The organism is Corynebacterium sp. HMSC068H04, assembly GCF_001811255.1.
In the GTDB taxonomy this organism is placed as follows: domain Bacteria; phylum Actinomycetota; class Actinomycetes; order Mycobacteriales; family Mycobacteriaceae; genus Corynebacterium; species Corynebacterium hesseae.
Genome location: NZ_KV804021.1, coordinates 56285 through 166062 on the forward strand (window position 1 = coordinate 56285; position 109778 = coordinate 166062).

Annotated in this window: 101 protein-coding genes (1 of these 101 cut by a window edge); 55 read left to right on the forward strand and 46 right to left on the reverse strand. The window is 60.2% G+C overall.

Annotated elements, in window-relative coordinates:
• The 3 genes in view from murJ to HMPREF2792_RS11085 are tightly spaced (at most 8 nt apart) and all read right to left on the reverse strand, a layout consistent with a single transcriptional unit that may run on beyond the window.
• Positions 1-1489: the 5' end (the start) of a murein biosynthesis integral membrane protein MurJ gene (gene murJ, locus HMPREF2792_RS11075; RefSeq protein ID WP_070533611.1), read on the reverse strand. The gene continues 1754 nt to the left of window position 1, outside the view; the window shows 1489 of its 3243 coding nt (coding positions 1-1489); it begins with the start codon at positions 1487-1489; its stop codon lies off the left edge, out of view.
• Between the two features lie 8 nt (positions 1490-1497).
• Positions 1498-3651: a hypothetical protein gene (locus tag HMPREF2792_RS11080; RefSeq protein ID WP_070533613.1), complete on the reverse strand. Its 2154-nt coding sequence runs from the start codon at positions 3649-3651 to the stop codon at positions 1498-1500.
• Positions 3648-4250 carry an NUDIX hydrolase gene (locus HMPREF2792_RS11085; RefSeq protein WP_010188049.1) on the reverse strand — a complete coding sequence of 201 codons (603 nt, stop codon included), beginning with the start codon at positions 4248-4250 and terminating at the stop codon, positions 3648-3650. The genes HMPREF2792_RS11080 and HMPREF2792_RS11085 overlap by 4 nt, the downstream gene beginning before the upstream one ends.
• A 28-nt stretch (positions 4251-4278) precedes the next feature.
• Between HMPREF2792_RS11085 and HMPREF2792_RS11090 the strand changes: the two genes are divergently transcribed.
• The 4 genes from HMPREF2792_RS11090 to HMPREF2792_RS11105 are packed head-to-tail and all read left to right on the forward strand — an operon-like array spanning position 4279 to position 7383.
• On the forward strand, positions 4279-5712 hold the full coding sequence (locus tag HMPREF2792_RS11090) for a CCA tRNA nucleotidyltransferase (RefSeq protein WP_070533615.1): 1434 nt from the start codon (positions 4279-4281) through the stop codon (positions 5710-5712).
• 2 nt (positions 5713-5714) lie between these two features.
• The gene (locus tag HMPREF2792_RS11095; protein ID WP_070533618.1) at positions 5715-6314 is read left to right on the forward strand and encodes a YqgE/AlgH family protein; all 600 of its coding nucleotides are present in this window, start codon (positions 5715-5717) and stop codon (positions 6312-6314) included.
• Positions 6315-6349: 35 nt separating this feature from the next.
• Positions 6350-7051 (forward strand): AzlC family ABC transporter permease, encoded by a 702-nt coding sequence (locus tag HMPREF2792_RS11100; protein ID WP_070533620.1) that lies wholly within the window; start codon positions 6350-6352, stop codon positions 7049-7051.
• Complete coding sequence (locus HMPREF2792_RS11105; RefSeq protein ID WP_070521883.1) at positions 7051-7383, forward strand: branched-chain amino acid transporter permease; 333 nt, start codon at positions 7051-7053, stop codon at positions 7381-7383. The genes HMPREF2792_RS11100 and HMPREF2792_RS11105 overlap by 1 nt, the downstream gene beginning before the upstream one ends.
• On the opposite strand, the gene HMPREF2792_RS11110 is transcribed toward HMPREF2792_RS11105, so the two are convergent.
• The 5 genes from HMPREF2792_RS11110 to HMPREF2792_RS11130 form a co-directional block, all read right to left on the reverse strand.
• Positions 7380-7688, reverse strand: coding sequence for a hypothetical protein (locus HMPREF2792_RS11110; RefSeq protein ID WP_070521880.1), 309 nt, complete (start codon positions 7686-7688; stop codon positions 7380-7382). The genes HMPREF2792_RS11105 and HMPREF2792_RS11110 overlap by 4 nt on opposite strands.
• 6 nt (positions 7689-7694) lie before the next feature.
• Complete coding sequence (locus tag HMPREF2792_RS11115; protein ID WP_070533622.1) at positions 7695-8654, reverse strand: bile acid:sodium symporter family protein; 960 nt, start codon at positions 8652-8654, stop codon at positions 7695-7697.
• Between the two features lie 76 nt (positions 8655-8730).
• Entirely contained in the window at positions 8731-9102 is a 372-nt protein-coding gene (locus tag HMPREF2792_RS11120) for a Rieske (2Fe-2S) protein (RefSeq protein ID WP_070533624.1), read from the reverse strand.
• A 52-nt stretch (positions 9103-9154) separates the two neighbouring features.
• Positions 9155-9379 (reverse strand): hypothetical protein, encoded by a 225-nt coding sequence (locus tag HMPREF2792_RS11125; protein WP_070533626.1) that lies wholly within the window; start codon positions 9377-9379, stop codon positions 9155-9157.
• A 223-nt stretch (positions 9380-9602) separates the two neighbouring features.
• Entirely contained in the window at positions 9603-10067 is a 465-nt protein-coding gene (locus HMPREF2792_RS11130; RefSeq protein WP_070533628.1) for an SdpI family protein, read from the reverse strand.
• A 157-nt stretch (positions 10068-10224) separates the two neighbouring features.
• Between HMPREF2792_RS11130 and HMPREF2792_RS11135 the strand changes: the two genes are divergently transcribed.
• Positions 10225-11460, forward strand: a complete 1236-nt coding sequence (locus HMPREF2792_RS11135; protein ID WP_070533630.1) for a dicarboxylate/amino acid:cation symporter — start codon at positions 10225-10227, stop codon at positions 11458-11460.
• Between the two features lie 450 nt (positions 11461-11910).
• A complete protein-coding gene (locus HMPREF2792_RS11140) occupies positions 11911-13029 on the forward strand; it encodes an HNH endonuclease signature motif containing protein (protein ID WP_232748535.1) in 1119 nt (372 codons plus the stop codon).
• A 225-nt stretch (positions 13030-13254) separates the two neighbouring features.
• Here HMPREF2792_RS11140 and trpA read toward each other — a convergent pair whose 3' ends face one another.
• The 8 genes from trpA to HMPREF2792_RS11180 form a co-directional block, all read right to left on the reverse strand.
• Complete coding sequence (trpA, locus tag HMPREF2792_RS11145; RefSeq protein WP_070533632.1) at positions 13255-14085, reverse strand: tryptophan synthase subunit alpha; 831 nt, start codon at positions 14083-14085, stop codon at positions 13255-13257.
• A complete protein-coding gene (gene trpB / locus HMPREF2792_RS11150; RefSeq protein ID WP_070533634.1) occupies positions 14085-15299 on the reverse strand; it encodes a tryptophan synthase subunit beta in 1215 nt (404 codons plus the stop codon). The genes trpA and trpB overlap by 1 nt, the downstream gene beginning before the upstream one ends.
• Positions 15300-15331: 32 nt before the next feature.
• Positions 15332-16714, reverse strand: coding sequence for a bifunctional indole-3-glycerol-phosphate synthase TrpC/phosphoribosylanthranilate isomerase TrpF (gene trpCF, locus HMPREF2792_RS11155; RefSeq protein ID WP_070533636.1), 1383 nt, complete (start codon positions 16712-16714; stop codon positions 15332-15334).
• Positions 16692-17729: an anthranilate phosphoribosyltransferase gene (gene trpD / locus HMPREF2792_RS11160; RefSeq protein WP_070533638.1), complete on the reverse strand. Its 1038-nt coding sequence runs from the start codon at positions 17727-17729 to the stop codon at positions 16692-16694. Before trpD ends, trpCF begins: the two co-directional genes overlap by 23 nt.
• A complete protein-coding gene (locus HMPREF2792_RS11165; protein ID WP_070533640.1) occupies positions 17729-18373 on the reverse strand; it encodes an anthranilate synthase component II in 645 nt (214 codons plus the stop codon). Before HMPREF2792_RS11165 ends, trpD begins: the two co-directional genes overlap by 1 nt.
• The gene (locus HMPREF2792_RS11170; protein WP_070533642.1) at positions 18370-19869 is read right to left on the reverse strand and encodes an anthranilate synthase component 1; all 1500 of its coding nucleotides are present in this window, start codon (positions 19867-19869) and stop codon (positions 18370-18372) included. Before HMPREF2792_RS11170 ends, HMPREF2792_RS11165 begins: the two co-directional genes overlap by 4 nt.
• Positions 19870-20266: 397 nt before the next feature.
• Entirely contained in the window at positions 20267-22117 is a 1851-nt protein-coding gene (locus HMPREF2792_RS11175) for an FAD-binding monooxygenase (protein WP_070533643.1), read from the reverse strand.
• A gap of 222 nt (positions 22118-22339) precedes the next feature.
• Positions 22340-23704, reverse strand: a complete 1365-nt coding sequence (locus HMPREF2792_RS11180; protein ID WP_070533645.1) for an MFS transporter — start codon at positions 23702-23704, stop codon at positions 22340-22342.
• A gap of 123 nt (positions 23705-23827) precedes the next feature.
• Between HMPREF2792_RS11180 and HMPREF2792_RS11185 the strand changes: the two genes are divergently transcribed.
• The 7 genes from HMPREF2792_RS11185 to HMPREF2792_RS11215 all read left to right on the forward strand — a co-directional run bounded on the left by HMPREF2792_RS11185 (position 23828) and on the right by HMPREF2792_RS11215 (position 31830).
• A complete protein-coding gene (locus HMPREF2792_RS11185; RefSeq protein ID WP_070533647.1) occupies positions 23828-25303 on the forward strand; it encodes a fumarylacetoacetate hydrolase family protein in 1476 nt (491 codons plus the stop codon).
• Positions 25300-25962: a GntR family transcriptional regulator gene (locus HMPREF2792_RS11190; protein ID WP_070533649.1), complete on the forward strand. Its 663-nt coding sequence runs from the start codon at positions 25300-25302 to the stop codon at positions 25960-25962. The genes HMPREF2792_RS11185 and HMPREF2792_RS11190 overlap by 4 nt, the downstream gene beginning before the upstream one ends.
• Positions 25963-25978: 16 nt before the next feature.
• The gene (gene hpaE / locus HMPREF2792_RS11195) at positions 25979-27493 is read left to right on the forward strand and encodes a 5-carboxymethyl-2-hydroxymuconate semialdehyde dehydrogenase (RefSeq protein WP_070533651.1); all 1515 of its coding nucleotides are present in this window, start codon (positions 25979-25981) and stop codon (positions 27491-27493) included.
• Positions 27494-27540: 47 nt separating this feature from the next.
• Positions 27541-28617 carry a 3,4-dihydroxyphenylacetate 2,3-dioxygenase gene (gene hpaD, locus HMPREF2792_RS11200; RefSeq protein ID WP_070521828.1) on the forward strand — a complete coding sequence of 359 codons (1077 nt, stop codon included), beginning with the start codon at positions 27541-27543 and terminating at the stop codon, positions 28615-28617.
• A 160-nt stretch (positions 28618-28777) separates the two neighbouring features.
• Entirely contained in the window at positions 28778-29563 is a 786-nt protein-coding gene (hpaH, locus tag HMPREF2792_RS11205; RefSeq protein WP_070533653.1) for a 2-oxo-hept-4-ene-1,7-dioate hydratase, read from the forward strand.
• Complete coding sequence (locus tag HMPREF2792_RS11210; RefSeq protein ID WP_070533655.1) at positions 29548-30333, forward strand: HpcH/HpaI aldolase family protein; 786 nt, start codon at positions 29548-29550, stop codon at positions 30331-30333. Before hpaH ends, HMPREF2792_RS11210 begins: the two co-directional genes overlap by 16 nt.
• Before the next feature lie 9 nt (positions 30334-30342).
• The gene (locus HMPREF2792_RS11215; protein ID WP_070533657.1) at positions 30343-31830 is read left to right on the forward strand and encodes an NAD-dependent succinate-semialdehyde dehydrogenase; all 1488 of its coding nucleotides are present in this window, start codon (positions 30343-30345) and stop codon (positions 31828-31830) included.
• Positions 31831-31895: 65 nt separating this feature from the next.
• Here HMPREF2792_RS11215 and HMPREF2792_RS11220 read toward each other — a convergent pair whose 3' ends face one another.
• Positions 31896-32816, reverse strand: coding sequence for an AraC-like ligand-binding domain-containing protein (locus tag HMPREF2792_RS11220; RefSeq protein ID WP_070533659.1), 921 nt, complete (start codon positions 32814-32816; stop codon positions 31896-31898).
• Positions 32817-32967: 151 nt separating this feature from the next.
• Between HMPREF2792_RS11220 and HMPREF2792_RS11225 the strand changes: the two genes are divergently transcribed.
• From HMPREF2792_RS11225 to HMPREF2792_RS11235, 3 genes are read left to right on the forward strand one after another with little or no spacing between them, the layout of a single operon-like run.
• Positions 32968-34377 (forward strand): aldehyde dehydrogenase family protein, encoded by a 1410-nt coding sequence (locus HMPREF2792_RS11225; RefSeq protein ID WP_070533661.1) that lies wholly within the window; start codon positions 32968-32970, stop codon positions 34375-34377.
• A gap of 30 nt (positions 34378-34407) precedes the next feature.
• Positions 34408-34671: a hypothetical protein gene (locus tag HMPREF2792_RS11230; protein WP_070533663.1), complete on the forward strand. Its 264-nt coding sequence runs from the start codon at positions 34408-34410 to the stop codon at positions 34669-34671.
• Positions 34668-35450 carry a zeta toxin family protein gene (locus HMPREF2792_RS11235; protein ID WP_232748536.1) on the forward strand — a complete coding sequence of 261 codons (783 nt, stop codon included), beginning with the start codon at positions 34668-34670 and terminating at the stop codon, positions 35448-35450. The genes HMPREF2792_RS11230 and HMPREF2792_RS11235 overlap by 4 nt, the downstream gene beginning before the upstream one ends.
• A 154-nt stretch (positions 35451-35604) precedes the next feature.
• Here HMPREF2792_RS11235 and HMPREF2792_RS11240 read toward each other — a convergent pair whose 3' ends face one another.
• Both HMPREF2792_RS11240 and HMPREF2792_RS11245 read right to left on the reverse strand, forming a co-directional pair.
• Positions 35605-37497: a heavy metal translocating P-type ATPase gene (locus HMPREF2792_RS11240; protein ID WP_070533667.1), complete on the reverse strand. Its 1893-nt coding sequence runs from the start codon at positions 37495-37497 to the stop codon at positions 35605-35607.
• Positions 37494-37853 carry a Cd(II)/Pb(II)-sensing metalloregulatory transcriptional regulator CmtR gene (locus HMPREF2792_RS11245; RefSeq protein WP_070533668.1) on the reverse strand — a complete coding sequence of 120 codons (360 nt, stop codon included), beginning with the start codon at positions 37851-37853 and terminating at the stop codon, positions 37494-37496. Before HMPREF2792_RS11245 ends, HMPREF2792_RS11240 begins: the two co-directional genes overlap by 4 nt.
• 490 nt (positions 37854-38343) lie before the next feature.
• Between HMPREF2792_RS11245 and HMPREF2792_RS11250 the strand changes: the two genes are divergently transcribed.
• Positions 38344-38652, forward strand: coding sequence for a HigA family addiction module antitoxin (locus HMPREF2792_RS11250; protein ID WP_029158886.1), 309 nt, complete (start codon positions 38344-38346; stop codon positions 38650-38652).
• Between the two features lie 54 nt (positions 38653-38706).
• Here HMPREF2792_RS11250 and arfB read toward each other — a convergent pair whose 3' ends face one another.
• The 4 genes from arfB to HMPREF2792_RS13355 form a co-directional block, all read right to left on the reverse strand.
• A complete protein-coding gene (arfB, locus tag HMPREF2792_RS11255) occupies positions 38707-39150 on the reverse strand; it encodes an alternative ribosome rescue aminoacyl-tRNA hydrolase ArfB (RefSeq protein ID WP_070533670.1) in 444 nt (147 codons plus the stop codon).
• A 31-nt stretch (positions 39151-39181) separates the two neighbouring features.
• Positions 39182-39691, reverse strand: coding sequence for a putative glycolipid-binding domain-containing protein (locus HMPREF2792_RS11260; protein ID WP_232748537.1), 510 nt, complete (start codon positions 39689-39691; stop codon positions 39182-39184).
• A gap of 77 nt (positions 39692-39768) precedes the next feature.
• Positions 39769-40155 carry a Fic family protein gene (locus HMPREF2792_RS13350; protein WP_083299186.1) on the reverse strand — a complete coding sequence of 129 codons (387 nt, stop codon included), beginning with the start codon at positions 40153-40155 and terminating at the stop codon, positions 39769-39771.
• A complete protein-coding gene (locus HMPREF2792_RS13355; RefSeq protein WP_005530810.1) occupies positions 40155-40487 on the reverse strand; it encodes a Fic/DOC family N-terminal domain-containing protein in 333 nt (110 codons plus the stop codon). Before HMPREF2792_RS13355 ends, HMPREF2792_RS13350 begins: the two co-directional genes overlap by 1 nt.
• 354 nt (positions 40488-40841) lie before the next feature.
• Here HMPREF2792_RS13355 and HMPREF2792_RS11270 point away from each other — a divergent pair, with 354 nt between their 5' ends.
• A complete protein-coding gene (locus HMPREF2792_RS11270; RefSeq protein ID WP_070533674.1) occupies positions 40842-42401 on the forward strand; it encodes an ATP-binding protein in 1560 nt (519 codons plus the stop codon).
• Here HMPREF2792_RS11270 and HMPREF2792_RS11275 read toward each other — a convergent pair.
• Together HMPREF2792_RS11275 and HMPREF2792_RS11280 are read right to left on the reverse strand one after the other, a co-directional pair.
• A complete protein-coding gene (locus HMPREF2792_RS11275; RefSeq protein WP_070533675.1) occupies positions 42376-43026 on the reverse strand; it encodes an MOSC domain-containing protein in 651 nt (216 codons plus the stop codon). The two genes, HMPREF2792_RS11270 and HMPREF2792_RS11275, sit on opposite strands and share 26 nt — an antisense overlap.
• 29 nt (positions 43027-43055) lie before the next feature.
• Entirely contained in the window at positions 43056-45587 is a 2532-nt protein-coding gene (locus HMPREF2792_RS11280) for a hypothetical protein (protein ID WP_232748538.1), read from the reverse strand.
• 115 nt (positions 45588-45702) lie between these two features.
• Between HMPREF2792_RS11280 and HMPREF2792_RS11285 the strand changes: the two genes are divergently transcribed.
• Together HMPREF2792_RS11285 and HMPREF2792_RS11290 are read left to right on the forward strand one after the other, a co-directional pair.
• A complete protein-coding gene (locus HMPREF2792_RS11285) occupies positions 45703-46419 on the forward strand; it encodes a helix-turn-helix domain-containing protein (protein WP_070533677.1) in 717 nt (238 codons plus the stop codon).
• A 24-nt stretch (positions 46420-46443) separates the two neighbouring features.
• Positions 46444-47157, forward strand: coding sequence for a Fic family protein (locus HMPREF2792_RS11290; protein WP_232748540.1), 714 nt, complete (start codon positions 46444-46446; stop codon positions 47155-47157).
• A gap of 417 nt (positions 47158-47574) precedes the next feature.
• Here the strand turns inward: HMPREF2792_RS11290 and HMPREF2792_RS11295 are convergent, their stop codons facing one another.
• Positions 47575-48183 carry a CueP family metal-binding protein gene (locus HMPREF2792_RS11295; RefSeq protein ID WP_070524155.1) on the reverse strand — a complete coding sequence of 203 codons (609 nt, stop codon included), beginning with the start codon at positions 48181-48183 and terminating at the stop codon, positions 47575-47577.
• Between the two features lie 115 nt (positions 48184-48298).
• Here HMPREF2792_RS11295 and HMPREF2792_RS11300 point away from each other — a divergent pair, with 115 nt between their 5' ends.
• From HMPREF2792_RS11300 to HMPREF2792_RS11315, 4 genes are all read left to right on the forward strand, one after another.
• A complete protein-coding gene (locus HMPREF2792_RS11300) occupies positions 48299-48679 on the forward strand; it encodes a zinc ribbon domain-containing protein YjdM (protein WP_070524158.1) in 381 nt (126 codons plus the stop codon).
• 91 nt (positions 48680-48770) lie between these two features.
• Entirely contained in the window at positions 48771-50345 is a 1575-nt protein-coding gene (locus HMPREF2792_RS11305) for a type I restriction-modification system subunit M (RefSeq protein ID WP_070533678.1), read from the forward strand.
• A gap of 1 nt (position 50346) precedes the next feature.
• Positions 50347-51525, forward strand: coding sequence for a restriction endonuclease subunit S (locus HMPREF2792_RS11310; RefSeq protein WP_083306434.1), 1179 nt, complete (start codon positions 50347-50349; stop codon positions 51523-51525).
• Positions 51525-52466, forward strand: a complete 942-nt coding sequence (locus tag HMPREF2792_RS11315; protein WP_070533681.1) for a restriction endonuclease — start codon at positions 51525-51527, stop codon at positions 52464-52466. The genes HMPREF2792_RS11310 and HMPREF2792_RS11315 overlap by 1 nt, the downstream gene beginning before the upstream one ends.
• Positions 52467-52642: 176 nt before the next feature.
• Here the strand turns inward: HMPREF2792_RS11315 and HMPREF2792_RS11320 are convergent, their stop codons facing one another.
• Positions 52643-53818 (reverse strand): hypothetical protein, encoded by a 1176-nt coding sequence (locus tag HMPREF2792_RS11320; RefSeq protein ID WP_070533683.1) that lies wholly within the window; start codon positions 53816-53818, stop codon positions 52643-52645.
• Between the two features lie 294 nt (positions 53819-54112).
• Here HMPREF2792_RS11320 and HMPREF2792_RS11325 point away from each other — a divergent pair, with 294 nt between their 5' ends.
• Positions 54113-54595, forward strand: coding sequence for an excisionase family DNA-binding protein (locus HMPREF2792_RS11325; protein ID WP_232748541.1), 483 nt, complete (start codon positions 54113-54115; stop codon positions 54593-54595).
• Positions 54596-54646: 51 nt separating this feature from the next.
• Here HMPREF2792_RS11325 and HMPREF2792_RS13490 read toward each other — a convergent pair whose 3' ends face one another.
• Positions 54647-54940 (reverse strand): type II toxin-antitoxin system Phd/YefM family antitoxin, encoded by a 294-nt coding sequence (locus HMPREF2792_RS13490; RefSeq protein ID WP_083306435.1) that lies wholly within the window; start codon positions 54938-54940, stop codon positions 54647-54649.
• A gap of 415 nt (positions 54941-55355) precedes the next feature.
• Between HMPREF2792_RS13490 and HMPREF2792_RS11330 the strand changes: the two genes are divergently transcribed.
• Both HMPREF2792_RS11330 and leuS read left to right on the forward strand, forming a co-directional pair.
• A complete protein-coding gene (locus HMPREF2792_RS11330) occupies positions 55356-58994 on the forward strand; it encodes a type I restriction endonuclease subunit R (protein ID WP_083306437.1) in 3639 nt (1212 codons plus the stop codon).
• An 82-nt stretch (positions 58995-59076) separates the two neighbouring features.
• Positions 59077-61920, forward strand: a complete 2844-nt coding sequence (leuS, locus tag HMPREF2792_RS11335) for a leucine--tRNA ligase (RefSeq protein ID WP_070533689.1) — start codon at positions 59077-59079, stop codon at positions 61918-61920.
• A gap of 42 nt (positions 61921-61962) precedes the next feature.
• Here leuS and HMPREF2792_RS11340 read toward each other — a convergent pair whose 3' ends face one another.
• Both HMPREF2792_RS11340 and HMPREF2792_RS11345 read right to left on the reverse strand, forming a co-directional pair.
• Positions 61963-63246 (reverse strand): hypothetical protein, encoded by a 1284-nt coding sequence (locus HMPREF2792_RS11340; RefSeq protein ID WP_070533691.1) that lies wholly within the window; start codon positions 63244-63246, stop codon positions 61963-61965.
• Between the two features lie 27 nt (positions 63247-63273).
• The gene (locus HMPREF2792_RS11345) at positions 63274-64959 is read right to left on the reverse strand and encodes an FAD-binding dehydrogenase (RefSeq protein ID WP_070533693.1); all 1686 of its coding nucleotides are present in this window, start codon (positions 64957-64959) and stop codon (positions 63274-63276) included.
• Between the two features lie 228 nt (positions 64960-65187).
• Here HMPREF2792_RS11345 and HMPREF2792_RS13075 point away from each other — a divergent pair, with 228 nt between their 5' ends.
• The 9 genes from HMPREF2792_RS13075 (at position 65188) to metS (ending at position 75163) form a co-directional block, all read left to right on the forward strand.
• Complete coding sequence (locus HMPREF2792_RS13075) at positions 65188-65340, forward strand: hypothetical protein (RefSeq protein WP_158011604.1); 153 nt, start codon at positions 65188-65190, stop codon at positions 65338-65340.
• Between the two features lie 3 nt (positions 65341-65343).
• Complete coding sequence (kdpF, locus tag HMPREF2792_RS11350; RefSeq protein ID WP_039672809.1) at positions 65344-65439, forward strand: K(+)-transporting ATPase subunit F; 96 nt, start codon at positions 65344-65346, stop codon at positions 65437-65439.
• Entirely contained in the window at positions 65439-67151 is a 1713-nt protein-coding gene (kdpA, locus tag HMPREF2792_RS11355) for a potassium-transporting ATPase subunit KdpA (RefSeq protein WP_369822001.1), read from the forward strand. The genes kdpF and kdpA overlap by 1 nt, the downstream gene beginning before the upstream one ends.
• Positions 67148-69217, forward strand: a complete 2070-nt coding sequence (kdpB, locus tag HMPREF2792_RS11360; protein WP_070533697.1) for a potassium-transporting ATPase subunit KdpB — start codon at positions 67148-67150, stop codon at positions 69215-69217. Before kdpA ends, kdpB begins: the two co-directional genes overlap by 4 nt.
• A 30-nt stretch (positions 69218-69247) precedes the next feature.
• Positions 69248-69799 (forward strand): potassium-transporting ATPase subunit C, encoded by a 552-nt coding sequence (locus tag HMPREF2792_RS11365; RefSeq protein ID WP_070533699.1) that lies wholly within the window; start codon positions 69248-69250, stop codon positions 69797-69799.
• Positions 69800-69822: 23 nt separating this feature from the next.
• Positions 69823-72420, forward strand: a complete 2598-nt coding sequence (locus HMPREF2792_RS11370) for an ATP-binding protein (protein ID WP_070533701.1) — start codon at positions 69823-69825, stop codon at positions 72418-72420.
• Positions 72417-73130 (forward strand): response regulator, encoded by a 714-nt coding sequence (locus HMPREF2792_RS11375; protein WP_070533703.1) that lies wholly within the window; start codon positions 72417-72419, stop codon positions 73128-73130. The genes HMPREF2792_RS11370 and HMPREF2792_RS11375 overlap by 4 nt, the downstream gene beginning before the upstream one ends.
• A 172-nt stretch (positions 73131-73302) precedes the next feature.
• Complete coding sequence (locus tag HMPREF2792_RS11380; protein ID WP_070533704.1) at positions 73303-74964, forward strand: sodium-dependent transporter; 1662 nt, start codon at positions 73303-73305, stop codon at positions 74962-74964.
• A 25-nt stretch (positions 74965-74989) separates the two neighbouring features.
• Complete coding sequence (gene metS / locus HMPREF2792_RS11385; protein WP_070533705.1) at positions 74990-75163, forward strand: methionine/alanine import NSS transporter subunit MetS; 174 nt, start codon at positions 74990-74992, stop codon at positions 75161-75163.
• On the opposite strand, the gene HMPREF2792_RS11390 is transcribed toward metS, so the two are convergent.
• A complete protein-coding gene (locus tag HMPREF2792_RS11390) occupies positions 75160-76125 on the reverse strand; it encodes an acrylyl-CoA reductase family protein (protein WP_070533707.1) in 966 nt (321 codons plus the stop codon). The genes metS and HMPREF2792_RS11390 overlap by 4 nt on opposite strands.
• 87 nt (positions 76126-76212) lie before the next feature.
• Here HMPREF2792_RS11390 and HMPREF2792_RS11395 point away from each other — a divergent pair, with 87 nt between their 5' ends.
• Positions 76213-76788, forward strand: a complete 576-nt coding sequence (locus HMPREF2792_RS11395) for a VanZ family protein (RefSeq protein WP_070533709.1) — start codon at positions 76213-76215, stop codon at positions 76786-76788.
• A gap of 7 nt (positions 76789-76795) precedes the next feature.
• Here HMPREF2792_RS11395 and HMPREF2792_RS11400 read toward each other — a convergent pair whose 3' ends face one another.
• The 3 genes from HMPREF2792_RS11400 to HMPREF2792_RS11410 are packed head-to-tail and all read right to left on the reverse strand — an operon-like array spanning position 76796 to position 79566.
• Positions 76796-77803, reverse strand: coding sequence for an NAD(P)-binding domain-containing protein (locus HMPREF2792_RS11400; RefSeq protein WP_070533711.1), 1008 nt, complete (start codon positions 77801-77803; stop codon positions 76796-76798).
• A 4-nt stretch (positions 77804-77807) separates the two neighbouring features.
• Entirely contained in the window at positions 77808-78425 is a 618-nt protein-coding gene (locus HMPREF2792_RS11405; RefSeq protein WP_070533713.1) for a response regulator, read from the reverse strand.
• A complete protein-coding gene (locus HMPREF2792_RS11410) occupies positions 78418-79566 on the reverse strand; it encodes a sensor histidine kinase (protein WP_070533714.1) in 1149 nt (382 codons plus the stop codon). Before HMPREF2792_RS11410 ends, HMPREF2792_RS11405 begins: the two co-directional genes overlap by 8 nt.
• 115 nt (positions 79567-79681) lie before the next feature.
• On the opposite strand from HMPREF2792_RS11410, the gene HMPREF2792_RS11415 reads away from it, so the two are divergent.
• From HMPREF2792_RS11415 to HMPREF2792_RS11425, 3 genes are all read left to right on the forward strand, one after another.
• A complete protein-coding gene (locus tag HMPREF2792_RS11415; RefSeq protein WP_070533715.1) occupies positions 79682-80677 on the forward strand; it encodes an ABC transporter permease in 996 nt (331 codons plus the stop codon).
• Complete coding sequence (locus HMPREF2792_RS11420) at positions 80677-81324, forward strand: ABC transporter ATP-binding protein (RefSeq protein WP_070533717.1); 648 nt, start codon at positions 80677-80679, stop codon at positions 81322-81324. Before HMPREF2792_RS11415 ends, HMPREF2792_RS11420 begins: the two co-directional genes overlap by 1 nt.
• Positions 81325-81404: 80 nt before the next feature.
• Positions 81405-82229, forward strand: coding sequence for a YwaF family protein (locus HMPREF2792_RS11425; protein ID WP_070533719.1), 825 nt, complete (start codon positions 81405-81407; stop codon positions 82227-82229).
• A gap of 142 nt (positions 82230-82371) precedes the next feature.
• On the opposite strand, the gene HMPREF2792_RS11430 is transcribed toward HMPREF2792_RS11425, so the two are convergent.
• Both HMPREF2792_RS11430 and HMPREF2792_RS11435 read right to left on the reverse strand, forming a co-directional pair.
• Positions 82372-83961: an NAD(P)H-hydrate epimerase gene (locus tag HMPREF2792_RS11430; protein WP_070533720.1), complete on the reverse strand. Its 1590-nt coding sequence runs from the start codon at positions 83959-83961 to the stop codon at positions 82372-82374.
• 11 nt (positions 83962-83972) lie between these two features.
• Positions 83973-84782 carry an Fpg/Nei family DNA glycosylase gene (locus HMPREF2792_RS11435; protein ID WP_070533721.1) on the reverse strand — a complete coding sequence of 270 codons (810 nt, stop codon included), beginning with the start codon at positions 84780-84782 and terminating at the stop codon, positions 83973-83975.
• A gap of 77 nt (positions 84783-84859) precedes the next feature.
• Between HMPREF2792_RS11435 and HMPREF2792_RS11440 the strand changes: the two genes are divergently transcribed.
• Positions 84860-86356, forward strand: coding sequence for a DUF1846 domain-containing protein (locus HMPREF2792_RS11440; RefSeq protein WP_070524200.1), 1497 nt, complete (start codon positions 84860-84862; stop codon positions 86354-86356).
• A 53-nt stretch (positions 86357-86409) separates the two neighbouring features.
• The gene (locus tag HMPREF2792_RS11445) at positions 86410-87339 is read left to right on the forward strand and encodes an oxygen-dependent tRNA uridine(34) hydroxylase TrhO (protein WP_070533722.1); all 930 of its coding nucleotides are present in this window, start codon (positions 86410-86412) and stop codon (positions 87337-87339) included.
• On the opposite strand, the gene HMPREF2792_RS11450 is transcribed toward HMPREF2792_RS11445, so the two are convergent.
• The 3 genes from HMPREF2792_RS11450 to HMPREF2792_RS11460 form a co-directional block, all read right to left on the reverse strand.
• Positions 87336-87818, reverse strand: coding sequence for a hypothetical protein (locus HMPREF2792_RS11450; protein ID WP_070533724.1), 483 nt, complete (start codon positions 87816-87818; stop codon positions 87336-87338). The genes HMPREF2792_RS11445 and HMPREF2792_RS11450 overlap by 4 nt on opposite strands.
• Positions 87819-87829: 11 nt before the next feature.
• On the reverse strand, positions 87830-88813 hold the full coding sequence (locus tag HMPREF2792_RS11455) for a universal stress protein (protein ID WP_070533726.1): 984 nt from the start codon (positions 88811-88813) through the stop codon (positions 87830-87832).
• An 84-nt stretch (positions 88814-88897) separates the two neighbouring features.
• On the reverse strand, positions 88898-89377 hold the full coding sequence (locus HMPREF2792_RS11460; protein WP_070524207.1) for a MarR family winged helix-turn-helix transcriptional regulator: 480 nt from the start codon (positions 89375-89377) through the stop codon (positions 88898-88900).
• Positions 89378-89547: 170 nt separating this feature from the next.
• On the opposite strand from HMPREF2792_RS11460, the gene HMPREF2792_RS12775 reads away from it, so the two are divergent.
• The 8 genes from HMPREF2792_RS12775 (at position 89548) to dnaB (ending at position 97454) form a co-directional block, all read left to right on the forward strand.
• The gene (locus HMPREF2792_RS12775; protein WP_083303768.1) at positions 89548-89907 is read left to right on the forward strand and encodes a DUF5318 family protein; all 360 of its coding nucleotides are present in this window, start codon (positions 89548-89550) and stop codon (positions 89905-89907) included.
• 76 nt (positions 89908-89983) lie between these two features.
• On the forward strand, positions 89984-92212 hold the full coding sequence (locus tag HMPREF2792_RS11465) for a transglycosylase domain-containing protein (protein ID WP_070533727.1): 2229 nt from the start codon (positions 89984-89986) through the stop codon (positions 92210-92212).
• A 26-nt stretch (positions 92213-92238) separates the two neighbouring features.
• Positions 92239-93630, forward strand: a complete 1392-nt coding sequence (locus HMPREF2792_RS11470) for a glycosyltransferase family 87 protein (RefSeq protein ID WP_070533729.1) — start codon at positions 92239-92241, stop codon at positions 93628-93630.
• A complete protein-coding gene (locus HMPREF2792_RS11475; RefSeq protein WP_070524214.1) occupies positions 93627-93809 on the forward strand; it encodes a hypothetical protein in 183 nt (60 codons plus the stop codon). The genes HMPREF2792_RS11470 and HMPREF2792_RS11475 overlap by 4 nt, the downstream gene beginning before the upstream one ends.
• Positions 93810-93957: 148 nt before the next feature.
• On the forward strand, positions 93958-94248 hold the full coding sequence (rpsF, locus tag HMPREF2792_RS11480) for a 30S ribosomal protein S6 (RefSeq protein WP_180952128.1): 291 nt from the start codon (positions 93958-93960) through the stop codon (positions 94246-94248).
• Between the two features lie 51 nt (positions 94249-94299).
• Entirely contained in the window at positions 94300-94890 is a 591-nt protein-coding gene (locus tag HMPREF2792_RS11485; protein ID WP_010187897.1) for a single-stranded DNA-binding protein, read from the forward strand.
• A gap of 46 nt (positions 94891-94936) precedes the next feature.
• Entirely contained in the window at positions 94937-95389 is a 453-nt protein-coding gene (rplI, locus tag HMPREF2792_RS11490) for a 50S ribosomal protein L9 (RefSeq protein WP_070524218.1), read from the forward strand.
• Positions 95390-96029: 640 nt separating this feature from the next.
• Positions 96030-97454, forward strand: a complete 1425-nt coding sequence (dnaB, locus tag HMPREF2792_RS11495; protein WP_010187892.1) for a replicative DNA helicase — start codon at positions 96030-96032, stop codon at positions 97452-97454.
• 95 nt (positions 97455-97549) lie between these two features.
• On the opposite strand, the gene HMPREF2792_RS11500 is transcribed toward dnaB, so the two are convergent.
• From HMPREF2792_RS11500 to HMPREF2792_RS11525, 6 genes are all read right to left on the reverse strand, one after another.
• A complete protein-coding gene (locus HMPREF2792_RS11500; RefSeq protein ID WP_070533731.1) occupies positions 97550-98401 on the reverse strand; it encodes a DUF3037 domain-containing protein in 852 nt (283 codons plus the stop codon).
• 1 nt (position 98402) lies between these two features.
• Complete coding sequence (locus HMPREF2792_RS11505) at positions 98403-99209, reverse strand: HipA family kinase (RefSeq protein WP_070533733.1); 807 nt, start codon at positions 99207-99209, stop codon at positions 98403-98405.
• Between the two features lie 785 nt (positions 99210-99994).
• Positions 99995-100459 carry a VanZ family protein gene (locus HMPREF2792_RS11510; protein ID WP_070533734.1) on the reverse strand — a complete coding sequence of 155 codons (465 nt, stop codon included), beginning with the start codon at positions 100457-100459 and terminating at the stop codon, positions 99995-99997.
• Between the two features lie 28 nt (positions 100460-100487).
• On the reverse strand, positions 100488-101822 hold the full coding sequence (locus HMPREF2792_RS11515; protein ID WP_070533736.1) for an MFS transporter: 1335 nt from the start codon (positions 101820-101822) through the stop codon (positions 100488-100490).
• 5 nt (positions 101823-101827) lie between these two features.
• The gene (locus HMPREF2792_RS11520) at positions 101828-104005 is read right to left on the reverse strand and encodes a heavy metal translocating P-type ATPase (RefSeq protein ID WP_070533738.1); all 2178 of its coding nucleotides are present in this window, start codon (positions 104003-104005) and stop codon (positions 101828-101830) included.
• Positions 104006-104010: 5 nt separating this feature from the next.
• Complete coding sequence (locus tag HMPREF2792_RS11525) at positions 104011-104211, reverse strand: heavy-metal-associated domain-containing protein (RefSeq protein WP_070533739.1); 201 nt, start codon at positions 104209-104211, stop codon at positions 104011-104013.
• A gap of 147 nt (positions 104212-104358) precedes the next feature.
• Here HMPREF2792_RS11525 and trxA point away from each other — a divergent pair, with 147 nt between their 5' ends.
• Together trxA and HMPREF2792_RS11535 are read left to right on the forward strand one after the other, a co-directional pair.
• Positions 104359-104721, forward strand: coding sequence for a thioredoxin (trxA, locus tag HMPREF2792_RS11530; RefSeq protein WP_070533740.1), 363 nt, complete (start codon positions 104359-104361; stop codon positions 104719-104721).
• 153 nt (positions 104722-104874) lie between these two features.
• Positions 104875-105669, forward strand: a complete 795-nt coding sequence (locus tag HMPREF2792_RS11535; RefSeq protein WP_070533741.1) for a PspA/IM30 family protein — start codon at positions 104875-104877, stop codon at positions 105667-105669.
• A 113-nt stretch (positions 105670-105782) separates the two neighbouring features.
• Here HMPREF2792_RS11535 and HMPREF2792_RS11540 read toward each other — a convergent pair whose 3' ends face one another.
• The gene (locus HMPREF2792_RS11540) at positions 105783-107021 is read right to left on the reverse strand and encodes an NYN domain-containing protein (RefSeq protein WP_070533744.1); all 1239 of its coding nucleotides are present in this window, start codon (positions 107019-107021) and stop codon (positions 105783-105785) included.
• Positions 107022-107246: 225 nt separating this feature from the next.
• Between HMPREF2792_RS11540 and HMPREF2792_RS11545 the strand changes: the two genes are divergently transcribed.
• Genes HMPREF2792_RS11545 through HMPREF2792_RS11555 form a run of 3 tightly spaced genes read left to right on the forward strand, consistent with a single transcriptional unit; the run spans position 107247 to position 109404 of the window.
• Positions 107247-107621 (forward strand): GntR family transcriptional regulator, encoded by a 375-nt coding sequence (locus tag HMPREF2792_RS11545; protein WP_070533746.1) that lies wholly within the window; start codon positions 107247-107249, stop codon positions 107619-107621.
• A complete protein-coding gene (locus HMPREF2792_RS11550) occupies positions 107618-108418 on the forward strand; it encodes an ATP-binding cassette domain-containing protein (RefSeq protein ID WP_070533748.1) in 801 nt (266 codons plus the stop codon). Before HMPREF2792_RS11545 ends, HMPREF2792_RS11550 begins: the two co-directional genes overlap by 4 nt.
• Complete coding sequence (locus HMPREF2792_RS11555) at positions 108418-109404, forward strand: hypothetical protein (RefSeq protein WP_070533750.1); 987 nt, start codon at positions 108418-108420, stop codon at positions 109402-109404. Before HMPREF2792_RS11550 ends, HMPREF2792_RS11555 begins: the two co-directional genes overlap by 1 nt.
• Positions 109405-109778 lie beyond the last annotated feature (374 nt).

Below are 109778 nucleotides of genomic sequence, written 5' to 3' on the forward strand. Positions count from 1 at the left end.
CCGCGCCGGCCACGAAGCCGAAGCCATTGGCAGTGCCCAGAAGGACGACCACGCGGTCGGGGGAATCCGCCACGTGTGGGGCAAGCAGGGAGAGCACCGACTTGGTGAGCGTGATGCCAGCGATGATAAACGTCGGCGTCCACGCTTCTTCGCGGGCGTAGAAGACGCGTAGGTGCAGCAGCACGAGGGCGTATGGGATGAGGGTAAAGGCAGAGAAGCTCAGCGTGAGGCCGAGTACCTCGGCCGCCTTGGCGTTGAAGGCGCCGTATTGGAAAAGGCCGCGGGCGATCGGGATGCCGAATCCCGTCATGAAGATGACGATGGGAATCAGGGCGATAAACGTCAGCTTCGTGCCCAGCGTGAGATCCCGGACCACGGCCTTGACGTCACCGTCCGCGGCGTTGCGGGACAGGCGCGGCATAATTGCGGTGAGCAGCGTGACGCCAATGACGCCATAGGGTACCTGCAGGAGAAGCCATGCCTGCTGGTAGATAAACGGCGCTTCTTTGTCCGCATGGGCCGCCACGCGGGAGGTGATGACGTAACCCAGCTGGGAAACCGCTACGTAGGCCACGATGGCCATGGCCATCCCGCCGAATTGCTTGAGGCGGTCATCCAGGCCCCACAGCGGCTTGAGGTTAATGCCCGCCTTCTTGAGATAAGGGAAAAGGATGAGGCATTGCACCACCACACCGGCCGTGGTACCTAGGGCTAGGAGCAGCACGTGCCGGTCTGTGATCGGCGAAGGCGCATCGGGATGCAAGCTGCCCGGGAGCAGCTGGTAGGCCACGAGCACCGTGATCGAGATGATGTTATTGACCACCGGTGCCCACGCGCCTGGCCCAAAGATGCTCTTGGTGTTGAGCACCGCTTGGAAGAGCGCGAAAAGCCCGTAGAAGAAGATCTGCGGCAGCAGCAAGTAGGCAAAGGAGGTGGCCTGCACGGCATTGACCTCGCCGTCCTCCGGCAACATCATGCGCGTTAACTGCGGGGCAAAGATGCAGGAAAGCACCGTGATCGTGGCCAGCAGGGAGAAGGCCAGCGTGAAGAGGCGCCGGACAAAGTCCTCGCCACGGTCAGCGTCTTCCTTTTCCGCGCGCACCAGCACGGGCACCACGAGCGAGGTCAGCACCGCGCCCAGCACGATCTCCGTGATGAGGTTGGGCAGCTGGTTCGCCGTGGTGAAGGCGGAGGAAATAGCCGGGCCGAGCGACGAGCCGATGAGCACGTTGCGGATGAATCCCGTGATGCGGGAAATCATCGTCGCAATGGCCATGGAGCCGGTTGCGCGAACGACGGCGCCGTCGGAGTTCTTTTCGCCGGAGGGCTCACTCGAGGCAGCGGCTGCCTTGCCCTTCAGTCCCGAGCGGTCCTCGAGTTCGTCGTCGACAGCAACGACGCCACTCGGCGCGCGCTTTTCCGGTACCGGCGCCGGCGGCGAAGGCGTGACAATGCGTCGGCGGGCACCAGACTTAGGTTCATGTGTCATTGAGAAAACTATCCGTGAGACTTCTTTTTCTTCCGCTTACCCAGACGGAACAGGGCAGCTAGGATGAGGGCGAGCGCGGCGATCGCGCCGACTCCATAGACGCTAACGATACCGGCACGCGTCTGCACCGTGATATCGATTGGATCCGATATGAGGTGCTCAGATGGTGTTGCAAGCCATAGGCGCAACGACATCTGGTCAACGTTGCTGGGCAGGTCAGCGGTCATGGACACGGTAATAGATCCCTTGGCCGGGATGTGAATCAAGTCCTGCGTGTTCAACGTGGCGCCGTCGGGGGCGTCGTAGGCTAGGTGGGCGTCGACAGGCAGCGGCAGGCCGTTCTCCGCCACGATGAGCAGCGGTGATGACTCCGAAACGCGGGTAAAGACGTTGCCCGGCGGGATGAGCGCCACGGAAGCGCGAAGCTCGCGGAGCATATCCGCGTTTTTCTCCAGCCGGGCGCGGCTCCGCTCCACCGAGGATGGAAAACCGTGGATGCTGGAGCGTTCGGTAGCGCTGAGCGCCGTGAGGAGATCGCGGCGCAGGGGCGCCGTGAAGTTATAGCGCGTCATGGCGATACCGGGATCATTGACCATGATGGACATCAGCTCATCGGTATAGCGCGCCTGCTGCGTCACCTGAGTGATCTCGGCGTCGTGGAAGGCTGCGGGATCTGGGTAGGGACTTCCAGGGCTGCCGCTGCCGGGCTCGATGGGCAGCGCGGCAACGGGACGGGGCTCGAGGCGCCCGGAATTGAGCAGGCGCTGCGCTGCTTCCATCACCGCGCGCGCGGCGGCAGGGTCCTGGAAGTTCGGCAGCTTGGCCACGGTCTCCTCTTGCGCGGACGCCACGCTTATCGACGCCCCCGCCGTCAACGCCCTCGCCTGCTCCGAATCAATCGAAAAGTCGTAGCGCAGCTCCGGGTTGGAGTACCCAGTGGTCTGCGGCTTGGAACCGGTCTGGGCCAACAGTGCTCCGAGGGAGGCATCAAAGGTGGCGGCCTTGCCGGCCCACTCGGAATTATCCGCCACCAGCAGCGGGACGGGCATCGCGTGCTCGCTTGTCCCTGAGGCCGGTGCGGTCAGTGGCGTGCTGAGCGGGGCGCCGAGGACGCGCTCGATGGTGTCAGCGCCCTGCTCGACGGCCTCGTGGGTGAGCCACTCGTTTCCTACCTGGGCCACGGCATCGGTGTCTGCGTTAGCCCACGGCATGAGCATGCGGCAGTCCACCTTCTTCAGTTTCTCCAGCCACGCGGCGGCGTCTTGGGCGCCCGCGCCCGGCTTGCCGCGATCGGAATCGGCGCTGCTAAACCAGGAATCGCGCAGGCGCGTGGGGTGTTTGGCAGTAGAGGGGCGGGTCTCGTTGACGGTGTAGCCGGCGGACATGCGGTCAGCGGCGTCGACAAGCGCGGGGTCCAGGGCCACGCAGCCTGAACCGTGCAGATCATGCTGCAGGTAGGCGTCGAGCAGCTGATCGAGGCGCCCGCCCGGTGAGAGCTGTTCAGCGAGCTGCTCGCTTTCTAAGATGAGCTCCTCGCCGCCGGTATCTCCCGGCACGACGTCGACCTGGGCGGTCACGGGATAGATCAGTGAGAACTCGTGTTTGCTGTCGTCTTCTGCGTCGGGCGTCGGATCCTGATTTTCGCCCCTGAAATCCAGGATTGTCCGCTCTTCCGCAAAGCTCGTGGCCTGACCGTCGCGGGTGCCGGTGAGCGTAAATAGCAGTGGGTAGGCGCCGGGATCGGTGATGGCCAGCGTGGAGTCATCTCCCAACGCGGTGGGGACCTCCACGGTTACGTCGCGGCTCTCCCCCGGCTCCAGTGCTCCTGCGCCGAGCGAAGTCCCATAATAAGGAAAGGATCCCGCAGCGAGCTCTTGGCGGGCCTCCGTCGTGGAGTTCACAGCATTGCTGCGCCGGGAGGTTATCTGCAAGTCATCAACGGCGCTATCCGTCGGGTTGTGGATGCGCAGCTGGACTTTAAGCGTCTCCCCTACTCGCGCCTCCGTCGCGCTGAGCAAGCTGAGTTCGAGCTCATCGGGGCCGCGGGAGCCGAGCCAATAGTGGGAGTCGTTGCTCTCGGCATCGGGAGTTTGTGCCTGGGCCACGGGGACGGCGCAGCCCACCGCCAGCGCCGTGATGGCAACCGCTGCGCGCCAACTCACCGCGGAGTCGCCTTTCCTGCGGCAGCTTCCTTTCGCGCGAGATCAGGGAGGAGGTCGTGGGCGATGCGGGCCAGCTTGCGCTCGTCCGCATAGGCAAGGTGCTCGATGAGCTCGGAGACCGGGATCCAGGACACCTCGGTGACCTCTGGGTCCTCGTCATTCATGATGCCGTCCACGAAACGCAGCAGGTGGTGGTGCACGGTCTTGTGAATGCGCACGCCATCGGAGACGAACCAATAATCAATCATGCCCAGGTCCGCGAAGACCTTGCCGTGGATTCCGGTTTCCTCCCATACTTCGCGCTCGGCGGTGAGTTCCTTGGCCTCGCCGTTTTCCACATGGCCCTTCGGCATGGACCACAGCAGGCGCCCGCGGCGGTCCAACCTGCCGATGAGTGCCACATAGATCTGGGACAGGTCCACGTTGCCGTCTTCGTCGACGGCCTCCGCCAATCCGGACACGACGAGTCCGCCTGCGGACGTCTCATCCCGCGTGGTCATGCGGTTGGTGGACGTGCGCTGGGGGCGTCCCGTGCGGTGGTTCCGGTGGCCCGCGCCCCGCCGGCGGCGGCGCTTGGACCCTGGCGTGTTCTTAGTCATCCCTGCTAATCGTAGTAGACTTCGATCCGTGAATTTTCAGGACACTCAGCTAATCGGCGTTCTTGCTCGCGCGGACGCCACCGTCGCCCAGCTCAGTGGCCTCCTCAGTGGCCTGGTGGAACGCTTCGCGCTTCACGACGCCCCCCTCTACCTCGTCGGCGGCTCCGTCCGCGATGCCCTGCTCGGCCGCCTGGGCAATGATCTCGACTTCACCACCCCGGCCCGGCCCGACGTGGTGTATTCGATTCTGGAGGAGTGGGCGGAAACCGTGTGGGATACCGGCATCGACTTCGGTACTGTCTCGGCGGCTTATAAGGGCCAGCAGATTGAGATCACCACCTTCCGCTCTGATAGCTACGACGGCGATTCCCGCAACCCCGAGGTGGTCTACGGCGACACGCTCGAGGGCGATCTCGTGCGCCGCGATTTCAAGGTCAACGCCATGGCCATCGAGCTGCGCCCGGACGGTACCCGCGAATTCCACGATCCGATGGGCGGACTCGATGACCTGGCGAATCGCATCCTCGATACCCCGGATGCGCCGGAGATTTCCTTCCACGATGATCCTCTTCGCATGCTCCGCGCTGCGCGATTCGCGGCGCAGTTGGAGTTTGACGTCGCCCAGCGCGTGCGCGATGCCATGAAGGACATGGCCGCTGAAATCCAGCGCATCACCGTGGAGCGCGTGCAGGTGGAGCTCAACAAGCTCATCTGCGGTGTCGCGCCGTGGAAGGGTATTGACCTGCTTGTTGATTCCGGGATTGCTGATTATGTTTTTCCGGAGATCCCGGCTTTGCGCATGGCTCCCGACGAGCACGCGCAGCACAAGGACGTGTACGCGCACTCGCTGACTGTACTTCGGCAGGCCATGGAGCAGGAGGAAGACGGTCCCGATCTCATTCTTCGGTGGGCTGCCCTGCTCCATGACATTGGCAAGCCGGATACCCGCGACACCACCGACGGCAAGGTCAGCTTCCACCACCACGAGGTTGTTGGTGCGAAGCTCACCCGCAAGCGCCTGCGCAAGCTGAAATTCCCCAAGGCCACGACCGAAGATATCGGCCAGCTGGTCTACCTGCACATGCGTTTCCACGGTTTCGGCGATGGCCAGTGGACCGATTCCGCCGTGCGCCGTTATGTCACCGATGCCGGCGATCTTCTCCCGCGCCTGCACAAACTTGTGCGAGCCGATTGCACCACCCGCAATGAGCGCAAGGCCCGCCGTCTCCAGCGCACGTACGATCAGCTGGAGGAACGCATCGCGGATATCGCGGCTAAGGAAGACCTCGCCCGTGTGCGCCCAGACCTCGACGGCAACGAGATCATGGAGATCCTCGGCCTTGAACCCGGCCCGGAGGTCGGCCAGGCCTGGTCTTACCTCAAGGAGCTGCGTCTGGAGGAAGGCCCTCTGGAGCGCGAGGTTGCTATTGCGAAGCTGCGCGAGTGGTGGAATTCTAGATAGGGATGTACGCAGACAGACTTTTCAACGCCCTTGAGCGCAATGATCCCGCCCCTGGCCAGCTCCTCGTGGCGGCTCCCGACGTTCTCGCGCCCCAGTACAATCGCTCCGTCATCCTCATCACCGAGCAACATGCCGGGCGCACGTATGGAGTGGATCTGACTAAGCGCTCCGAGGTCGCGGTCTTCAACGTCATGCCGGAGTGGCTGCCCGTGGTGGCTAAGCCGCAGGCCCTCTACATCGGCGGCCCGCACGACCAGCAGGCGGCCATCGGCGTGGCGCTGACCAAGCAGGGCGTGGACATCGAGAAGCAGCCTTCGCTGAGCCGCCTCGCCCCACGGGTGGCACTCGTCGATCTGCGCGTGGGTCCCGATGCCGTCACCGAACTGGTGGAAGGTATGCGTCTTTTCGCTGGTCATTTCGAGTGGGGACCGGGCGAACTCGATGAGGAAATTGATCGCGGTGAGTGGTACGTGGCCCCTGCCCTGCCCCAGGACGTAGTCTCCTCCGGATCGACAGATACGTGGTCAGACGTCATGCGCCGCCAAGCCATGCCCCTGCCGTTGTTTGCCACCTTCCCGCGCTATATCGATGAAGATAATTAGAGTTCCTCTCCACCCTCTGCGCTAACATCTCTGCCATGCGTGCGGAGATCATCAAGGCAATACGGACCTGCATGCCCATTGCCGTGGGGGTGGTGCCGCTGGGCCTCGCCTTCGGCGTGCTCATGGTCCAGACCGGTTTCGACTGGTGGTGGACCCCCATCTTTTCCATCGTTATTTACGCTGGCTCGATGGAGTTCCTCGCCATTTCCATGGTGACCGGCGGCGTGACGCCCGCCGTTGCCGCGGTGACGGGTTTCATGGTGAACTTCCGCCACATCTTCTACGGGTTAACCTTTCCGCGCGATGAGATTCGGAATCGTTTCGGCCGCGCCTACTCCACGTACGCGCTGACCGACGAATCCTATGCCGTCCTCTCCGCCTTTCCCCGCGGCTCGCGCCCGAGTGGTGCATTTGTCTTCACCGTGCAGCTTTTCTGCCAGGTGCTGTGGGTTGTCTCGGGCATCATTGGTGCGCTGGCAGGCCAGGCCATTCCGCCCTCGGTGAAGGGTCTGGATTTCGCCCTCGTCGCCTTGTTCATCGTCCTGGCGATTGATTCCTTCCAGAACAACAAGGATTACTCGCTTCCGCTGTCTGCTGCGGTCCTGGGTGTCCTCGCGGGCTGTCTGTTTCCAGGGCAGCTACTCATGGTGGCGCTGAGCGCCTATTTTCTGCTCTTGGTGGTGCGCTACCTCTCTCCTCGTGTCGACAGCGCGATGATTCTACGCAGGGAGTCCTAATGCCAGCTGGAGTAACCCTGCTCAGCATCCTCGCCGTGCTTATCCCCGTCGGGGTGGTGACGGTTGTTTTGCGCTGGCTTCCCTTCGTCTTTGTGAAGGCCCTAAAGGATAGCCAATTCATTAGCGTGCTGGGCTTCACTATGCCCGTGGGCGTGATGACGGTCCTGGTGGTTTACACCTTGTTTAGCCAGACCCAAGACACGGGAAGCTTTGTGGCTCCCCTTGTAGGCGCCGCGGCTACTGCCCTGCTGCACCTGTGGCGCCGCAACTCCGGCTTGTCCATCTTCGGAGGCACCGCCGTGTACATGCTGTTGGTGAACGTGGTGCTTTAAAAGTCCCCGTACAGGGCGATGGCCTCTGTCCACAGGGAGTGGAACTGGAAGGCGTCGATAAGCTCGGCGTTGATGTCGGGGAATGCGTCGTAGGTGTCGGGGTGTGGAACCACGCGCTGTGGGACCTCGGCATTGCCCACTGAGGTCTCCGGTGTTGCAGCGCCGACGATGGAGTCATTCGGAGCGAGGGCGATCATGCGCAGCATTGAGCAGGCCTCAGCGTTGATTTCCTCAAGCTCCGCGATGTGTGTGGCGGTGCCGACCTCCGGGATGGTCATGGTGGTGCGAACATAAAGCTTTTTCATGTGCTCTCACTCTACCCGGGCGTAGCCCGCCGCCATAGACGCGCAGATCATCAATTGGACCTGGTGGTAAATCATGAGGGGAAGGATGAGCAGCCCCAATGAGGTGCCGCCGGAGGCAAAAATCACCGAGGCCATGGGTAATCCGGTGGCCAGGGATTTCTTTGACCCGCAGAACTGAATAGCAATGGTGTCTTCTCTGTTGAACCCCAGCTTCTGGCTGACCGCCTTGGTGAGCCAGAGCATGAAGAAGACGAATGCTGTTGAGAAGACAATCTGAAACAGAATCTGCCATACGCTAATCGACGCCCAGATCCCGTCCACCATTCCCTTAGAAAAGGCCGCATAGACGACCATCGCGATGGAGCCTCGGTCCACCACTTTCGTGGCTTTGCTTGCCGCGAGTTTGCCCACCCATTTTCTGGTGAGCTGGCCGAGCACGAAAGGTAGGAGCAAAAGAACAGAAATCTCAAAGAAAACAGAGCTATCGATGTGTATCCCATCGCCGGCCCCCATGAGTGCCATGACGAGCAATGGCGTAAGCAGAACTCCAGCGAGGTTTGAGGCAGACGCAGAGACGATTGCTCCGGGAACATTTCCGCGGGCGATCGAGGTAAAGGCTACCGACGATTGCACTGTTGACGGTACAAGCGTGAGGTAGAGAATTCCCAAGTAAAGATCGTTTGGGATGAACGCGGTGAGCGGGCGCAGCGCGAGGCCGATGATTGGGTAGACCACAAAGGTAAACGCCAGAATAGTGAGATGGAGCTTCCAGTGTTTGATCCCGTTGATGGCTTCGCGCGTTGAGAGTCGGGCGCCGTAGAGGAAGAAGAGAAGGGCGATCGCTATATTCGTGAGGACATCGAAGCTGTCTGCAAAGCTTCCCCGCGCGGGAAAAGCAATAGCGATTGCGACGGCGCACAGGATGAGGACGATGAGGGGGTCGAGTCTTTTTAGGCGCTCAATCATAGAAGAGAGTCTAGACGCCCCTCACGGTTTCACGTGAAACATCTTTTCAAACCCCCTGAGTCGCCAGGGATATCCATTAGGCGGAGACGTTTTTGACTGTTCCCCCGTTGTTTTCCACTCCGTACTCAGTGAGCGGTTTAGGGCTGGGGCCGCCGGTGACTTCGCCGCTGCTGAGGTCAAAGCTTGAGTAGTGACTCGTGCACGTGGTGGTCAAGCCTTCAATCTTCGTGATGAGGGAACCCTGGTGCGGGCAGGTCTGCGAATATGCTTTGAACTCTCCCTCGGTGGGTTGAGCGAAGATCACCTTGTCTACAATGATGGCGGAGCCAACGGGGATTTCCGTCGCTGCGACTTCCGCGGAAGGCTCCTTGCCACAGGCGGCGAGGTAGGCCCCAGCAAAGGTAGTCGCAGTACCGAGCAGGAAAAGGCGGCGTGAACACGTAGTCATGTGGATTACTCTATCTGATTCAGCGGCAGTGTAGGGAGAGGACAATGTGCTGTTAGCTAAGTTTGCCGTCCCACACGGGAAGCTCCTCTTCCCTGCTGCCGCTGAAATCGTAGGCACCGTATGATGTGCCGACATCGCTATAGATCGTCCCAGCTTCGTTGTGTGCTCCGCGACGTTCTCCGGCGAGTGCATACGTGGCCCCCGCGCCGAGGATGCTGAGGCTGAGCGCTGTTGCAGCGACGAGCCGTAGCGCTTTAGTTTTGGTGTTCTTGGTCATGAACACGATCGTGCGCCGCCCGACTCCTGTTGTCACGTCACATTGCCGTGTTCCCACGTAATTGATGTTTAGCTCTCAGTGCCCGCACAGGACAAAGAAAGGTGGCCAGACCAATCATCGGGTCTACCCGGTGTTGAGCTGGCCACCTAAAATATAGTTTGTGATGAAATCATATGGGGACTTCTGTTTGCCCAGAATACGTCACTGTGCTGAAAAAGCCGCTCTAGTCTCGGCCCGCCTTGTCGGCGTGTTGTGCTGCGGCACGGATCGCGGAGACGTCGACAGCCGGCGCCTCTCCCCCGCAGCCGCCGTCGCCACAGTTGCAGGAATCGCCGCAACCATCGTCGTCTTTATGGGCTTGGTCCCACAGGTAGGCCGCGCGGGCACCCATATTGGAGCCGATGGAGAGCGCGAGGACAGCTACGACGGCTGTGAGTGCGGGGATTAGCCACATCCAACCTTCGGCGCGAAGCGCGATAACGCCACCGAAAACGAGAGCGATGCCTCCCAGGAACCAGAACGGGCCCGCAATAGCGTGGGCGTTGTCCCATGCCTCCCGGGTTTTGCGGATCTCCGCGAGACGCAATCCAACAACACTGTTGCCGGGGAGTTTACGGAGTGTGGCAAGGCCGCCGACGATGATGAGGACCGCGGCAAGGATGAGGAAGATGATTCCGACTACGAGCATGCGTCTAAGTCTATCCCGCTTCCTAGCTAGCGAGAAAGCTGGTTCAATTTATTCGTTTCGTGCTGTAATATACATTTCGTGTCGCTTGGTAGATAAATAGGCGTTTATCGCCGGGCGAGAAACTCGTAGTGGTATCAACCATAGAAAAGACTCAATCATGACATTCAAGAGTGTTCTCAACTCTCTGCTGTTCAAGATTATCGTAGCGATAGTCTTGGGCATCATAGTTAGCCAATTCGCCCCCGAGTGGTTCGGCAGGGCCTTCGCAACATACAACGGACTGTTCTCGAATTTTCTTGGCTTCTTCATCCCCATTCTGATTCTTGCTCTCGTGGCACCGGCAATCGCGGGCCTCGGTCGCGGTGCCGGCAAGTGGCTGGGTATTACTGCCGGAATTGCGTATGGTTCCACTATCGTGGCAGGCCTCGTTGCCTACGGTTTGACCCAGGTCCTGTACCCCACGTTGCTTGGTGGGCAGACGCTCAACACTGATGTTGCTGACATCGATGCCGGAGCGCTCGAGCCCTACTTCACCGTTGAGATGCCGGCTCCATTCGAAGTTATGACGGCGCTGCTGTTGTCCTTCTGCGTTGGCGTGGCGATGACCACTGTGAAATCCGACAACCTTTACGCGATTACCAAGGAATTTGAGAACGTCGTCATCAAGGTGATCTGGGGCTTTGTGATTCCCCTCCTGCCGTTCTATATCTTCGGCATGTTCCTCTCCTTGGGTATGAATGGCAATATCGGGACGGTCCTCGTTGCCTTCGCCAAGGTTCTTTTGCTTGCGGTCCTCATGACGCTGGTTTACCTCGTGCTTCAATACATCATCGCCGGCGCAATTGCGGGTAAGAATCCATTCCGAGCATTGAAGAACATGGCACCGGCCTACTTCACTGCGTTGGGTACTTCCTCTTCGGCGGCGACGATTCCGGTGACATTGGACGCCACGTTGAAGAACGGTATTACCAAGCCCGTTGCTGGCTTTGTCATCCCCCTCTGTGCGACCATTCACCTTTCTGGTTCGATGATCAAGCTGACGTTGTACGCCTTCGCGATTGTGTACATGGCTGATGGTATGGAAGCAGATTTGGGTAAGGCCTTGGGCTTCATCCTGCTTCTTGGAATCATGATGATCGCGGCCCCCGGTGTTCCGGGCGGTGCCGTGATGGTTGCGGTTGGTCTGTTGCAATCCAATATGGGCTTTGATGATTCGATGGTGGCACTGATGATTGCCGCTTACATCGCTATCGATTCCGTGGGTACGGCCGCGAACGTTACTGGCGACGGCGCTATCGCCATGATTGTTGACCGTTTCGCTCGTAATAAAATTGATGGGTTGGAGGCCGAGGCCGACGCCTCTGCTGCCGACGAGGAGCTCAGCAAAGCTTAGGTTTCAAGCTTAGGTTTCACGTGAAACCCTGAGAGCTTCCCCCTCCCCTAGCTTGCGTTCCATTTCTGGTCTATACGTCTAGACCAATCAATTGGAAGGTTGGCTGCGGGAGGGGGAATTTTATATGCCTTGTTGCCGACGTCGCGGGCCGCTCGGTCGTGCAAGGTGTTGCCAAATTACTTCCCTAAAACCGAAGTGGCTCTTGTGGGACGAGCTTAGAACATGTATTCTAAAGGTGGGAGTGGGGGAAGCAATTATCCGGCTAGTTTAGGGATGTAGCTCCCCATGGGAATCACAACAAATTCTTCAACCTCGGTACCTACTGCGTATTTTTCTCACTCAAACCCGCATGATCCAGAATGTATGGCGGGGCAACTCATGCGAAGAATAGAGTATGAGTTTTGGTCACGTGTCCAGCCGCCGCTCGACGCAGATTCAGACACTGCATTTATGACCCTAGGCCAAAAGACGGGAAAGTCTCCGGCACATGTGGCGCGGAATGTCATGGGGCTTATTCGTCTCAGTGAATTGCCGAAGGTGAAGGCGATGCAAGACTCTGAATACCTACTCGATATGCAAGCCTTGGTTGCTATTGATCAAGTACTGGCAAAGCTGGGCAACCCTATTTCGTCAGTTATCTCAGAGATCGATAGTCAGTTGGCGGCGTGGCTAACACCGACTAAACCCAACCAGGTCTTTCCCAGCGCAGAAAAGATTCGGCGCAAAGTGCGCGACATCGCTAAGGTCTTGGATGATTCAATCGCGTTCCGGGATAAGCGGAAGAAGAACCGGTATTCACTCCTCACCCGGGGAGAACGTGCCTCGATCGAGTTAGAGGTCGATAGCAACGTCGGCGTCGTAATCCACGAGACAATCAAGCTGGCCGCAAAAGAGCATGACGTCTCGATGGCGGATGCCTTAGTTCTCCTCATTACGGGCAAGATTCAGCCGGAGCCTGGAAAAGTTGTTGTGCATGAATTCAAAGCCACTGACGTGGAGGGAGCGCCGGTCTATGTTCAGGGACACGGCTGGACCGGTGAAGGAGTCCCAGCGTCGAGGACTGTGACGAGAGACTTTAGTGAAGCGCCAGAACCGTGTGAAGGCTACCAGCCCTCAGATTTCACGCGAAAGTATGTCGAGGGGCGCGACGGGACCTGTCGGGCGCCTGGCTGTAATCGACCGGCGTGGACATGCCAATTGGACCACAGGATTAACTACGCCGACGGTGGCCCTACGCACCCATCTAACCTGGTTGCCCTTTGTCAGCACCACCACAACATGAAAACTGACGGACGGGCTTTCTATATCCTGGACCCAGTTACTGGTGATGTTGTCTGGTTGTTTGAGGACGGCACCTGGGCGGTGACTGAAGCAACCGGTCCCCTGGCCCCGGCGTCTAAGGTGTGGGCACGAACCGTCGCGGAAGATGTCATTGCTCACCGGCGGAAGATGCACGAAGAGGCCAAAGCCTTGAAGGTTGAGCTTGATGGCGGAGAGTTGGTCGAAGTCTTCGACAGGACGGACCCGGCGGATCGCTACTCGAACGCATCCGATGATATCCCCTTCTGAGGGCCAAGCGACTATCGCTGTTGGGGATTAGGGAATTAAGGAGGCTTTGGAAGGCACAGAAGGCGGCATTATTAGTGATTGCTGGCTACAACGACGGTAGCCGATGGGCTTGTGCATATGGAACACGCGCTGTTTCACGTGAAACGACCCCTTCCATCGTGACGCGTGGTGGCGCACGACGTGATGGAAGAGGCCGAGGTGGGTCAGGATAGTTCGGGGAAGCGCTTAGCCAACGGCACGCTTGGTAGCAGCCTTCATCTTGGATACGAAGTCGGTGACTGCAGAGGCGAGTCCTTCGGTGGGCTTGTTGTTCTCGTCGAGGTGGGCGTCGACAATCTTCGTTAAAGCAGATCCGGTGATGGCCCCAGCTGCGCCAGCGGAGATGGCATCGGCGACATGCTGAGGGGTTGAGATCCCAAAGCCAAGGAGAATCGGTGCCCCACCAAAGCGTTTCACGTTGTTCACTACATCAACGAGCCCGCGGGTTTCCGATTCCTTTTCGGTGCCGGTGACGCCGTCGCGCGAGATCGCGTAAATGTAGCCCCTCGAGTATTGAGCCACGCCCTGGAGGGTCTGCTCCGAGGCTTGTGCGGGGGCGATGAAGATCGGGTCAATGCCGGCCTTGTCGGCGGCGGCGACGAAAGGTGCGCCTTCGCGGACGGGGACGTCGGGAAGCAAGATGCTATCAGCACCCGCTTCTTGAAACTCGGAGTAGAAGGTCTCCAACCCACGAGTGAAGGGAACATTGCCATAGATGAGCATGCCAATCGGAAGGTCTGGGAATTCGGCTCGAATCTGGCGGATTTGGTCGATAGCGGAATCAACCGTTGCCCCACCTTCGAGGGCGCGGATGTGTGAGGCCTGAATGGTGGGACCGTCGGCAACAGGGTCCGAAAAGGGGACGCCGAGTTCGAGCGCGTCGGCCCCGCCGGCGACGGCCGCGCGAACGATATCGAGGGCAGTGTCCGGGTCGGGATCGCTCAACATGATGAAGGGAACGAAGGCCCCTTCACTGCGGGCGGCAAGGTTGGAGAAGAGTTTCTCGTATCGGCTCATTACTTGTCCTCCGTGATCTGGAATTCGGGGTGCGCGTCGAGGGTGCGGCGGACGTGGTCGATGTCTTTGTCGCCGCGCCCGGAAAGGGAAACGAGAATGGTGATGTCCTCATTTTTACGCTTAAGCGCATAGGCCAGGGCGTGTGAGGATTCAAGGGCGGGAATGATGCCTTCGCGGCGACTGAGGATTTGGAACGCTTCAAGTGCCTCCGCGTCGGTGATGCCGACATAGGTGGCGCGGCCCGTCTGCGCCAGGTGAGCATGCTGTGGACCGACGCCGGGGTAGTCGAGGCCGGCAGAGATGGAATAGGACTCCTCTACTTGACCGTCGGCATTGCGCATGAGGTAGGAGCGGGCACCGTGGAGGATGCCAATGGTGCCATTGTTGATCGTGGCACCGTGGTGTCTGGAATCGAGGCCCTCTCCCCCAGGCTCGGCGCCGACGAGCTCGACCGACTCCTCGTCGATGAAATCCGCGAACATGCCGATGGCATTGGAGCCGCCGCCGACGCAGGCGACGACCACGTCGGGAAGCCCGCCCGTGCGCTCAAGCATTTGGGCCTTGGCTTCCTCGGAAATCACCCTGTGGAACTCGCGGACAATCGTGGGGAAAGGATGGGGGCCGGCAGCGGTGCCGAGCAGGTAGTGGGATTCGTGGAACGTTGCGGTCCAATCGCGCAGCGCCTCATTAACGGCATCTTTGAGGGTGCCAGATCCGGAGTCTACCGGAACGACCTTCGCGCCCATGAGCTCCATGCGGTAGACATTGGGCTGTTGCCTCTCGACGTCTTTAGCGCCCATGTAGATGACGCATTCAAGATCGAGCAGCGCGCAGGCGAGCGCAGTCGCGGTCCCGTGCTGGCCCGCGCCGGTCTCAGCGATAATGCGGGTCTTTCCCATGCGCTTGGCCAAGAGCGCTTGGCCAATCACCTGGTTGGTCTTGTGGGCGCCGCCGTGGACGAGGTCCTCCCTCTTGAGGAAAATACGTGCCTTTCCACCGAGCTTGGTTGCTTCGGTGAGAGGGGTGGGACGGCCAAGGTAGTCACGAAGATAGCCGGACAGTTCTTTGCGGAAGGCGGGATCGTTTTGCGCTTCGACGAAGGCCTTCTCGAGTTGGTCGAGTGCGGGAATGAGAGACTCGGGAACAAATTGTCCGCCGAACTCGCCGAAATACGCGGGAAGGAGGGTTTCCCTGGCGTCCTGTGGGTTAGTCATGGTGTTCCTTTGGGTAGGGTTTGGGCTATGGGCTAATACGTAAAGTGACGAATGGTGTTGAAGGCCGTAGCGATGAGCGCGGTGTCCTTCCTGCCGTCTACCTCCACGCCGGAGTTGATGTCCAGTCCGGCTGTGCCGACGCGAAGCGCATCGCGAAGGTTCTCGGGTTTAAGGCCACCCGCGAGAAGTGCCTTATCTTTGACGTTGTCGGGAATTGTTGACCAATCGAAGGAGCTACCCGTGCCGCCGGCGCCAGCATCGAGGATGAGCATGTCGGAGGCGTCGGCAAGCGCAGAGGCGAGCACCGGACCGTGTGGCGCCGTCATATCGATGGCGCGCCATATCTGCCGGTCCCCCGCTACAGCGCGGACGGACTCAATGAGTTGGAGCTCGGCCTCCGTGCTCCCCTGGTAAGGGGCATGGATCTGTAGGGCGGCAATGCCGTCGAAAGCGAGCTCTTCCCAGCCAGTGGTGCGGCGAGAGACCGCGACGTAGCTGAGATCGGGTTCGTGGGCGATGATGTCGAGCGCGGTTTCACGTGAAACACTGCGCGGCGATGCCTCTTCGAAGATGAGTCCTCCGTAGACTGCGCCGGCGGCGCGGGCGGCCTGAGCTGCAGACCACGCCGTAAGTCCGCAGACCTTATTGTGACCATAGACAAGCTCGCGTGCAGCACGATCGATATCAGGCGTACCCGTGAGTTGGGAGCCAACAAGGAATGCGTTGGCATGAGACCCAAGGCGGCGCACAGTCTGGTTGTTGCGGATGCCGGATTCCGAAACCATAACTTTGCCGGAGGGTACAAAGCGAGACAGGCGCTCGGAGCGGGTGAGATCGATGCTGAGGTCGTGGAGGTTGCGGTTGTTAATGCCAATGACGTCCACGCCAAAGGCGGTGGCGCGGTCGACCTCGTCCTCAGTGATCGCCTCAGTGAGAACGTCGAGCCCAAGGGAATCTGCTAGATGTTTGAGCTCTGCATAAGTCTCATCATCGACGCTGGACATCATGAGCAAAATGGCGTCGGCGCCAAAGTAACGCGCGGCATACACCTGGATCGGATCGATAATGAAGTCTTTGCACAAGACCGGCAGGTGCGTGGACAGCGCCACGGTTTGCAAATGGTCATAGTCACCACCGAAACGGTCCGGTTCACAGAGGACAGAGATGGCCGAGGCGTAGCGCGAATACACGCGGGCGATGGCTCCCGGTTCATAATGCTCACGGATGAGGCCGAGCGACGGGGACGCGGACTTGCATTCCATGATGAAACGGTTGGTCCCGTTGAGCGCGTCGTAGAAGGAACGCTCAGAGCGCGGGAGAGTCGTGAGGTCCACGTGGGCGAGGCGCTCACGGATGGCTGGTAGGTGCGTGCGGCGCTTGGCGACGATCCCCTCAAGCACGGTCGGCAGAGCCATAGTTCGCCTCCTCGTGCTTCTTCAGCCATGCGGCCACGGTGCCGTCCTGGATGAGTTGGTTGGCGTGCGCGACGCCGTCTTGGATGGTGTCGGTTGTGCCGTTGAGATAGAACATGGCGCCGGCGGTGGCGACGATCGCGTCGTGATGGGCCGGCTTGCCCGTACCGGCAAAAACCGCCCGGAGGGCCTTCGCGTTTTCTTCCCCGTTGCCGCCGGCAAGGTCGGTCAACTCGTGGCGGGAAATGCCGAGGTCTTCGGGGGTGAGCTCGTAGTGGCTAATGGTGCCGTCGCGAAGCTCCCAGACCTGGGTGGTGCCGTGAACGGCAATCTCATCGGTGCCAGCACCGTGGACCACGAGCGCGCGGGTGCGGCCGAGGTCCTTGAAGACCTCAGCGATGAGCTGGCCTTGCTCGGGGTTGGCTATGCCCATGATTTGGAACTCCGGGCGGCCGGGGCTCAGGAGCGGGCCCATAGTGTTGAAGAGAGTGGAGACGCCGAGGCCCTTGCGCACCGGTTGCACGTGGGCAACGGCCGGGTTGTAGGCCGGCGCAAAGAGGAAGGTGAAATTGGATGCCTCGAGCTGGTGGACGGCGCGGTCCGGATCGAGATCGAGCGGGATGCCAAGGGCTTCCAGGACGTCGGCTGAGCCAGACTTGGAGGAGACAGAGCGGTTGCCGTGCTTGACCATCTTGACCCCGCCGGCGGAGGCGACCAGCGATGCACCGGTGGTGACGTTGATGGTGTTGGCGCCATCACCTCCGGTTCCCGCAGTGTCCATGAGCCCCTTGCCGGTCACAGGGAATGGCCGGCCGGCCTTGATGAAAGCGCGTGCCGCGCCGGCGACATCAGCGAAGGTCTCTCCGCGGGTGCGGATGTGTGTCAGGAGAGCGGCGATATGGATATCGTCATACTCCCCTACCGTCAGTGGGGTGAAGACCTCGATGGCTTGCTCCAAGGTTGGCTCTTGGATGTCGAGGAAGGCTTGCAATGTCGTCAGTGCCTTATTGTCAGTCATTACTTGGATCCTTCAATGGTGGGGTGAACAGAAAGTTGATTAATGCACCGCTCGATCATGATTGGTCCCGTCGGCGTGAGGAGTGATTCTGGGTGGAACTGGAGGCCGAGAGCCATGCCGTCCAGTGTTTCTGCGGCCATGGTGACGGGACCAATGGCGGTCTCGGTCTCGGCGAGACTGCGCATCTGGGCGGGAACGTTCGCGCAGCCTAAGGAGTGGTAACGCGCAACGGGGACGAGGCGCCCAACATAGTTCGGGTTATCGGGCTCGGAATCGGTGGTGAGACCCTGAAAGAGAGGGTGGCTGGCGCCGGCGTCGGTCAGCGTCATGGGTACGGAGGAGCCGTGGACTGGGCCGCAGGGCTCGACGGTGCCGCCGAAGTGATCAAGGAGCGCCTGGAAGCCCAAGCAGATACCGAGGATGGGGATGCGGCCGAGGGAGGCGTCGATAAGCTGCATCATCGATCCGGCGTCGCGGGGATGACCCGGGCCGGGCGAGAGGATGATGATATCGGGCTGGGCGGCGAGGACCTCTTCCACGGGCACGGTGTTGCGGAAGACGGTGGTGTTATAGCCGGCGAGGGCGTCGACGAGGTTGTAGACGAAGGAATCGTGGTTATCGATGAGGACGACGTGTGGATTCATCGGATGACCTCCAGAGATGCGTTGTGTGCCTGGGCGATGGCGCTGAGCACCGCGTAGGCTTTATGTACCGTTTCATCGGCCTCGGATTGTGGGACGGAATCGCGCACGACGCCCGCGCCCGCCTGGACGACGGCCGTGCCATCCTTGACATAGGCGGAACGGATGACGATGCAGTTGTCCATGGATCCATCGCCGCGCAGGTAGCCGATTGCTCCGCCGAAGGAGCCGCGGCGTGTTCCTTCGGTCTCCCGGATGAGCTCCATGGCGCGCAGCTTCGGCGCGCCGGTGAGCGTGCCCATATTCATGCAGGCGCGGTAGGCGTCGAGGGCGTCGAAATCCTCGTGCAGCGTGGCGACGACCCGGGAAACCAGGTGCATGACGCGCGAGTAGCGGTCCACCTGAAGCAGGTCGGCGACCTTTCGTGTGCCGGGGACGGCGACGCGGGCGAGGTCGTTGCGGGCCAGGTCCACGGGCATGATGTGCTCCGAGACTTCTTTGGAGTCGGTGCGCATCTCCAGTTCATTGCGGATATCCAGCTCGTGAGTGGCACCGCGCGGCCGAGTGCCGGCGACCGGGTAGAGCTGAACCTTCCGGTCAGAGGCCGTGTACTTCAGGTTGGACTCAGGGGACGCACCAAAGAGCTCGTGTTCCTCCCCTCGCAGGTAGAACATGTACGGCGAGGGGTTGGTCTCCCGCAGCGTGCGGTAGGCAGCGAAGGCATCGGGGCAGTCGAGGCTGAAGGCGCGGGAAGGAACGACCTGATAGATATCGCCGGCATGGACGTTGCCTTGGAGGCGCTCGACGTGGCGGCGGAAGGCAGCGTCATCGATGCTGGCGCGTGCGCTGATGGTTTCGCACGGTGCCGGGGATTCTGGGGTGACGGGCTCGGTGGCAGCGGCACGGTCGAGCTCCCCTTCGAGCGCGCGCTTGTCGACGCCCCACCCCTCAATCTTTGCTCTCTTGGTGAGGTGGTCCACCGTGAGGACGTGCTCGGCGACGAGAAACTCATAGTCGGGATATTCGTTTAGGCCCTGCGGCACCGGTGGCAGTTCCTCGAACGTCGCGACGTAGTCGAAGGCGAATCCGCCACCAAGGAATGGGAGTGACTCGCCGGAATAGAGCTGGCTAAACTGCAGCGTGCGCAGAATATCGGCGGTGGAGGTGGCGCGGAGGCGGGCGCGCTCATCGTGCTCGGTGGGGAGATCGAAGCGGAAGGTGACGCTGCCTTCTGAGCTGTGGATGATCCGTGATTGGAAGTCTGCGCGGAGTTCGTCGATAAGAAGGCGACCCGACGGTGTCAACGCGGTGGCGGTGACCTCTTGGCCCCGGCACACCACTTTGAGTGCGGCCTTTGTGATGGCGATGCACGTGAGGTTTTTCTTGGACTCGATGTCCGCGGACTCTAAGAGCAGGGAATTCTGTGGGGTGGCGAGGGCATAAAAGAGTGCGCTGGCGTCGGGTGTGTACCTGACCTCGCGTGTGGCTGTGTACGGCATATTCTGTCTTTCTTTAACGGTTTTGTGTGCTGCCGCGAGCTTCGCAAGAGAGCAAAACGCCGAAAAGCCCGCAGCTGCGGGCCTTAAATATGGGAGAACAACGAGGCCCGCGGGTTACGCGCGCCACCACCAAAGGTTAACTGTGTTCTTCATATCACTGACTCTAACACCGATACCTTCCGCCGTACAGATAATGCACTGGCGGGTACCCCCGTGGTGAGCGAAGGGGCGGGCCGAAGGGGCCGATGCATGAGTGTTTCACGTGAAACCTAGGTGCTGTACTTGACGGCACCGACGCCCCTGTGTCCATGAGGATGGTTTCAACAAGGCGGCAAAAAGGGCCCGGTACGATGCTGGGCCCTAAGGAGTGCAGCGAGATTTGAACGTGAATGGGGCGCTACTTGAGCTTGATGAGCGCGGAGGAGAAGTAGTCCTCGACCGCTGATGGATCATCGAGTGGGAGGACGGCACCGACGTACTGGTCCGGGCGAACGATGACGACGGCTCCGTCACGGGAAATGCCGCGGCCTTCAAAGATGTCCTTGTCCCCGGGGAGTGCGTTGAAGACGTTCTCCCAATTCGGAACGTTGAACTTGCCGTTGCGGGGGCGGAAGAGAAGAGGGGCGTCGAGAATCTCGTAGTCGTGGTGGTTCGTCTGCTGGTAGATGGCCTTCACATCGAAGTAGGTATTCTCGTCAGCCCCTTCGGGGGTGAACTTGGCCAGGATGGGCCCGACCTTCTCGGCCCACTGGCTCAGCGTGGAGTTCTCGCCGGCCTTGGGGGCATCGGCGAAGGCGTAGATGCGGTAGCGGCCATCTGCGGTGTGCTGGTGGCCCAGGTGCTGAGGGTAGGCGTCGCAGCGGCGCAGGACCTCAAAGGACTTGAAGCGCTTGCCCACCGGGAAGCCGGAAGCCAGATCTTGGTGCTGGGTAGTGCCGACGATCAGGTTTTCCTCGTACTGCGTCATCATGCCGGCGGCGAACTCCTCCGCGGCGACGTAGTACTTCTCCACTGCCTCCGGATCATCGAGCTCTTCCGTCGGGGTGGCCATGAGGGTCGACCACTCGCGATCGAAGTTGATGAGGTTCTGGGCGGCCGGCTGGCGCTCACCGTGGTACGTGCTGAGAAGCTCCTTCGGCGCGCGGCCGTCGAGGACGTGGCCGAGCTTCCATCCAATGTTGAAGCCATCCTGCATGGAGACGTTCATGCCCTGTCCCGCCTTTGCCGAGTGGGTATGGCAGGCGTCGCCGGTGAGGAAGACGCGTGGGTCGTCGTCGTTATCGTCGAAGGCGTCGACAAGGCGGTGGCCCACCTCGTAGACGGAATGCCACGCCACCATCTTGACGTCGACGAAATAGGGGGCGTAAATCTCGTTCGCCTTCTCGATGATCTTCTCAATCGGTGTGTTGCGGACCTTGTGGTTGTCATCCTCTGGCACCACGCCGAGATCGACGTACACGCGGCAGAGGTAGCCGCCCTCGCGCGGGATGTGCAGGATCGAACCGGCCTGGGAGTGGATGGCGCACTTGGTGCGCCAGTCCGGGAAATCGGTGTCAACGACAACGTCCATGACACCCCACGCGTGGTTAGCCTGGTCGCCCTTGAGCGAGCGGCCGATGGACTTGCGGACGCGTGACTTAGCGCCATCGCAACCGACGACGTACTTAGCGCGAACGTCGCGCGGGTTGCCGTCGACGTCCTCGAGGTGCACCGTCACCGGGTATTCGCCCTCCCCTACCTCTAGGGAGACAAAATTCCAGCCATAGTCCGGGGTGATGCGGCCGGGCGCGCGGTGTGCATAGCGGGCGAAGTAGTCCAACACACGGGCCTGGTTGACAATGAGGTGCGGGAATTCGGAGATTCCTTGTTCGTCATCAACAGGGCAGGCACCGCGGACAATCTTGGAGCGATCATTCGGATCCGGGTTCCAGAAGGCCATCTCCGTAATTTCATAGGCCTCTTCCGTGATTTCCTTAGCAAAGCCAAAGGCCTGGAAGGTCTCTACAGAGCGGGACTGGATGCCATCAGCTTGTCCGAGCTCAAGGCGATGCGGGCGACGCTCAATGATGCGCGTATTGACGTTGGGAAACATCGCGAGCTGTGCCGCAGCGATCATGCCTGCGGGCCCGGAGCCCACAATGAGAACGTCCATTTCATCTGGAAGTTCAGAAGCGCGATCGACGCCGTACCCGGCGGGCTCGTGTACGCGGGGGTCTTCCGAAACGTAGCCATTGTGGTGGAACTGCACTGTGGACTCCTTAGTCAGCGGTTGTAATGAACGAGAACGAAGGGGTGGTGGGGGTAGCGGCCACTCCCCTACTGCCATGTGATCTTTGCTCTTGTGGGTGGTGACTCAGTTCAAGGCGTCTCTGAGATGTGAGCTGGGTCTTAGAAGGGAATCATATATGATATGCCCGCCTCGCACAATGGCCCTTGCGAAACTGTGAGGGCTCATGTGGAGGGGCGTCGTCTAGCGCGGGCTGAAAATGAAGTGTCCTCGGGATTGCTCGGCCTCGTGTTCCGCGCCGAGCGCGATTCCCTTGCGCTCACGCAGGATGAAGGTGCAGATGAAGCCGACGATCGAAGCAGATACGAGGTAGCCCGACACCGCAAAAGTGGTACCTGTTGCCTCGACGAGCGAAGCGGCAATCATGGGGGCGAAGGCGCCGCCCAGGACCGAGCCGAGGGCATAGGTGATGGACACACCCGTGGCGCGAATCGAGGCGGGGAATAGTTCTGCGTACATCGCGGATTGCGCGCCGTAGGTCAGGCCCAGACCCACGGTGAGGAAGAGGAGTGCGCCGTAGAGGAGGCCTAGGCTTCCGGTATTGACCAGCGGGAAGAGGGCGGCAGCGCCGATGCCCTGCAGGATGAATCCCAGGAGGTAGGTATTTCGGCGGCCGATGTAGTCCGAGATGAAGCCTGCGAACAAGGTGGTCAAGGCCCACGAGAAGGCAGACACGGTCACGGCGTTGAGGACATCACCGCGGCCGAGTGCGACGGGGCCCTCGGGGTCGGTGGCGTAGCGCTGGATGTAGCCGCCCGTAGTCATGTACCCGACGGTGCCGTTACCAGCGAAGACGAGCGCGGCGACCAGGACGAGCGGGGTGAACTTCTTAAACAGCGTGCCAATGGGGTTGGTGGCTTCTTCCTCTTCGCGTTCCGCAATCTCCGCGAACACCGGGGATTCGTCGACGCCCATGCGGATGAGGTAGCCCACCAAGACGAGGACGAAGGAGAGGAGGAAGGGAACGCGCCAGCCCCAGTCCATGAAGGCGTCGCCAGGCGCGATGGTGTTCATGATGGATAGCACGCCAGAGGAGAGCAGCAGGCCGGCGGGTACGCCGATCTGGGGGCCTGCGCCGTAGAGGCCGCGCCTGTCAGTCGGGGCGTGTTCCACCGCCATGAGCACCGCGGAGCCCCATTCGCCACCAGCAGAGATGCCCTGGATGATGCGCAGGGTGATGAGGAGAATCGGCGCCCAGATTCCAGCGGTTTCATAGGTTGGCAGAACACCAATCAGGGTGGTTGCGCCGCCCATGGCGATGAGCGTGACCATGAGGACCACGCGGCGTCCGAAGCGGTCGGCGAAGTGCCCGGCCAGGAAGGCGCCGACTGGGCGGAACAGGAAGGACAAGCCAACGGTCAGGAAGGAGATGATGGTGGCCAGCCCACCTTCGAGCGGGCCGAACATGAGGTGGTTGAACACGAGTCCGGCCACCGCTGCATAGAGGAAGTAGTCGTACCACTCGATGGCGGTACCGATGGTCGTCGCGGCGACGACACGGCGGCGTTCGGCCGTCGAAATTGTCGGCGTGACAGCTGTGTGCGACATGATGTGATTCCTTTCGGCATGGGGTGTGCCATATACGGAAAACGTGTGAGTTGAACCACTTGCGGTGGTGCTAGGGATAATATACGATCTGGGCAAGGATTTGTTCACAATTAAGGATTCTTCATGGCTGTACCTGAGTTCTTGCCGGTTAAACCGGGCAAAATGATCGCTGTCCATGTGGCCTTTGAGTCCCGCGCGGCACAGCGCGGTCGCTGGCCCAAGACCCCGAGTTACTTCCTCAAGGCGACGAGCACGCTGGCTGAGTCGGACGGGGTAGTCGAGCGCCCCGAAGGAACCGAACTGTTGGCCTTCGAAGGCGAAATCGCACTTATCATCGGCACTCCGGCCCGCAACGTATCCCTCGAGGATGCGTGGAAGCACGTTGCCTACGTGACCGCCTCGAACGACATTGGCCTGTACGACTACAAGGTTCAGGACAAGGGCTCCAATACCCGTTCCAAGTCGCGCGATGGGTACACCCCCATTGGGCCGGAGCTTATCGACGCCCAGGGGATCGACCCCAAGGGCCTTCGCCTTCGCACGTGGGTCAACGGAGAGGTTGTCCAAGAGGGAACGTCCTCCGACGAAGACCTCATCTTCCCTCTCGCCCAGTTTGTTGCCGACCTTTCCCAGCACATGACACTGGAGGCCGGTGACATCATCCTCACCGGCACCCCTGCAGGATCTTCCGTCATCGAGCCTGGTGACGTCGTAGAGGTTGAGGTCGACGTTCCAGGAGGCGTGAGCTCCGGCAAGCTGAAGACCACCGTGAAGGAAGTCCCCGCCTCCTTCGATCCGCAGCTGGGCAATCTGCCCTACATTGACGATAAGCAGCGCGAGGATGCCTACGGTGACCGCGAGTCTGCTGGCCTTCCCCCCAAGGATGAGGGCGGCCTCGACCCGGAGCTTAAGTCTGCTCTGGAGAAGGCCCCCACCGCCGGTTTGTCTGCTCAGCTGCGCAAGCGCGGCATCAACCAATCCGTGATCGAAGGCGTGTACCCGCAAGCCAAGGGAACCAAGATGGTGGGCGTCGCCCGCACCTTGCGCTTCGTGGCCGGCCGTGAGGATCTGTTCAAGTCCCATGGCGGTGGCCTCAACGAGCAGAAGAAGGTCTTCGACACGGTCAGGGAGGGCGAGGTCATCGTCATTGAGGCCCGTCAGGAATCCGGCTCCGGAACGCTCGGTGACATTCTGGCGCTGCGCGCCAAGGTGCGCGGTGCTGCTGGTGTTGTGACCGATGGCGGCGTGCGTGACTACGAGGCCGTCAAGGAGATTGGCCTTCCCGTCTTCACCCAGGGCGCGCACCCCTGCGTTCTCGGACGCAAACACGTTCCGTGGGATAGCGACATCGCCGTCTCCTGCGGTAACGCCACCGTCCTTCCCGGTGACATCATCGTCGGCGACGATGACGGCGTCGTGGTGATTCCCCGCGACATCGCAGCCGAAGTCGCCGAGGCCGCTCTGGCCAAGGAGCACGAGGACGAATGGGTTGCTTCCCAGGTGGAGACGGGAGCCAGCTTGGATGGCCTCTTCCCGCCGACCGGAGCGAACAAGGAAGCCTACATCGCGTTCCGTGATGGAAAGGCAGGTGGTCAATGACGGAACCCGCAGAACCAGCTGGGGAGAGCAAGTCCCAGAAAGCCTATAACTGGATAAGTGAAAAGATTCGTACTCGCGAGTATGAACCCGGCTACCGCCTCGTGCTGGCAGCAATCGCGGATGACTTGGGAATCAGCGTGGTCCCCGTCCGCGAAGCCATTCGCCAGCTTGAGGCGGAAGGAATGGTCACCTACGAGCGCAACGTCGGTGCCAGCGTTACCACGTATAACCGCGAGGCCTATTACGAATCCATGGACATCGTTGCCACCGTGGAGGCCAACGCCACGGCACAATCCGCTCCGCATCTTGGCCCAGAGGATATTGCCCAGGCGCGGGAGATTAATCAGCGCATGCGGGAGCTTGATATCCACCACGATCCAGAGGTATTTACCCAGCTCAACAAAGAATTTCATAGCGTTCTCTTCTCCAAGTGCCCGAACGAGAGGCTGAAGAACTTGGTGGTGGACCAATGGAAGCAATTGGAATACCACCGCGTCTCCACCTTTCGGTACGTGCCCGAGAGAGCCCAAGAGTCCACACGAGAACACGAGCAATTGCTCAGCCTCATCGAGGCTGGCGCGGAACCCACCTACATAGAAAAGGTGGCCAGGCAACACAGACTGACCACCCTCAGCACCTATCGCAAGAAAAACGATTAAGGAGTGTAAACCACCCATGGCTACGAACAACGATGCAGCTAAGCCCACCGATCTCCCCGAGAAGATTCTTCACTACATCAACGGCGAGTTCGTCCCGTCGGTAGACGGTGATGAATTCGAGGTCTTGGATCCGGTCACGAACAAGCCCTACATCAAGGCTGCTTCCGGCAAGCCGGAAGACATTGAGAAGGCGGTGGCCGCCGCTAAGGATGCTTTCGAGAACGGCCCGTGGTCCAAGGCCCTGCCGCGCGAGCGCGCCCGCGTCTTGAACAAGATTGCGGACATCGTCGAAACCCGCGCGGACAAGCTTGCCGCGTGGGAATCCTTCGACTCCGGCCTGCCCATCACCCAGGCCAACGGTCAGGCCAAGCGTGCAGCGGAGAACTTCCGCTTCTTCGCAGACCTGATCGTGGCGCAGGCTGACGACGCCTACAAGGTGCCGGGCCGCCAGATCAACTACGTCAACCGCAAGCCGATTGGTGTCGCAGGCCTGATTACCCCGTGGAACACCCCGTTCATGCTGGAGTCCTGGAAGCTCGCACCGGCCATCGCTACCGGCAACTCCGTCGTCCTCAAGCCGGCCGAGTTCACTCCGCTTTCCGCACAGCTGTGGGCAGGAATCTTTGAGGAGGCCGGTCTGCCGAAGGGCGTCTTTAACCTGGTCAACGGCTTCGGTGAGGAAGGCTATGCAGGTGACCCGCTGGTCAAACACCCGGACGTCCCGCTGATTTCCTTCACCGGCGAGTCCCGCACCGGCCAGATCATCTTCGGTAACGCAGCCCCTCACCTCAAGGGTCTGTCGATGGAGCTGGGCGGCAAGTCCCCCGCCATCGTCTTTAGCGATGCCGACCTGGAGACCGCGATCGATGCCTGCATCTTCGGCGTCTTCTCCCTTAACGGTGAGCGTTGCACCGCCGGCTCCCGCATCCTGGTTCAGCGCGATATCTACGACGAGTTCGTGGAGCGCTACACCGCACAGGCTAAGCGCGTGAAGGTGGGCCTGCCTTCCGACCCCACCACCGAGGTCGGCGCTCTGGTCCACCCGGAGCACTACGAGAAGGTCACCTCCTACATCGAGATCGGCAAGCAGGAGGCCACCCTGGCCGCCGGCGGCGAGCGCCCGGAGGGCTTCGAGGAAGGCAACTTTGTTCAGCCGACCGTCTTCGTTGACGTCAAGCCGGACGCCCGCATCTTCCAGGAAGAGATCTTCGGCCCCGTCGTGGCCATCACCCCGTTTGATACCGACGAAGAAGCCCTCGAGCTGGCCAACAATACGAAGTACGGCCTTGCCGCCTATGTGTGGACCTCGGATCTGAAGCGCGCCCACAACTTCGCTCAGAACGTTGAGGCCGGCATGGTGTGGCTCAACTCCAACAATGTCCGTGACCTGCGCACCCCGTTCGGCGGCGTCAAGGCCTCCGGCCTGGGTCACGAGGGCGGCTACCGCTCGATCGACTTCTACACCGACCAGCAGGCCGTTCACATCAACCTGGACAAGGTACACAACCCGGTCTTTGGCAAGCAGGACTAAGCCGTCCACTCTCTACTCCCCCACCACTAACTAACTAAGGAGCCATCATGGCTGACATTCAGGCCCCCGACATTCTGCGTTGTGCCTACATGGAGATCATCGTTACCGATCTCGCTGCTTCCCGAAAGTTCTACGTTGACACCCTCGGTCTTGTCGTCACCGAGGAGAACGAGAACGAAATCTACCTCCGCACTTACGAGGAGTTCATCCACCACAACCTCGTGCTGCGTCAGGGCCCTGTCGCTGCCGTCGCTGCGTTCTCCTTCCGCGTCCGTTCCCCGGAGGATCTGGACCTCGCGGAGGAGTTCTACAAGGCGCGCGGCTGTGAGGTGCGCCGCAACAAGGATGGCTTTGTCAAGGGCATCGGTGATTCCGTCCGCGTCCAGGATCCGCTGGGCTTCCCGTACGAGTTCTTCTACGAGGTAGAGCACGTCGAGCGTCTTGCCTGGGCATACGACGCCCACATCCCTGGCGCGCTGGTACGCCTCGACCACTTCAACCAGATCACCCCGGACGTTCCTTCCGCTGTGAAGTACATGGAGGAGCTCGGCTTCCGCACCACCGAGGACATCCGCGATGAGGAGGGAACTGTCTACGCCGCATGGATGCGCCGTAAGCCGACGGTCCACGACACCGCCATGACCGGTGGCGATGGCCCGCGTATGCACCACATCGCATTTGCTACCCACGAGAAGCACAACATCATCGCGATTTGTGACAAGTTGGGTGCGCTGCGCGAGTCCGACCGTATTGAGCGCGGCCCGGGCCGCCACGGTGTCTCCAACGCGTACTACCTGTACCTGCGTGATCCGGATGGCCACCGCGTAGAGATCTACACCCAGGACTACTACACCGGCGACCCGGATAACCCGGTCGTGACCTGGGATGTCCACGATAACCAGCGTCGTGACTGGTGGGGAACCCCGGTTGTTCCTTCTTGGTACCGCGATGGCTCCACCGTCCTCGACTTGGATGGAAACCCGGTGCCGCTGGTTGCCCGTGAGGATGAGTCCGAGCTGGAGGCCACCATTGGCGCGGATGGCTTCTCCTACACCCGCAAGGAAGATGCGGAGGAGATGCCGGAGTGGAAGCAAGGCGAGTACAAGCTGGGACACCAGCTCTAAATCGACCTAAGTACTCAGGTTGATGAACGTGGCCCCGTGGCGCCGAGAAGCAAGCGCACATATCGCGGGGCCGCGTTGTCGTTTCACGTGAAACCAACAGGTTTAACAAACCTGTTAAACAGAACAAACACGTTCTACAACACCTTAAGGAGCGAAGTACATGCTGGATGAGAAACAGCACATCGCTATCGCAGATGAACTGGCGCAAGCCGAAAAGGACCGCTCGATGGTCCCACTGCTGACTGCCCGTTTCCCGGAGATGAGCATCGAGGATTCCTATGCGGTGCAGCGCGAATGGGTACGCCGCGGTGAGGAAAGTGGGCGCCGCCTCGTGGGCCGCAAAATTGGCCTGACCTCAAAGGTCATGCAGGAGGCCACGGGAATCACCGAACCCGATTACGGTGCGATTTTTGAGGACCAAGTTTACGAGAACGGCTCCACCATCGAGCACGCACAGTTCTCTAACGTCCGCATCGAGGTCGAGCTGGCCTTCGTGCTCAAGGAAGAGCTGAAGGGGCCAAATTGCAGCATTTTCGACGTGCTGCGCGCGACGGAGTACGTCGTCCCGGCGCTGGAGATCCTCTCCTCCCGCATCGAGATGGAGGGCCGCACGATCGTCGACACGATTTCGGATAATGCGGCGCTCGGCGCCATGGTTTATGGCGGCAATCCGGTAGACCCTGCGGAAGTCGATCTGCGCTGGGTGTCCGCACTGCTCTACCGCAACGAGTCCATCGAAGATACGGGTGTGGCGGCGGCCGTGCTCAACCACCCGGCAATGGGCGTGGCATGGCTTGCCAACAAACTCCACGCCCACGGCGACAGCCTGGCCGCCGATGACATCATCCTCGCCGGTTCCTTCACCAAGCCCATGTGGGTCGAACCGGGCGATACCGTCCACGCTGACTATGGAAAGTTGGGGTCCATCACATGCCGATTCCAGTAAAGTTGCCGCCCACGTTCACGGACGTCCTTGAGAAGGCCGAGGAGCCACTCGTCGGCGCATGGATTTGTTCTGGCTCGGAGGCCGCGGCGGAGATCATCGCCTCAGCTGGCTTTAGCTGGACGCTGATCGACGGTGAGCATTCTCCTTATGGCCTGGAGACCGTCCTCTCCTTGCTGCGCGCCACCGATGCCTATGGCCTGACGCGCGTGGTTCGCGTGCCGGTGAACAACACGGCGCTGATTAAGCAGTACCTCGACCTGGGCGCACAAAACCTCATGGTGCCCATGATTGATACCGCCGAGGAAGCCGAGGCGGCCGTAGCGGCCATGCACTACCCTCCCCGCGGCGTGCGCGGCGTGGGCTCGGCGCTGGCCCGCTCCTCACGCTGGAACGGCGTGGAGAACTACCTCACCAACGCTTCGGACACGGTGAGCCTCACGGTGCAGATCGAGTCTGCGACCGCAGTGGAGAACGTGGAAGACATCGTGGCCGTCGAAGGCGTGGACAATATCTTCGTCGGGCCTTCGGACCTAGCGGCCTCGATGGGGCTCCTGGGCCAGCAGACCCATCCGGATGTGCTCGAGGCGGTCAATCACACATTTGAAGCAGTCCGCGCTTCCGGAAAGAAGGTAGGCGTCAACGCTTTCAATCTAGAGCAGGCCCAGAAATATTTAGAATCTGGAGCATCATTTGCCCTGGTTGGGGCTGATGTTCAACTTCTTTCAGGAGCGGCGCGCCAACTGGCAGACAAATTCCATTTGGGAGGGTAAAAAAGAACCATGAGTGAAAACAACAAGGTCAATATTGACGAGCTGCTGGCCAAGGTTCCGACCGGCTTGCTGATTAACGGTGAGTGGGTGGACGCCTCCGATGGCGCCACCTTCGATGTAGAAAACCCGGCAACCGGTGAGGTTATTGCCACCCTTGCGTCCGCTACTTCTGAGGACGCGAAGAAGGCTATGGATGCCGCTTGCGCCGTGCAGGATGAGTGGGCACGCACGTCTACGCGTGAGCGCTCCGACCTGCTGCGCCGCGCCTTTGACCTGGTGCAGGAGCGCAAGGATGAGTTCGCTGCGCTGATGACCCTTGAGATGGGCAAGCCGCTGGCGGAGTCCTATGGTGAGGTCACCTACGGCGCTGAGTACCTGCGCTGGTTTAGTGAGGAAGCTGTACGCAACTACGGCCGCACCTTGCCGGCGCCGGAGGGCACTCTGCGCATGATTACCCGCCGCAAGCCAGTGGGCCCGTGCCTGCTTATTACCCCGTGGAACTTCCCGCTGGCTATGGCTACTCGCAAGATTGCCCCGGCCATCGCCGCTGGTTGCACCATGGTGGTGAAGCCGGCCAAGCTGACGCCGCTGACCACCCAGTACTTCGCACAGACCATGATTGATGCCGGCGTTCCGGCAGGTGTGGTGAACGTGGTCTCCGGTAAGTCGGCCTCTGCCATCTCCGAGCCGATCATGGCGGATTCCCGCCTGCGCAAGATTTCCTTTACTGGCTCTACCCCGGTGGGCAAAACCCTGCTTAAGGCAGCCGCCGACAACGTCCTGCGCACCTCGATGGAGCTGGGCGGCAACGCTCCGTTCATCGTCTTTGAGGACGCCGACATCGACCAGGCCGTTGAGGGCGCAATGGGCGCCAAGATGCGCAACATTGGTGAAGCCTGCACCGCGGCTAACCGATTCATCGTCCACGAGTCCGTCGCTGACGAGTTTGCGGAGAAGTTCGCCAAGCGCATCGGTGAGCTCAAGGTGGGCAACGGCCTCGATGAGGGCGTTACCTGCGGTCCGCTTGTGGAGAAGAAGGCACTGGATAACATCACCGCGCTTGTCGACGACGCCGTGGCCAAGGGCGCCAAGGTCCTCATCGGTGGCAAGCCGGGCGAAGGCAAGGGCTACTTCTACTCCCCTACCGTTCTCACGAACGTCTCCCGTGATGCCCGCGTGGCCCAGGAGGAGATCTTCGGACCGATCGCTCCGATTCTGACCTTCTCCGATGAGAAGGAAGCCATCGCGCTTGCGAATGACACGGAGTACGGTCTGGCCTCCTACGTGTTCACCGAGGATTCCAACCGTATGTGGCGCGTTGGCGACGGCCTCGAGTTCGGCCTCATGGGCTTCAACGCTGGCGTCATCTCCAACGCCGCCGCCCCGTTCGGTGGTGTGAAGCAGTCCGGCATGGGCCGCGAGGGCGGCGCTGAGGGCCTGGACGAGTACACCTCGCTGCAGTACATCGCTATGCGTGACCCGTACGCGAATGCATAACTAGTGCATTAATTTCGCCGCTGACAATGCTGGCATCTCCTTTGTGGGAGGTGCCAGCATTGTTGTTAGCTGGCAGCCGCCGCACGGTACGCACTCGGTGATTCGTGGTACTCCGCCTTGAAGATGCGCGAGAGGTGCGAGGGATCGTGCAGGCCATAGCGGGCGCTGATGTGGCTGATTGATTCTTCGGAGTGCCGCGGGTCCACGAGCTCTCGGCGGATGTGCTCGAGGCGCCTGGTTCTGATGTAGCTGCCTACGGAAAGGCCCTGTTCGGAGAACTTGGCGTGGAGGTGGCGCACCGACACGAAGAGTGCTTGGGCGATGGTGCTGGGGCCTAGGTCAGGGTCGCCCAGGTGCTTCTCGATGTAGGCGGTGGCCTGGTTGAACAGAAGCGTGCCTGCAGAGGGTTCCTCGGCGACGTCGGAAGCCAGGACTGACACCAGCATGGTCAGAGCCGAGCGGACCAAGGCCGTGGCGTGCGGCCCCTTGAGCAGATCGAGGTTCTTGGCCAGCTGTTCAAAGAGGGGAACCGCCACTGCGCCCAAGCCGTGTGAGCGTGAGATGGGGTTCGCGGTCAGGTGCTGGATCTGCGCTGGTGAAATATCGAGGAAGCTCTGCGGGAAGTGCACAATAAGTGTGTTCTGCTCCTCCGGATAGTGCAGGGTGTAGGGCCGCTGGGTCACATACAGAGCAAGGTCCCCTGGGCGCAATTCACATGTTCGCCCGTCCTGGCTCATGGTTGAGGAGCCAGAAATCTGCAGGCTGAGCTTGCAAAAGGGAGCCTCGTCGGTAGAAACCTTGTATCGGTTCACCGTATGGGGCGAGGTGCACATATCGAAGAGGGAGATATCCCCCACCTTCGTGGATCGCAGCGTGGCGTGGAAAGCTGCAGGGTCTTCGGTGTCCACGTCGAGTTGACCAAAGGAATCGGAAGATGCGGTGCGCCATGACGCGATATCGAAGTGCTCAACGGCTGAAGCAGACATAGCTGGAATCATATCGTGAGAGCTCACACATTTGTGGACAAATTGTATGCACGCAGAGTCAAGCGGCATCGTGTGGTGCAGGTAACATCCTAGGCAAAGGTTTCTTTGGGCTTTGTTCGCGGGGCCCACGACTTCTTCACAAGGAGATCTCATGACTCAGTTCGCCACTTACGCTGATCTGCTCACCGCTATCACGGACGAGAACGGACGCGAAATCCTCAACCCCGCCACCGGAGAGGTTGTTGGCCGCGCGCCAGAGAACACCGTTGAGGACCTCAACGCCGCAGTTGAGACCGCACGTACAGCGCAGAAGGACTTTGCCAAGCTTAGCGACGAAGAACGGTGCGCGCTTCTCACCAAGGCCGCCGCCGCCATCGACGCTAATGCAGAGGCACTCGTTGAGCTTCTCTCCCGTGAGCAGGGCAAGCCGCTCAACGGCCCGAACGCACGCTTCGAGGTCGGTGCCTGCTCCGGCTGGCTGAATGCCACCGCCTCCTTCGAGCACCCCAACTACACCGCCGTCGATGATGACATCACCGCCACCGTCAACTACCGCCCACTCGGCGTCGTCGGTGCTATTGGCCCGTGGAACTGGCCGATGATGATCACCATCTGGCAGATTGCGCCGGCACTGCGTATGGGCAACGCGGTCGTCGTCAAGCCCTCCGAGTACACCCCGCTGTCCGTACTGGGCCTGCTCGAGGTTGTGAACTCCGTGCTGCCGGAGGGTGTTCTCCAGGTCGTCAGTGGTGCCGGTGAGGTTGGCGCGGCGCTGACCACTCACGAGGGCATCGACAAGATCATGTTCACCGGTTCCACCGCCACCGGCAAGAAGATCGTGGAGGCCAGCGCCGACAACCTCACCCGCCTCACGTTGGAGCTCGGCGGCAATGACGCGGGCATCGTGCTGGATGACGCCGACCCGAAGGAGATCGCCGGCGATCTCTTCTGGGGCGCGTTCATCAACACCGGCCAGACCTGCGCGGCGATGAAGCGCGTGTACGTGCCGGAGTCGCTATACGACGCCGTCTGCGAAGCCCTCGTCGAGGTGGCCAAGGCCTCCCCGATGGGCGTGGGGCTGGAGGAGGAGAACGTGCTCGGCCCGCTGCAGAATAAGCAGCAGTTCGACATCGTGGACAAGCTCGTCAACGCTGCTAAGGACTCGGGTGCCCGCGTTCTGCTGGGTGGCGACCCGGACTATGACGCGCCGGGCTACTTCTACCCCACCACCCTGGTGGCGGACATCGACCCGGATAACGCGCTGGTCGTGGAGGAGCAGTTCGGTCCTGCGCTGCCGATCGTGAAGTACACGGACCTCGATTGGGCCATCGAGCAGGCCAATAAGCTCGACGTGGGCCTGGGCTCTTCCGTATGGTCCTCCAACCGTGAGCGTGCCCTGGAAGTTGCTGCTCAGCTGGAGGCTGGCACCACTTGGATTAACAGCCACGGTGCGGTGGATCCGCGTGTGCCTTTCGGCGGCATCAAGTCCTCCGGCTACGGCGTGGAGTTTGGCACCGAGGGCCTCAAGGGCCTGGCCTACCCGCAGATTATCAACGGCTAAAACCGCCGTGGCGCTGCTATTCTAAGCGCCATGAGCACCGCCAAAGTCCCGGAGATCGAGTACGCAGCCTTCGACGCCATGAAGGAGGTTGCGTCCTCGCTGAAAGCCGCCTATTTCCGCCAACAGCTCGCGACCGACAGCGCGCTGGAGATTGAATATTGGACTGCACAAGAGAATTTTGTTCAGCGCACTGTGAGCGGTGTTGATAACACCGACCTTGAGGAAATCCGTGCCGCAGCGGAATTCTTTGCTCGCTTGCTCGATGAGCTTGAAACCCGCGCAAAGGTGGCGTGACAGTGCTTAAGGCTGCGGATTTTCCGGTCGATGATGCTTTTAAGCGCCGCGTCCTTGAGCGGCGTATCGCGTATCTCTTTCGCCAGCCGTCCGCGGAACCTGAGGTCGTCTACGTCGCAGGGCAACCAGCGTCGGGGAAGTCCTCTGTGATTGAGATGCTCACGGATGATCACGTCGTTCTAGATTCAGATGAATTACGAAAATATCATCCTGCCCTCGACGAGATCATGGACCGCGACCCCTTACGCATGGACGTGCTCACCAATGGGCCGGTGCCCTATTGGATGTCCTCGCTCATTGAATATGGCCGGCAGCATGGGCACTCGCTCATCATTGAGAACACGCTGTCCAACCCGGAATTCATCGCGGGTGAAATAGCCAAGTTTCGCTCCGCGGGTTTCCGCGTGAAGGTCGTGGGCCTGGCGGTGGCGCAGGAGGTCTCCAGGCTGGGCGTCGTCCAGCGCTATCTGGAGGCGCAGCGCGTGAGCCGCTACCCGCGCTGGACCAATGAGGTTTCCCACACGTCGGGTTTTAAGGCCATCGTGCCGGGGCTTCAGGCTATTGCGCCGCTTGTCGACGACCTCGAGCTCCGCACCCGCGACGGCCGCACCTTAAGTGGCATCGAAGATATTGAGGCTGAGCGCGCAACCTGGTTCGACGCCCCCGCTATCCGTGCCGACTGGCTGGCCCGCTTCGACAGCTGTGACTTGAGTGGGCTTGAAGCTGAGAAGCTCACGCAAAACCTCGTGGCTGATGCAGAGCGTATCCGCAAACTTTAAGGCTGTGCCCGTGGAACTATTAGGTTCACCCACAGTTCCCGTGCCTGCACGCACCGAGAAGGACCAGGCGGTGAACTCGAATGACTCGCCTGGTCCAACGTGTGTGTGCGCTCGGCGCGTGGTTCAACCCTTATAAGACTTGCCGGTCACAGCCTCAGCGTTTCGCTCGTGCAGCCCGCAGGCCGTTCAAGATCACGATGACTTCGGCGACTTCGTGTACCAACACGACGGCGGCCAGGCCCAGTACACCGCTGATCGCCAGTGGCATCAACACGATGATGATGGCCAGAGACAGCACGATGTTTTGGTTGATGATCCTGCTGCCTCGGCGGGCGTGCTGCAGCGCCTGCGGGATCAGCCGGAGGTCGTGGCCGGTGAAGGCGACGTCAGCGGACTCGATCGCGGCGTCAGAGCCGGTTGCTCCCATCGCAATGCCCACCGTTGCGCCCGCCAGTGCCGGCGCGTCGTTGATGCCGTCGCCGATCATCGCCGTCGGCGTCTTGGAGGAGAGTTCGGCGACGATGCTTGCCTTGTCCTCCGGTCGCAGCTCGGCGCGCACGTCGTCGATTCCGGCGATTTCAGCTAGCGCCCGGGCGGTGCGAGTGTTGTCGCCGGTGAGCATGCTCACTTCTACGTCGTTGTCGTGCAGGGATTGCACGGCATCGGGCACCTCGGGCCGCAACTCGTCGCGCACCCCGATCGCCCCGGCGAGAGCGTCATCGACGGTGACTAGGACGCAGGTCTGGCCTTCGGACTCCATGCGCTCAACGTCCGACTTCAGTGGCCCGGCGTCGATCCATCGGGGGCTGCCGACCAGCACCCGTCGGCCTTCGACGGTGCCGCCGATGCCTTGACCGGCTTCCTCGCTGATATCCAAGGCGGTGGGCGCTTCGGGCTCCGCTGCCACGATCGCCGCCGCGAGGGGGTGCGTCGATTGCTGCTCAACCGCCGCCGCGAAGGAAAGCACCTGCGCCCGATCGAATCCGTCTGCCGGGACCACTCCGGTAACCTCGGGCTGGTTGCGAGTAAGGGTTCCGGTCTTGTCTACCGCAAGGTGACGGATGCCGCCGAGTCGCTCGAACGCCGCGCCGGACTTGATGACTACTCCGAACTGGCTGGCCGCGCCGATCGCGGCCACGACCGTCAGCGGCACGGAGATTGCCAGCGCGCACGGCGACGCTGCGACCAGGACCACCAGCGCACGGGTGATCCACGTCTCGGGGTCGCCCAACAGCGAGCCGATCACGCCGACCAGCACCGCCAGGATCATCACCCCGGGCACGAGGGGTCGGGCAATCCGGTCGGCGATCCGGGCGCGGTCACCCTTCTCCGCCTGCGCCTGCTCGACGAGGTCGACGAGTGTGGTCAGCGAGTTGTCCGTTCCAGCTGCGGTCGTCTCGACCTCCAGCACACCGGCGGAGTTGATCGCTCCCGCGGGTACCTCGTCGCCGGGTGCGACCTCCTCCGGAATGGATTCTCCGGTGATCGCTGAGGTGTCAAGGCTGGAGCGTCCGGACCGAATGATGCCGTCCGTGGCGATCCGCTCCCCGGGGCGCACGAGCATCAGCTCGCCAGCCTCAAGGTCCTTCGCAGCGACCTCGGCCGTCGTACCGTCGCGCAGCACGGTCGCGGTTTGCGGTACCAGTTTCAACAGTGCCCGCAGTCCGCCTTGGGCCCGGTCCATCGCCTTGTCTTCAAGCGCCTCGGCGATCGAGTACAGGAACGCCAGCGCCGCGGCCTCTCCGACGAAACCAAGGATCACCGCGCCGACCGCGCTGATCGTCATAAGCAAGCCAATGCCGAGCTTGCGCTTCGTGACAAGGTTCCGGATCGCTCCAGGTGCGAACGTATAAGCGCCTAACAGCAGGCCAAGCCAATACAGTACCGTTGCGGGCGTCTCCAAGTCGGACCAGTCCAGCGCCAGTCCTGTAATGAGGGCTACACCGGAGAAGATCGGTAGCAGTAGCTCGGGGTCTTTCCACCATGGCCGATCGAGCTCTTCGATCTCCGTGGCGGGTTCGTGTTCGCATCCACATGCTGAACTCATGCGTCCGTTCCTTTCTCGCCGCAGCCGGGCACCGAGCACTCAGTGTCGATGCAGGGGGCATTCTCGTCGACGGCCAGCGTCGCGTTGACCAGCGCTTCGAGCGCCGCCGCGAGGTGCGGATCGGCAATTTCGTAGCGGGTCTTACGGCCCTCCGGCTCAGCGACGATGATGCCGCAATCGCGTAGGCAGGACAGGTGGTTCGAGACGTTCGAGCGCGTCAGATCCAAGCTTTGCGAAATTTCGGCCGGGTAGCCCGGACCGTCGAGTAGGGTCATCAGGATTCGGGAACGCGTCGGATCAGCCATGGCCCGGCCGAGCCGGTTCATGACGTCGAGGCGTGAAGCAATAGTCAGCATGTACTGAACAATACAACGTGCGCTGAACTATTCAAAATGCACTGAACTGACGGTTGCGCGAAGGTCCTGCGATCTGCAGGAATTAGTCGATGGGATAGCAGATGACTGATCCTTTGTGGTTCGGCTGCCACCCAACGCGGGAGCGACGTGCGCGGCGAGGTTCTCCAGAATCTTCACGTTGACGTCCACGCCATCCCGCACAACCTTTACGTGTTTCCATGCGCCCATATGTTCTCTGTGTGCTGACGTAATTACAGTTTTCTGATTGTTGCAGGCTAACGAGAAAGTAACTTTGCAACTACATACCGTGGAGTTCAAATTTAACGCGTAGCGTTATTGACGCTTCGCGTTATGGGGGATAAGGTGAAGCATGATCCAGTCGTTCGCTGACAAGGACACTGAGCGTCTGTGGAATCGAGAGCGGATTCCCCGGGGAAACCGGCTCGAGGCGTTGAAAGGTGATCGGCGGGGCCAGAGGAGGTTGAGATCGTTGACTACCACTGACAAGCTCCCTCCGGTTCACCCCGGTGAGATCCTCATGGAGGACTTCCTCAAAGGAATGGGGATCACCCAGCACAAGCTCGCCGTCTCCATCGGCGTTCCGCCCCGCCGGATCAACGAAATTGTTCACGGTAAGCGCGCTGTAACCGCTGACACGGCCCTTCGTCTAGCGAAGTTTTTCGAGATGAGCCCCCAGTTCTGGCTCGGGTTACAGGCTCAATATGACTTGGACGTGGCGGAAGACAAGATCCTCTCGGAAATCGAGCGGATTCAACCGGTCCAAGCTGTCTCAGCGTAGCGGTTACCCGAACCAGGTCCGTCAGCGTGAGGATATGCATGCGGATGGTTCGAACTAGGGAATTTGGGGCCGCCGTCGCGTGGACTTGAATTCCGAGCGCCGCTTTTTCGCTTCGAGACGGCGTCGCACCGAGCTCCGCGTCGGCTTGGTCCTGCGCCGCGGGGGAGGAGGCGGAGCGAGCGCCTCGCGCAAGAGGGCGGCCATGCGTTCGCGTGCCTCGGCGCGGTTGCGTACCTGCAATCGCTGGGTCGATGCGGTAACGGTAAGGACGGTGCCGTCTAGGCGGTGCTCGTGATTGTGGAGGACGCGGCGACGCTGGGCGTCGGAAAGCGATGAGCACGTAGCGATATCGACGGAAAGCTGCACTTTGCTGTCCGTAGTATTGACGCCTTGGCCACCTAGTCCCGACGACTTCGCGAACCGCTCCGTCAGGTCGGCGGCGACGATGACCAGACCCCCGGGGATCCCTGGGCCAGGTGCGATGGTCAGGTCGTTCATACCGCCCAGCTTAGTTAGAGTTGCTTCCGGATCAGACCCGCCGTGCGAGATCAGGGTAGTGTACGACCACGCCGCCACCGTCGACCTCCAACTCGACGTCGACTCCCCGTGTTCCGCTTTCATATCGGACAGTTTCAGAATCGATGGAGCTGTAGTACTGGTCTGATGCGATCACCTGGAGGGACGGTATATCAATCCAAGCCATGATCAGCTGCGTTTTCGGAACCTGAGTCTCAAGCAGCGTCAAGCGACGAATAGGCATTGTGTTGGTGAGAGGGCACAGACCGAGATCGCAATCGAGTGCGGCTTTCAGATCGGCTGACTGGACGATACCGGGGGAGGGCAGATCTCCAGGCTGGGCGCCCTCTTCATTGGTTTCCGCCGACCACACGCCTTGCTCGGACCTAAACAGCTCGAGGCTTCGCCCCCATCCGTCGCCTTCAACGTTCACCGACACACGTTCAGTCACCCAGTTCTCCGTGGCGCGCCGCTCCCACGTGGCCTCGTATCCATCGCCGTATTGCACTCCGGAAGCGGTCAAACCGGCTCTTAAAAAATGAACTGCGGCCTAGTTCCGGATGAGGGGAATCTCGACATGCTCCCACTTATACGTGCGCTTCATGGTGAGGATTTTCCCACGCTTGATGGTGCGAAAAGGCAGGTAGCTTTCGATTTGGACCACGTACCGAGGACGAGGCATACCGGCAGAATGGTGTATTCAGTAAGTCCGCGACGCAGAAGAATCCCATGAATGAGAGCACGGCCCACACGGCCGTTGCCATCTGCAAATGGGTGAATCGTTTCGAATTGAGCGTGAGCAATCGCGGCCTGGATGAGAGCACCGCGCGAAGCGCCATCGAGGTAAAGACATAAGTCGTCTACGAGGTCATGGACTAGACGTGGGGGCGCTGGGATGAACTCGGCCCCAAAGAGTGTGTGGTTACTTCCACCAATCCAGTTTTGAATAGTGCGGAGACCAGTGGGGATAGAGCCCTTCTCCCCCATCAACTCTCTTTGGAGCTTTTCAAGAAGGCCGATGGAGATGTTGGTTCGGTGGCAAAGCTCTTCTCAATGGAACACAGAACGGTGAGGTTACGCGCAACCTCTTCCGCGCTTTCCTTAAAGCCGCGGACTTCCTCCTTTTGGGCGAGTTCCGCGAGGACAACCTTGTCGACGTTGGGCGCAATACCTTCAATGCGTGAGGAAGAAATCGCCTCAGAACGCATGAGTAAGCGGGCCACAGATTCCAACTGGCCAGAAGCAGCATGACGGTTGAGATCCAAGATCTCTCGCTCGATACGTGCTGCCCGGCTGGTGAGCTCTGGGGAAAACTCCATGCCTTACTTACAAGATGGTCAGGGACATAGACCTAAAAAGGGCCTCCGGCCTTATCGCGCCGGGGAATGCCGGAGCCTGATTCGGGGATCCAGCTCTCGGTAACGTAGTGAGGCTTGTAGAGGCTATCCATTCGTCAGACAGCAAATGAGTGGTTGGATAACTCTTATCCAACCACTCATTGCGGTTTATGCGCTAGATAAAGCTTAAACATACGGGGTTTCAGGGCCATAATTTGGCCTCAATGAGAATGTTAATGACACCTCAATGGGAAGATCAATGAGAACTCTTGTCATTGAAGAGGAATGAAGTTAGCATTGAGCCGTCATTGTTAATATTGAGGGCGGGTATTCATCGTGAACAATTGGTCCGAGAATCAGCTGAGAGAGCTATTGGCTGAGCTTGAGTTGCGCGGCGGTGATTCAACAACAGTCGAGGTCAAAACCGCTCAAGGGGGCATTCCGGACTCTCTACCGCAGACATTGTGCGCGTTCGCAAACATGCCGAGTGGCGGCCTTATCATTCTCGGTGTCAATGAGAAGGAAGGATTCATTGTCACTGGCATTGAGAATCCTTCGGAGATGGAGGCTGCTCTGGCCTCGCAGGCGCGTCATGCCATCACCCCTCCAGTCACAGTGCATACCGACAGTGTGGCAATAGATGGCACGCATGTCGTGATTGCGGAGGTTACGGGTCTTCCGATTATTGATAAGCCTGCTATCTACAGGGGAGAAGCGTATCTTCGAATGGCTGATGGGGACTACCGTATGAGTGCCTCGGAGCTGCGCATGATGGACGTGGCAAAGCTGCATGCCGAAGAGGCAGTGTCCTATGACACGACGATTGTGGAAGGTACGAGCCTTGCAGACCTAGATAGCGACGTGGTGCAAGATTTCTTGGTTCAGGCGCGGAAAAAGAATCGGCGACTATCGGGACTTACTCAAGATGAGGACGTCTTACGGGCGCTAGCGGTGACGACCGCGACTGGAGAGCTGACGCTTGCTGGCCTGTATGCGCTGGGTTTCTATCCCCAAGGGCATTTTCCCTCCTTAGCAGTAACGGTGGCGCAAAGGCTACCAAATGGTTCGAAGCACGGGCGAGTGTTGGGGTTGGAGACCTTTGAGGGGCCCGTTCCGGTGCTGTTGAACTCGGTAATGGGATGGGTAAGGCAACGTTTAGCCGCCGTACGGCGATATCGAGAGGACGGATCAATGGTGGAAGTTCCTGAACTTCCCCTTCCGGCCATTCGAGAGGCCGTGGCTAATGCATTGGTGCACCGTGATCTTGGGCCAAATACGTTGGGTGCGGGTAAATCGATTGATGTCCGCCTATTACCGGACAAGATGGTTATCTCCAGTCCAGGAGGCCTACGGGATCTGACGGTTGAACAGCTCAAGTCGAGAGATCTGGCGCGCCAGGAGATTAACCAGCGGCTCTATAGACTGTGCCGATATCTCAAAGCAGACGATGGCTCTTTTGTTATTGAGGGCGAAGGCGGCGGCGTGCAGCTCATGCTGGATGCCGCGCGAGAGCAAGGACTACCGGAGCCTGACCTGATAGATTCTGGCGTGCAATTTACGGTGAAAATGTGGCGGCCGGACACTCGTGGAGAGGCCCGTATCTGGGAGCCACTACGCAAGGAGGAATCAGGCACCGGCCCGGAACGACGAGTGGATGCACCAGTGACCTTGGAACGCCTGGGTGTTAACGCCCCGCGCGTAGCGGAGGCGCTGCGTACGGCGGCACAACCGCTGTCTATCGGCGAAATAGAAACAGCCACAAACCTTACTCGAGCGCAGGTCCGATATGCGCTGAAGTCACTGGTGAAGGCACGATTCGTGCGTATGGATGGCACGCGCGGTTCACAAGCGACAACCTATGAATGGCTAGCTAACCGCGGGGCTGCAGACGCTTAACCAGCTGATCGTGGTGAACGGGGGCGAGGCAGCCGGCGTCGACGACGCGCCGGGCTAGGTCCTTGTCCCCCATCTTGGCGGCGAAGGCCATGCCCATGGTGATGCCATGGTCGGGGCGGCTGATGAGGGTGATCTCATCGCCGGGATTGATGCGGCCCGGCTCGATGATGCGCAGGTAAGAGCCGCAATCGCCGCGCTCTGTGAAGGACTTGAGCCAGCCGGGCTCGTCCATCCAGCCGGAGAAGGTAGCGCAAGGCTGGCGCGGGATAGAGACCTCGAGCACGCACTCCCCCACCTGAATGCGCTGGTTGATGAGCATATTCGGCCAGGAAATACCCTCGGTGGTGAGGTTCTCCCCAAAGTAGCCGTCACGCAGAACGCGGTTGAGCGTGCCCTCCCAGTAGTCAAGCTCCTCGCGGGCATAGGCGTAGACGGCTTTCTCGGCGCCGCCGTGGTGGGCGTGGTCACCGATGGAATCCCCCACCACGCCGGAGCCGTCACCGTAGGCGGGCCCGGGGACCTCCAAGTCCAGGAAGGGGCGCGGCTGCTTATCGATGCCCGTGTACTCGTGTCGCCCGTGCGGCTCGGGGCGGCGGACAGCGACGTTCGTGGAGATAACCTTCATGCTCACTCATTGTGGCACACCTCACGCGCTTACACGTCGCGATCGCGGAAGAGAGCTTCAGCGGTCACGAGGTCGTAGAAGAAGAGGCGGGGGGCGAGAGGGAGGACGTCGGCAAGCATGGGCATGTCCTCCTTGAGAAGGGGGCTTTCCATGATGATGTCGTTCGCCGCGGCGCGAGACGCCAGGGCGAAGGCATAGGAGATGTAAGGCATCCACGCAGCGGCATTGAGCTCATCAGCCGTGTTTCCGCTGGCAAAGGCGCCCAGCGCGATGAGGGTATGGCTGACGGACATGTCAACGCCCGCGTTTTGCACCAGGGATGCGAGTGCGGTGGCGTCCTTGCGCAGGTGCTCGATGGTGCCCAGCGCATCGAGTGCGCCGTTGTTGGCAAAGCACTCGCGCAGAGCGGCGACGCGGGCGGCCTCCCCCATCAGGTCATCGACGGGCGGTGTGGGGCTGTGAATGGTCGCAGCATTCAGCAGCATCGGGCGGGTTAGGCCATCGGCGCCGGATTCGCGCACGGCGTTCAGCTCCGCGTTCTCGCTGGCGGAAGGATCGAGCAGAAGATCCAGGTAGTTATCGGCGCTCGACTCGGCGGTGGGCTCCAGCGGAGAGTGGAACAAGCGCGTGCGCGCAAGCGAGCGGGCCTGCTGGTTCACGCTAACGCCGGTGCGCGCCAGGGCGTGGAGCGCGGCCTCCGGTTGGGCGCGCAGGCGGTCGATGGTGCTGTCGAACATCGCCTGCAGTTTCGGGTTGGGGCTGCGCTGGGAGAGCACGTGGAGTGCGCGGAAGGTGCCCCAGAGCTGCTCCGGGGTCCAGTCCTTCGAAGCCAGAGCGGCCGGTGAGCCTTCCGGCGTGACCACGATGGAGGCGCTGGAGGGGCGAGCGGGGGCGGCGAGGTTAGAGTCGGCGCGGAGCTCGCGGACGTCGACAAGCAATGAGCCCTGCTCAGCGAGGTCTGCGGGCAGTTCGAAGCCGTCCTCGGTTGCGGTGAGCTGGGTCGGTGCAACTGTTGGTTCAGCCAATGGCCAGGCCCAACCCACTACTTCTGCTGGCGCCTCAGCGTTCTGTTCGATAACGATGTTGGCATCGGCATCGAGGAGGCCGCGGCTGACGAAGGGAGACTTGCGGATGGTTGCCAGCGCCGCGTAAATCAGGCTGGTGGACGCGGAAGCTTCATACTCCACGATGCGCCGCTCCAAGCTGCGGGCCTGGTGGGCCGCGCGCTCCTCCGCCGGAAGGGAGTCCAGGTAGTCCTCATAGGACAGCGTGGACCACATGAGGAAAAGCTCCGCCGTTGGCTGCTTGCGCACGGCGTTGGCCAGCGCGGCATTGGGCACGGCGAGGCTGGTGACCGCTTGCGTCGTCTTCGACGTGCGGGCCAGCTCCTTGATCTTCTGCCTGCCATCGATGGTGACGAACTTGGCCAGCGGGAGTGGGCGCGGCGAGTGGACGGTGAACATGTCATCTTGATCAAGCTGGCCCGCGAAAATCACCGGCTTATCGGAGTGCTCGGTGGGCTCCAAGCCGATGCGCTTGACGCGGCTGAACAGGGCCTCGGGCCAGACATCGAATTCCAGCTCATAGCCAGCTTCACTGGCCACTACCTCGCGGCGAGAGACCTCGGTGTCCTCGAGGGTGCGAAGGCCCTTCTCCAGCGCGATGGGCTTCTTTGGCGGAGAGGCCAGCGTGTAGCTGAAGCGCGAGTGCGCGCCGAGGGCGTCGATGATGCGGAAGTCCATGCCGCGCGGACCGTCGTTGGTGGCGCGCATGTGGAGGCCCTCGGCGAGAGAGATGAAGCGGACGTCGACAAGCTCCTCGTCGTGCCACAGCGACACCTTGTAGCGGCCCACCCACGGGTCTTCGTAGAGGTCACCCGGGAAAGGCTCGGCGATGCCCGCGTCGAAGGTCTGCTCCGAAATCTCCTCCTGCTCGCCGCCGAGAGGCGCGTAAGTGAGATCGATGCGCCACTCCCCTTCCGCGATGAGGTGCACGCGCGGCGACTTGGTGAACACGGGCTCGTTGTCGAGGCCCCGGGCGTTGGGCAGGATGGCGACGTCAAAGTCCCACTCGAAATCGCCGTGCTTGGCGACGTCCACCGGCTCCCTCTGCGGCACCCTGACCTGATCCGGCAGCGGGCCCGCTTCCCAGCCGGCCCAGATGCCGAGGGGCTCAGCGGCCTCCAGCGTGCCCTGCGGCGCGATGAGCGTGGTGCGGTCATAGACGATAAACGGCGCCTCATCGGTGATGCCGGTAAAGGTGACGGTCTCGATGAGGTCCTCGTCGCCATCGCGCAGGGTGACTTCGATGCGGGTAAAAGGCCCAGGGATGCCGACTTCCAGCGGCTCTTCGGTGGCGAATTCGCGCACTGAGTGCGGGCGGTCGATGAAATGAGACTTGACCACCCACCGCGGATCCGTCAGGTCTGCCTCTGGGTAGGTAGCGGGCAGCTCCAGCATGAGGATGTTGCTGCCCCGGCGCAGTGAAATCCGGGGGCCCTGCTCGACGATGTCAGTAGTGACCACAGGTGTTGTGGGAAGTGAATAAATCTCCGCGCTCATTTGCCTCATCATAGGACACAGCGGGGTGCGGTTGCCATGTTGCTGGTAGACGGCCTTGTTGTCCTATGTGCAGGACAGGTGTCCTAAAGATAGGACAGATGGCTATAGTGGGGCTATGGACGCACTACAACTCCTCAAGAAAAGCCCGCTGAGCCTTAGTGAAATCTCGCGGCGCTCGGGAGTGTCACGAAATACGCTCAATCTGTGGTTGCGTGGGGCAGCTCAACCGAGTTTGGCCGGGTTGGACAAGGTAATGCGCGTGCTCGGATACGAGGTTTCCGTACAGGTGCACCGCATGAGCGATGCCGCCGCCGCGACAGCCGCCCGAGTTCTCCTGGGGGAGCTCAGCAGCGAAGAACCAGACGTTAAAGCCTGGATTGACCGCTTTGTGCAGTGGGGTGACGCTGCGGCCGTCGGTGGCAGCTACCAGGCTCTCATGGAACGGGCCGCGTGGGCCTCCAACCCATATGGTCGCCACGGGGCTCTCCACTTCTTACCGTCAAATCCCATAACGATTGCTTCAGCGGTTGATGCGAGTGGGCAAACTTGGGCGATGTCGGGTGCTTTTGCAGCGCAACGAGTCGCGGGGCAGATCGCAGGTGAAGAAGAACCTCAATCAACATTGATCTGGTGCACAAATCCAGCAGACATCGTGTCTTCATTGCCCACTCGGATCCGTGCCAGTTCTGAGCCCGTATCCGGAGGAATCACCCTCGTGTCTGTCGCTGGTGAAGAGCTCACCGGCGCAACTAATGAAGCCGGAATACACTACGTATCACCGCATCAGCTTGCCATTGATGTGTGCGCAGAAAACTACATCGGAGGGGCATAGGTGATGAGAAGGGCAACGAGCCGAGTGAGCTGGGAGCACCATGAGCGGCCGCATGTTTCGGAGTTGGGGACTGACCGTGCGTTATTTCGATTAACCAAGCAACTTCCTGACTTGGTGTGGAACGCTGCCGCGCTGGAAGGAAACACGTTTACCCTCCCAGAAGTCCGTACGTTGCTCGATGGCGTCACTGTGGGTGGGAAAGCACTTGCTGAACAGCAACAGATCTTGGACTTGTCGGAGGCTTTCAACTTGCTCCATGAGCTGGTTAGCCAACAAGAATTCGCGGTGGACAAAGGCATCAGTGATGCACTCCATGCCGTGCTTGCAAGGAACGAGGCCCTGGACGCTGGTCTTTTCCGTGGTGAAGGGCACGTGGAGGGAGATGGCGGTGGAGTGCGGCTCATGGATGGCGGGTTCATCCCTTTCGACCCTGCTGATGAATTGGGTGAAGCCCATGCCGATTTGCTGGTGTCCCTCCAAGGGCTTGAAAACCCAGTCGAGCAAGCGTTGGCCTATTTCTGCTCTGCCACGCGTAGCCAGTTTTACTTCGATGGAAACAAGCGAACCGCACGGCTTGTGGCGTCAGGCCTCTTGATGAGCAATGGCTACGCAGCACTTAATACCCCTAATGCGAGAAGGCTGGAATTCAACCTTGCCCTCGATGAACTGTTCCGATCCGATGACGCTACGACCTTGATGGACTTCCTGTATGACTGCCTAGAGGAGTCCTCCCAGTAAGCGCAGTCGGCCCTCCGCTTCCGAAGCGGAGGGCCGACGTGGGGGGCTGAATGCTCAGCGCATCCTTTAGTGCATAGTGCTGTAGTGCTTAGCGGAACATCTTCTGCAGAGCGGAGAAGTCAGCCTTGACCACGCCGACAGACTGCAGGAATGCGGCGATGGCGCCGAGCAGGGCAGCCACAACGCCTGCGCCCAAGAAGCCGGCGCCGACGGGGTGGCGTGGCTAAAAGGAACAGAGTTGACGACACCAGCGGACTTGTTGTGGTCAATTGCCTGCTCGGAGAATTCTTCAGGGAGTGGCCGTATGGGGACTTGCCCAGAACACTGTTGACGTCGGCAAGCACTGCGTGGACACCATAAAACGACAAACGGTGAACCCCAGGAGGTGGGATTCACCGTGGTGAGTGAATGGGCAGATTATGCCATCTGCAGCGTGGTCACGCAGGTACCGCCTTCGTCAGAGGTATCCAGGGGAACCTCGCCGGTCTTGCCGTCCTGCTCGATGGTGATGGTGCCCTTCTTGTCGGCCGGCAGCCAGTAGCCAATGAAGCCGTTGTCGAACGTCGTCGTGTCCTCGTTGACCAGCTCGTTTCCGGCGTCATCGGTGATGGTGACGTGGATGTCTTCCTTGCCGAGCTCACCAGTGCAGGTGGTCAGGGAGTGGTTGAAGCAGTCATGGGTCTGGGTCATGTACGGCGCGATGGAGACGTAGAACTTGTCCTCCGGCAGCGGCAGGGAGGCCTGACCCTGTTCAGTAGCGAGGATTAGCTCGTTCGGGCGCACGGAAGCGTGAAGATCGCTATTGCGCTCCTCCTTGGGCATGTGGTCCAGTTTGTCGATGATCTCCGGGCCATCCAACCCTTCGAGATCGAACTCGGCGAGGATCTCCTCGGCAGGCACCTGTTCGATGTCGGTGCTGGAAGCGGCGCTCTTCGAGGCTTCGCTCGGGACGGGGCTCTCCGTGGAGCAGGCGGACAGGGCGATGGCTGCGGCGCACACAGCCGCAAGAGAAATGAGGCGTTTCATAAGTCTTCCGAATGGGTCCGATTGTGTTTACTCAAGCCTATACCCCACCCGGGTATCCATCAATGGAATGAGAGAAGAATCATCTTTTCGTGCTACGCAGGCTAAACTCTCCCCTATGTCTGATACTTCGGCCGCAACTCTGCCGCCCTGCCCCGAATGCTCCTCTGAGTACACCTACGAAATGCCGCCGCTCATCGTCTGCCCTGAGTGCGCGCATGAGTTCTCCGCCGACGCTGCCGAAGCCTCGTCCGCGGAAGGAAGCGAACCGACCATCGTCGACTCCGTGGGCAATGCGCTTGCCGACGGCGACACGGTCACCGTTACCAAGACCCTTAAGGTCAAGGGCGCTCAGCAGCCGCTCAAGGCCGGCACCAAGGTGCGCGGCATCCGCCTCAACTTCGATGCTGGAACGGGCCAGGAAGACCACAATATTGATTGCCGGATTGATGGTTTTGGCGCGATGAAGCTCAAGCCTGCTGTGGTGAAGAAGGTTTAGTGTAAAAACCTGCGTGGGGGAGATTCGGAGGTACTCCCCTACCGCGAGCTAATAGCCGGCATGGCTCCGCACGACAGCTACCCTGAGTTACATGATTACCGGCGCGCTCAAAAACAACGTCGACCGCATCTGGGACACCTTCTGGTCCGGCGGCATTTCTAACCCCGTTTCCGTCATTGAGCAGTTCACCTACCTGCTCTTTATCAAGGATTTGGACGAGCGTCAGGTCCAGATTGATAAGCGCCGGGCGTTAGGAGATCCCACCGCGACGGAAGACATCTTTGATGCCAGCCAACAGGATCTGCGGTGGCGCAATCTCATCGAGGACCGTGATATCGCCCGCCGCAAGGCCACCATCATCACCAAGGTCTTCCCCTTCCTCAAGGAGATGGGCGGCACAGGCTTCCAGGGACACATGGCTAACGCCTCCTTCGAGATTGAATCTGAGGCCACGCTCTCGCGAGTCATGGAGCTCATTGACCAGTTGCGCTTTCCGAACAAAGACATGAAGGGCGACTTGTATGAGTACATGCTGGACAAGCTGTCCACCTCGGGCACGAATGGTCAGTTCCGTACACCCAGCCACATCATTGAGCTCCTCGTCGCACTCATGGAGCCGACGCCAACGCAGCGGATCATCGACCCGGCTTGTGGCACCGCGGGCTTCCTGGTGGCCGCCAACGATTGGGTTGCTCAGCATCACCGCGAAGACCTCTACAACAAGGACACGCGCTCTAAGTTCATCAAGAAGGGCCTGACGGGTTTTGACTTTGACAAAACCATGGTCCGCATTGCTGCGATGAACATGTTTATGCACGGTTTTGAAGAGCCCAACATCTCGCACCACGATTCCTTGCAGAAGCTACCCACAACGTTTGATGAGGCCTTCGACCTCGTGTTGGCCAACCCGCCTTTCGCGGGCAGCCTGGATAAGGACTCCATCGATCCCAAACTCAAGTCCGTGACCGCGGCCAAGAAGACGGAGATCCTCTTTGTTCACCGCTTCCTGCAGTTGCTCAAGCCGGGCGGCCGTGCCGCAGTGATTGTCCCTGAAGGTGTCCTCTTCGGCTCCACCAAGGCGCACAAGGCTCTTCGCAAAACCTTGGTTGAGGATCAGCGCTTGGATGCTGTCATCAAGCTTCCTTCCGGCGTATTCAAGCCCTACTCGGGTGTGTCCACCGCAGTCCTATGCTTCACCCGGACGGATTCCGGCGGCACCGACGAGGTGTGGTTCTATGACGTCACGGCGGATGGCTACTCCCTGGATGACAAGCGCACTCCGCTTCTCGACGCCCCATTGCTCGGCCCCTCCCCTGCCTCCCACATCCAGGACTTAAGTGATCCCGCGCTTGCCGACGTCCCCACTCCCGTCACCCTCACCGACGAGCAGCTGAAGCTCAACAACCTTCCGGACGTGGTGGCTCGCTGGCATTCCCGCACCACCGATGAGCGTGAGCGCGCTCGCACCGACTACTCCTTCACCGTGCCCAAGGAGGAGATCGCCCAAGCCGACTACGACCTCTCCATGAACCGCTACAAGGAGATCGTCCTCGAAGCACAAGAAACCCGCGACCCCATGGACATCATCGCCGAAATCGAAGAACTCGACCGCGACATCTCCCAAGGCCTTGCCAACCTTAAGGCCATGCTCAGCGAGGGGAAATAGCATGGCAAGTACTGCAAAGCATGATTGGCCGATGGTGCGGTTGGGGGATGTGTGTGAGGTCGTTTCAGGCGGTACGCCGAAGACGAGTGTTGAGGAGTATTGGGGCGGCGAGATCCCGTGGGTGACTCCTGCCGATCTAAGCAAGCTCAAGGGACTCGAAATATCTTCTGGGGAACGAGCTATTACTCAAAGAGGTGTTGACAAAAGCTCTGCCGTGCTTCTTCCTGCAGGTAGTGTAGTGCTTTCGAGCCGCGCACCAATTGGATATGTAGCAATCGCACAAGTGCCCATGGCTACGAATCAGGGCTGCAAGAGCTTCATTCCTTCCTCCGAAGTAGATTCACGCTACCTAGCCCACTATTTGCTTTCACAGAAAGATGCCCTTCAGTCGCTGGGTACAGGTGCGACATTCAAGGAGCTCTCCAAGTCAAGAGCTGCGGACATTCTTATCCCTCTCCCTCCTCTCGACGAGCAGCGCCGTATTGCGGCGATGTTGGATGAGGTTGATGATGCACTGGCTAGGGTTAAACAGTCTTTGGGGGATTTGCTTCAGCTTAAGCAAGAATTGTTCACGGATTTGTTCTTAAGAATGGAGCGGGAATCAACAGCAATTGGTGAGTACCTCGAATCCACTCAGTATGGAACTAGCGACAAGGCGAACGAGAATGTCGGCATTCCGGTACTGCGAATGGGGAATGTCTCTTACAACGGCGAAATTGAACTTTCAGATTTAAAATACGTTGAGCTCGACATCAAGGATCGAGAGAAATACTCGCTGAAGGCCGGTGATTTACTCTTCAACAGGACGAATAGTAAGGACTTGGTGGGGAAAACCGCTGTCGTCCCAGCGTTGCCGGAGGAGTATACGTATGCAGGCTATCTAATCAGATGTCGAGTAAACGATAAAGCAGTTCCTGAGTATATCTCCGGGTACCTCAATTCGGTTCTTGGTAAGAAGATTCTGCGAAACACCGCAAAAGCAATTGTGGGAATGGCGAATATCAACGCCAATGAGTTGAAGAGGTTGCCAATTCCTAAAGCATCATTGGACGAGCAACAAGAGTTCGCATCATCAACTTCGCGAATCGAAGACGTTGAATCTCAGATGAAACGTCAGAGGAAACTTCTGCAAGAACTACAAGAATCCCTATCCATCCGCGCATTTCAAGGAGAGCTCTAATGGCTATCGAAAGATGGGAAGCCTACATGGGCCCGGTGCTGGAAGCTCTTAATGCGAATGGAGCTGAGATCCGGCGTAGGGAGCTCATCGAGATAACTGCGACTTATGCGGGCATTACTGATGAAGAGCGCCTTGAGACCATTGCGTCGGGGCAGTCGCGCTTTGATAACCGTGTTGGGTGGGCGTTGACATTCCTTAAGAAAGCGAATGCTATTACTTCACCGGCTCGGGCGCGGTTTCAAATAACAGACTTTGGCCGTGATCTCTTGGCGCGCTACCCGTCCGGGTTAACGGAAAAGCAGCTGTTGGGAGAGATTGCAGGCACGGAAGCGGCACTAACGTGGAGAGGCCGGAATCCTCGGCGTAAGCCTGGGGACGAGGTAAGCGCTGATAAGCAAAGCGTACTTCCAGAGGCCGAGAGCGAGCTCGACCCGGTAGAGCAGGTGGAAACAGGTGTGTCTCGTAACAACGAATTCGTGGCTGGTGAGCTGCTGACTCGGTTGCACGACAATGAGCCGGCGTTCTTTGAACAGGCAGTGCTGGACTTGCTCATGGCCATGGGATATGGCGGTACGCAGGGCAAGGCTACACGCACGCAGTTATCCAACGATGGTGGAATTGACGGGATTATTGATCAGGATGCGCTGGGGCTGTCCCGCATTTACGTGCAGGCTAAGCGGTATGCGTTGGATAAGAGCATCGGCCGACCGGCTATTCAGGGATTTGTGGGTGCGCTGCAGGGGGCGCAGGCGGATCGAGGGGTGTTTCTGACTACAGCGACGTTTTCGGATAAGGCGCAGGAGTATGCGGATGCGGTGTCGTCACGCGTCGTTTTAATCGACGGGGACAGGTTGGCGAAACTGATGATTCGTTACGGCGTGGGCGTGCAGGTCAAGAGGACCGTGGCCCTGGTCGAGGTGGATGAGGACTATTTCGAGTAGGTAGGGGCGGATTCTTGCGTTTGCGGGAGCGAGTGCAGCCTTTCGCAGCGTTGAAAAATGACAGGCGCCCAGCTCAACGAAATGGAGCTGGGCGCCTGTCATTAGTCGGGTCAGGGAAACTATTTCCGCCCTTTTGTCTTAAAAGAGTTAATGGCGATGACCTAAGAAGCCAATCTCTAGAAAGGGAGCTTGAACCCTAGTTGCGGCAGGAAGGCCACAACACCAATACCTGCGGCGGCAAGAATTGCCAAGACGATGGCGATGATTCCGCCAGTGGAGGAACCGCTGTCATTGCTCTTGTTGGGCTTCGGTGCTGGAGTGGTTGTGGTCGGCTTTGCGGGCGCGGTGGATGTAGGCGCAGAGGTGGACTTGGTCGTGGTCGGCTTGGGCTTGGTTGTAGTTGGCTTTGCCGTGGTCGGCTTCGCGGGTGCGGTAGGAGTAGCTGCCGGGGTGGTCTTAGCCGGACGGGTTGTGGTTGGTTTCGTCGAAGAAGGAGGCACAACGGAAGTGGTCGGTGCCGTGGTTGTGCTAGTGGACGGAACTGGTTCAGAGGTCGGCGGCGTAGTAGAGGCCTCAGCTTCGGACTGTTCCTTCGCGAGGTAGGCGTTTTCGCAAGCACCAGCAAGGGTGACAGTGGAGCTGAAGGGCAAGGTAAAGCCCATGACTTCGAGGCCTGCTACGGCTTCGAATTCATCCTCGAGAGGTTGCAGACGAAGCTCCCCTGGCTTCATGAGGTTGGTCAGCTTTTGAGAAGTAGTGGGGAAACCAGCCTGTAGACCTGTGGAGTACGAGGGCACCTGTGCCCGAAGATCCATGGCAGAATCCTCGACTTCACCGTTCTGTGAGTTCACTACGGGGAGATCGCCGTAGGGATACTCAGCGAGTTCGCTGGGAGTCCAATTGCGCGCCACTTCCCAATTGAAGGGATATCCGTTGGCCGCCCACTCCTTGTATTCGGCCTCAGTGTCAGAATTGGTGAATACGAGGTAGGAAGCGTCCAAGCGGTCGTAGCCCTGAGCCACAAGCTCAGCCTCAGTGGGGAGCGCAAAGCGGCTGAGAGACCAGAAACTTAGCATGTTGTGGGTCTGAGGGGCGGAGTCTAGGCGGGCAAAGCTGTCCGCATACTGTGGGAAGTCCTGGCGCATGCGGTTCTGCAGTTTGGTTTGTTCCTCGAGTTTCGCAGCGAAGTACTTCTTAGAGATTTCCTTTTCCGCGGAGTCGAGGGAGACCACGCAAATCTCTTTGCCGTTGCGAGTGTCCAACTGAGCATCGAGAGCAGTAGCGGAAGGGACAGAAACCAAGGAGAGCGAAACGGCGATGGAGACTCCAAGTCCGAGCCGAGAGTATGTCATGGGAGAGTTCAACTTTCAGAGAAGAGAAATAGTGACCTTGTAGTTATAGCTCAAGATTGTGTCTGAAGTCTTGGTTATTAGTAATCAAAATTATTTTTATGGATCTGCTTGTTTGTTGGCCTGCTGCCTTGAAGAAACGATGCATGCCGCAGCATGAAATTGAGTAGGCATTCATCGGGCACGAGGAGCTGCGTTCGCCCTTTCGAATTTTTCGAATTGCCCTATGATGGCCTTATGGATGAGGCACGGAATCACCGCCCCCACACGACGCTTCCGCCGCAGGACCTGAAAGCCATGCTTGACGTGAGCAGGTTCTTAGAGCAGCAGTCGGGACCTACTGCGCTAGTGGGGCCCGACGGGCAGGCGGTAGATCTGCCCGAGGAGGCATTGAGCGTGTTGTTAGACGCAGTTCACGCGATGCAGCAAGGAAAGGCCGTGACTGTTGCGCCCGTAGACCAGTTGCTTACAACGCAGCAAGCGGCAGATTTTCTGGGCATTAGTAGGCCGACTCTGGTGAAGAAGCTTGAGGATGGATCGATAGCATTTGAGCGCACTACCGGAGGAAGACATAGGAGAGTGCGGCTCGTTGACCTATTGCGGTATCGAGATGGGTTGCGGAGTGAACGCCGCAAAGCACTGCGAGAGCTGGCGTCCGAGGCCCAGCGTGCTGGTGCCTATGACGTAGATACTCTAGATAACACTGACGGCGCTCTTGACATTACGCAGATCTTTAAGAACGTCCGCAAGGAAGCGGCGCAGAAGGCTCGGCGTGGATAGTCTGTCAGCGCATCTGGATGGGGTCATGCAACGAGCTGTCCGCTTAAGCCATCACAAGCGGTCGTCACGGTCCAGTAGCGAAATAATGTCGGTTCCAGGACGCAGATTGTCTGTGTGCCTTGGCTGCGGGGCTGTGGCGGCTGGCTGTGAATAAGGCTCTGGAGCGTGGCTCAAAATTCCGGCAGCCACTAACTGCTTCACGGGGCTATCTGGGGATGAGATGGGGACAATTCGAACGATGGCTTGATCGCGGTCAGTGATGATCACGTTGTGACCCGTAGCGGCCACTGCACGCACTATGTGCTCAGAACGCTGGGTGAGTTCGCGCAAAGAAATACTGGTCATCGTTTTAGCTGCCTTGTCTGAACATCCGGTGGACGGGTGTTTTGTCCTTCTTTATTGGTGTCCTTGTTTTGATTGGTGGACCTTGGAACAGCCAACTGTAGAACTGCAGGACAACGGTGATTTTAGTGGCGTATTTAGGCAAGGACAAGGGGCGAATGCAGTGATTAACCAGGGAGGACGGCGACAGGTCAGGGAAGAGAGAGGCTGAAGAGATTGACCCGGGAACGGAGTAATTCTGGTAGCTAGGTATAGGGCGGTGACTTAGAATTACTGGAATCAAGCTGTATTCGATATGACACCACGTCCCTGGTGATGTGAAAACTTGTCCCTGGAGAACTCTATGGTGACCACTACTCCCCCGACTTCTGGGCGCAACGGTGTGCCAGGTGGGCCTGCACGCAGCAACTTCAGCTTTGTGCGTTACGTCTGGCCCACGGCGTATGAGGAATGCCTGAAGGTAGAGCGGTTCGTCGATGCGGACCCCGTGATTTCCTGTTTCTATGCGCGCAAGGTGCTGGAGCGAGTGGTCAGCCACATCTGGGTGCTCCGAAATTTGGGTGACACTCAGTACCGCAGCTTGGCGGAGATGACCCGAGACCGCGCCTTCACTGACTGCGTGGATAACCAGACCATGTTGCGCAAGATGACTCTCTTGCGCAAGAGCGGCAACGACGCCGCACACGCCGACGACATGGAAGGCAAGCAAGCGCCGACCTCCCCGCAGAGGGCGCGGAAGGCGGCGGCGCACCTCTATGACCTCATGGCCTGGGCGGTGCGGTACCACTCGGCCAACCCTCAGGCCGCACCGGGTCCGCAGGCGGCTTTTGATACTAACCTGCTGGGCCAAGCCACAGCTGACTCTTCAGGCATTCACGTTGCTGGGCGCTCCCAAGCGCAGACCGCCGCGTACCTCAAGAAGCTAGCGCAGCAGGATGAGGAGCTAAAGAAGAACCGGCTGCTGCTCGATGAGGCCAAGGAAGCCGCGCGTGAAGCGGAGGAGAAGCGCCTTCGTGAGGCCGCCCAGTTCGAGCTCAAGCGGCGGAGCACGGAGATTAAGGCGAAGGCGGAGATCGCTGATGCCCAGGAGCAAGCCGAAGCGGAGCGCGAAGCTGCACGGCAGGTCGAAGAGGAGCTTGCAGCCAAGATTGAGGCCCTTCAGGAGCAGTTGGCTGAGCAGCAAGCAGCCGCGGCAGAGCGCGCTGGGGTGGCAGCACCGTCGGCTGCGCCTTTGGCGATCAGCGAGGCCGAGACCCGCCGACAGCTCATTGACCCGATGCTCGAAGCAGCAGGGTTTAGTGATGATTCAATCACCCGAGAGCTCGAGTTACACGGTATGCCCAATCCCTCCGGTGTTGGATTCGCAGATTATGTCTTGTGGGATGATGACCGCACACCGCTGGCCGTTATCGAAGCGAAGAAATCGATGGAGTCTATGAGCGTGGGCTCCCAACAGGTGAAGCTGTACGCGGACTGCATCGAGCGCGAATACGGCACACGGCCGGTCATGTTGTGTACCAACGGCTATCACATTGACCTGATCGATGATGCTGCTAACCTTCCCGGTTCCGGTGTGGGTTACCCAGCGCGTGAGGTCGAAGGTTTCCCCACCCCGCAGCAATTTCGCCGCATGATCGGGCGGCGCAGCACGCGCGTTCTGTTGAGTGAGACGGCGGTTGATACGGAGATTGCTGGCGGCGGCGCCCGCACGTACCAGCTCGAGGCCATCCGTGCGGTGACGGAGACGTTGGAGAGGCGGAGGCGTCGCCAAGCATTGCTGGTTATGGCGACGGGAACTGGTAAGACGCGTGTGGCCGTGGCCACCGCCAAGCTGTTGCGTCAGGCCGGCTGGGTGGGCAAGGTGCTGTTCCTGGCGGACCGCACTGCCTTGGTCAACCAGGCACACAAGGCCTTTGTGAGCATGTACGCGGAGTCCACGCCCGTGAACCTCATCAAGAATCCTGAGCAGGTAGGTGATGTGTACGTCACTACCTACAACACCATGATGAACCTGATTGGGGATGACGGAGACAAGCCGGCCAAGTTTGGGCCGTTCGACTTTGACCTCATCATCGTGGATGAGGCCCACCGCTCCGTTTACAACCGCTTCAAGCGTATCTTGGAGTACTTCGATGCTTACGTGGTGGGGCTGACGGCGACGCCGAAGAGCGAGATCGACCATGACACATATGCGCTCTTTGAGATGGAAGATAAAACCCCGTCCTTCGAGTACGGCCTCGATGAAGCCGTGGCAGACGGAAACCTCGTTCCCTTCAAGACGGCTCGTCAGGACTCACTCTTCCTGCGTCGTGGTATGTCCTATGACGAGCTCTCCCCCGAGGAACAGCTGGCGTGGGACACGTCCGATTGGGGTACCGACGAGGACGGTGGGCGCCTAGATCCGCCCGGGCAGATTTCCTCGGCGGAGATCAACCGCTACCTGTTCAACAAGGACACCATACGCAAGGTGCTGAAAACCGTGGTGGAGAACGGGATTCGCGTGGGCGGCGACCAATTGGGAAAGACCATCATCTTCGCCCGGACCCAACGCCACGCGGAGCTTATTAAGGAAGTCTTTGACGCGACGTTCCCGGAGTATTCGCGCACTGGTGCTTCCGTGATCACCACGCACACAAAGTATGCGCAGTCGGCCTTAGACGAGTTTGCAAATCCGGACGGGGACGTCAACATCGCGATTTCCGTGGACATGCTGGACACTGGCGTCGACGTACCCGAGGTGGTTAACCTCGTCTTCTTCAAACCCATCTACTCCCCCACCAAGTTCTGGCAGATGGTGGGCCGAGGGACGCGATTGCGCCCGGACCTCTTCGGACCAGGGATGGATAAGACCCACTTCCTCATCTTTGACTTCTGCGGCAACGTGGATGAGTTCTACAAGGGTGAAGCCCGTGATTCGGCCACGGGCCGCCCACGATCGCTGTCGGAAAAGCTTTTTGATGCCCGCGTGGGACTGCTCGCGCAGCTGGACAAGCACTCCGATGCCCCAGACCTGCGCGCCGAGCTTGCCGACTCCCTCCACGCCTCAACGGCGTCTGTGCCGCTAGGCCACATCATGGTCCGGCCCGGCGACAAAGAAACCCTGATGCGCTACCGCGAGCGCTCCGCCTGGGACGACGTGAATGAGGAAAAGGCTGAGCAGCTGCGCCGCCATCTCGCACACCTGCCGCTGAACACAATGAAAGAACCAGAGACAGCTAAGCGCTTTGATTTGGTGATTCTGAAGCTCCAAGTGGGGTTGCTCGACCACAGCCCCGAGTTTGCGGCACTGCGCCAACGCGTGGAGGGTATGGCGAATGATCTCATGGCCGTGAGCTCCACAATCCCCATGGTGGCCGAGCGGCGGTCCTTCCTCGAGCGCGCGCTGGATCCGGAGTGGTGGAAGAACGTTACGGTCGAGGACCTCGAGACCATCCGCATCGGCATGCGTTCGCTCATCCAGTTCGTGCCCAAGGGAAAGCGCAACGCCGTGACCCTCGACATCCAAGATGAGATGGGTGAACTCACGATCGATGATGAGATGCCTGGGCGGCTGCCCGGAACAGGCTCTTACCCCTCTCAGGCCGAACAACAGCTGCGTGATGTGCTGCAGGAACACGGCAACGACCTTGCGATGATCAAGTTGCGCAGTGCACGGGCGCTTAACGCAGAGGATGTTGCCGCGTTGGAAGCCATGGTGGCTCAGGCTGGCGGGGGAAGTGCTGGCTTCGAAGAAAGCATTGACAAGCTGCGGGAACGCATGGGTGGAGACAGTATTCCTGCCTTCATCCGCCGCTTGGTAGGTCTTGATGAGGCGGCAGTCCGGGAACAATTTGCAGACCTTCTCAGCAACACTTCGTTCAGCGCCGCCCAAATTCGTTTCGTCAAGATACTGGTGGACGTGCTGGTTCACAACGGTGGCGTGGCCTACGAGGAAATTTTCCAGCCGCCCTTTGATGAAGAGGGCTCTGTCGTCGATATCTTCCACAACAAGACCGACGTCATCGTGGATTTGCGCAAGCGCCTTGAACGGATTGAAGCAACGGCACAGGCCAACTAAGCGCCGCCGCTTTACGGAAAAGGACGCGGTCTAGCTGGGTCTAACTGGGGTGATGTCCGTGCGGTGACTACACTGTCAAAGCATGACTAACCCGAGCGATAACACCACCCACCGCTACACGCCGGAGCTCGCCGCGCAGATTGAAAAGGCCTGGCAGCAGTACTGGAAGGACAACGGCACGTTCAACGCGCCGAACCCAGTCGGTCCGCTCGCGGAGGAGGGCAAGGAGCTTCCCGCGGAGAAGCTGAACATCCAGGACATGTTCCCCTACCCTTCGGGCGCAGGCCTGCATGTGGGCCACCCGCTGGGCTATATCGCTACGGATACCTATGCGCGTTATCAACGCATGCTGGGCAAGAACGTCCTGCACACGTTGGGCTATGACGCCTTCGGCCTGCCGGCGGAGCAGTACGCCATCCAGACGGGTACGCACCCGCGCACCACGACGGAGGCGAATATCAAGAATATGCGCCGCCAGCTGGGCATTCTGGGCTTGGGCCACGATCCGCGCCGCTCCGTGGAGTCCACCGACCCTTCCTTCTTCAAGTGGACGCAGTGGATCTTCCTGCAGATTTATAACTCCTGGTTTGATGAGGAGCAGCAGAAGGCGCGCCCGATCTCTGAGCTCATCAAGGAGCTTGAGGTGGGCAAGCGCACCACCAAGGACGGCCGCTACTACGCGGATCTCAGCAAGGAAGAGCAGCGCCACGCGCTCGACGAATTCCGTCTAGTGTACCTATCCAACTCCACCGTGAACTGGTGCCCGGGCCTGGGCACGGTGCTGGCTAATGAGGAGGTCACCGCGGAGGGCAAGTCCGAGCGCGGTAACTTCCCGGTCTTCCGCAAGAACCTGCGCCAGTGGATGATGCGCATTACCGCCTACTCCGATCGCCTGCTCGATGACCTGGAGCTTCTGGATTGGCCGGAGAAGGTCAAGTCCATGCAGCGCAACTGGATTGGCCGCTCCCGCGGCGCGGAGGTCACCTTCCACGCTGAGGGCTACAACATCGACGTCTTCACCACCCGCCCGGATACCCTCTTCGGCGCGGAGTATGTGGTGCTGGCCCCGGAGCACGAGCTTGTCGACGCCCTCCTCTCCCCCATCCCCTACGAGGATGACGTCGACGAGCGCTGGACCTTTGGCCACGATGATCCGAAGGAGGCCGTGGAGGCCTACCGCGCTTCCATCGCCGCGAAGTCCGACCTGGAGCGCCAGGAGAACAAGGAAAAGACCGGTGTCTTCCTGGGCACTTATGCCACTAACCCGGTCAACGGCAAGAAGGTCCCGATCTTCATCGCGGACTACGTCCTGACCGGCTACGGCACCGGCGCCATCATGGCGGTCCCGGCGCACGATACCCGTGACTACGAGTTCGCCACCGTCTTTGGCCTGCCCATTACGGAGGTCGTCGCTGGCGGCGACATCACCAAGGAGGCGTATACCGAGTCCGGCAAGGCCGTAAACTCCGCTAACGATTCCCTGGACATCAACGGCATGTCCAAGGATGAGGCCATCGCCGCCGTCATCCCGTGGCTGGAGGAACAAGGAGTAGGCCGCGAGAAGATCCAGTACAAGCTGCGTGACTGGCTGTTTGCCCGCCAGCGCTACTGGGGCGAGCCCTTCCCCATCGTCTACGACGAGGCCGGCCAGGCCTACCCGCTGCCGGAGTCGATGCTGCCCATCGAGCTGCCTGAGGTGGAAGACTACAAGCCGGTGTCATTCGACCCAGATGATGCCGATTCCTCCCCGCAGCCGCCGCTGGCCAAGGCCCGCGAGTGGGTTGAGGTGGAGCTCGACCTAGGCGATGGCCCGAAGACCTACTACCGCGACACCAACGTCATGCCGCAGTGGGCAGGTTCTTCCTGGTACCAGCTGCGCTACATCGATCCGACGAATGATGAGATCTTCTGCGACCTCGAGAACGAGCGTTATTGGACGGGCCCTCGTCCAGAGGAGCACGGCCCGAACGATCCGGGTGGCGTTGACCTCTACGTCGGCGGTGTGGAGCACGCCGTGCTGCACCTGCTCTACGCCCGCTTCTGGCATAAGGTTCTCTTCGATCTGGGCTACGTGACCTCGAAGGAGCCTTACCGTCGCCTGTACAACCAGGGCTACATCCAGGCTTATGCCTACACCGATTCCCGCGGTGTTTACGTGCCTGCCGCTGAGGTAGTAGAACGCGATGGCGCGTTCTACTACGGGGATGAAAAGGTCAACCAGGAGTACGGCAAGATGGGCAAGTCCCTGAAGAACTCCGTGGCCCCGGATGAGATTTGCCGCGACTATGGTGCCGATACCCTGCGTGTCTACGAGATGTCGATGGGCCCGCTGGATACCTCCCGCCCGTGGGCAACCAAGGACGTCGTCGGTGCGCAGCGCTTTTTGCAGCGCCTGTGGCGCCTAGCCGTCGACGAGAACTCTGGCGAGCTGTGCACGACGGACGCAGAGCTCTCCGAGGATGACCTGAAGCACCTCAACCGCACCATCGCCGGTGTGCGTGATGACTACGAGAACCTTCGCCTGAACACCGTGGTGGCCAAGCTCATCGAGTACGTGAACTACCTGACCAAGGCCTACCCGAAGGGCGCTCCGCGCGCCGCTGTGGAGCCCTTGGCCCAGCTGGTATCCCCTGTTGCCCCGCACATTGCGGAGGAGCTGTGGAAGCGCTTCGGTCACGAGGAGACCATTACTTACGAGTCTTTCCCGGAGTTCGATGAGAAGTACCTCGTCGACGATGAGATTGAGGTTCCGGTTCAGATCAACGGCAAGGTCAAGGCCCGCGTCATGGTGCCCGCCGATGCCGACCAAGCCACCGTCGTGGGCGTGGCAAAGAGCGATGAGCGCATCGCCGAGCTGACCGCCGGTAAGAACGTGGTCAAGGAGATCTACGTCCCGGGCCGTATGGTCAACCTGGTGGTGAAGTAAAACCAACGCGGCCCCGATCTCGGGGCTGGGGCTGGGCCAGAGCTAATCCAGCTCTTGGTTCAGCTCTTCGCGCACCTTGGTGATGATCGCGCCGAGGAAGCCCTCGCACCCATCGGTGATCATGGGAAACGTGGAATCATCCTCAAGGACGCCCAGCGTGAAGAGCAGGTCGCGGGTGATGGCGTGCGTGTAGTCGTATTCCGGGTTGAACTCCCACTCGCCGCGGAATAAATGGACTAGTTCGAAGGACAGTTGAGGAATGCCCTCCGGTTCGGCGTAGGCATAAGGAATGTTGTTCAGGACGACCTGCGTTGCCCAGAGCGGATCGCTCATGGCCTTGCGGCCATACTTGGTGAGCTTGATATCCGTCGTCGTGGTCTTGATCCAATCCAAGTCCGTCAAGAAACCCCGCAGGTTCAGCAACGGCTGGTGGTAGTCCTCGCGCTTGACCTCATCAAAATCATTGGGGCTATTCAGTCCCTCCTTGAGGCGCGCGACGGCCGCCTGCTTGAGGTAGCCGGCCCCGGTCAGGCGTGGAAATTCCTCGATGACCTCGAGGTATTCGCGTATGCGCTGGCCTACGTGGAGGGCGGTGGCGTCGTCAAGCGCCGGCAGCTCATAGTCGGGACGCAGCTCCGGGTAGGCCTCGTGGATGTCCGCGCGCCATTGTTTCAGCAGCTCCGGGGACGGCACGGGGATGTCCTCGAAGGGTGTGGAGCGGAAGGGATCGAGCGGGAGATCCCCAGGCAGCGCGGGCTTGGTGCCGCCCTCGAGGTTGGCGGCCTCCGTGCCCATGGTGGCCAGGCGCTGTGCCACTGCTGGCGGGAAGAACGTGGTGAGGCGCTGGTGGATTTGGTCCAGTGTGTAGTTGGGGAAGAGCGCGAAGATGCGCTCCATGCTCTCCGTGGGCACGGCCATGTAGGCCATGGTGGCCTGGACGTCGAGGACCACCTTGAACATCGCCTCGGCGCTGCCCAGCTCACTCATCAGATCGGGGCCCTCACCCGCGATAAGCGCGGGAAGGCCCATGACGACGCGCGAGCTATCGGCCACGCTGATGCTGATATTCCAGGCGCCGTCCGAGGGGTGGTAGTGCGCTACCTCCCGGAAAGTCTCGAAAAAGTCTTGGTCAATGATGCTGAGGACGTCGATTGGCGTGCCTTCCTCACCCACGAGGATTCCCGGATGCGAGGGCTCGAGGCCCAGTGCGGCGTGGACGATGATCATCATCTCGCCCACGGTGAGTTCCGCGGGGGCGGCGACGAAGCGGGACGTGGTGAAGAAGGGATTCTCCACGTCGATGCGGACGTTCCTAGCGAGGTTCATAGTGACCGACAGTATTAGAAAACCGTGCTAGCCGCGCGCCAACGCTTCGCCCACACGCTTGCCAGAGTGGATGCATCCGCCGAGGAAGGTGCCCTCCAGCGCATTCTTGCCGTGCATGCCGCCACCGCCGAAACCGGAGGCCTCACCGCAGGCGTAAAGGCCGGGGAGTACCGTGCCATCGGGATTGAGGCACTGGCCATCGAGGTTGGTCTCCAGGCCACCGAGCGTCTTGCGGGTCAGGAACTTCAGGCGCACTGCGATGAGTGGGCCCTTGGATTCATCGAGGATGCGGTGCGGGGGAGCCACGCGGATGAGTTTGTCGCCTAAGAAGCCGCGGGCGACGCGCAGGTAGTTGACTTGGGCATCCTTGCTGAAAGGGTTGTTCAGCTGAGAATCGCGGTCTTCCAGGACTTTTCGAAGTTGGGCCACATCAATGGTGGGGGAGCCCTCCGGAGAGATTTCGTTCATTCCGGCGACGAGATCCTCCAGGTTGTCTTCCACGACCCAGTCGATACCGTTGTCCATGAAGGCCTTGACGGCCACGTGAGTGCCGGGGCCCAGCTTGCCGGCGAGCTTCTTGAATTCCTTATCTGTCAGATCCGGGTTCTGCTCCGAGCCGGAGAAGATGAACTCCTTGTCCACGATGGCCTTGTTGAGCACGAACCAGGAGTAACCGTGCCCGGTCTGGCCAATGTAGGCGAGCGCGGCCAGGTTGTCGGTGCCGGGGAAGAGGTTGGTGGGCAGGCGGTTGCCTTCGGCGTCGAGCCACAGCGCCGAGGGCCCAGGGATGATGCGGATGCCGTGGCCGGGCCAGATGGAGTTCCAGTTGGTCATGCCCTCGGTGTAGGCCCACATGCGGTCGGTGTTGACCACGGAGGCACCGGCCTGTTGGGCGATGTCGATGCCGCGGCCGTCGACATGCGCGGGAACACCCGTGACCAGTTCCTTCGGGCATTCGCCCCAACGCTCAGTGGGCCACATCTTGCGCACCTTCTCCAGGTTGCCGCCGATGCCGCCGGTGGCGATGACCACGGCGGAGCCGCGGAGCTCAAAGTGCTTGACGACGTCCCTCGGGCTCGCCTCACCACGCGCCTGGCTGGTGGGGGAGAGGACGCTGCCGCGCACGCCGACGACGCGGGGGCTACCAGTGTCGTCGTTGTCGACGACGAGCTCGTCCACCCGGTGGCGGAAGTGGAATTCGACTTGGCCCTTCTCTTCTGCCTTAAGGAGTGGTTCGCGGAAAACGCGCACGACCTCTGGGCCCGTGCCCCAGGTGAGGTGGAAGCGCGGCACGGAGTTGCCGTGGCCGGAGGCATCCCCGGAACCGCGCTCGGCCCAGCCGATGGTGGGGAGGACGTTGAGGCCCAATGACTTGAGGTAGCCGCGCTTTTCATTGGCGGCGAAGCGCACGTATTCGCGGCCCCATTTCTCACCCCAATAGTCGTGACGGTCCTCCTCGGTCACTGGGTCATAATCGGCTGAGTTGGTCCAGTCCCGCCACGCCAACTCTTCGGAGTCCTTGACCCGCATCATGGATTGTTCGGGAGAATTGACATAGAACAGCCCGCCGAGTGACCAAAAAGCCTGCCCGCCGAGGTTATTGCGGTTTTCTTGTTCAAGGAAGATGACGTGCTTGCCACCTTTGAGGGCCTCGTAGCCGGCGACCATGCCGGCGAGGCCGGTGCCCACGATGATGACGGAGGTTTCGTTCATGGAAAGAAACTTTACGCGATGAAAGAACAGTTAGGGGGAGTATTCAGGAAGATGTACAGAAACAATGGAGTTTCGGCATTTGTTAGTTGGGGGTAAATGGGGGCGTAAAGAGGACGTAAAGATTCGAGGCTGAAGGTGTAAAGATGCCGCAAAGAAAAGGTAAGTACAGCGGGGTGTGCTCCTAACGTCACTAGATGTCAGATGCCGATTAGGAGGCACTGATGCTCGGTGACAACCTTCACTGAGCACGGACTAGTGCAGAACATTGCACGCGCACAAGGGGGTCTCTCCCACATGTTGGACATTCTGGTCATAGTGATCGTGGTCCTTGCGTTCAGCGGTCCTTCCTCCATCAACGAGTTTATGGACGGAGACGCGTAGAACATGAACACCATCACAGCAGTCATCGGGCTCATCATTGTTGTCGCGCTCGTGGCTTATCTCATCATTTCCCTTATTGACCCGGAGCGTTTCGCATGATCGCTAGCATTGCGGCGGTGGCGCCGCAGTATCTTGCCCTCCTTGCACTTCTAGCAGCGGCCTACGTGCCGCTGGGCAATTGGATGGCCCGCACATATACCTCTGAAAAAGACTGGGCCGTGGAGCGCCTTGTGTACAGAATTTTGCGTATTGACCCTAACCGGGGCCATAACGCTAAGAACTACGCTCGCGCTCTGCTGGGCTTCAGCCTGGCTTCAGTCCTCGTCCTTTACGCAGTGCAGCGGCTCCAAGCGGTGTTGCCAAGTTTTGGAAACCCCCGCGAGGAAGCCGTGGAGCCGTGGATGGCCTTCAACACCGCGGCTTCCTTTACCTCCAACACCAACTGGCAGTCCTATTCCGGTGAAGACACTCTGACGAACGCTTCGCAGATGCTGGGCCTGACCGTGCAAAACTTCGCCTCAGCCGCAGTGGGCATGTGTGTTGCTGTCGCCTTGATCCGCGGCATCGGTCACTTGGGGTACAGCCGCGATACGTTGGCAACCGAGAATGGTCAGCACCTCATCGGCAACTTCTGGGTGGACCTCACCCGCGGCCTCGTCCGCATCCTGCTTCCCCTGTCGCTATTCATCTCCACCGTGCTCGTCCTCGGCGGAACCATGCAAACCTTTGGCTCGAACCTGGTTACGGAGTCCGGTGTAGATATTTCCCGTGCTCCCGTGGCCAGCCAGGAAGCCATTAAGCTCCTGGGTACCAACGGCGGTGGCATCTTCGGTGCCAACTCTGCGCACCCGTTTGAGAACCCGACCGGCTTTACCAACTTGGTGGAGATCTTCTCCCTGCTTGTCATCTCTTTCTGCATGATTCGCACGTATGGTGTGATGCTCAAGTCGCAGAAGCACGCGTGGACGCTGCTCAGCGTGGCTGGTGGTTTGTGGACCGTGATGGTTGTTCTGGTGACTTGGGCACAGCACACCCTTGTCGGCGGCGCGTCTCAGTTGGCAGGCACCAACATGGAAGGTATCGAACAGCGGCTAGGCATTGATGCCTCAGCACTGTTCGCCGTGTCTACCACGGGTACCTCGACGGGTGCGGTGGATTCGATGCACGATAGCTATTCGCCACTGGGCGGTGGTCTGCTCATCCTCAACATGCTGCTGGGTGAAATCGCGCCGGGTGGTGTGGGTACTGGCCTCTATGGCCTGTTGGTTGTGGCCATCCTCGCGGTGTTCATCGGTGGCCTCCTAGTGGGCCGCACACCGGAATTTATGGGCAACAAGATTGGCCGCAAGGAAATTTCAGCGGTTAGCTTGTACATCCTCACCATGCCGGTTCTGGTCCTCGTGGGCGTCGGCGCTTCCGTGGCGCAGCGCAAACTCGTGGAAGCTTCAGCGACCAACTTCGGTGCGCCGGGCACGGCTGATAATGCCCACAGCCTGTCGGAAGTTCTCTACGCCTTTACCTCGGCGGCGAATAACAACGGTTCTGCTTTTGCCGGACTGACGGTGACTGAGCCCTGGTGGCAGATCACTTTGGGCTTGGCCATGCTGTTGGGCCGCTTCCTGCCCATCGTCTTCGCCCTTTACCTAGCCGGAAGCCTGGCAGGACAGAAGCGCCAGGCCACCACCGCAGGCAGCTTACCCACCTCCGGCATTACCTTCTCGCTGTTGACTATCGGAGTAATCCTGCTGGTTGCAGCGCTCACTTTCTTCCCTGTCCTCACCCTGGGTCCCATTTCGGAGGCACTATCATGACAACCCAAACCATCACCGCTGAGCCGGATAAGACTCCTCACCGCAACGCTCCGGAGAAGAGCAGTGGCCTCGCGGCTGCGGCGCTGAAAACGCTGCCGAGCAAAATGTCCCCGCTCGCCCAAGCACGCAACCCCGTGATGTTCGTGGTGTGGGTAGGCGCGGCACTGACCACTGTGTGGTCCATCCTCAACCCCAGCTTTTACGGATGGGTCGTGACGGTATGGTTGTGGTTCACCATTGCCTTTGCCGCCTTTGCCGAGGCATATGCCGAAGGCCGTGGCAAGGCCCAAGCAGACAGTCTGCGCTCTGTGCGCGATGATGCAACTGCCAATCTCATTACTGACTCTGGCATTGAAGTGGTCCCCGCGTCCGAGCTGACCAAGGGTGCCATCGTGCGTGTAGAAGCAGGGGAGACCATCCCGGGTGACGGTGACGTCATCGAAGGTGCTGCCACCGTGGATGAATCGGCTATTACTGGTGAGTCGGCTCCTGTGGTCCGCGAAGCTGGCGGTGACCGCTGTGCCGTGACCGGCGGCACCGTGGTGCTCTCTGATTCCATCAAGGTCAAAATCACCTCCGAACCGGGCTCCACCTTCGTTGACACCATGATCGCCTTGGTGGAGGGCGCGGAACGCCGCAAGACTCCGAACGAGATTGCGCTGAGCATCCTGCTCTCCACGCTGACCATCCTCTTCCTCGTCGCCGTCACTGCGCTTGCCCCGATGGGTCTATTCACCGGCGCGGAGCTTTCGCCACTATCCCTTATCGCTCTGTTGGTCTGCCTAATCCCTACCACCATTGCCGCCCTACTTTCGGCAGTTGGTATCGCCGGTATGAACCGCCTCGTTCGTCACAACGTTCTGGCCACCTCCGGCCGTGCGGTGGAGGCGGCTGGTGACGTCGCCACGCTCCTCATGGACAAGACGGGCACCATCACTTACGGAAACCGCCAGGCCACCGGCCTGATTGTGGCTTCGGGCGTTGATGAGCGCGAGGCTGCAGCGATTGCTCGCATTTCCTCCCTAGCGGATGAAACCCCAGAAGGCCGTTCCATTGTGGCCTGGCTGACTGAAAACTACTCTCTGTCCAGCGAAGGAGATGCAGAAGCGCGGAGTGCGGAGGTCGTTCCATTCAGCGCGTCGACGAGGATGTCCGGCCTTGACCTGGCTCACCGCAAGCTGCGCAAGGGCGCTGGCGATGCCGTACGCAAGTGGGTTACTGAAGCAGGTGGCACCTGGCCGCAAGAGATCGAGGATTCCGTAACCCGAATTGCACAAGACGGTGGCACCCCGCTGCCCGTCGCTGTGGAAGAATCCGATGGCAGCCGCACGGTTATTGCGGTGGTGCAACTGAGTGACGTCGTCAAACCTGGCATGGCCGAGCGCTTCGCTGAACTGCGTCAGATGGGTATCAAGACCATCATGGTGACCGGTGACAACCCGCTGACCGCAGCTGCCATTGCCAAGGAAGCCGGCGTCGATGATTACATCGCCGAAGCTACTCCGGAGGACAAGCTCGCCCGCATCCGTGAGGAGCAAGCACAAGGCCGCATGGTGGCCATGACCGGTGACGGTACTAACGACGCCCCAGCGCTGGCCCAGGCGGACGTGGGCGTGGCCATGAACACTGGTACCTCCGCGGCGAAGGAAGCTGCCAACATGGTGGACTTGGATTCTGACCCGACAAAGCTCATCGATGTCGTTCGAATTGGCAAGCAGCTGCTTATCACCCGCGGCGCGTTGACTACCTTCTCCTTGGCCAATGACCTGGCGAAGTACTTTGCCATCCTGCCGGCGCTCTTCTCCACGCAGTTGCCGCACTTGGAGCGCCTCAACGTCATGCACCTGCATTCCCCTGAGTCCGCCATTGTTTCCGCAGTTGTCTTCAACGCGCTCATCATCGTCGCGCTCATCCCCTTGGCGCTCAAGGGTGTGTCCTACAAGCCGGCCTCTGCGTCCTCACTGTTGCGTCGAAACCTCGGCATCTGGGGTCTCGGCGGTGTTATTACCCCCTTCATCGGCATCTGGGTTATCGACCATGTCGTCTCCCTCCTTCCAGGCCTATAAAGAAAACCTGCAAAGAAAAAGGAAGCAATAATGCGTGTTTATCTGCGTAATCTCATCGCCGGATTCGTCGCCGTGCTCTTATGCGTCGTCGCGCTGGGCATGATCTATCCGGCCGCGGTGTGGGGAATATCTCGCATCACCCCGAAATCTGCCGATGGAAACCTTATCTACCAGGGTGAATGCCTGGTCGGTTCCACTCAGATTCAGGATGGCTTGGAAGATGGCCCCTACTTCTTCGCCCGCGCGGAAGGTATGAGTAACTACGGCACATCAAGTACGGAGCTAGAGAAGGCCATCCGGGAACGCCGAGAGGAGATTGCTCAGCGCGAAGGCGTATCAGTGGAGCACGTGCCTGCCGATGCCGTTACCGGCTCCGGTTCCGGCGTGGATTCCGGCATCAGTCCTGAGTACGCGGAGCTGCAGGCTCCGCGTGTGGCCCGGGAACAGGGTATGCCTATCGAAGACGTGAAGAAGCTGATTGCAGACAATACTGAGCATGCCAGCCTGGGTTTCTTGGGCGAGGACACGGTAAATGTGACCACACTCAACATTGCATTGCCCACGCCAACCCCTTGCTCATAAAGATCAGCTCATAAGATGAAGCAATGTTGACCGAACCGACGACACCCCCGACGCGGGTCAAACGCGGCACCCTGAAGATTCTGTTGGGCGCCGCTCCCGGCGCGGGCAAAACCTGCGCCATGCTCAGCGAAGCGCACACGCTGGTCGACCAAGGCCGCGACGTTGTCGTTGGGGTAGTGGAAGACCACGGGCGCGCGTACACCAAGGCCCTGTGCGAGGGGCTGGAGATTGTTCCGAGGCGCACTGTCGAGGGCATTTCCGCGGGTGAAATGGACACCGCGGCGGTTATCCAGCGGCACCCGGAGATCGTTCTCGTCGATGAGTTCGCGCACTCTAATCCGCGCGGCGAGGTTCACGAGAAGCGGTGGGAAGACATTGAGCAGATCCTGGACGCCGGAATTGATGTCATGTCGACTCTCAATATCCAGCATCTGGAGAGTCTCAATGACGTTATCAAGCAGATCACGGGCATCGCGCCGCAGGAAACGGTGCCGGACGAGGTAGTACGTGCTGCCGATGAGATCGAGCTTGTTGACGTTTCCCCACAGCTGTTGCGCACCCGTCTGAGCGACGGCCACGTGTACCGCGAGGCGCGCATTGAGCCTGCACTCAACAACTACTTCCGCGTGGGAAATCTCACCGCGCTGCGCGAGTTGGCACTGCTGTGGCTAGCGGATCAGGTTGATGAGGCACTCATCACTTATCGCTCGGATCAGAAAATCACCGAAACGTGGGAAGCGCGTGAGCGGGTGGTTGTGGCCATCCAAAACGTTGCCCATGCTGAGACTCTTATCCGCCGCGGACGGCGCATCGCGACAAAATCCTCGGCGGAATTGCACGTGGTCCACGTTGTTTTCGGTGATTCCTTCACCTCTCGTTCCTCCTCGGTGGGGGGATCAGCGCAACAGCTCGCCCGGCTGCAGTCCTTAGCCCAGGATGTGGGCGCACGACTGCACCAGGTTACCGGGGACAGCGTCCCAGAAGCCCTGCTTAATTTTGCCCGGAGTGTCAACGCCACCCAGCTCGTAGTGGGGGTCTCGCCGCGGCGTCGTTTCGGCGTGCACTGGCACGGTACGGTAGCGGAAACGGTGCTGCGTGAATCCGGCTCAATTGACTGTCACATAGTCAACCTTCCCCCGGAAAAACCACTTCCGCTCACACGGATGCTGCATCCTTTCCGCCCTTTCCCGCAGCGCGCCATCGCGTGGCTTAGCTCAGCGTTGGCTTTCGTGGGGCTCACTGCGCTGTTGGTGCAAGCTGACGGCCAGGATTTGGGAACAGGTACTTGTTCCGCGTTCTACTTTGCGCTCATCCTGCTTGTCAGTTTGCTGGGAGGCCTGTGGCCGGCCGTAGTGGTGGCGGTGGCTTCCGGCCTAGCGGTCAACTGGTTCTTCACCGAGCCGATCCATACCTTCGATATTGCTGATCCCGCTAACGCCGTGATCGCCGTAGTCATGGTGGCTATTGCGCTGGCCGTCGGCATGCTCGTGCGCCGCGCCAAGATTGAGCGTGCGAACTCGGCTATTGCTGCGCGTGATGCTGAGCTACTCACGGTGTTTTCCCGCGCCGCCTTGAATCGCCGCGCGGATTCTTCTCCGAAGGATGCCGTGATGCGCAAGGTGGGGGAGGCTTTTAATTGTCGTAGAGCAGAGCTGCTGGATGAAAACGGTGACGTTCTTGCCACCTGGCGCGCAGCTACCCCCGAACGCACTTCGAAACACCTTCATATTCCCGAAAAAGTGCGCCATGAACAGGAAGTGGACACCGTTGTTGCGAGCGCAGATGGCACGGTTCAGCTGCGTCTCGAGGGCCCGACATTGTCTGCTCGTGACCGAGGTCTGGTCACCGTGGTAGCGGGCTATCTCGCAGGCATTGTTCGCCGCGAAAAGCTCTCTGCTGAGGCCGCGCGCGCAGATGCGATAGCCGCTGCTGACGAGTTGCGCCGAGCGCTGCTGTCTAGTGTGAGCCACGACCTGCGTACCCCGCTGGCCACGGCCAAGTTGGCGGTGTCCTCGTTGCGCAACGCTGACATTGAATTCACTCCCGAAGACCAGGACATGCTTTTGGCAGAAACTGCGGCGAGCATCGAGGAACTTACCGGATTGGTAACCAATTTGCTGGATTACTCCCGGCTCACAGCCGGCGCCATAACCGCCCGCCGAGACATCGTCGACGTAGCCGAAGTGGCTAATCGCGCCATTGCTTCCTGTGCCTTCGGGCATTCCCGAGAGCAAATTGGGCGCATTCACCTTGACCCTAGCGTGCGTGGAGTTACGTGCTGCGCGGATACGGCGCTCATGGAGCGCGTCTTGGCCAATCTCTTCGATAACTCCTTGCGCTATGCACCAACCGGCGACGTTACCTTGAGCGCCCAGACCACCACCGAACAGGTAGAACTGATCGTTGTCGATGAGGGCCCGGGCATCCCACCGGAGAAGCAGAAGGAACTGTTCCAAGCGTTTCAGCGTTTGGGTGATACCAGCAACGACAACGGTGTAGGCCTTGGCCTTTCTGTTGTCCAAGGCTTTGTAGAGGCCATGAGCGGTAGCATCGAGGTGGCTGCCACCCCGGGCGCAACCTTTATTTTGCGGTTTCCCGTCGCGGGAGGAGAACAAAAATGACGACGAAAAAGACCAGCATCGCCATTGTGGACGATGACCCCCGCCTACTTAATACGTTGAGTATTAACTTCAAGGCTCGTGGCTACGAGGTTCACCAGGCGCGTACAGGCGCAGAGGGACTACAGGTGGTGTCGCAGCAGCAGCCAGACGTTGTGATTTTGGACATGGGGCTGCCGGATATGGATGGCACCGTCGTGTTGGAAGGAATCCGCGGGTGGTCTGCGGTACCGGTCATCATCCTGACGGCGCGCTCCGATCCACTGTTTAGCGCCGCAGCTCTCGACCGTGGCGCGGACGACTACGTGACCAAGCCCTTCTCTATGGAGGAGCTTCTAGCCCGTGTGCGAGTGGCGTTGCGGCATGGTAGCCCACAGAGTCCGGTGAGGCGCACTGAGATCGCTGTGGTTCGCGCCGGGGATATCGTGATTGACGTTCCGCACCATTCCATCACCAAAGGTGGCGAGCCGCTGCATCTGACACCCACCGAGTGGGGCGTGCTCACCACGCTACTTCGCGCCCACGGTGGCTTGGTGCGCAAGGAGGACCTGCTCTCTGAGATCTGGGGTCCCGGCTTTGAGGGGCAGGGTCACTACCTCCGCATTTACACCTCCCAGTTGAGGCGCAAGTTGGAGGATGACCCCGCCCACCCACGGTACCTGCTCACAGAATCTGGGTTGGGTTATCGTTTCGTCATCCCAGAGACGGGATAGGAGAGCGACCTAACTTAAAGGTGGCGAAAAATGAGACACAATTCTCAAAAAAGGGTACCTATTGGTCGGCAGGTAGTATAAACTCCTCGCTAATACTCGTCCGCATGTGGATGCTGAAGGTTCCACTTTCAGGCTCATGCGGACGGGATGTGCTCTACAAGAAGGTGCTCTCATGTCCTCAACAACCACGACAAAAACTACGTCAACGCGCGATACGTTTAACACCCGCTTCGTCTTCCTTATGGCTGCTATTGGCTCCGCTGTGGGCCTGGGTAATATTTGGCGCTTCCCCTACGTTGCTTATGACAACGGTGGTGGCGCCTTCCTCATCCCGTACATGGTGGCGCTGCTGACCGCGGGTATTCCGATTCTCTGGTTTGACCTGGCCATTGGTCACCGCTTCCGTGGTTCAGCACCGCTGGCCTTCCGCCGCATTGGTAAAAGCTGGGAAGGCGTTGGCTGGTTCAAGGTCGGCGTGAACTTCTTCATTGCGATCTACTACGCCGCCATCATTGCCTGGGCGGCGTTGTACACCGTGAAGTCGGTAAAGCAGGCGTGGGGTGACGATCCTGCCACCTACTTCATGAGTGATTTCCTCCAAGCAGACCCAGAGACCACTTATTCCGGCGACGTGGTTCCCTCCATCCTCATCGTCATGATCCTCGTGTGGATCATCTGCATTGCGACGTTGGCCACGAGCATTAACGAGGGAATTGGCAAACTGACGTCGATCTTCTTGCCGGTTCTGGCGGTTATGTTCATCATCCTCGTGGTGCGCGCATTCTTCTTGGAAGGCGCCACGGTTGGCCTGAATGCCTTCTTTACTCCGGACTGGTCCGTACTGAGCAACCCCTCAGTGTGGATTGCGGCCTACGGCCAGATTTTCTTCTCGCTGTCCATCGGCTTCGGCATCATGATCACCTACGCGTCTTACCTCAAGCCGCGTACCAACCTTACGAACACCGGCCTGGTTACCGCCTTTGCGAACTCCTCCTTCGAGGTCCTCGCTGGAATTGGTGTCTTTGCCACCTTGGGCTACATGGCGGCGCAGCAGGGCGTGGCCGTGGATGAGGTGGCCTCCTCCGGTATCGGCTTGGCGTTCATCGCCTTCCCGACCATCATCAACCTTATGCCGTGGGGCGGATTCTTCGGTGTCCTCTTCTTTGGCTCACTGTTCTTGGCCGGTGTGACCTCGTTGATTTCCATCATGGAGGTCGTGGTTTCCGCAGTGGCCGATAAGTTCGATGTGTCCCGCCGGGTATCCGCGATTTTCGTCGGCAGCGTCATGGCGGTTCTGTCCTGCTTCCTCTTCTCCACGTCTTCCGGGCTGGTCACGCTGGACATCATGGATAAGTTCACCAATAACCTGGGTATCGTCTTTGGCTCTATCTGCGCGCTGATTGTGGTGGGCTGGATTACCGGCCGTCGCCGTGAAATCCAGCAGCACCTCAACGCCGTGTCCCAGTTCAAGGTTGGTGGCTTCTGGCAGATTCTCACCTTCGTGGCTACGCCGCTGCTTCTGGTGTACTTCCTTGTCAACGAGATTCTCACCATCGCGCGTGAAGGTTATGAGGGCTATGCCTCTATCCAGATTGGGCTCTTTGGTTGGGCAGCCCTCGGCCTCATCCTGTTGGGAAGTCTGCTTATGCCGCTCGTAGCTTTCCGCGGCAACAAGTACCTCGACGGGATAGAGACCTCGGATTACGGCGTCCCAGTCGGCGGGCGCCCCGCAGGTACTCCAAACCCGCTGGCTGCTGGCACTGTGTCAGAAGTGAGCACCGAGAGCGCAGCCGCGCCCGGACACAATGCCGTGCCCGTTTCAGGCCAGAAATAACAACTAGTAGGAAAGGAGAATGACCATGACTACCAGCGCAATCCTGCTCTTTATCCTCTTCGTCGTCGTCATCTGGGGTGGACTAGTGGTGTCCTCCATCTGGCTAGCCCGCACTGACGATGACACTACGGGCGAGCTGGGCTCCGCCCCCGGTACGGATGACGAAGCCCTGTCACATCGCGTTCATCAGCGCAGTTAAATTTCCACCACTGTGCGTCCGTGGCGGGTGCCGGCACGCAGTTCCTTGGCGGCCGCGGTGACGGCGTCGAGCGGCACGGTTTCCGTAATGGAGTGCAGCAGGTCGAGGTCCAGGTGATCGTCGAGAAGCTGCCAAGCAGCCTCACGCACCGCGCGCGGAGCATCGACGGAGTTGCCACCCGCCAGCACGATGCCACGCAGGATGAACGGCAGCACCGAAGCCGGCAAGTCTGGGCCGGCCGCCATGCCGGTGGCTGCGACAACACCACCCCAGCGCACCTGCGCCAGAACGTTAGCCAAAACAGTGGAGCCAGCGGTGTCGATGGCGCCGTCGTAAAGCGCCTTTTGCAGCGGACGCCCAGTTTCCGAGAGCGCAGCGCGGTCCAAAATGTGATCCGCACCCAGCCGAGTGAGGTACTCCGATTGGGAGTCCACGCGGCCAGTCACAGCGGTGACCTCGTAGCCGGCAGACTTGAGCAACTGCACGGCGATGGAGCCCACGCCGCCTGTCGCGCCGGTGACGAGGATGTGACCTTCCGTCGTGCCGTGCGTGCGCAGCTGGTTCACGCAGATAGCCGCGGTGTAGCCGGCGGTGCCGATGGCAGCAGCATCGTGGGCGCTGAAGCGCTCCGGAACGGGAATGGTGGCCTCACCGTTGACGCGCTGCTGGGTGGTGTAGCCGCCGTGACGGAACTCGCCCAGGCCGTCGCCGAAGGCTGCGACGAGCTGGCCCGGTTTCAAACGCTCATCCGTGGTTTCTTCCACGGTGCCGACGACGTCAATGCCGGGCACGAGTGGGTCGATGCGCATGACGCCCTTATCGCCCTCCAAAGCCATGGCGTCTTTGTAGTTAAGGGAGGAAAACTGAACATTGACCAGCGTGTCCCCTTCTGCCAGAACCTGCTCGTCCTGGAAAGTCTGGGAAACGCCGGACTCGGTGCGGGTGACAATGAGTGTGCTCATGCGCACTATCCTACCGACACTGTGAAGCAGCCTCTTGGCAGCAAATGCACTAGGAACTTGTCAGCTTTTCCTCTTACAGTGGCCACCATGAGCACCACAGAGCTACGCCACACTCGAAACCGGCTTGCGCCCGTGCCGGATCCGTACCGGCATGTGCTTCGCGACGCCCTCCTAGTCACCCTCCTCGCCCTTGTCACCGTGGGGCTAGCCACGCTGGGCAAGCCCTTCATGGAGATCCCGGGAGTCGTGGATGGCTCTGCGCATGCGGTACGCAAGGTGAACCTGCACCTCTTTGGCGGTTTTGAGACGGCCTCGGTGTGGTATGGAGCGTGGAGCGATCTCTTTGGCAACATCCTTCTTTTTATGCCCTTCGGTGCGGCCGTGTACGTGGTGGGGCGCTCTCTGCGCCGGATTCGCTGGGGTCTCGGTGGAGCACTACTGGCAGGTCTCATGGTGAGCCTGGGGATTGAAACTGCCCAGTACGTCTTCTGCCTAGGCTTTAGCGATATTGATGATGTCCTTTACAACACCGTGGGCAGTGTTCTGGGGGCACTTCTTATGGCGCGGCTGAGCCGTGAGGCACGAATGAAGATCCTGCAACGCCTTGGCTTTCTCCTAGCACTGGCATCAGTGGCGCTTATCGGAGCCATGCTGCTGAACTAGGCGTTTGCTAACTTATGCGTTCGGCGATGGTGGTCGCTACCTGTCGCGCATAAGGAGAAACACCGGTAATCGTGGCCGAACCAGGACCAGTCCACGAGCCGTAGCCCACGGGAAAGAAACCTTCCACCGTGGGCTTTCCGTTACGGAGCAGCCCGGTAAAAGGGCGCAGGGCGGGCCTAAAACCGGTAGCCCAGATGAGATCACTAAAGCCCTGCTCGGTGAGTTCATCGAGGGAATCGAACATCGGGGCAGCGCCTAACAGCCCGCTATCCCGGGCCTTGAGCACCGGCGGGACCATGACGATGTCACCCAGTTCCGACTCCGATCCGGGATCGGGCTCCCCCTTTGCCAAGGCGAGCATGCGCTGCCGGTTGCGGCTAAAGAGCACGCGGTCGTCCACGTCATCCGGCATCCACCGCGGCGGATGCGTGGTAAACCACGTGGTGTCCACGCCTTCCAGGGCAAGCTCGGCGGCGATTTGGGCACCTGAGTTGCCTGCGCCCACGACGGCGACACGCCCCGCATCGTGCTGTGCGTCGGGGAGAAACGGCGCGGGGCCGGGGTAATTCGCCGTGTGCCATTGGCGGCCCGCAAACGCGCCGGGGTAGAAGGGGATAAAGGGCGCGGACCACGTACCCGTGGCCGCCACAACGGTGCGGGCTAGGAACTCCCCGCGGTTCGTGGTGAGGCGGAAGAACGGAGCGTCGTACAGTACATCGGTGACATTTACCCCATGCCGAACGGGCAGGTCATAGCGCTCCTCGTAGCGCGTGAGGTAGTCGACCACATGGGTTGCCGGCGGAAACCCGGGGTAGTGCGGCATGGGCCAGCCGGGAAGAGTGGAGGACTCAGCATCGCTAAACAGCGTCAGCGAGTCCCACACGTGCTGCCAGGCACCGCCGGGGGAGGGGTTGGCGTCGAGGATGAGAAAGTCGAGCTTCTTTTTGCGCAAGTAGTAGCCGGTGGCGAGGCCGGATTGGCCACCACCGACGACGATGCAGTCATAGGTATGCATTGGCTTAAATGAGTTTGCGCTCGCGGGCAGCGGACACCGCAGCGGTACGGGTCTCCACTCCGAGCTTCTGGTAGACGTGGATCAGGTGGGTCTTGACCGTGGCCTCAGAGATGAACAGCTCCTGCGCAATCTGCTTATTGGACTGTCCCGTGGACAAGGCCTGAAGGATCTCCAATTCACGGGCAGAGAGTGCCGTCTCCGGCTGGGCTAGGCGCTCCGCCAGGAGGTTGGTGACCTCGGGGGCTAACGTGCGCTTTCCCGCAGCGGTGTCGAGGACCGCGTTATGCAGGGCTTCCTCAGGAGCGTCCTTGAGGAGGTAGCCCATTGCGCCAGCTTCGACCGCGGCGAGGATATCCGCCTGGGTGTCATAGGTGGTGAGGATCAACACCGGTGGGCCGTTGAGCTCACGCACGCGCCGGGTGGCGGCGATACCATCGACATCCGGCATCTGGATGTCGCAGACGACTACGTCGATCGGGGGGACGTCGTCAAGCAGCAGCTTCTCTACTGCCGAACCGTCAGAGCCTTCCAGAACCACATCAATGTCGTGGAACGTGTTGAGAATGGCGCGCAGCCCGGCGCGGACCACGGGGTGATCATCGATGAGCATCACGTTAACCATTGCGGCTGCTTCCTGTTGGGAGTCGCACCGCGAGCGCGGTGCCGGCCGGTGAGGATTCTACCTGGACGGAGCCACCGACGCTGCGAACACGCTGCTCCAAGCCGGTCAGGCCGAAGCCTTGTGGGCCGTCGATGCCGCGGCCATCGTCGACCACGTCCAAGGTGATTTCATCTGTGAAAGCGCCCAGCGTAACTACTGCACGGTTGGCGTCGGCATGCTTCATCACGTTGGTCAGGCCCTCGCGCGCGGAACGCAGAATGACGTGGTGGAGCTCGGTAGGCACCTCGCCGCGGCCGGTGAGTTTGAGGCTCAACTGCGTGCGCAGACCCAGACCGTGTGCCTGGGCCTGGAGCTCATCTACCAGTGCACGTAGACCTTCATCGATGGAGGAGGTTGGGGCGGCGAGTTCTTTGACGAAGCGACGAGCTTCGGCGAGGTTGTCCTTGGCCACCTTCTCAATGAGTTCGAGCTGCGCGGTGGTCTCCTCTGGGTCCGTGCTGTTTTTGGCAGCGCGGCTGAGCAGCACGATGGAGGATAGGCCCTGGGCCACGGTGTCATGAATCTCCCGGGAGAGCCGCTCGCGCTCCTCCAGACGGCCGGCTTGGTGCTCGGTGGCGGCGAGTTCCTCCTGTGTTTCACGCAGTTGCTTGGCGACGGCCGCGTGGTGCACCGCCTCCGCCTGAATCTTGCGGGCCGCGTGATAGACGGCCACGGCGAAACAGGTGCCGATGAAGGGACCGATGGCGGCAGCCGCTGTCCATGCCTGGGGATGTAGCCAGGCGGGGATAAAGGCGGCGATGGCCCACAGCACAACGCTGGCGAGGATGCCAGGCCAGAAGGGAAGAGCATGGACAAAGACGAAGACCAGGGGGAATTCCATCCACATGAAGTCTTGGGCATGCACCATGAGGCCGATCCACAGCAGGCAGAGCGCAGCGAGCCACAGCGTGGTGGGTACGGGCTTGGCGGGCTTGCGGGCAGCGTAGAGCACGAAGCCGGCGTAGACCACGGCGAGGGCAATCGAGAGCCCGAGGACTCGGGCATCGAGCCGGTTATCGGCCCAGGCGCGGAGTACGCCGAAGACCAGCAGGAATCCGAACATGACGTGGAGGCCAACGGTCCACAGGCTGTTTCGCATCATCACGCCGATCCAGCCTATCGCCTCAGCGGTTGAGGCCGAATCAACCAACTGGTTGAGTGAAGGTTCAACTAGGTACCCGATTACTTTCTCTTCGCGCGTGAGCAGTATGAATACTATGTTCCTTGCATTGAGAGAGATAGTCACCGCCCGTGGTCGTTTCTTCCTGATCGGCGGCGTCGTGGCTCTAATTACGTTGTTGCTCGTTATGCTGTCCGGCCTGACCCAAGGCCTGTCCAAGCAAAATACGTCCGCCCTGGAGGCGCTCGGTGAAAACACCCCGAACGTGACGTTTTCTACCGAGGACCCGTCCTTTACGGAATCAGAAATCTTCGCTGAAGACGTCACCGCTGGTGCTATCCCGCTGGGCGCTACCCAGACCAAGCTTGACGGACAGGGCGGCGTAGCTGTCTTCGGTCTGCCGGCTGGTACTGAGATCCCCGGTACGGACACCCTCATCCCGGATCGCGGCATGGTTCTGAGCGAATCTATCGACGAGGAGATGAACGCGCCTTCCCAGGCCACGCTCGGTGGCGTGGATCTGGACGTGCGCGGCGCGGTGCCGGATGAGTACTACTCCCACTCCCCGGTCGTATGGGTAGACACCGCCACCTGGCAGAAGGTCTCCCACGCCCGCGAGGACATGGTGGGTGTTGCCCTGTTGAGCGCGGAACCGACTGATAGCTCCGTCTCGATGGCTAAGGCCCTGTCTGGCCTGCCGGCTTATAGCTCGGAGCGCGGTTCCCTGCTCACCATGCAGGCATTCCTCTACGGCATTTCCGCCCTGGTGACCATTGCTTTCCTCAGCATCTGGACCATCCAGCGCACCCGTGACCTGTCCATCCTCCGCGCTCTTGGTGCCAGCGTGACGTACTTGCTCAAGGACGCTATTGCCCAGGCGGCCATCATCCTCGCCGCCGGTGTGGGCGCCGGCGCGCTCGTCGGCTGGCTGCTGGGCCTCGCCGCACAGGGCACCGTGCCCTTCGAGGTTTCTGTAATGACGGTCATCGTTCCCGCACTCGGCATCTGGCTGCTCGGCATCGCCGGTGCCTTCCTCGCCACCCGCCGCGTATCCAAGATCAATCCGCTCGACGCCCTAGGAGGCAACGCCTAATGACTACCACTGCTACTCCTGCTCTGTCCCTTCGCGACATCGTGGTGACCTACCCCGACGGCGAGTCCCGTGTTACCGCTCTGGATGGTGTGAGCCTAGACGTGAAGCCTGGCGAGCTCACCGCTGTCATTGGTGAGTCCGGCTCCGGCAAATCGACCTTGCTATCCGTAGCCGCCGGCCTCATCGAGCCTGATTCCGGAACCGTCGAGATGCACGGCACCCGCGGCCTCATCTTCCAGCAGGCCAACCTCATTGCATCTCTGACCGCGCGTGAGCAACTACTCATCATCGACCACTTGGAAGGCCGAAAGCCACGCCAGGATCGTGCCGATGAGCTCTTAAGCTTCGTGGGCCTTGAGGACTTTGGTAACCGCCGTATGAACCAGCTGTCTGGTGGTCAGCGCCAGCGCGTCAACATTGCCCGCGCTCTTATGGGCCAGCCGTCCGTGTTGCTGGCGGACGAGCCGACCTCTGCCTTGGACTCCAAGCTTTCGCGTGAGATTGCCAAGCTTCTGCGCGGTGTTACCGAAGACTTCGACACCGCAACCCTGTTCATTACCCACGACCGTAGCCTGCTTGATTACGCTGACCGTGTCCTCGAAGTCAAGGATGGCAAGGTTTCCGCTTACTCGGAGGTCGCGGCCTAGCCCTCGCTATTAATTCAAGGAACTAATTTTCCTCCTCGGTGCCCGAACCAGGCGAGTACGGAGTACATTAGTACTTCGATATGCTTCGACCTCGCCGCCTACGGGTAACCCCTACCGACTATGAGCGCATGCAACAATGGACCCCGCTGCATGCGCTCATGTTGACGATTACCATCGCTGCCTGCGGTGTCTTTATCGTCGGCGCTCGCCGCGTTAAAGGCACAAGCCGTGAAAAGTTCGTCCGCCAGATGGTCGGCTGGGTCCTTTTGGTCCTCGGCACCGCATGGACAGTTATTTCCCTGGACCCTTCCCAGTTCGATATCCGGGAGTCCCTCCCGCTGCACCTTTGTGACGTGCTGCGTCCCATCTTGGCGCTCGGCCTTATTACCGGCAACGAGCATGCGCTGACCCTGACGTATTTCTGGGGCATCATCCTTAACCCGCAGGCCATCATCACCCCGGATGTCATCTACTACTTTGCCCCGCGCTGGCTGCGTTTTAGCACCTACTGGTTCTTCCACATCGTGGCCCTCGCCGTGCCGTTGGGTCTGACCTTTGGCTTAGGCTATCGGCCGACGTGGAAAGGCTACCGCTTTGCCGTGAAGGTCACGCCCATCTGGATGGCCATCGCCATGGCGGTCAACGCCAAGACAGACGGCAACTACGGCTTCCTCAACCACGCGCCGGGCAGTCCCTCCATCATCAACCTGCTGGGTCCCTGGCCTGGCTACATCGCGGCAGAGACTCTTGCCGTCGCGGCAGCATGGGCCGGAATGACGTGGCCGTGGGAAAACACCTCGCTGCGTCGCGGAACCGTGCCGGTGGGCACTCGGGGACTGCTGCGCAAGTCCGTCGGTACTGCGTCCGGGATCCTGCGCCGGGCCACTGTACGTTTTCGTAAATAGTGGCCCGCAAATCGCGAAATTCTAGGGCTTCGTTGCGAAAACGTACCAAGACGGCGGCGGCCAGGTACGGATCGATCAAATAAGGCCCCAGATCTTCGGATTTTTGGGGTGCTATTTGATCGAAACGTACTTAGTAGCGGAGCTAGCGCTCCGCGTTGAGGAGCCGGGCAATGGCCTGTGGGATGGCTGCGGCGATCTGGGAGGACGAGCAGGGCGCGAAGCCGTCGGGGGTTTCGGCCGCGATGGCCGCCGCGTGCGCGTGGATGGCCCCGGCGTGGAGAACTTCGGCGATGACCTCAGTGGGGGATGCGGCGGGCGCGGTGGCGGAAAGCTGAGCCATGACCGCACCGAGGATGCCGGAGAGCACGTCGCCGGAGCCGGGAGTCGCGGCATAGGAATGGCCGGAATTGAAGGAGTACTGCGGCTGGCCGGGTGCGGTGACGCGGGTGAGGCGGCCTTTGAGCAGGATGATGCTGTTCAGTTCCTCGGCTAGCTCGCGGAGGGCGCGGCTCCAGCCGGTAGCCGCATCGGGCGAAGAGCCGAAGGTGGCCTCGTAGAGGCGGGTGAATTCGCCTTCGTGTGGGGTGAGGATGGTCAGCGGATGATCGGTGACTGTCCGGCGCAAGGAGGTGTTGCGCGCCAGAAGCGTGAGGGCGTCGGCATCGATGACGGTGGGCAGACCTTGTGCCAGTACCTTTCGCAGTTCGGAGGCCGCCGCCGAATCGGTGCCGCGGCCGGGACCCACGACCCACGCCTGGGCGCGCCCAGCGGAGACGACATCGGGGTGGCAGACCAGCTCGGGGAGAAGCGCGGTAATGGTGTTATCGCCGATGAAGCGCACCATCGACGGCGTGGCCCGCACCGCCGCGGTGGCGCACAGAATGCCCGCGCCCGGGTAAGCCTCACTGCCGGCAGCGAGGGCGACGACGCCACCGGAATACTTATCGGAACGCGCGGCGGGAGTGGGATCGGTCATGGGGCCGGTGCAACCGACGGGCCAGGGACGAGTGAGGCGCCCGCCAGGAAGATCGAGTTCGCCCGGGAGCCACTCCCAGGGCGTCGGAACGGTGGGTTCATGGGCGATGAATGCGGCAGGATTATCCAGCTCAGCGAGGGCCTCAGCGAAGGAAGGTGCGCCGGGTAAGAAGAGGTCGGAGACCACCACCTGTCCACATTCAGCGGCCAACGCGTGGCCCAGTCGCGGTGAGCCAAACGTGACGGTGACATTGGCCTCGACAGCATCCGCGGCGACAACGCCGGTATCGGCATCAACACCTGTGGGCATATCGACGGCGACAACGGGCACGCTGGTAGCAGTGGCCTCGCGGTAGAGCGACAGCGCGGCGCCGGTCAGGCCACGGGCGGAACCGAGGCCCGCGATAGCGTCGATAAGCAGTGCGGTGCCTGTCGGCAGCGCGGACATAGGAGGAAGGACCGTGGCACCCGCGGCGAGGAAGGCCTCCAGTGCTGCCTCGTGGTGCTTCTCGGGGACTAGGGCATGGACGGTGATACCACGCTCGGCCAAGAGCGCGCCGGCAAAGAGTCCATCGCCGCCATTGCCGCCCGGCCCAGCGAGAATGACAACCGCGCCGGGGTGAGCAGCCAGCATCGAGGTGGCAGCTTCCGCCACCGCTGCGGCGGCAAGTTTCATGAGCTGATCCGGCTCCGATTGCTGGGCTAGAAGCTGCTCTTCAGCAGCACGAACAGTGGCAACGGTATAAGCAGGGCGCATACCCTACGAGTCTAGCCCTGGCAGGTAGGGCACCAGAAGAGGTTGCGGCCCTGTATGACCTTCTCCTGTATCTCCGTGCCGCACACATGGCAGGGCTGCCCGGCGCGGCGGTAGACGTAGACCTCGCCACCGTGGTCGTCCTTGCGCGGCTCGCGGCCCATGGCCTCCGGGGTATGGGCTGGGCGGACGGTGTCGATGCGGCCGTGTTCCACGCCGTAATCCATGAGACCTACCAAGTCAGACCAGATTGCATCGAACTCGGCGCGGTCGAGCTGACTGCCGGGGATGAAGGGGGAGAGTGCTTGGCGGAAGAGCGCCTCGGCGCGGTAGATGTTGCCAACTCCGGCGAAGAGGCCTTGGTCCATGAGCATCGCGCCGATACTGCGGCGTGAGGCATGTACCCGGGCCCACAGGGCATCGGGGTCAGCATCCTCACGCAGCGGATCCTGGCCCACCTTCGCCACCTTGGCCTGGTACTCCTCCTCCGTAATGAGTGTGCAGAACTGCGGGCCGCGCAGGTTCGCGGCCATCGTTCCGTTATCGATGCGCAGCCGGATTTGCCCCCACACATCAGCGGAAGGCTCAAAGCGCAGGGACCCAATGAGCCCCAAATGGATGTAAATCACGTGGCGCGGGCTGTCCGCATCGAAGTGGAGGAAGAGGTGCTTGCCAAAGGCTTCGGCGAGGGAGAGGGGTGAGGCGTCGACAAGCGCGGCCTCCGCAGCAAACCTGCCCTGGGGGCTGCTCACAGCCAGCGGCGCGCCGCGAAAGTCCGCATTGAGTGTCCGAGCAAGGCGGTGAATAACGTGTCCCTCAGGCATGTCAGGAAGTCTACGCGGGGGCAGTGCTGCTGTAGACTTTCCGGGTACTACCCGTTGAACGGAAGGGCCTAAATACTATGGGGCGCGCAATCGGTTTTGACCGTGAAAAATACATTGAGCTGCAGTCGGAGCACATCAACGCTCGACGCAAAGAAATCGGTGGGAAGCTTTACCTGGAAATGGGTGGCAAGCTTTTCGATGACATGCATGCCTCCCGCGTGCTGCCCGGTTTCACCCCGGATAACAAGATTGCGATGCTTGAGCGCATCAAAGATGACGTAGAAATCCTCGTCTGCATCAACGCAAAGGACATCGAGCGCCAGAAGATGCGCGGTGACCTGGGGATCCTCTACGAAGACGATGTGCTGCGGCTTGTCGACGTCTTCCGGGGCCGCGGCTTCCTTGTCAATAACATCGTCATGACGCAGCTCGAGGACGGCAACAGCCAGGCGGAGGCCTTCATCGAGCGCCTCGAGCGCCTGGGGCTGACGGTGGCGCGCCACCGCGTCATCCCGGGCTACCCCGCCAACATCGACCTCATCGTCTCCGAGGAGGGGTTGGGCAAGAACGACTACGTGGAGACCACCCGTGACCTCGTGGTGGTCACCGCGCCGGGGCCGGGCTCCGGTAAGTTGGCTACCGCACTATCGCAGGTCTACCACGAGAACGTGCGCGGCGTGCAGGCGGGCTACGCCAAGTTTGAGACCTTCCCCATCTGGAACCTGCCGCTCGACCACCCGGTGAACCTGGCATACGAGGCAGCCACGGTGGACCTTAACGACGCCAACGTCATCGACCACTTCCACCTCTCCGCGCACGGCGAGTCCACGGTGAACTACAACCGCGACGTCGAGGCCTTCCCGCTGCTGAAGTCCCTGCTGGAGCGCCTGACCGGCACCGTTCCCTACCAGTCCCCGACGGACATGGGCGTGAACATGGTGGGCTTCTGCATCACCGACGACGAGGTCTGCCGCGAGGCCTCCCGGCAGGAAATCATCCGTCGCTACTTCAAGACTTTGGTGGAGGAGGCCCGCAACGGCCTCGACTCTACGCAGTCCGAGCGTGCCGCCGTGGTCATGGCGAAGGCCGGCATCAAGTCCACCGACCGCCCGGTGGTGCTCCCGGCGCGTCAGAAGGCGGAGGAGACCGACGGCCCGGCGTCCGCGCTGCAGCTTCACGACGGCACCATCATCACCGGCCGCACCTCTCCACTCCTGGGCTGCTCGGCGGCCACCTTGCTCAATGCGCTCAAGCACCTGGCGGGTATCGACGATGACCTGCACCTGCTCTCGCCGGAATCCATCGAGCCGATCCAGACGCTGAAGACCAAGCATCTGGGTTCGCAGAACCCGCGCCTGCACACCGACGAGGTGCTCATCGCACTCTCTGTCTCCGCGGCCAAGGACGAGAACGCCCGCCGCGCGCTCGACGCACTGAAGGAACTCGAGGGCTGCGATGTCCACACCACCACCATCTTGGGTTCCGTGGATGAGGGCATCTTCCGCAACCTAGGTGTCCTGGTGACCTCCGATCCGGTCTTTGCCCGCAAGAGCGCGCTGTACCAGAAGCGCTGAGACTCCACCGAAAAATTGGGGATCTTGCCATTAGCAGGCCTAGACTTGCGGGCGTGACTATTGGCAAGATTCTCCTCTACTACTGCTTTACTCCCATTGAGGACCCCACCGCGATCATGCTGTGGCAGCGTAACCTCTGCGAGAAGCTCGGGCTGAAGGGCCGCATCCTCATTTCGGAGCACGGCATCAACGGCACCGTGGGCGGGGACATGGAGGCCTGCAAGCGCTACGTGCGCGAAACCCGCGAGTACCCGGGCTTCAAGAAGATGGAGTTCAAGTGGTCCGAAGGCGGTGCGGAGGATTTCCCGCGCCTCTCGGTTAAGGTGCGCGATGAGATCGTGGCCTTCGGCGCGCCGGGTGAGCTCAAGGTGGATGAGAATGGCGTCATCGGCGGCGGCGTTCACCTCAAACCCGAAGAGGTCAACAAGCTAGTAGAAGAGCGCGGCGAGGAGGTCGTCTTCTTCGACGGACGCAATGCCATGGAGGCGGAAATCGGCAAGTTTAAGAATGCCGTGGTGCCGGACGTGCGCACGACGCATGACTTCATCGCCGAAATCGAGTCCGGAAAATATGACTGGATGAAGGACAAGCCCGTGGTCTCCTACTGCACGGGCGGCATCCGTTGCGAAATCCTCTCAGCGCTGATGAAGAACAGAGGCTTCAACGAGGTCTATCAAATCGACGGCGGCATTGTGCGCTACGGCGAAAAGTACGGCAACGATGGCCTGTGGGAAGGCTCGATGTACGTCTTTGATAAGCGCATGCACCACGAGTTTGGCCAGGGCCTAGAGGATCCGGGCTTCATTCAGCTGGGCCACTGCGTGCATTGCGGGGCGGGAACCAACACGTTCCATAACTGCATTAATGAGGACACGTGCCGTAAGCAGGTGCTCATCTGCGATGACTGCATCCAGCATGTGGAAACACAGCACTGCGGCCGGCCGGATTGCGCCGAGGTGGCAGCCGCCCAGGCGCAGGGCTAGTTTTCGATAACCGGGGCGAGCAGGATCTGGATATCGTTGATACACCAGATCATGAAGTTGCCGGCCATGACCCAGAAGATGGCCATCCAACCGCGCCAGCGCACATAGGCCTTGAGCTTGCGCACCATGATGACGGCGCAGCCGATCATGCCGATGAAGGGGATGATCAGCGTCGTCGTGGCGAACACGGTGCGCTGGGTCCTCGTGCAGAGCCAGGCGGCATACTCGGCGCGGAGGCAGTTGGTCGTGGTTCCGGCGACTTTAAAGATGCCCGCGAGGAGAAGCGCATAGAGCGCTGAGCCGATAAGGATGGCAATCATAAACCACAGAGCTTGGCGCGAGGAGCGGCGGTTGGCTTCGGCGACGGCGAGGGGGTCGGGTTCGTCGGCAAGCTCGTCAAATGTGCGGGGCTCGGGGCGAGGCAGGTTCGTATAGTCCGCGTCGGACGTGAGATCGTTTTCGGGGTGCTCAGCTGCCATGGTCTGCCAGTCTAACGCGCTTCGGCGGTGTAGGTGCTGGGGCAGACCAGCACGGGCACGCCCAAGTGCGGGAGCAGCTCGGTGGCGGTGCTGCCGATGAAGACGCGCTCGATGGGGCCCATGGGGTCGGAGCCTAAGCAGAGGAGGTCGCCCTTCTTCCACTTCAGCGAGTCCACCGCGCCGGACCAGCCATGGCCGCTGCCGATGGCCGTCGTGACCGAAAGCTCGGGGTAGGCATCCGCGATGAAATCGTGGGCCCGGTCCAACAACGAAAGCGAATGCTCGCGCCAATTGGGGGCATCGGAAGGAAAGGTGGGGGAGTATTCGAGGGGGACGTCGACAAGCCCCTTGGCTGAAAACGCCAGGATTCGCAGGGGGATACCGCCGCGCTGCGCAATGCAGGCCGCGTGCATGAGAGCGGGATCATCGGCGCTGCCAAGATCGGTGAAAGCAAAATTAATGCGGGTAATGCCGTGCTTGGACAGCTTGATGCCGCGTGGAGTCAAGCCCACCGGAAGCGGCGCACAATGCAAAAGCGCATCGGCGGTAGAGCCCGAGAAGAAACGGCCCTTGGGTGCGGATTGGTTTGCGCCGAGGAGGATGACGCTTGCGTTGAATTCCTTGGCCGCCTCCTCCAAGAGCTGCGGGCGCGAGGGCCCTGCGATGAGAACGGAGACGTTCTTATCGAGTTGGGACTTGTCTACCCCTGCTGCGTTCAATGCCTGTTTGACGGCCCGCTCGCAGGCGGCGCGCTCTTTCTTGAACCACTTTTTGTAGGAACCGGTGAGCTTGCTGAGCGACGTCACGGTGAGTGGTTGCGAAATAGTAGATACCACGCGGATCTGAACGGGCGTGGAACGCGCGATCCACGCGGCAAACTCGATAGCTTCCGTGCCGGTGGAGCTGGGGCTCCACGAAACAAGGACGCGGAGCGGAGGGACCGTGGCGTCTGGGGAGCACTGTCCTTCCGCGGGGTGTGAAGAATTCTTAGCCATTCATCAAAAGGTTCGGGGTCGTTTTATTCATTATCGGCCCTTCACGCCTTAAAATAAAAATCCGCTCTACCGGCGCTTTTTGGTCTATTTTCCTTCCATGATTGGCCGGTAGACATCGGCCAGCTTGGAGATCAGGTTAACCAGGGAGTTGGCATCCTTGATGTCGTCCGGATCGAGCCAACGCAGGATCTCTGCCAAAGCCGCCGCACGCTGGCGAGAGACGATGGTCAGCTCGGATTCACCGAGCTGGGTAAGGGCGACGAGGACACCGCGGCGGTCCTTCTCGTCGCGGTGGCGTTCCACGAAACCTTGGCGTTCCAATTGGTACAGCGCATTGGAGGCGGTAGGCATCCGGATGAGCTCTGCCTGGGCGATGGTGCTCACGCGCGAAGGGCCGCGCATGCGCAGCTGGTTCATGATGGAGACCTGCGACGTGGTGAGGGATGTGCCCTCTGTCGTGCGCTGGAAAATGAGCATGAGTTTGTTGAGCGCGGGCTGGATCTGGCGGGCGACTTCCAGGGCATCCTCGTAAGGGATGGGGGATTCGATAGTTTCTTCACTCATGGAAAATAAGTGTAGCTAGTAATTTCGCGGAGCGGTAGTTAGCCGATTAAAAAATTTGGTTTCTCACTGCGAAGCACTATGAAAGGGCCTAGATTGTTGACGCCGCCGGCACTACACTGTCCGGCGTGAATTCTCCGTCAAAGGCAGAGTCTGCAAAGACAAGGTCCGCAGTGGCCTACCGCAACGAAGTCTCTTATGAATGGGAGCGTGCACAGCATCTGCGCGAGCTTCGCGCGGGAAAGGTGACGCGGGAAGAGCTATGTGATGCCGACTTTCTCCTTCGCGCGGCGGCGGAACACCATGGCGTCGACATGCGCAAGCCGTGCCCAGTGTGCGGTTCAGAAATGCGGCTGACCCGTTGGGTTTATGGAGATGCTTTAAAACGCCGGGCGGGAAGTGCGCGGAGCGCTGCGGAAATTGCGGACATGGCCGCAGAAGGGCTGGAATTTACCGTGCATTTTGTGGAAGTGTGTCCGGCGTGCCGCTGGAATCATCTGCTTCGAGCTGCCACGGTCTATGCTCTAGGGTAGTTTTGGCTTCCCAGTTCACGCCGGTAAGCTGCATGTATTTACAGTTTCTGTACAGGATTGATGAGGACACGGATCAGTGACCGAAAAGGAAACCTCCGGGCGAAAGTCAGGTAATCGCAGGAAGAGCACCTCACAGAGCGCTCAGCGTTCGTCCGGCCGCAAGCGCCGCTGGCCGTGGATCGTGCTGGCTGTTTTGTTTGTACTAGTGGGCATTCCCGCCCTGCTCTTCGGCTACGCGTATACGCAATACGACGTCCCCGGCCCCAAGGAGCTGCAGCCGAGCCAGATCTCCACCATCGTCGCCGGCGATGGTGAAACTCAGTTGGCCAAGCTCGTTCCGCCGGAAGGTAACCGCCGTCAGGTGACGTTGGATGAGATCCCGGATTACGTAGAGGACTCGGTCCTCGCCGCCGAGGACCGTGAGTTTTGGACCAACTCGGGCTTTTCCTTCACTGGTCTGGGCCGCGCCGTCTTGGGCAAGCTCACGGGTGATAGCACCGCCGGTGGTGGTTCCACCATCACCCAGCAATACGTGAAGAACACCCTGGTGGGTGACGAATACTCCTACGTCCGCAAGATCCGTGAGCTCATCTACTCGGTGAAGATGACCAATGAGTGGGCCAAAGAGGACATCCTGAACGCCTACCTCAACACCGTGTACTTCGGCCGCAATGCCTACGGCATCGAGGCTGCCTCCAATGCCTACTTCAATAAGGACGCCAAGGACCTCACCGTGGAGGAAGGTGCCATGCTCGCCGGCCTCATCCAGTCTCCATCGGTCTTGGATCCGTGGGTGGATGAGGAACGCTCGCAGAACCGCTGGAACTACGTCATGGACGGCCTGGTTGAGATGGGCGATCTGGATGCGGCTGAGCGTTCCCAGATGGCTTTCCCGGAGACCCGTGATCCAAGCGAATACTCCGCCTACACCGAGGCGCCCGGCGCTTACGGCCACATCAAGAACCAGGTCATCGATGAGCTGTCCCGTGTGGGCATCACTGAGGATCAGCTGGCCACTGGTGGCCTGAAGGTGACGACAACCATTGATATGACCGTCCAGAATGCGTCGACGGATGCTGCTCATGCAGAGCTGGGAGTGCTGCAGGAAGATGCACGTGCAGCGGCGGTCACCATTGACCCGGCCACGGGTGCTGTGCGCGGCTACTACGGCGGTGACGATTCCAACGGCTGGGATTATGCCAATTCCCCGCTGCAGACAGGTTCAACCTTCAAGATTATGACCCTGGCCGCAGCGCTCCAGCAGGGCATCGATCTCAATACTTATTACTCCTCGGCGCCCTACCAGCTGCCTGGATCGCAGCTCGTGACCAACGACGTGGGTGCCGGCTGCGGTAGCTGCTCCATCGCTGAGGCAATGAAGAATTCTTATAACACGTCCTTCCTGCGCCTCCAGGATGACTTGGAAAACAAGACGCAGGACACCGCGGATATGGCGCATGCGTTGGGCGTGCCGCGCAGTCTTCCGGGGATTGAAAAGACCCTCACTGAAAATGGTGGAACGCCGTACGAGGGCATCGTGCTGGGCCAGTACCAGTCGCGTCCGCTCGATATAGCGACGGCAATGGCCACCTTGACCAACCAAGGCATATGGCATCAGCCGCACTTCGTGGAAAAGGTAGAAAACGCTGCCGGCGAAGTCCTCTACGAGAACCCGACCGACGGCGGTGAACGCCGTGTCTCCGCCAACGTGGCCAACAACGTGATCTCCGCGATGCAGCCAATTGCCGCATGGTCCAATGGTGCGCTAGCTGGCGGACGCCCGTCTGCCTCCAAGACTGGTACGACGCAGCTGGGCGATACGGGCCAGAACAAGGATGCGTGGATGGTCGGTTCCACGCCGCAGCTGGCTACAGCAGTGTGGGTAGGCACGGCCGACAACACCTCCGCAATCTTTAATCAGTGGGGCGGCATCATGTACGGCTCCAACTCGCCGACGAAGATCTGGAAGTCCATCTTGGACACCTCTCTGGCTAATGCTGAGCAGCAGACCTTCCCGCAGGCCTATCCGATCAACTACGGCGTCGGCAGCTGGGGTTCGGGCTATGTCTATGACCCGAGCCAGACCACGACGTGGGACCAGACCCCGGCAAGCCCGGAGGGCGAAGCCGCTGAGGGCGAGGGCGAGGCAAAACCAGAGGAAGGCCAACACCATGAGGAGGGGCATGGTGATGCCCCGGCGCAGCCGGCCCAGCCTGAGCAACCGGCTCAGCCCGCCGACCCTGAGGTCCCCTCGCTGGATGAGATTCTCAATGGAGATGGCCTCGACCAACTACTTGGCCAATAGGAGACTGATCCCTGGTGAGCCAACACATGACTTCTCAGCTAGTCCCTCTCTCTTCTGAGTCGATGGCCCGCGGCGCCGTCGACGCCCTGGGCGGGTCGACGGGGCGTTTTGCTCGCTCGGCCCACTCCGGGTGGTGGACTCCACTGCGAGTGATCATCACGCTGGCGTGGACATTCCTGGCGTTTGGGTTCTTGAGTAAGGCAACCTGTGCCGGTAGTCGCAAGGGCGAGGATGGCCTCATTAGCCTGAATTGGGACGGTAACCGTCAGTACACGTCCTTCTGCTACAACGACATCATCCCGCTCTACGGGGGCCGTGGACTAGACCAGCCGGGCTTCCCCTACGCCTATTCCTGGGTTGAAGGGGATATCACGCGCTACATGGAGTACCCCGTGTTGGCTGGCATGTTCCAGGGCGCCGTCGCTTGGCTGGCGCGCACCACCTACCCGGCCGTCGAGTGGATTGGGATTGCCGATGTCAGTTGGTACTTCGGGCTGACCGCGCTCATCATGTCCCTCGTGTGGGTAGGCACCGTGGTTATGGTCTTCCAGCTCACGGGCAACCGGGCGTGGGACACCGTCCTCATGGCAGCTAGCCCCCTCGTGGTCATGCATGCCTTTACCAATTGGGACATCCCGTCGGTGGCGTTCATGGTCGGCGCCCTGCTTGCGGTGACCAAGCGTAAGAACTGGCTCGCCGGCATCCTCATCGGGCTCGGCACGGCCTTTAAGCTGTGGCCCCTGTTTATTCTGGGTGCCTTTCTGGTGCTGGCCATCCGCAACAAGCGCTGGTCGCCGTTCATCAAGATGTTCGTGGCAACTATTGCGACGTGGCTCGTGGTGAACCTTCCCGTGGCGGTGGCCTACCCCGAAGCTTGGCGCGAATTCTTCCGGCTCAACCAAGAGCGTGGGGCGGAGTGGACCACGATCTACGCACTCCTGACTCGCGTTACGAACGTGAGCTTTGAGGCCGAATTCCTCAACACCTTCTCCCTCGTGGCCTTCCTTGTGAGCTGCGCAGCAATCGCCGTCATGGGGCTTAAAACCCCGCGTGCGCCGCGGGTGGCTGAGATGATCTACCTCATCATCATGGCCTTCCTTATCTTCAATAAGGTGTGGTCGCCGCAATACTCGCTGTGGCTCATTGTCCCGGCGCTCTTGGCGCTGCCACGGTGGCGCCTCATCTTTAGCTGGGCGCTTGCCGACGCCCTCCTCTGGCCCATCCTCACCTGGCACATGCTCGGCTCGGAGAACAAGGGCCTGCCGCACGAGATGCTGGACATCGCGGTGATCACCCGGGATGGTTTCATCATCGCCATCGGCGTGCTCATCATCCGTCAGATGTGGGGCAAGTCGGAAGACAAGGTTCGTGCCGCGCACGGTGGCAGGGATCCACTGGCGGGGGACTTTGCGCGATGACCATAACAATCGTGGGCATCATCTCCATCACGATAGGTTTCTTGTGCGTATTGGGTGCCTATTACCTGTTTCAGCGTTCTGAAGACCGAACCTGGCCCATCATGCTGGGGTTGCTGGCTCTGCTTTTCCTTACGGTGATACCTGCGAGTTCGGCAATCTTCGTCGCCGCGACTCACTAGGGGGCGGCCGAGGAGACAAGGGATTTCCTTTTCCGCCGGTCAGTGCGGTACTGTGTGAGGGTTGCTTGACGCAACAGACCCTCCTGCCATATCCGCAAAGGTGATATGGCCGATACCAATTACTAGACCATAGGAGGTGATGAGGTCCGTGCGTCACTACGAAGTCATGATCATTCTGGATCCCAATCAGGATGAGCGCACCGTAACCCCGTCCCTAGACAAGTTCCTCGAAGCAATCCGCAAGGATGGCGGCAAAGTCGAAAAGGTTGACGTGTGGGGCAAGCGCCGTCTTGCATACCCGATCAACAAGAAGGAAGAGGGCATCTACGCAGTCGTGGATCTGGAGTGCGAATCCCACTCCGTTCTCGAGCTCGATCGCCGTCTGAACCTGAACGACTCCATTCTGCGTACCAAGGTTCTGCGCACCGACAGCAAATAGCGGATACTGGGTTTCGAGCAATCCACGTAACCGATATTAAGGAGTAAAGACATGGCTCAGGGAGATACCAATATCACGGTCGTTGGCAACATTGTCGCCGACCCGGAACTGCGCTTCACCCCGGCGGGTGCCGCAGTGGCAAATTTCCGTGTTGCCTCCACCCCGCGTCGCTATAATCAGCAGACTTCCCAGTGGGAGGATGGCGAGGCCATGTTCCTCACCTGCAACGTGTGGCGCCAAGCCGCAGAAAACGTTGCGGAGACCCTGACCAAGGGCATGCGCGTTATTGTTACTGGCCGTTTGCGTCAGCGCTCTTACCAGACTCGTGAGGGCGAGAACCGTACTGTCTTTGAGATCGAGGTCGATGAGGTCGGCCCGTCCCTGCGTTATGCAACCGCTCAGGTAAACCGCAAGTCCGGCAACGGTGGCGGAAACTATGGCGGCGGCCAGCAGCAGGGTGGTGCTAACTACGGCGGCGGCAACCAAGGCGGTTTCTCCGGAAACCAGGGTGGTTTCTCTGGAAACCAGTCCCAGTCTTCTGCCCCGCAGCAGTCCCAGCAGTCGGCTCCGAGCAACGATCCGTGGAATTCGGCACCCCAAGCGGGAAGCTTTGGTGGTGCGGATGCAGAACCCCCGTTCTAAGACTGTCACGCAAGTATTCATTTAACTCAATTGAAAGGCAGGGATCATGAAGCTGATCCTCACCGCTGCCGTTGAGAACCTCGGCGCCCCCGGCGAAATTGTAGAGGTTAAGGACGGCTACGGACGTAACTACCTGCTTCCGCGCGGCCTGGCAATCGTTGCCACCCGCGGTGCTGAGAAGCAGATCGAGGGCATCAAGCGTGCCCAGGAAGCTCGCGCAATCCGCGACCTGGACCATGCACGCGAGATCCGTACCCAGCTGGAGGAGCTCAAGGACGTCAACGTCCCCGTGAAGACCTCCGAGTCCGGCAAGCTCTTCGGCTCCGTGTCCGCAGAGGACATCGTGAAGGCCGTTGCCGCCGCTGGCGGCCCGAAGCTGGACAAGCGCATCGTTGTGCTTCCCAAGGGCCTGGTCAAGAAGACCGGCAACTACCAAGTCGAGCTGAAGCTGCACGCTGACGTTATCGGCAAGGTGAACTTCTCGGTCGTCGCTGCCTAAGAACTAAGGCGCACGACGGTCACCCTCCGTCCAGCCGCGTGTGAGGCGCGGCGATGGTACGCCAGTAAGTGACCCTCAGACAACAGCAAGGTTTAAGGCCGTGCTCCTCCCACTATGTGAGGTGGTGGAAGGTGTACGGCCTTTAGCCGTTTTAGGCATGCGGGGTGGGGAATCGTCGCCAAGCACGGCATGTGGATAACTCGCGGAACCTGTGGATAAACCTGCGTGCAGTTTACAGTGAGTTTACTCACGCCGCCTTTTGTTAACCCGCAGGTAGCGCCTATTTCGGGTTGAAGACCCTACTTTTTCACGGGTTTTGTGCGTATATTCACACCTCGAAAAACAGGCTCTGACCTGCGGTAATTATCTGTGCTGGTCACAAGCTTGCAGAGTTATCCACAGGACTGACCTCGTGCTTTGCGGAGTTTTCGTCCGCTGAGCTGGTAATTCCACAGGGATCTGTGGATAACTGTGGGAGTTATGCCCAAGGGGCAGTGTCCATTGCCTCGGCTACACTGTTGTGTACTACGCGCGGTTGCCGCTTGGCACTGCCTTAAAGCCTGGCCGTCCGGCGCGGATAGAAGCTGAGATTTTCAGGGGCGGTCAGGGTGGGATCGATGAACGGTGGGATTGATGGACAATGACTAATGCCAGTTTTGATGACGATCAGGTTCCACCGCCGCCTGAACCGGTAGAGGAGGAACCCCGCCGCTCCTACCGTCAGGAGGAGCCGAAGCGTTACGGCGAATTCCGCCAGCCACCCGCGGACCGGGAAGCGGAGCAGGGCGTTCTTGGCGCTATGCTCTTGAGCCCGAACACGGTGATGGAGGTCATTGAAGAGCTAGAGCCGGAGGATTTTTACTACCCCGCGCACACGCTCATCTATCAGGCCATGATTGACCTCTATGCCGCGGGCACCGATATTGATGCGGTGATCGTGGCAGCTCGGCTCGATCGCTACAACAACCTCGAGCGGGTCGGCGGCGCGCCCTATCTGCACACCCTGCTGGCCACGGTGCCGACTGCCGCCAACGCTCGCTACTACGCGGAGATCGTGGCGGAAAAGGCGGTGCTGCGCAAGCTGGTCGACGCCGGAACCAGAGTTGTCCAGCTCGGCTTCCAAGGTTCCGAGGACATGGAGATCGAATCGGTTCTGGACCGCGCCCAGCAGGAAGTCTTCGCGGTGGCACAGAAGAAGACCACCGAGGACTACCGGGCACTGAGCGATCTTATCGATCCCACTATCGACGAACTCGCCGCCCTGCAGCAAAACGGTGTGGAATCGGGCGTGCCCACCGGGTTCATCGACTTGGATAACCTGACCAATGGCTTGCGCGCCGGCCAGATGATCATCGTCGCCGCCCGCCCCGGCGTGGGCAAGTCAACGCTCGCCATGGACTTCATGCGCTCGGCATCTCTGCAGCACAACAAGACCTCCGTGGTGTTTTCCTTGGAGATGTCCGCCTCGGAAATCGTCATGCGCTTGCTGTCGGCGGAGGCGGAAGTGAAGCTGTCGGATATGCGCGGTGGACGCGTATCGACTGAGGACTGGGCAAAGATCGATGACACCCTCAACCGCATCCAGGATGCGCCCCTGTTCATCGATGATTCCCCGAACCTCACCATGATGGAGATTCGCTCGAAAGCCCGCCGCCTCAAGCAGCAGCACGGGCTCGACCTCATTGTGCTGGACTATATGCAGCTGATGTCCTCGGGCAAGAAGGTGGAGTCCCGCCAGCAAGAGGTTTCGGAGTTCTCCCGCCAGCTCAAGCTGCTGGCCAAGGAGCTCGAGGTCCCGCTCATCGCGATTTCCCAGCTAAACCGTGGCCCAGAGTCCCGTACCGATAAGAAGCCACAGCTGGCGGATCTGCGTGAATCCGGCTCGCTCGAGCAGGACGCCGACATGGTTATGCTCCTGTATCGCCCGGACTCACAGGACCGCGATGATCCCCGCGCCGGTGAGGCGGACATCATCTTGGCAAAGCACCGTGGCGGACCGATCGACACAGTGAAGGTGGCGCACCAGCTGCACTACTCCAAGTTCGTCAACATGGCGCATGGTTAAATCACAGGTCCACCACGGCGTTGGGGTCACCCAACCGTGGGCTGAGAATGACTAAGACTAGGACCTGACTTTCCAGGTACGGGGGAGCGTGCTTTTTAAGAGGCTAAGCGCCTATTGAGTGAGGCTGCATGCTGCGGAATTTCTTCCATCGTCAGCATCGAGATATCGAGATCGCCACAAAATTCACGGAACTGCTGGTAGTTCTTCTTCTGCGCTGACGAGTTCGGCAATGTGGTGACAGCGACGATATCCAATTCGCGAGGAATAGAGATTAAAGTCTCACCAGCAGTAAGCTCACCGCCCGCCTGCTGCAACTTGTCCACCTTGAGCGTCCAAGAATCAATGGCCGCGCGCGTGATATTCGCATCAGAAGACCGGAAGTTAAATGCCTGATTAAGCTCGATAACTTCCTCATCATCGACAACCGCCAAAGTTAGATCCAGCTCGCGCCGGGCAACTTGGACGTCGGCGTCAAAGATGGTTGCTTTTTCCAGGCTTGGGAGTTGCTCGTATTGTTTGCGGATAAAGCGTCGTACCTGTCTGACGTCTTGTTGATGCTTGCCGGTGGGGGCTTCGCCAATGAGGGTCGAAAACAGTAGGTCGGTGGCCTCATTGAGGTTTGCAGCGTCCATGCTTTGCATGGGGTGAACCTTGATGAGGTTGTTCCAGTGTCCGCTAATGAATTCGAGATAGCTCGACAGCGTGTGTTGCCCGTCAAGGTTGAGCGGCTCGGTTGTCGTTGTCAGCTTCTTGAGGTCGGCTTTGAAATGTTGCAGGGCTCGCCGGATGGCCTCGGGAAAGTCGGAATCGTGGTGGATACCGCGGTCGGAGCGGAAATGATTCTTTGTTTCGCCTGTTGCGGCATCGATGACGATGACACCGACGCCGATCGTGGTGATGCCCATGGGGCGGGGAACCACGCTTACGGTCCAGTAGTCGAATCTCATGTCATTGTCCTTTGCGGTGTTTGTACGAGCGTAGGAGCTCCCGAGCGTAGTCCTTGCGAGAGAGGACGTAGTTCATGAGTTTGTCAGTCTCATGCGCAGGTATTGCCCATTCTATTGGTAGTGCTTCTTGCAATTCTTCTCGTAGGGTGGTGTCGAGGTTGTCGAGTGCGTTGATGGCTTTGTCCCACGAGCTGTTGGGAATTTCGGTGCGCAGTAGAGGAATGCGTGCGGTGCCGCCTGCGCGTTCTGGCGGGGTTAGTTGCCAAGGGTAGGGCTCCGAGTCGAACCAGAGCCCGTGGTCGATGGACCAGATGGAGTTATCGTCATCGTTGTCCGTGAGGATTTGGAGGTCTTCCTGAACATTGCACAACAACCACAGTGCTATCAGCTTCGGGATGTGGTTGTAGTTGGCGTCGTCGTTAACGTAGGGGATGACTCCGAACCCTTGGTGCAGTGTAGCAGTGTGGAGATTGAGCGAGCCGAAGAGTGGAGTCCCGGTGAGCCTGTATCTCCATATTGATTCTCCAATCATGTGTCCGTGTAGTGACTCGGGGACGTAGATAATTTTCCATGGGCGGATGTGGGCGCCCAGGCGCAGACCGACGATGCTTGCAGCAACTTCGTTGACTACGGCTTCGCGCCCATGGTCACTTTCTATGCGTTTGCACCAGTATTCGTTGCCGTCGTCGGCCTTGCCGAGGAACGGCCGGGTGCCAGTGTGGAAGGCGACTCTTCCGGGGATTTGTAGGTAGGTCTTTTCTTCACGGCTGCGTCGGGCATCGATAGAGATGACGTTGTTGGTGTTCATTGCAAAGCCTTTGCGAGAGGGGTGAGCGGAGTACAAGCCTGCGGGTCTAATGGGAACAGGAAATTTGGGCGTAGTTGCCTATTCGGGGATTATCTGTGTCTACCGCGGCCGTTTTGTGGTCGTGAGGTTTAGAGCGCCAGTAGTGGCGGCTACGACCGATGGGATGAGGGTTAGGGTGCTCAGTTCCGTAGTGAGTGTTAGCCTGAACGCGACGATTCCAGAGACGATGCCGAGGGCTAGGAGGATAACACTGTAGATATCGATGACCTTTTTGAGCGTGATGAATCGGGTTTGGACCTATTAGCCTGAGTCCGGTTCTTGAGCGTCACGGGTCTTTTCCTCCTTTTGGATTTTCAGAATAGTCCACTTTTTGTTGGTGCGACCATTCTTTGTGACTTTGTCCTCACGGATTTTGAGGTTGTATGAATCAGTTCCATTGAGGTTGAGACCTTCCACCATCGAAACAAGTCGAAGCGCGCTAGTTGACGTCAAACCAAACTTAGATCATGGGTGGATGAGAAATGTCACTCTTAACACCTCAATATCGTCATCGCAGCATTAGCCAGGGCACACCTGATGGAAACCCGCAGTGGTTACTCCAACAAACGCCTCGTGAGAACACTCAAGAAATACCGCAACTTTTGATTCGTTGTTGGCGGCGAAACCGTCCACGCCGCCGTACCACCTCCACTCGGCCTCACCGTCACCATCCAAGCAATCACCGGCCAAGAACTCTCGCACTAAGTTGGTCTAAGTCGGGTTCGTCAACATGGCGCACGGTTAAATTACAGGTCCACCACGGCGTTGGGGTCACCCAACCGTGGGCCGAGAATGACTAAGACTAGGAAGACGGCTGCTGCGGCGAGTGCGAGCCACCGCCACACGGGGAAGAAGCGCTCGCCACACAGCCGGGCAAACCCTGCTCCGATCAGCGCGCCGAGGGTATTGAAGATGAGGTCATCGATATCGGTGCGCCCCAGGGCGAAGGCGTACTGTGCTGTCTCCAGCGCCAGGCTCAGCGCGAAGCCCCACGCGGCCGTGGCCTTGAGTGAACGGCACATGCTGAAGACGAGCATTCCGAAGGGAATGAAGAAAGCGGTATTGCCCGCGTACTCAAAGAGCGGGCCAAACCAGGTGCCGCCGGAAAACTCATCGAGCGGAACCAAGCGCAGATCGCGGACACGCTGGTTCTCTGGCTTCCAGAGGTAACCAATCTGAAAGAAGGACTTCAGCGTAGTCAGCGCAACCATGACCGCGACCCACGCGCCAAGGGCGACCCTATTGAGCAAGGGTCCTACCCTTGAATTCTGGCAGGGTCAGCGCCGCGACAGCGGCGGTGCCAAAGGCTGCCGCAAAGAGTACGAAGAGCCAGCCCGTGCCCGCCACCGCGATGAGCGGCGGAACGATGAGCGGCGCCAAGATGGATGCGAGCCTGCCGAAGCCGGCGGCAGCACCCGTACCGCGCCCGCGCAGCGCGGTGGGATAGAGCTCGGGGCCGATGGCGTACAAAGCACCCCACGCGCCCAGGTTGAAGAAGGACAGCAGGCAACCGGCCAGGATGATCGTGGCCTCGGTGCTGGCAAAACCATAGAGACCTGCGGAAAGCGCGGAGCCCACGAGGAAGGTAGCCAGCGTGGTGCGGCGCCCCCATACTTCGATGAGCCAGGCCGCGGCGGCGTAGCCGGGCAGCTGGGCCAGGGTGATAATCAGCGTGAAGCTGAAGGACTTCACCAGGGAGAATCCGTCGGCGACCAGCAGCGAGGGAATCCAGATGAAGGCGCCGTAGTAGGACAGGTTGACGCAGAACCAGATGGTCCATAGTGCCAGCGTGCGCCCGCGCAGGGACGGCGACCAGATACTGGCGGCGGTGACGTCTTCCTCGGAGTAGGTCGGTGCCGGGGGCGTGCGGTCGATGTCCGTCGAGTCCACCTCGGCCTCAAAGGAGGCGACGATCTCCTCTGCCTCCTCGTGGCGGCCTTTCGACTCTAGGAAGCGCACCGATTCCGGCAGGTGGAGGCGTACGAAAAGTGCATAAAGGGCGGGGACCATGCCGAGCGCGAGCGCCCAGCGCCAGCCGCTTTCCGACGCCCCCACAACAAACGTTCCAACTACCGCGGCCAGGATCCAGCCCACCGCCCAGAAGGCCTCCAGCAAGACCACCATGCGCCCGCGGACCTTGAGCGGGGCGAACTCGGAGATCAGCGTGGAGGCTACCGGCAGCTCGGCGCCCAGGCCGAGTCCGATGAAGAAGCGCAGGACGATGAGAAGCGTGAGGCCCGTCGCCAGGGCGGAAGCACCCGTGGCGAGGCCATAGACCAGCAGGGTCAAGGCAAAGACGTGGCGGCGGCCGAACTTATCGGCCAAAAGGCCACCAAAGGTAGCACCTAAGGCCATGCCGATGAAGCCCACGGACGCCAGCCATGAGGATTGGGTCGGCGTGATTCCCCAGTGCACGGCCAAAGCGGCCATGATGAAGGAGATGAGGCCCACGTCCATGGCGTCGAGAGCCCAGCCAATGCCGGAACCGAAGAGGAGACGTTTGTGTTTTCCAGTGACGGGAAGGCGGTCGAGCCTCTCCGTGCGAGAGATAGAGCGATGATCAAGACGATTCATGCAGGCTAAGCATACTCTGCGGAGTGAAAGCTTTTCAGGCGCAAAGAATTACTGACTACAAAAACCGAACTCAACGCCATGGCTATACCCGCGAAAAGGGGGTTGAGCAGGCCAAAAGCGGCAACAGGTAGAAGAATAATATTATAGGCGAAGGCCCAAAATAGGTTGCCCTTGATGATGCGCAGGGTGGCCCGCGCCAGGCGTACGGCATCGGCGACGGAACGTAGGTCGTTATTCATTACCGTGATATCGGAGGCCTCGATGGCGACATCGGCCCCAGCACCCATCGCGATGCCGAGGTCCGCCTGTGCGAGTGCCGCGGCGTCGTTCACGCCATCGCCCACCATGGCCACGGTCTTTCCTTGCTGCTGAAGCTGGGCTACAGCGTCCACCTTGTCAGAGGGCATCACCTCTGCTGTCACGTTGGCTTCATCAATGCCAACGGCTCGCGCCACTGCGTGTGCTGCACCTGCGTTGTCGCCCGTGAGCAGATGGGGTGTGAGGCCGAGATCCTGGAGGGCGGAGATGGCGGCTGCTGCGGACTCCTTAACGCGGTCCTGTAGCTCGATGGTTCCCACCACGTCATCCGCCACGTAGACGCCGACCTGCGTCCCAGTGCCGTCGTAGCCCGCGGGTGGGCGTCCCACCCGCACGCGCGCGCCGTCGACGGTCGCTTCGATCCCTTGGCCTGGCAGCTCGCGGTAGTCCTCGGCTGCAGGGATGTCGCCGTCGTAAGCCGCGCGGATGGCCCGCGCGATGGGGTGCTCGGAGCCCTGCTCCGCGGCGGCAGCAAGACGGAGAACCTTCTGCTCTGAGTGCCCCGCAGTGGCCTGAACCGCCGCTACTGACATCTGGCCTTCGGTGATGGTGCCCGTCTTATCTAGAACGATGGTGTCGATCTGGCGGGTCGATTCCAAAATCTCCGGGCCCTTGATGAGGATTCCCAGTTCGGCGCCGCGCCCGGTGCCCACGAGGATTGCGGTGGGCGTCGCCAAGCCCATGGCGCAAGGGCACGCAATGATGAGGACGGAGACGGCGGCCACGAAGGCCGGGGCAACTCCGCCGACCCACAGGTGAGCCACGAGCGCGAGGATAGCGATGCCGATGACGATGGGAACGAAGACAGCGGCGATTCGGTCGGCGAGGCGCTGCACCGGGGCCTTCGAGGTCTGGGCTGCGGTGACGAGCGCGCCCATCTGGGCAAGGACGGTGTCGGAGCCGACGCGGGTGGCGCGCACCTCAAGCCGCCCGGAGGTGTTGATGGTTGCGCCCGTCACCGTGCTGCCGGGTGAAACCTCAACCGGTAACGATTCGCCGGTGAGCAGGGATTCGTCCACGGCTGAATGGCCGGTGAAGACCACGCCATCGGTGGCGATCTTCTCACCGGGGCGAACCACAAAAACATCGTCTACATGGAGATCACTGGCAGGAATACGGGTTTCGGTGCCGTCGCGAAGCACGGTGGCTTCTTTAGCCCCCATAGTCAGCAGCGTGGTGAGCGCCTCGGAAGAGCGCCCTTTAGCCTTGAGCTCAAACCAGCGCCCAAGCAGCAGGAACGTAATGACCATCCCCACTGATTCGAGGTAAATGTGGTCCATCTGCGCGTCATTGGAACGCAGCGTCATATGCATGGTCATGCCGGGCATGCCGGCGTTGCCGAAGAAGAGCGCGTAGAGCGACCAGCCAAAGGCGGCGGTGGTGCCCAGCGTGATGAGCGTGTCCATCGTGGCGGCGCCGTGCTTCAGGTTGGCCCACGTGGCGCGGTGGAAGGGCGCGCCTCCGATGACGTAGACGAGCGTTGTGAGTACCAGGCAGGCCCATTGCCAGTTCTGGAATTGGAGGGCCGGGACCATGGAGAGGAGCATCACGGGCAGCGAGAGCGTCGCAGAGACGAGCGTGCGCTGCAGGATGTCGGAAGCCTCACCCTCGCGGGCGGTGTCCGCCGTGCTTGCCGACGCCTCCCCCTCATCGTCCACCGTGAAGGCTCCATAGCCGGCGCCTTCGACGACGTCGATGAGATCGGCGGGGGTCGTCGTCGCTGGGTCATAGCTAACGGAGGCGGATTCCGTGGCGAAGTTGACCGTGGCTTCGACGTTGTCGAGCTTATTGAGCTTGCGTTCCACCCGGGATGAGCAGGAGGTGCAGGTCATCCCGGTGATACCGAGGGTGAGGCTGGTGGTCATGATGCTTAGGCCAACTCGTAGCCGGCTTCGGTGATGGCGGCGGCGACCTGGTCATCGCTAAAGCCCTCACCAGTCACGGTGACGGCGCCGGTGGTGTGGTCAGCGGTGACGTCGGTGACGCCCTTGATCTCCGAGATTTCTTCCTTCACGGAGAGCTCGCAGTGGCCGCAGGTCATACCGGTAACGGTGTAGGTGGTGGTGCTCATGGTCGTGATCAGACTCCTTAAGTAGTGGGTAGATACACCGTTGAGCGTATACCCCCTAGGGGTATAGGTGCAAGGAATAATTGAGCCTTGTGTACCGTTGAGAGTTGAAAGAACCTACAAATTTCCCCGAAACAGATAGGAAGAGACATGGCAACGATTGACATCACTGAAGAGACGTTCCAGGAGACCATCTCCGGCGATGGCATCACCCTCGTGGATGCCTGGGCGGAATGGTGCGGTCCGTGCAAGCGCTTCGGCCCGGTCTTTGAGAAGGCATCCGAGGAGCACCCTGATGCCACCTTTGCCAAGTTGGATACCGAGGCAAACGAGGATCTGGCTGCGAAGCTGCAGATTAACTCCATCCCGACGTTGATGGTGTTCCGCGACGGCATCTTGGTGTTCCGCGAGTCGGGCGCATTGCCGCCGGCAGCCCTGGAAGATCTCATTAGCCAGGTCAAGGCTCTCGATATGGATGAGGTCCGCGCCCAGGTGGAGAGCCAGCAGGCCTAATAATTCCGGATGTTTCTGAAAAGGCGGTCGAGATGGACCGCTGCGCGCTTTCCTGTGAGTATCGCTACACTCGCAGGAAAGCGTCTTTACATATAAAGCACTAACGAGCGCTGCATTGATTACTGCTGCAGGAACCACTAAGGAGTGAGCGCAATGGCAAACCCATTCAGCAAAGGTTGGAAGTATGTGATGGCTTCTTTCGATCAGAAGATCGATGAGAACGCTGATCCCAAGGTCCAAATCCAGCAGGCCGTGGAAGGTGCAAAGGAACAGCACCGCCAGATTTCCGAGCACGCAGCGGAGATTATTGGCCGCAAAACCCAGCTGGAAATGCAGCTCAACCGCCTAGTGAAAACTCAGAAGGACTACCAGGATCAGACGCGCCGGGCCTTGGAGTTGGCGGACGCTTCCGAGGATCCGCAGAAGGCCGCCGAGTACAACCAGGCAGCGGAGGTTGTGGCGAGCCAGCTGGTTGCCGTAGAAAATGAGCTGGCGAATCTGAAGTCCCAGCACGAGGCTGCCGCGCAAGCGGCGGAGCAGGCAAAGGCCCAGCAACAGCAGTCGGAGGCCCGACTGAAGGAGCAGCTCGCGCAGGTGGACCAGTTGCTGTCCCAAGCCGATCAGGCGGCGATGCAGGAGAAGAACGCTGAGGCTCTGGACTCCATGAATGAGCTCAAGCCGGATGACTCGACGCCTACGATGGATTCGGTACGCGCCAAGATTGAGAAGCGCTACGCTGATGCGCTCGGCGCCCAGGAGCTGCACCAGGCAGCTGGTGGTAGCCGGATTCAGGAGATTTCGGCGGCGGGACACGATATGGCCGCTATGTCCCGCTTGGATGAGATCCGCGCTGAGATGGCCAAGAACAAGGAGCTGGAAGGCTCATCCTCCAAGACCACAGAGGAGCTCGAGGCCGGCGCCGAAGCCAAGGACGCTGAGGATAAGTAGTAGCCAGCGCGAAAAGGGGCCTTCTGGAGCAGGCCGCATTCTGCGGCCAGGGGATTTCACCACCCCGCGCTCCAGAAGGTCCCTTTATTAAGGTCCCTGTGCGCCTCGACGGTCTAGCTGCCCTGGCGGCGGATATTGATTAGCACGCCGCGGATGCCGGAGTGGAAGCCATCGCGCAGGTTGACGCGCTGGGTTTCGGTGAGCGTGTACTCGTGCAGCGTTTCGCAGGCGAACTGCAGCAGCGGACGGTCGATCTCCGGCGGCAGACCGCCGCCGGAAAGGAGATGGGCTTGGTCGCGCTGATCGGCGCTCGCGGCGTTGTCGAACCACCACGAGGCATATTGCTGCCCCACGTCAAAGGGGGACTGGAAGCCGGCGGAGCTCCACACTTCCTCGGGGAGGGGAACATACTTCGAGCGCAGCTTGCGGCGCGGCGCCATCATCGACGGCTTGGGCGCGGCCGGTTTGGGGGCAGGCTTCGGGGCTTCGGTGCCCGTTTCCTCTTCTGCGTCCGCGGGCTTCTGATCCGCGGCGCTGGGCTTTGTGGTTTGTTCGCCGCAGGGGGCGGGTTCCTCTTCGTCGGCGGGGGCGCTCGGTGCTGCCGACTCTGGGTGCGAGGCGGTGGCAGCCACGTCTTGCGCCGCGGCGGAAGGTGTTGCCGGCCCAGGTTTTGGCGCAGAGGGGAAGGCAGCTTGTGCCTCGGTAGGTTCGTCGCACTCTGGGGCGTCCTCGGTGGCGGAATCGCTAGCGTCTTCGCTTCCTTCTCCGGTGCTCTGGGGCTCGCGGATGGTCGGCGGCAGCGGGCCTTCAAGGACCTCAAGCTCCATCGCATCGGCGAAGTCCTCCCGCGGATCGAGGATCGTGGTGGAGTCGCAGGCATGGCGCAGAGCTGAAGACATGGAGTCCCATCCGAAGCCATAAAGGTGCACGCGCACACCATTGTTGACGGCCTCCTGGACCCCGGGAATCATGTCTGCGTCGCCGGAGACCAAGACGAAATCCGTGACTTGGCCCTTCATAGCGGAAACGATCATATCGGCGACGAGGCGGGTGTCCACGGCTTTCTGGGTTCGCCGTTCGCCCCATTCGATGAGCTGACCGGTGCGCAATTGGACGCCATCGCAGACCCGCAGTGCTCGCTGGTAACGGTGGGGGCCGGTATCGGGGATTCCGTCGTACCAGTATTGGCGGTGGATGGGGTTGCCTACTTGGTTCTCAATCATGGAACCAAGGGAGCTGACTACTTCGGGTAAATCAATCTCTAGCTGGGCGCGGGCCCCCGTCTCCCAAGAGTTATAAAAGCTGGCCAGTAGGTATGACGTGTCAACGAAGACAAGTGTTCGTTCAAGCATGGCTCCTAAATTCCGTTCTATTTCTTCTAACTAATTTTCTAGGGTCACTTCTGTGAGATCTTCCAGCCTAGGGCCGGTGTAGTCCAGTGTGCCCCATTAGTCACAAAACGTCGATAACCCCGAGGAAATTCCCAGGTCAATGGCGTTGCCCAAGGGGGGCTTGCGAGGGTTTCGGTGTGGTTATATGGTTAGTTACATGAGTAACCAACCAACGAGGAGGCCGGCATGGACAACTCTGCCCAGCCGCTCTTCCGGCAGATAGCGGTGCTCATCGAGGACGCCATTATTGAGGGCACTCTCGCCGAGGGTGCGCAGGCGCCATCCACTAATGAACTTGCCGCCTTTCATAGCATCAACCCCGCCACTGCCCGCAAGGGGCTGACCCTCCTCGTAGATCTAGGAATCCTGGAAAAGCGCAGGGGGATAGGAATGTTTGTCACCTCAGGTGCAGCCGAGAAGATCCGCGCGCGGCGTCGCCAAGAATTCGCGGCCGAGTACGCCGCGCCGCTTATCGACGAAGCCGTGCACCTGGGCTATACCCGCCAGCAACTCCACGACCTCATCGACCTTGTCGCAGAAAGCCGAGGACTCTACTCATGATTTCCACTCCGCACTTCACCTTCAGCGACGGCCTTACGCACGGCCTCGTCGGCCCCAATGGCATTGGCAAAACCACCTTGATGCGTAAAATCGCCGGTCAGCTGAATGCTTCCGGCATCACCGTCGATGGTGACAAGCCTTACGACAATGAAAAAGTCCTCAACAAGATCGTCCTCATGGGCATTGATAACCCCCTGCCTGAAGGCTGGAATATGAAGAAGGTCTTCACGGTATGCAGCCTGCGCTGGCCCACCTGGAACAAGACGCGCGCCGCGGAACTGGTCGAGCGCTTCGAGCTTCCGATGAAGAACTACTCGGGCCTCTCCCGCGGGCAAAAGTCCGCGGCGAGCTTCATCGTTGCGGTGGCTTCGGGGGTGCCGTACATGCTTCTCGACGAGCCCTATCTCGGCCTCGACGCTTCCAAGCGGGAAGTATTCTATGAGGTCTTGCGCGAAGAGCATGGTCGCACCATTATCGTCTCCACCCATCACCTCAACGAGCTTTCCGGTTTGCTTGATACCGTAGCCCTGATGGGGGAGAACCCGCTCTCCGGCCCCATCGATGAGTTTATCGAGGGCGTCGTCCAGCTCACCGGCTCTGCCGAAGCCCTCGACCGCGCGTTGGGGCGCTTGCAGCTCCCGGTGCTCGAGCGCGAAACCTCCGCCGTGGCGGACCGAGCGCTTGTCGACGCCCGCCCCAACCACACCGCCAACGTCTTTGCCATGGCTCAGGAAATGGGGCTGCGTGCCACCGAGGTATCCCTCGAACAGGCAGTTCTGGCATTGGGGGAGGCGTGATGAAGCTGTATAGGCATATGGCGCTGAGCTGGAATAGCCTCTTCTTTGCCCTGTGGTTCGTCGTCTTGCCGGTGATCGGGATGGGCAGCGGGCGAGGGTGGGCCATCGGCTACTCACTCTTTATGGTGCTTACGGTCTATCTATCCCAGCCTGATTTCTCCCGCTATCTCACTTTTGGCCTCAGCTCGCGTATGTGGAACGGGCACCGGCGCATCAATGCCACCCTGACGCTTTTACTGATTCTTGTTAGCGCGCCCTTCGCCTTTCCATGGTGGACTCTCATCGCGCCGGGGCTCATGTGGGCAGTGTGCATGGTGAAGCGCGTCGAGCCATCGCGCATGACCGCGAGCTCCCTCATCGTAGGTAGCGATGGTGATTCTTCGACGGGCTGGTTCTCAGCGTCCCCGGTTTCGCAAATTGTGGTGCGCCCCCAGGTACGCGCGTGGATGTGGACGGCGATCGGCTTCGCCCTCGCGATCGCGGTGAATCTCGTGTTGATCAAGCTGTGGGATACCGGCGTGGGCATTGTGGGTGTCATTGTTATATTGATTGTCCTGCCGCTCGTCGCTGATTCAATCCGCAGCTCACTCAAAGATGCAGTGGCCTTTGGGCTGCCGCGCGGTGCTTGGGCCAAGACCACTGTGCTGTGCACGGCAATCCCCGTGGTCCTATCGCTCGTGGCCGATCTGGTAGCGATGATGTGGACCGGCAATCCAGCCGGGTTCACCATCGTGTGTCTTGCTACAACGTCACTACTTTTAACTTTCGCCATTACCGACAAACTGACGTGGCTTTACACAACTGCGCTAGCGGGAGCAATCGCCGTACTGTTCATAGCGTGGCTTATCAATCCCAGCGTTGCGATGGGGTGGACGCTCACAGGGATGGCAATCATCTACGTCGTGTGGGTTGCCGCGTATCCCCGGATGGCAACAAAGACCAACGTGTTTAGCCCGGGCCTCATGGGCTGGTTTGGGGCACGCTGAGCGCCATCCAATGTCTGCGTTAAAAGGTTGTCTTTGTGCACTTCAAGAAGGGGTAAAAACCTTCATTGAAGTGCACATTTGTGTTTTTTCAAGGCCGTGTGTAACTTTATGTGAGTCAGCGCGACCGACAGCGCCCCACAGGAACTGAGGTTCTTGGAGAGAGGCGGTAGGAAAACAGGCCCTGACAACAAATATTTTCTTTACTCGCAGTACTGCGTACCGCCAAAGGCGTTCCGTATGGCTGTGTGGTGACGATGTTTGAGAACTCAATAGTGTGCCAATGTACTTTTTGTGTTGGTTGATTTTATTCATTGTGGCCGTGATGCATTGTATGTGTGTTGTGGTTGGTGTATGCCGGATGGCGCTTTTCCTTT

Coding starts and splice junctions, on each gene's coding strand:
- HMPREF2792_RS11085 (WP_010188049.1), bottom strand. CDS start 4,250: ATGACTAAGAACACGCCAGGGTCCAAGCGCCGCCGCCGGCGGGGCGCG.
- HMPREF2792_RS11095 (WP_070533618.1), top strand. CDS start 5,715: ATGTACGCAGACAGACTTTTCAACGCCCTTGAGCGCAATGATCCCGCC.
- HMPREF2792_RS11100 (WP_070533620.1), top strand. CDS start 6,350: ATGCGTGCGGAGATCATCAAGGCAATACGGACCTGCATGCCCATTGCC.
- HMPREF2792_RS11105 (WP_070521883.1), top strand. CDS start 7,051: ATGCCAGCTGGAGTAACCCTGCTCAGCATCCTCGCCGTGCTTATCCCC.
- HMPREF2792_RS11110 (WP_070521880.1), bottom strand. CDS start 7,688: ATGAAAAAGCTTTATGTTCGCACCACCATGACCATCCCGGAGGTCGGC.
- HMPREF2792_RS11115 (WP_070533622.1), bottom strand. CDS start 8,654: ATGATTGAGCGCCTAAAAAGACTCGACCCCCTCATCGTCCTCATCCTG.
- HMPREF2792_RS11120 (WP_070533624.1), bottom strand. CDS start 9,102: ATGACTACGTGTTCACGCCGCCTTTTCCTGCTCGGTACTGCGACTACC.
- HMPREF2792_RS11125 (WP_070533626.1), bottom strand. CDS start 9,379: ATGACCAAGAACACCAAAACTAAAGCGCTACGGCTCGTCGCTGCAACA.
- HMPREF2792_RS11130 (WP_070533628.1), bottom strand. CDS start 10,067: ATGCTCGTAGTCGGAATCATCTTCCTCATCCTTGCCGCGGTCCTCATC.
- HMPREF2792_RS11135 (WP_070533630.1), top strand. CDS start 10,225: ATGACATTCAAGAGTGTTCTCAACTCTCTGCTGTTCAAGATTATCGTA.
- HMPREF2792_RS11140 (WP_232748535.1), top strand. CDS start 11,911: ATGACCCTAGGCCAAAAGACGGGAAAGTCTCCGGCACATGTGGCGCGG.
- trpA (WP_070533632.1), bottom strand. CDS start 14,085: ATGAGCCGATACGAGAAACTCTTCTCCAACCTTGCCGCCCGCAGTGAA.
- trpB (WP_070533634.1), bottom strand. CDS start 15,299: ATGACTAACCCACAGGACGCCAGGGAAACCCTCCTTCCCGCGTATTTC.
- trpCF (WP_070533636.1), bottom strand. CDS start 16,714: ATGGCTCTGCCGACCGTGCTTGAGGGGATCGTCGCCAAGCGCCGCACG.
- trpD (WP_070533638.1), bottom strand. CDS start 17,729: ATGACTGACAATAAGGCACTGACGACATTGCAAGCCTTCCTCGACATC.
- HMPREF2792_RS11165 (WP_070533640.1), bottom strand. CDS start 18,373: ATGAATCCACACGTCGTCCTCATCGATAACCACGATTCCTTCGTCTAC.
- HMPREF2792_RS11170 (WP_070533642.1), bottom strand. CDS start 19,869: ATGCCGTACACAGCCACACGCGAGGTCAGGTACACACCCGACGCCAGC.
- HMPREF2792_RS11180 (WP_070533645.1), bottom strand. CDS start 23,704: ATGTCGCACACAGCTGTCACGCCGACAATTTCGACGGCCGAACGCCGC.
- HMPREF2792_RS11185 (WP_070533647.1), top strand. CDS start 23,828: ATGGCTGTACCTGAGTTCTTGCCGGTTAAACCGGGCAAAATGATCGCT.
- HMPREF2792_RS11190 (WP_070533649.1), top strand. CDS start 25,300: ATGACGGAACCCGCAGAACCAGCTGGGGAGAGCAAGTCCCAGAAAGCC.
- hpaE (WP_070533651.1), top strand. CDS start 25,979: ATGGCTACGAACAACGATGCAGCTAAGCCCACCGATCTCCCCGAGAAG.
- hpaD (WP_070521828.1), top strand. CDS start 27,541: ATGGCTGACATTCAGGCCCCCGACATTCTGCGTTGTGCCTACATGGAG.
- hpaH (WP_070533653.1), top strand. CDS start 28,778: ATGCTGGATGAGAAACAGCACATCGCTATCGCAGATGAACTGGCGCAA.
- HMPREF2792_RS11210 (WP_070533655.1), top strand. CDS start 29,548: ATGCCGATTCCAGTAAAGTTGCCGCCCACGTTCACGGACGTCCTTGAG.
- HMPREF2792_RS11215 (WP_070533657.1), top strand. CDS start 30,343: ATGAGTGAAAACAACAAGGTCAATATTGACGAGCTGCTGGCCAAGGTT.
- HMPREF2792_RS11220 (WP_070533659.1), bottom strand. CDS start 32,816: ATGTCTGCTTCAGCCGTTGAGCACTTCGATATCGCGTCATGGCGCACC.
- HMPREF2792_RS11225 (WP_070533661.1), top strand. CDS start 32,968: ATGACTCAGTTCGCCACTTACGCTGATCTGCTCACCGCTATCACGGAC.
- HMPREF2792_RS11230 (WP_070533663.1), top strand. CDS start 34,408: ATGAGCACCGCCAAAGTCCCGGAGATCGAGTACGCAGCCTTCGACGCC.
- HMPREF2792_RS11240 (WP_070533667.1), bottom strand. CDS start 37,497: ATGAGTTCAGCATGTGGATGCGAACACGAACCCGCCACGGAGATCGAA.
- HMPREF2792_RS11245 (WP_070533668.1), bottom strand. CDS start 37,853: ATGCTGACTATTGCTTCACGCCTCGACGTCATGAACCGGCTCGGCCGG.
- arfB (WP_070533670.1), bottom strand. CDS start 39,150: ATGAACGACCTGACCATCGCACCTGGCCCAGGGATCCCCGGGGGTCTG.
- HMPREF2792_RS13350 (WP_083299186.1), bottom strand. CDS start 40,155: ATGGGGGAGAAGGGCTCTATCCCCACTGGTCTCCGCACTATTCAAAAC.
- HMPREF2792_RS13355 (WP_005530810.1), bottom strand. CDS start 40,487: ATGGAGTTTTCCCCAGAGCTCACCAGCCGGGCAGCACGTATCGAGCGA.
- HMPREF2792_RS11275 (WP_070533675.1), bottom strand. CDS start 43,026: ATGAAGGTTATCTCCACGAACGTCGCTGTCCGCCGCCCCGAGCCGCAC.
- HMPREF2792_RS11280 (WP_232748538.1), bottom strand. CDS start 45,587: ATGAGCGCGGAGATTTATTCACTTCCCACAACACCTGTGGTCACTACT.
- HMPREF2792_RS11285 (WP_070533677.1), top strand. CDS start 45,703: ATGGACGCACTACAACTCCTCAAGAAAAGCCCGCTGAGCCTTAGTGAA.
- HMPREF2792_RS11295 (WP_070524155.1), bottom strand. CDS start 48,183: ATGAAACGCCTCATTTCTCTTGCGGCTGTGTGCGCCGCAGCCATCGCC.
- HMPREF2792_RS11300 (WP_070524158.1), top strand. CDS start 48,299: ATGTCTGATACTTCGGCCGCAACTCTGCCGCCCTGCCCCGAATGCTCC.
- HMPREF2792_RS11305 (WP_070533678.1), top strand. CDS start 48,771: ATGATTACCGGCGCGCTCAAAAACAACGTCGACCGCATCTGGGACACC.
- HMPREF2792_RS11310 (WP_083306434.1), top strand. CDS start 50,347: ATGGCAAGTACTGCAAAGCATGATTGGCCGATGGTGCGGTTGGGGGAT.
- HMPREF2792_RS11315 (WP_070533681.1), top strand. CDS start 51,525: ATGGCTATCGAAAGATGGGAAGCCTACATGGGCCCGGTGCTGGAAGCT.
- HMPREF2792_RS11320 (WP_070533683.1), bottom strand. CDS start 53,818: ATGACATACTCTCGGCTCGGACTTGGAGTCTCCATCGCCGTTTCGCTC.
- HMPREF2792_RS11325 (WP_232748541.1), top strand. CDS start 54,113: ATGCTTGACGTGAGCAGGTTCTTAGAGCAGCAGTCGGGACCTACTGCG.
- HMPREF2792_RS13490 (WP_083306435.1), bottom strand. CDS start 54,940: ATGACCAGTATTTCTTTGCGCGAACTCACCCAGCGTTCTGAGCACATA.
- leuS (WP_070533689.1), top strand. CDS start 59,077: ATGACTAACCCGAGCGATAACACCACCCACCGCTACACGCCGGAGCTC.
- HMPREF2792_RS11340 (WP_070533691.1), bottom strand. CDS start 63,246: ATGAACCTCGCTAGGAACGTCCGCATCGACGTGGAGAATCCCTTCTTC.
- HMPREF2792_RS11345 (WP_070533693.1), bottom strand. CDS start 64,959: ATGAACGAAACCTCCGTCATCATCGTGGGCACCGGCCTCGCCGGCATG.
- kdpF (WP_039672809.1), top strand. CDS start 65,344: ATGAACACCATCACAGCAGTCATCGGGCTCATCATTGTTGTCGCGCTC.
- kdpB (WP_070533697.1), top strand. CDS start 67,148: ATGACAACCCAAACCATCACCGCTGAGCCGGATAAGACTCCTCACCGC.
- HMPREF2792_RS11365 (WP_070533699.1), top strand. CDS start 69,248: ATGCGTGTTTATCTGCGTAATCTCATCGCCGGATTCGTCGCCGTGCTC.
- HMPREF2792_RS11370 (WP_070533701.1), top strand. CDS start 69,823: ATGTTGACCGAACCGACGACACCCCCGACGCGGGTCAAACGCGGCACC.
- HMPREF2792_RS11375 (WP_070533703.1), top strand. CDS start 72,417: ATGACGACGAAAAAGACCAGCATCGCCATTGTGGACGATGACCCCCGC.
- HMPREF2792_RS11380 (WP_070533704.1), top strand. CDS start 73,303: ATGTCCTCAACAACCACGACAAAAACTACGTCAACGCGCGATACGTTT.
- metS (WP_070533705.1), top strand. CDS start 74,990: ATGACTACCAGCGCAATCCTGCTCTTTATCCTCTTCGTCGTCGTCATC.
- HMPREF2792_RS11390 (WP_070533707.1), bottom strand. CDS start 76,125: ATGAGCACACTCATTGTCACCCGCACCGAGTCCGGCGTTTCCCAGACT.
- HMPREF2792_RS11395 (WP_070533709.1), top strand. CDS start 76,213: ATGAGCACCACAGAGCTACGCCACACTCGAAACCGGCTTGCGCCCGTG.
- HMPREF2792_RS11400 (WP_070533711.1), bottom strand. CDS start 77,803: ATGCATACCTATGACTGCATCGTCGTCGGTGGTGGCCAATCCGGCCTC.
- HMPREF2792_RS11405 (WP_070533713.1), bottom strand. CDS start 78,425: ATGGTTAACGTGATGCTCATCGATGATCACCCCGTGGTCCGCGCCGGG.
- HMPREF2792_RS11410 (WP_070533714.1), bottom strand. CDS start 79,566: ATGATGCGAAACAGCCTGTGGACCGTTGGCCTCCACGTCATGTTCGGA.
- HMPREF2792_RS11415 (WP_070533715.1), top strand. CDS start 79,682: ATGTTCCTTGCATTGAGAGAGATAGTCACCGCCCGTGGTCGTTTCTTC.
- HMPREF2792_RS11420 (WP_070533717.1), top strand. CDS start 80,677: ATGACTACCACTGCTACTCCTGCTCTGTCCCTTCGCGACATCGTGGTG.
- HMPREF2792_RS11425 (WP_070533719.1), top strand. CDS start 81,405: ATGCTTCGACCTCGCCGCCTACGGGTAACCCCTACCGACTATGAGCGC.
- HMPREF2792_RS11430 (WP_070533720.1), bottom strand. CDS start 83,961: ATGCGCCCTGCTTATACCGTTGCCACTGTTCGTGCTGCTGAAGAGCAG.
- HMPREF2792_RS11435 (WP_070533721.1), bottom strand. CDS start 84,782: ATGCCTGAGGGACACGTTATTCACCGCCTTGCTCGGACACTCAATGCG.
- HMPREF2792_RS11440 (WP_070524200.1), top strand. CDS start 84,860: ATGGGGCGCGCAATCGGTTTTGACCGTGAAAAATACATTGAGCTGCAG.
- HMPREF2792_RS11450 (WP_070533724.1), bottom strand. CDS start 87,818: ATGGCAGCTGAGCACCCCGAAAACGATCTCACGTCCGACGCGGACTAT.
- HMPREF2792_RS11455 (WP_070533726.1), bottom strand. CDS start 88,813: ATGGCTAAGAATTCTTCACACCCCGCGGAAGGACAGTGCTCCCCAGAC.
- HMPREF2792_RS11460 (WP_070524207.1), bottom strand. CDS start 89,377: ATGAGTGAAGAAACTATCGAATCCCCCATCCCTTACGAGGATGCCCTG.
- HMPREF2792_RS11470 (WP_070533729.1), top strand. CDS start 92,239: ATGACTTCTCAGCTAGTCCCTCTCTCTTCTGAGTCGATGGCCCGCGGC.
- HMPREF2792_RS11475 (WP_070524214.1), top strand. CDS start 93,627: ATGACCATAACAATCGTGGGCATCATCTCCATCACGATAGGTTTCTTG.
- HMPREF2792_RS11485 (WP_010187897.1), top strand. CDS start 94,300: ATGGCTCAGGGAGATACCAATATCACGGTCGTTGGCAACATTGTCGCC.
- rplI (WP_070524218.1), top strand. CDS start 94,937: ATGAAGCTGATCCTCACCGCTGCCGTTGAGAACCTCGGCGCCCCCGGC.
- dnaB (WP_010187892.1), top strand. CDS start 96,030: ATGACTAATGCCAGTTTTGATGACGATCAGGTTCCACCGCCGCCTGAA.
- HMPREF2792_RS11500 (WP_070533731.1), bottom strand. CDS start 98,401: ATGAGATTCGACTACTGGACCGTAAGCGTGGTTCCCCGCCCCATGGGC.
- HMPREF2792_RS11505 (WP_070533733.1), bottom strand. CDS start 99,209: ATGAACACCAACAACGTCATCTCTATCGATGCCCGACGCAGCCGTGAA.
- HMPREF2792_RS11510 (WP_070533734.1), bottom strand. CDS start 100,459: ATGGTTGCGCTGACTACGCTGAAGTCCTTCTTTCAGATTGGTTACCTC.
- HMPREF2792_RS11515 (WP_070533736.1), bottom strand. CDS start 101,822: ATGAATCGTCTTGATCATCGCTCTATCTCTCGCACGGAGAGGCTCGAC.
- HMPREF2792_RS11520 (WP_070533738.1), bottom strand. CDS start 104,005: ATGACCACCAGCCTCACCCTCGGTATCACCGGGATGACCTGCACCTCC.
- HMPREF2792_RS11525 (WP_070533739.1), bottom strand. CDS start 104,211: ATGAGCACCACCACCTACACCGTTACCGGTATGACCTGCGGCCACTGC.
- trxA (WP_070533740.1), top strand. CDS start 104,359: ATGGCAACGATTGACATCACTGAAGAGACGTTCCAGGAGACCATCTCC.
- HMPREF2792_RS11535 (WP_070533741.1), top strand. CDS start 104,875: ATGGCAAACCCATTCAGCAAAGGTTGGAAGTATGTGATGGCTTCTTTC.
- HMPREF2792_RS11540 (WP_070533744.1), bottom strand. CDS start 107,021: ATGCTTGAACGAACACTTGTCTTCGTTGACACGTCATACCTACTGGCC.
- HMPREF2792_RS11545 (WP_070533746.1), top strand. CDS start 107,247: ATGGACAACTCTGCCCAGCCGCTCTTCCGGCAGATAGCGGTGCTCATC.
- HMPREF2792_RS11550 (WP_070533748.1), top strand. CDS start 107,618: ATGATTTCCACTCCGCACTTCACCTTCAGCGACGGCCTTACGCACGGC.
- HMPREF2792_RS11555 (WP_070533750.1), top strand. CDS start 108,418: ATGAAGCTGTATAGGCATATGGCGCTGAGCTGGAATAGCCTCTTCTTT.